Source organism: Trueperaceae bacterium, from assembly GCA_036381035.1.
GTDB lineage: Bacteria > Deinococcota > Deinococci > Deinococcales > Trueperaceae > DASRWD01.
Window position 1 is genome coordinate 1 of the sequence record DASVDQ010000014.1, and the last position, 95,304, is coordinate 95,304.

At 74.5% G+C, this 95,304-nt stretch carries 80 protein-coding genes and 5 tRNA genes; 34 read left to right on the forward strand and 51 right to left on the reverse strand.

The annotated features are described in order from the left end of the window. The 12 genes from VF202_01730 to VF202_01785 form a co-directional block, all read left to right on the forward strand. On the forward strand, positions 1 to 1,872 hold a 1,872-nt coding region (locus tag VF202_01730; GenBank protein HEX7038815.1), incomplete at its 5' end, for a glutamate synthase-related protein. Positions 1,873 to 2,078: 206 nt separating this feature from the next. Then, entirely contained in the window at positions 2,079 to 2,810 is a 732-nt protein-coding gene (locus VF202_01735) for a hypothetical protein (GenBank protein HEX7038816.1), read from the forward strand. 21 nt (positions 2,811 to 2,831) lie between these two features. Then, complete coding sequence (locus tag VF202_01740) at positions 2,832 to 4,079, forward strand: phage tail sheath C-terminal domain-containing protein (protein HEX7038817.1); 1,248 nt, start codon at positions 2,832 to 2,834, stop codon at positions 4,077 to 4,079. Beyond that, complete coding sequence (locus VF202_01745; protein ID HEX7038818.1) at positions 4,079 to 4,510, forward strand: phage tail protein; 432 nt, start codon at positions 4,079 to 4,081, stop codon at positions 4,508 to 4,510. Before VF202_01740 ends, VF202_01745 begins: the two co-directional genes overlap by 1 nt. A gap of 920 nt (positions 4,511 to 5,430) precedes the next feature. Continuing rightward, positions 5,431 to 6,159, forward strand: a complete 729-nt coding sequence (locus VF202_01750) for a hypothetical protein (GenBank protein HEX7038819.1) — start codon at positions 5,431 to 5,433, stop codon at positions 6,157 to 6,159. Further along, positions 6,156 to 7,667 (forward strand): phage baseplate assembly protein V, encoded by a 1,512-nt coding sequence (locus tag VF202_01755; protein ID HEX7038820.1) that lies wholly within the window; start codon positions 6,156 to 6,158, stop codon positions 7,665 to 7,667. The genes VF202_01750 and VF202_01755 overlap by 4 nt, the downstream gene beginning before the upstream one ends. A 29-nt stretch (positions 7,668 to 7,696) precedes the next feature. Further along, a complete protein-coding gene (locus tag VF202_01760; GenBank protein HEX7038821.1) occupies positions 7,697 to 8,044 on the forward strand; it encodes a hypothetical protein in 348 nt (115 codons plus the stop codon). After that, positions 8,041 to 8,469 (forward strand): GPW/gp25 family protein, encoded by a 429-nt coding sequence (locus VF202_01765; GenBank protein HEX7038822.1) that lies wholly within the window; start codon positions 8,041 to 8,043, stop codon positions 8,467 to 8,469. The genes VF202_01760 and VF202_01765 overlap by 4 nt, the downstream gene beginning before the upstream one ends. Next, entirely contained in the window at positions 8,469 to 11,213 is a 2,745-nt protein-coding gene (locus tag VF202_01770; protein ID HEX7038823.1) for a putative baseplate assembly protein, read from the forward strand. Before VF202_01765 ends, VF202_01770 begins: the two co-directional genes overlap by 1 nt. After that, entirely contained in the window at positions 11,210 to 11,728 is a 519-nt protein-coding gene (locus tag VF202_01775; protein ID HEX7038824.1) for a phage tail protein, read from the forward strand. Before VF202_01770 ends, VF202_01775 begins: the two co-directional genes overlap by 4 nt. 78 nt (positions 11,729 to 11,806) lie before the next feature. Continuing rightward, a complete protein-coding gene (locus VF202_01780) occupies positions 11,807 to 12,619 on the forward strand; it encodes a PASTA domain-containing protein (GenBank protein ID HEX7038825.1) in 813 nt (270 codons plus the stop codon). A gap of 89 nt (positions 12,620 to 12,708) precedes the next feature. Then, the gene (locus VF202_01785) at positions 12,709 to 13,095 is read left to right on the forward strand and encodes a hypothetical protein (protein ID HEX7038826.1); all 387 of its coding nucleotides are present in this window, start codon (positions 12,709 to 12,711) and stop codon (positions 13,093 to 13,095) included. A gap of 55 nt (positions 13,096 to 13,150) precedes the next feature. Here the strand turns inward: VF202_01785 and VF202_01790 are convergent, their stop codons facing one another. The 3 genes from VF202_01790 to VF202_01800 form a co-directional block, all read right to left on the reverse strand. Further along, complete coding sequence (locus VF202_01790; protein ID HEX7038827.1) at positions 13,151 to 13,915, reverse strand: hypothetical protein; 765 nt, start codon at positions 13,913 to 13,915, stop codon at positions 13,151 to 13,153. Positions 13,916 to 14,119: 204 nt separating this feature from the next. Then, positions 14,120 to 15,970 carry a serine/threonine-protein kinase gene (locus tag VF202_01795; protein ID HEX7038828.1) on the reverse strand — a complete coding sequence of 617 codons (1,851 nt, stop codon included), beginning with the start codon at positions 15,968 to 15,970 and terminating at the stop codon, positions 14,120 to 14,122. A 10-nt stretch (positions 15,971 to 15,980) separates the two neighbouring features. Beyond that, entirely contained in the window at positions 15,981 to 16,193 is a 213-nt protein-coding gene (locus VF202_01800; protein ID HEX7038829.1) for a transcriptional regulator, read from the reverse strand. 176 nt (positions 16,194 to 16,369) lie between these two features. Between VF202_01800 and murA the strand changes: the two genes are divergently transcribed. Then, entirely contained in the window at positions 16,370 to 17,665 is a 1,296-nt protein-coding gene (gene murA, locus VF202_01805; GenBank protein ID HEX7038830.1) for a UDP-N-acetylglucosamine 1-carboxyvinyltransferase, read from the forward strand. Positions 17,666 to 17,732: 67 nt separating this feature from the next. Here murA and VF202_01810 read toward each other — a convergent pair whose 3' ends face one another. The 17 genes from VF202_01810 to VF202_01890 form a co-directional block, all read right to left on the reverse strand. Further along, a complete protein-coding gene (locus VF202_01810) occupies positions 17,733 to 18,941 on the reverse strand; it encodes a glucodextranase DOMON-like domain-containing protein (protein ID HEX7038831.1) in 1,209 nt (402 codons plus the stop codon). Further along, positions 18,938 to 20,290 (reverse strand): uridine diphosphate-N-acetylglucosamine-binding protein YvcK, encoded by a 1,353-nt coding sequence (yvcK, locus tag VF202_01815; GenBank protein HEX7038832.1) that lies wholly within the window; start codon positions 20,288 to 20,290, stop codon positions 18,938 to 18,940. The genes VF202_01810 and yvcK overlap by 4 nt, the downstream gene beginning before the upstream one ends. Next, complete coding sequence (rapZ, locus tag VF202_01820) at positions 20,287 to 21,165, reverse strand: RNase adapter RapZ (GenBank protein HEX7038833.1); 879 nt, start codon at positions 21,163 to 21,165, stop codon at positions 20,287 to 20,289. Before rapZ ends, yvcK begins: the two co-directional genes overlap by 4 nt. Continuing rightward, entirely contained in the window at positions 21,162 to 21,833 is a 672-nt protein-coding gene (locus VF202_01825) for an SPOR domain-containing protein (protein ID HEX7038834.1), read from the reverse strand. The genes rapZ and VF202_01825 overlap by 4 nt, the downstream gene beginning before the upstream one ends. Next, on the reverse strand, positions 21,830 to 22,477 hold the full coding sequence (gene hisH, locus VF202_01830) for an imidazole glycerol phosphate synthase subunit HisH (protein HEX7038835.1): 648 nt from the start codon (positions 22,475 to 22,477) through the stop codon (positions 21,830 to 21,832). The genes VF202_01825 and hisH overlap by 4 nt, the downstream gene beginning before the upstream one ends. Then, entirely contained in the window at positions 22,477 to 23,067 is a 591-nt protein-coding gene (hisB, locus tag VF202_01835) for an imidazoleglycerol-phosphate dehydratase HisB (protein HEX7038836.1), read from the reverse strand. Before hisB ends, hisH begins: the two co-directional genes overlap by 1 nt. Further along, positions 23,060 to 24,130, reverse strand: coding sequence for a histidinol-phosphate transaminase (locus VF202_01840; GenBank protein HEX7038837.1), 1,071 nt, complete (start codon positions 24,128 to 24,130; stop codon positions 23,060 to 23,062). The genes hisB and VF202_01840 overlap by 8 nt, the downstream gene beginning before the upstream one ends. Positions 24,131 to 24,177: 47 nt before the next feature. Beyond that, positions 24,178 to 26,301 carry a tetratricopeptide repeat protein gene (locus VF202_01845; GenBank protein ID HEX7038838.1) on the reverse strand — a complete coding sequence of 708 codons (2,124 nt, stop codon included), beginning with the start codon at positions 26,299 to 26,301 and terminating at the stop codon, positions 24,178 to 24,180. A gap of 64 nt (positions 26,302 to 26,365) precedes the next feature. Then, positions 26,366 to 26,797, reverse strand: a complete 432-nt coding sequence (gene cdd, locus VF202_01850) for a cytidine deaminase (protein ID HEX7038839.1) — start codon at positions 26,795 to 26,797, stop codon at positions 26,366 to 26,368. After that, entirely contained in the window at positions 26,794 to 27,168 is a 375-nt protein-coding gene (locus VF202_01855; GenBank protein ID HEX7038840.1) for a diacylglycerol kinase, read from the reverse strand. The genes cdd and VF202_01855 overlap by 4 nt, the downstream gene beginning before the upstream one ends. 5 nt (positions 27,169 to 27,173) lie before the next feature. Continuing rightward, positions 27,174 to 27,569: an rRNA maturation RNase YbeY gene (ybeY, locus tag VF202_01860; protein ID HEX7038841.1), complete on the reverse strand. Its 396-nt coding sequence runs from the start codon at positions 27,567 to 27,569 to the stop codon at positions 27,174 to 27,176. 13 nt (positions 27,570 to 27,582) lie between these two features. After that, complete coding sequence (locus VF202_01865; protein HEX7038842.1) at positions 27,583 to 29,622, reverse strand: HDIG domain-containing protein; 2,040 nt, start codon at positions 29,620 to 29,622, stop codon at positions 27,583 to 27,585. Continuing rightward, positions 29,606 to 30,430: a PhoH family protein gene (locus VF202_01870; GenBank protein HEX7038843.1), complete on the reverse strand. Its 825-nt coding sequence runs from the start codon at positions 30,428 to 30,430 to the stop codon at positions 29,606 to 29,608. Before VF202_01870 ends, VF202_01865 begins: the two co-directional genes overlap by 17 nt. Positions 30,431 to 30,537: 107 nt before the next feature. After that, positions 30,538 to 31,509 carry a hypothetical protein gene (locus tag VF202_01875; protein HEX7038844.1) on the reverse strand — a complete coding sequence of 324 codons (972 nt, stop codon included), beginning with the start codon at positions 31,507 to 31,509 and terminating at the stop codon, positions 30,538 to 30,540. Between the two features lie 4 nt (positions 31,510 to 31,513). Continuing rightward, entirely contained in the window at positions 31,514 to 32,485 is a 972-nt protein-coding gene (floA, locus tag VF202_01880) for a flotillin-like protein FloA (protein ID HEX7038845.1), read from the reverse strand. Continuing rightward, the gene (locus tag VF202_01885) at positions 32,485 to 33,921 is read right to left on the reverse strand and encodes an NfeD family protein (GenBank protein ID HEX7038846.1); all 1,437 of its coding nucleotides are present in this window, start codon (positions 33,919 to 33,921) and stop codon (positions 32,485 to 32,487) included. The genes floA and VF202_01885 overlap by 1 nt, the downstream gene beginning before the upstream one ends. A gap of 165 nt (positions 33,922 to 34,086) precedes the next feature. Then, positions 34,087 to 34,162, reverse strand: a tRNA-Trp gene (locus VF202_01890). Positions 34,163 to 34,303: 141 nt separating this feature from the next. Between VF202_01890 and VF202_01895 the strand changes: the two genes are divergently transcribed. After that, positions 34,304 to 34,693 carry an iron-sulfur cluster assembly accessory protein gene (locus VF202_01895; GenBank protein HEX7038847.1) on the forward strand — a complete coding sequence of 130 codons (390 nt, stop codon included), beginning with the start codon at positions 34,304 to 34,306 and terminating at the stop codon, positions 34,691 to 34,693. Between the two features lie 77 nt (positions 34,694 to 34,770). On the opposite strand, the gene gcvPB is transcribed toward VF202_01895, so the two are convergent. The 7 genes from gcvPB to VF202_01930 form a co-directional block, all read right to left on the reverse strand. Continuing rightward, on the reverse strand, positions 34,771 to 36,222 hold the full coding sequence (gene gcvPB, locus VF202_01900) for an aminomethyl-transferring glycine dehydrogenase subunit GcvPB (GenBank protein ID HEX7038848.1): 1,452 nt from the start codon (positions 36,220 to 36,222) through the stop codon (positions 34,771 to 34,773). Beyond that, positions 36,215 to 37,564 (reverse strand): aminomethyl-transferring glycine dehydrogenase subunit GcvPA, encoded by a 1,350-nt coding sequence (gene gcvPA, locus VF202_01905; protein ID HEX7038849.1) that lies wholly within the window; start codon positions 37,562 to 37,564, stop codon positions 36,215 to 36,217. Before gcvPA ends, gcvPB begins: the two co-directional genes overlap by 8 nt. Beyond that, a complete protein-coding gene (gcvH, locus tag VF202_01910; GenBank protein ID HEX7038850.1) occupies positions 37,561 to 37,947 on the reverse strand; it encodes a glycine cleavage system protein GcvH in 387 nt (128 codons plus the stop codon). Before gcvH ends, gcvPA begins: the two co-directional genes overlap by 4 nt. Positions 37,948 to 37,997: 50 nt before the next feature. Beyond that, positions 37,998 to 39,059: a glycine cleavage system aminomethyltransferase GcvT gene (gene gcvT, locus VF202_01915; GenBank protein HEX7038851.1), complete on the reverse strand. Its 1,062-nt coding sequence runs from the start codon at positions 39,057 to 39,059 to the stop codon at positions 37,998 to 38,000. A gap of 181 nt (positions 39,060 to 39,240) precedes the next feature. Continuing rightward, complete coding sequence (locus VF202_01920) at positions 39,241 to 39,831, reverse strand: ADP-ribosylation factor-like protein (protein ID HEX7038852.1); 591 nt, start codon at positions 39,829 to 39,831, stop codon at positions 39,241 to 39,243. Then, entirely contained in the window at positions 39,828 to 40,328 is a 501-nt protein-coding gene (locus VF202_01925; GenBank protein HEX7038853.1) for a roadblock/LC7 domain-containing protein, read from the reverse strand. Before VF202_01925 ends, VF202_01920 begins: the two co-directional genes overlap by 4 nt. A 147-nt stretch (positions 40,329 to 40,475) precedes the next feature. Next, the gene (locus VF202_01930) at positions 40,476 to 40,847 is read right to left on the reverse strand and encodes a DUF805 domain-containing protein (GenBank protein HEX7038854.1); all 372 of its coding nucleotides are present in this window, start codon (positions 40,845 to 40,847) and stop codon (positions 40,476 to 40,478) included. A gap of 200 nt (positions 40,848 to 41,047) precedes the next feature. Between VF202_01930 and VF202_01935 the strand changes: the two genes are divergently transcribed. Next, positions 41,048 to 41,124 (forward strand) — tRNA-Met (locus VF202_01935). A gap of 354 nt (positions 41,125 to 41,478) precedes the next feature. Continuing rightward, a complete protein-coding gene (locus VF202_01940; protein ID HEX7038855.1) occupies positions 41,479 to 43,695 on the forward strand; it encodes a PAS domain S-box protein in 2,217 nt (738 codons plus the stop codon). Positions 43,696 to 43,776: 81 nt separating this feature from the next. On the opposite strand, the gene VF202_01945 is transcribed toward VF202_01940, so the two are convergent. Continuing rightward, a complete protein-coding gene (locus VF202_01945) occupies positions 43,777 to 44,028 on the reverse strand; it encodes a hypothetical protein (protein ID HEX7038856.1) in 252 nt (83 codons plus the stop codon). A 158-nt stretch (positions 44,029 to 44,186) separates the two neighbouring features. Between VF202_01945 and VF202_01950 the strand changes: the two genes are divergently transcribed. After that, positions 44,187 to 44,274: transfer RNA gene (locus VF202_01950), tRNA-Leu, on the forward strand. A 70-nt stretch (positions 44,275 to 44,344) separates the two neighbouring features. Here the strand turns inward: VF202_01950 and glpK are convergent. The 5 genes from glpK to cysS form a co-directional block, all read right to left on the reverse strand. Continuing rightward, positions 44,345 to 45,925: a glycerol kinase GlpK gene (gene glpK, locus VF202_01955; protein ID HEX7038857.1), complete on the reverse strand. Its 1,581-nt coding sequence runs from the start codon at positions 45,923 to 45,925 to the stop codon at positions 44,345 to 44,347. Next, on the reverse strand, positions 45,922 to 46,428 hold the full coding sequence (locus VF202_01960; GenBank protein HEX7038858.1) for a hypothetical protein: 507 nt from the start codon (positions 46,426 to 46,428) through the stop codon (positions 45,922 to 45,924). Before VF202_01960 ends, glpK begins: the two co-directional genes overlap by 4 nt. A gap of 9 nt (positions 46,429 to 46,437) precedes the next feature. Then, on the reverse strand, positions 46,438 to 47,625 hold the full coding sequence (locus tag VF202_01965; protein HEX7038859.1) for a maltose ABC transporter substrate-binding protein: 1,188 nt from the start codon (positions 47,623 to 47,625) through the stop codon (positions 46,438 to 46,440). Positions 47,626 to 47,733: 108 nt separating this feature from the next. Beyond that, positions 47,734 to 49,056, reverse strand: coding sequence for a DNA-processing protein DprA (gene dprA / locus VF202_01970; protein ID HEX7038860.1), 1,323 nt, complete (start codon positions 49,054 to 49,056; stop codon positions 47,734 to 47,736). A 191-nt stretch (positions 49,057 to 49,247) separates the two neighbouring features. Next, positions 49,248 to 50,690, reverse strand: coding sequence for a cysteine--tRNA ligase (cysS, locus tag VF202_01975; GenBank protein HEX7038861.1), 1,443 nt, complete (start codon positions 50,688 to 50,690; stop codon positions 49,248 to 49,250). 203 nt (positions 50,691 to 50,893) lie between these two features. On the opposite strand from cysS, the gene VF202_01980 reads away from it, so the two are divergent. Both VF202_01980 and VF202_01985 read left to right on the forward strand, forming a co-directional pair. After that, positions 50,894 to 51,505 carry a YigZ family protein gene (locus tag VF202_01980; protein ID HEX7038862.1) on the forward strand — a complete coding sequence of 204 codons (612 nt, stop codon included), beginning with the start codon at positions 50,894 to 50,896 and terminating at the stop codon, positions 51,503 to 51,505. 230 nt (positions 51,506 to 51,735) lie between these two features. Further along, entirely contained in the window at positions 51,736 to 52,398 is a 663-nt protein-coding gene (locus tag VF202_01985) for a hypothetical protein (GenBank protein ID HEX7038863.1), read from the forward strand. A 41-nt stretch (positions 52,399 to 52,439) separates the two neighbouring features. Here VF202_01985 and VF202_01990 read toward each other — a convergent pair whose 3' ends face one another. The 5 genes from VF202_01990 to VF202_02010 all read right to left on the reverse strand — a co-directional run bounded on the left by VF202_01990 (position 52,440) and on the right by VF202_02010 (position 58,551). Continuing rightward, entirely contained in the window at positions 52,440 to 53,864 is a 1,425-nt protein-coding gene (locus tag VF202_01990) for a hypothetical protein (GenBank protein ID HEX7038864.1), read from the reverse strand. Further along, on the reverse strand, positions 53,861 to 54,532 hold the full coding sequence (locus tag VF202_01995; GenBank protein HEX7038865.1) for a hypothetical protein: 672 nt from the start codon (positions 54,530 to 54,532) through the stop codon (positions 53,861 to 53,863). The genes VF202_01990 and VF202_01995 overlap by 4 nt, the downstream gene beginning before the upstream one ends. Next, the gene (locus VF202_02000) at positions 54,529 to 55,983 is read right to left on the reverse strand and encodes a hypothetical protein (protein ID HEX7038866.1); all 1,455 of its coding nucleotides are present in this window, start codon (positions 55,981 to 55,983) and stop codon (positions 54,529 to 54,531) included. The genes VF202_01995 and VF202_02000 overlap by 4 nt, the downstream gene beginning before the upstream one ends. Before the next feature lie 169 nt (positions 55,984 to 56,152). After that, positions 56,153 to 57,718 (reverse strand): phosphodiester glycosidase family protein, encoded by a 1,566-nt coding sequence (locus VF202_02005; protein HEX7038867.1) that lies wholly within the window; start codon positions 57,716 to 57,718, stop codon positions 56,153 to 56,155. A gap of 53 nt (positions 57,719 to 57,771) precedes the next feature. Then, a complete protein-coding gene (locus VF202_02010; GenBank protein ID HEX7038868.1) occupies positions 57,772 to 58,551 on the reverse strand; it encodes a hypothetical protein in 780 nt (259 codons plus the stop codon). Between the two features lie 97 nt (positions 58,552 to 58,648). On the opposite strand from VF202_02010, the gene thrS reads away from it, so the two are divergent. After that, entirely contained in the window at positions 58,649 to 60,643 is a 1,995-nt protein-coding gene (thrS, locus tag VF202_02015) for a threonine--tRNA ligase (protein HEX7038869.1), read from the forward strand. A 90-nt stretch (positions 60,644 to 60,733) separates the two neighbouring features. On the opposite strand, the gene VF202_02020 is transcribed toward thrS, so the two are convergent. After that, the gene (locus VF202_02020) at positions 60,734 to 61,309 is read right to left on the reverse strand and encodes a peptidylprolyl isomerase (GenBank protein HEX7038870.1); all 576 of its coding nucleotides are present in this window, start codon (positions 61,307 to 61,309) and stop codon (positions 60,734 to 60,736) included. Positions 61,310 to 61,337: 28 nt separating this feature from the next. Continuing rightward, positions 61,338 to 62,285, reverse strand: a complete 948-nt coding sequence (locus tag VF202_02025; GenBank protein HEX7038871.1) for a peptidylprolyl isomerase — start codon at positions 62,283 to 62,285, stop codon at positions 61,338 to 61,340. A gap of 234 nt (positions 62,286 to 62,519) precedes the next feature. On the opposite strand from VF202_02025, the gene VF202_02030 reads away from it, so the two are divergent. Next, entirely contained in the window at positions 62,520 to 63,656 is a 1,137-nt protein-coding gene (locus VF202_02030; protein ID HEX7038872.1) for a PilT/PilU family type 4a pilus ATPase, read from the forward strand. A 99-nt stretch (positions 63,657 to 63,755) separates the two neighbouring features. On the opposite strand, the gene VF202_02035 is transcribed toward VF202_02030, so the two are convergent. The 3 genes from VF202_02035 to VF202_02045 form a co-directional block, all read right to left on the reverse strand. After that, positions 63,756 to 67,652 (reverse strand): DNA polymerase III subunit alpha, encoded by a 3,897-nt coding sequence (locus tag VF202_02035; protein HEX7038873.1) that lies wholly within the window; start codon positions 67,650 to 67,652, stop codon positions 63,756 to 63,758. Between the two features lie 178 nt (positions 67,653 to 67,830). Beyond that, positions 67,831 to 69,270, reverse strand: a complete 1,440-nt coding sequence (locus tag VF202_02040; GenBank protein ID HEX7038874.1) for an FAD-dependent oxidoreductase — start codon at positions 69,268 to 69,270, stop codon at positions 67,831 to 67,833. Positions 69,271 to 69,340: 70 nt separating this feature from the next. Continuing rightward, on the reverse strand, positions 69,341 to 72,496 hold the full coding sequence (locus VF202_02045; GenBank protein HEX7038875.1) for a BTAD domain-containing putative transcriptional regulator: 3,156 nt from the start codon (positions 72,494 to 72,496) through the stop codon (positions 69,341 to 69,343). Positions 72,497 to 72,607: 111 nt separating this feature from the next. On the opposite strand from VF202_02045, the gene VF202_02050 reads away from it, so the two are divergent. From VF202_02050 to VF202_02060, 3 genes are all read left to right on the forward strand, one after another. Next, positions 72,608 to 72,682, forward strand: a tRNA-Cys gene (locus VF202_02050). Between the two features lie 49 nt (positions 72,683 to 72,731). Further along, positions 72,732 to 72,806, forward strand: a tRNA-Val gene (locus VF202_02055). A 244-nt stretch (positions 72,807 to 73,050) separates the two neighbouring features. After that, a complete protein-coding gene (locus VF202_02060; GenBank protein ID HEX7038876.1) occupies positions 73,051 to 73,920 on the forward strand; it encodes a hypothetical protein in 870 nt (289 codons plus the stop codon). On the opposite strand, the gene VF202_02065 is transcribed toward VF202_02060, so the two are convergent. Continuing rightward, positions 73,909 to 75,885: an EAL domain-containing protein gene (locus tag VF202_02065; GenBank protein ID HEX7038877.1), complete on the reverse strand. Its 1,977-nt coding sequence runs from the start codon at positions 75,883 to 75,885 to the stop codon at positions 73,909 to 73,911. The two genes, VF202_02060 and VF202_02065, sit on opposite strands and share 12 nt — an antisense overlap. A gap of 459 nt (positions 75,886 to 76,344) precedes the next feature. On the opposite strand from VF202_02065, the gene VF202_02070 reads away from it, so the two are divergent. Continuing rightward, positions 76,345 to 76,737 carry a rhodanese-like domain-containing protein gene (locus VF202_02070; protein HEX7038878.1) on the forward strand — a complete coding sequence of 131 codons (393 nt, stop codon included), beginning with the start codon at positions 76,345 to 76,347 and terminating at the stop codon, positions 76,735 to 76,737. Positions 76,738 to 76,809: 72 nt separating this feature from the next. Here VF202_02070 and VF202_02075 read toward each other — a convergent pair whose 3' ends face one another. Beyond that, positions 76,810 to 79,548 carry an AAA family ATPase gene (locus tag VF202_02075; GenBank protein HEX7038879.1) on the reverse strand — a complete coding sequence of 913 codons (2,739 nt, stop codon included), beginning with the start codon at positions 79,546 to 79,548 and terminating at the stop codon, positions 76,810 to 76,812. 79 nt (positions 79,549 to 79,627) lie between these two features. On the opposite strand from VF202_02075, the gene VF202_02080 reads away from it, so the two are divergent. Further along, a complete protein-coding gene (locus VF202_02080) occupies positions 79,628 to 80,788 on the forward strand; it encodes a winged helix DNA-binding domain-containing protein (GenBank protein ID HEX7038880.1) in 1,161 nt (386 codons plus the stop codon). On the opposite strand, the gene VF202_02085 is transcribed toward VF202_02080, so the two are convergent. The 4 genes from VF202_02085 to VF202_02100 form a co-directional block, all read right to left on the reverse strand. Beyond that, positions 80,764 to 81,474 carry an NAD(P)H-hydrate epimerase gene (locus tag VF202_02085; GenBank protein HEX7038881.1) on the reverse strand — a complete coding sequence of 237 codons (711 nt, stop codon included), beginning with the start codon at positions 81,472 to 81,474 and terminating at the stop codon, positions 80,764 to 80,766. The two genes, VF202_02080 and VF202_02085, sit on opposite strands and share 25 nt — an antisense overlap. A gap of 19 nt (positions 81,475 to 81,493) precedes the next feature. Next, positions 81,494 to 82,222, reverse strand: a complete 729-nt coding sequence (locus VF202_02090) for a YebC/PmpR family DNA-binding transcriptional regulator (protein ID HEX7038882.1) — start codon at positions 82,220 to 82,222, stop codon at positions 81,494 to 81,496. A 107-nt stretch (positions 82,223 to 82,329) separates the two neighbouring features. Next, positions 82,330 to 82,830 (reverse strand): DUF4384 domain-containing protein, encoded by a 501-nt coding sequence (locus VF202_02095; protein HEX7038883.1) that lies wholly within the window; start codon positions 82,828 to 82,830, stop codon positions 82,330 to 82,332. Positions 82,831 to 82,965: 135 nt separating this feature from the next. Next, entirely contained in the window at positions 82,966 to 83,304 is a 339-nt protein-coding gene (locus VF202_02100; protein HEX7038884.1) for a hypothetical protein, read from the reverse strand. Between the two features lie 262 nt (positions 83,305 to 83,566). On the opposite strand from VF202_02100, the gene VF202_02105 reads away from it, so the two are divergent. The 7 genes from VF202_02105 (at position 83,567) to VF202_02135 (ending at position 92,553) form a co-directional block, all read left to right on the forward strand. Beyond that, the gene (locus VF202_02105) at positions 83,567 to 84,586 is read left to right on the forward strand and encodes a DnaJ domain-containing protein (GenBank protein ID HEX7038885.1); all 1,020 of its coding nucleotides are present in this window, start codon (positions 83,567 to 83,569) and stop codon (positions 84,584 to 84,586) included. Then, positions 84,583 to 84,999 carry a helix-turn-helix transcriptional regulator gene (locus tag VF202_02110; protein HEX7038886.1) on the forward strand — a complete coding sequence of 139 codons (417 nt, stop codon included), beginning with the start codon at positions 84,583 to 84,585 and terminating at the stop codon, positions 84,997 to 84,999. The genes VF202_02105 and VF202_02110 overlap by 4 nt, the downstream gene beginning before the upstream one ends. A gap of 85 nt (positions 85,000 to 85,084) precedes the next feature. Further along, complete coding sequence (gene smc / locus VF202_02115; GenBank protein ID HEX7038887.1) at positions 85,085 to 88,537, forward strand: chromosome segregation protein SMC; 3,453 nt, start codon at positions 85,085 to 85,087, stop codon at positions 88,535 to 88,537. Positions 88,538 to 88,545: 8 nt separating this feature from the next. Then, complete coding sequence (locus VF202_02120; GenBank protein HEX7038888.1) at positions 88,546 to 89,253, forward strand: biotin--[acetyl-CoA-carboxylase] ligase; 708 nt, start codon at positions 88,546 to 88,548, stop codon at positions 89,251 to 89,253. 134 nt (positions 89,254 to 89,387) lie between these two features. Beyond that, positions 89,388 to 89,900: a response regulator gene (locus VF202_02125; GenBank protein HEX7038889.1), complete on the forward strand. Its 513-nt coding sequence runs from the start codon at positions 89,388 to 89,390 to the stop codon at positions 89,898 to 89,900. Further along, a complete protein-coding gene (locus tag VF202_02130; protein HEX7038890.1) occupies positions 89,900 to 91,168 on the forward strand; it encodes a HEAT repeat domain-containing protein in 1,269 nt (422 codons plus the stop codon). The genes VF202_02125 and VF202_02130 overlap by 1 nt, the downstream gene beginning before the upstream one ends. Further along, on the forward strand, positions 91,165 to 92,553 hold the full coding sequence (locus VF202_02135) for a glycosyltransferase (protein ID HEX7038891.1): 1,389 nt from the start codon (positions 91,165 to 91,167) through the stop codon (positions 92,551 to 92,553). The genes VF202_02130 and VF202_02135 overlap by 4 nt, the downstream gene beginning before the upstream one ends. A gap of 13 nt (positions 92,554 to 92,566) precedes the next feature. On the opposite strand, the gene VF202_02140 is transcribed toward VF202_02135, so the two are convergent. After that, positions 92,567 to 93,565 (reverse strand): tyrosine-type recombinase/integrase, encoded by a 999-nt coding sequence (locus VF202_02140; GenBank protein ID HEX7038892.1) that lies wholly within the window; start codon positions 93,563 to 93,565, stop codon positions 92,567 to 92,569. 114 nt (positions 93,566 to 93,679) lie between these two features. On the opposite strand from VF202_02140, the gene VF202_02145 reads away from it, so the two are divergent. After that, positions 93,680 to 94,258 carry a hypothetical protein gene (locus VF202_02145; GenBank protein HEX7038893.1) on the forward strand — a complete coding sequence of 193 codons (579 nt, stop codon included), beginning with the start codon at positions 93,680 to 93,682 and terminating at the stop codon, positions 94,256 to 94,258. A 38-nt stretch (positions 94,259 to 94,296) separates the two neighbouring features. Here the strand turns inward: VF202_02145 and VF202_02150 are convergent. Continuing rightward, positions 94,297 to 95,304, reverse strand: a 1,008-nt coding sequence (locus VF202_02150) for an ATP-binding protein (GenBank protein HEX7038894.1), incomplete at its 5' end; no start/stop codon positions are given.

Below are 95,304 nucleotides of genomic sequence, written 5' to 3' on the forward strand. Positions count from 1 at the left end.
ATGAGCTTCGGCTCGCTGTCGGCCGAGGCGCACGAGACGCTCGCGATCGCGATGAACCGGATCGGCGGCCGTTCCGGCTCGGGCGAGGGGGGCGAGGATCCGCGCCGTTACGGGACGGAGCGGAACAGCGCGGTGAAGCAGATCGCCTCCGGCCGTTTCGGCGTCACCCCCGCCTACCTCGCCTCGGCGGCCGAGCTCCAGATCAAGATCGCGCAGGGATCGAAGCCGGGTGAGGGGGGCCAGGTCCCCGGCTCGAAGGTGACCGAGTACATCGCGAGGTTGCGGCACACGGTCCCGGGCGTCGCCCTGATCTCGCCGCCGCCCCACCACGACATCTACTCGATCGAGGACCTGGCGCAGCTGATATACGACCTCAAGCGCGTGAACCCGGAGGCGCGGGTCGCCGTGAAGCTGGTCGCCAGCACCGGCGTCGGCACCGTGGCGTCCGGCGTGGCCAAGGGCTACGCCGACACCGTGCAGGTCTCGGGCCACGACGGCGGCACCGGCGCCAGCCCGCTCTCGAGCGTCAAGCACTCCGGCCTGCCGTGGGAGCTAGGCCTCATCGACGTGCAGCGGAGCCTGGTCGCCAACGACCTCAGGGGGCGCGTGAGGCTGCGCGTGGACGGCGGGCTGAAGTCCGCCCGGGACGTCGTCGTGGCCGCCGCGCTCGGCGCCGAGGAGTTCGGCTTCGGCACGACGGCGCTGGTGGCGCTGGGCTGCGCGATGATCCGCCAGTGCCACCTGAACACCTGCCCCGTCGGCATCGCCACCCAGGACCCGGAGCTGCGCAAGCGCTTCGCCGGCGAGCCGGACCACGTGGTCAGGTTCTTCACGTTCCTCGCCGAGTCGCTGCGCCACGAGCTGGCCAGGCTCGGGCTCCGTTCGCTCGACGAGCTGGTGGGGCGCTGGGACCTCGTGCGCGTGCGCGAGGGGGCCGAGACCCCGAAGGGCGTGTCCCTCGACCTGAGGCCGCTCGTGGACCCCGGCGCGCTGCCCCCGGGCAGCGCCACGCGCTGGCAGGGCCGGCGCAACGACCCGCCGCCCCCGGCCGCGCCGACCCTCGACGACGAGCTGGCCGCCGCGGTGGCCGCCTGGCTGGAGCGCGGCGCCGAGGGCGTGCTCGAGTTCGACGCGGAGGTCGACAACGGCCAGCGCACCCTCGGCGCGCGCGCCGCCGGGCTGGTCGCCAGGCGCTACGGCGACGCCGGCCCCCGGGACGGCTCGCTCGTCGCCACCTTCACCGGCGCGGCGGGCCAGAGCTTCGGCTCGTTCGCGCTGCCCGGCATGAGGCTCGTGCTGCGCGGCGAGGCGCAGGACTACGTCGGCAAGTCGCTGGCCGGCGGCGAGCTCGTGCTGCGCCCGCGCCGGCCCGGCGAGGCCGGCGTCATCGCCGGGAACACGGTCCTCTACGGCGCCACCTCAGGCGCGCTGTTCGCGTCCGGCAGCGTCGGCGAGCGCGTCTGCGTGCGGAACTCCGGGGCGGAGGCGGTCGTGGAGGGCTGCGGCGACCACGGCTGCGAGTACATGACGGGCGGCACCGTCGTCGTCCTCGGCCCGGTGGGACGCAACTTCGCCGCCGGCATGTCGGGCGGCGAGGCGTTCGTGCTCGACGACGACGGCAGGTTCCTCGGCCGGCTCAACGACGGCTCCGTGGCGGCGCGGCGGCTCACCGGCGACGCCGCCGAGGCGCGTCTGCGCCGCCTCATCGAGCGCCACGCCTCCGCCACGGGCTCGACCGTGGCCGCGGACCTCCTCGCCGACTGGCCAGCGGCGCGGGCGCGCTTCTGGCACGTCCTGCCGCGCGCCGCGGCCGGCCTGGGGCGTCCGGAGCCCGAGGGCGCCGGCGCCGCGGTGCGACCGGAGGCCGCCTAGCCGCCTACGCCAGCCCCTGGCCCGGCCGCTACCTCGCGGCCCGCCACCGCCCGGGCGTCGCCCTGCGGCTCGGTTCCGCATAGCCGCGACCTCGGCCCGCCGCCGGCTCACTGAACGCCCGGGGCGGTTGGGCCTATACTCCGGTCCTCGCCCTTCCATCCGGCAGCGCGTCGCGCGCAGTGCTTCCGTCCCGAAGTGGAGGAGCCTTGACCGCCGAACGCGCCCTCGAGAGCCTCGACCAGGCAGACGCCTTCCTCGTGGCCTGGGCCGAGCGCCTCGCGGGCGACGCCGAGGTGCGCCTGGCTCCCCCGGTCGACGGCGGAGGCGCGATGGCAGTGAGCCTCCACCTGCTCGAGCTGCGGCGCAAGCCGTCGGCGCGCGGCACGCAGCCGCCGCCGCTGCGGCTCGAGGCGCGGTACCTGGTGAGCGCCCACGGGGATCCGCTGACGGCAGCCCACGCGCTGCTCGGATCCCTCGCGTTCGCCGCCCTCGCCGAGGACGCCCTCGAGTTCGACCCCGCCGTGCCGGCGGGCCTGTGGCGCGACCTCGGCGCCTCGGCTCGCGCCGGCTTCGTCGTCGGCATCGAGGTCGTCAGCCCCGCGCGGCGCCCGCGCGCGCCGCTCGTGACGCTGCCCATCGAGCTCGTCGAGGTCCAGCTCGTCGACCTCGTGGGCCGGGTGACGACGCTCGACGAGACGCCGGTCCCCGGCGTGGTCGTGGCGACTCCGGAGTCGGGCCGCTCCGCGGTGAGCGGTCGGGACGGACGGTTCGCGCTCACGCTGGCGCGGCGGGAGGGGCGCGCGCACTTGGTGACTGTCACCGCCGACGGCGCCTCGCGGACGTTGGAGCTGGACGAGGAGCCGACCGGTCCTGCGGAGCTCGACCTCGGGGAGTTCGCCCTGCTGCTCGACTACGCGTTGGAGAAGCCGGTGGCCTGAGGGACGGGGACGGAGGAGGAGATGGCGACCAGTTACCGGGCACCAGGCGTGTTCGTCGAGGACGTGCAGCGGGGGACGCGGCCCATCATGGCCGTGGGCACGAGCACCACGGGGTTCGTCGGCGTGGCGCCGCGCGGCGACGCGCCGCGCGGCGAGGCCTTCGAGATCACGAACTGGTCGGGGTTCGTGCAGCGCTTCGTCGCCGAGGACGTGAACGCGGTCCCGCCTGACGTCACCAGCACGCACCTGTCGACCGCCGTCCACGGGTTCTTCCTCAACGGCGGCAGCCGCTGCTACGTGGTGGCGATCGGTGCCGACGAGCCGGTCGAGGCGGGCCTGAGGGTCTTCGAGGGCATCGACGACATCGCGATCGTCGCGACGCCCGGCTACGTCGGCACGTCGGTGTACGAGGCCGTCCGCGGGCACTGCGAGAGGCTGGGCGACAGGGTCGGCATCGTCGACCCGCCGGAGACCGTCGAGCACCTGCGCTCGCTCACCGTGGTCGGCACCGAGACGGCCCCGTCGGGCCGGCGCCGCGGCGGAGCTGAGGAGGGCGCCGACGGGGGCGAGGCGGGCTCGCCGGCCGGCGTCAGGCCCGCCGACTCGAGCTTCCTCGCCCTCTACTACCCGTGGATCCTCGTGGACGACCCCCTGGTGCAGAGGCGCACCCCCGAGACCCGCAGGTACGTGCCCCCTTCCGGGCACATCGCCGGCATCTGGTCGCGCACCGACGCCACCCACGGCGTGCACCACGCCCCGGCGAACGAGCCGGTCCGCGGCGCCCTCGGCCTCGCCCGCCTCGTCAGCCGGGCCGAGCAGGAGGAGCTCAACAGCCGCGGCATCAACTGCATCCGCTACTTCGCGCGCGAGGGGATCCTCGTGTGGGGGGCGCGGACCCTGGACGCCGAGAGCAGCGAGTTCCGCTACCTCAGCGTCAGGCGCCTCCTCAACATGATCAAGGAGTCCATCGCCAACGACACGCGCTGGATCGTGTTCAAGCCGAACGACGCCTCGCTGTGGAAGTCGATCGTGCGCGACGTCTCGGCGTTCCTCACCCTGCTGTGGCGCGACGGTGCGCTGGTGGGCAGCAAGCCGGAGGACGCCTTCTACGTCAAGTGCGACGAGGAGACGAACCCGCCCGAGGTCCGCGACGTCGGCCGCGTCGTCACCGAGATCGGGATCGCGCCGGTCAAGCCCGCCGAGTTCGTGATCTTCAGGATCAGCCAGGACCCGCAGGGCTTCACGGCCACGGCGAGGGGAGGCGTCTGATGGCCGACCGCGTCGACCCGTACCGGTCCTTCAACTTCAAGCTGCTCATCGACGGCGTCACCGAGGGCCACTTCACCGAGTGCACGGGCCTCGGCATGCGCGTGGAGGCGATCGCCTACCGCGAGGCCGGCAACAACGAGGCCGTCCGCAAGATCCCCGGCCGCGTCGAGTACGGCGACGTCGTGCTGCGCTACGGGCTGACGGACTCCGTGGACCTGTGGAACTGGATGCGCTCCGTGGCCACGGGGGTGGTCGTGCGCAAGAACGTCTCGGTGGTGGTCCTGGCCAGCGACGGTGCCACCGAGGCGATCAGGTGGAACCTCATCAACGCCTGGCCGGCCGAGTGGCGCGGCGCGCCCCTGCGCGCCCTCGCTCAGGAGGTGGCCATCGAGCAGATGCGCCTCGTGTGCGACGAGATGAACAGGGCGTAGGCGGTGGGACGTGGTGACGCCGTGAGGCGCGCTCTGGCCAGGGCCGCCGCGAGGTTGGCGCGACGCCTGGAGGGCGTCGCCTCCGGGCTGGGGGCCGCCGCCTCCCGCCTGGCCGACGAGAGACGAGAGCGCACCCCCAGGGAGCTGTGGCTCGAGCGCGTGGCCCAGGGCGGCGGCGCGGACTGGGAGCGGTTCCGGGCGACCCGGGTGGGCCGCGAGGCCGGCGCCGCTGCCGACCGCGAGCGGCGCCCCGAGGACGGCGGCGAGCTCGCGGCGACAGGAGCCCGGCGCGTCCATGAACGCGCCGACAGCGGTGTGGTCGCTGGCCCTGCGGCCGTCGTCGCCGGGCGACGGTCCGAGCGGGCCGCAGGGCTGCTCCGGCCGTCCTCCGCACGGAGGTCGCTAGACAGGGGGATGGCGGGCGACCCGGCCGGCGGGGCGCCGCGCCTGCGCCCGTCGAGAGCCGACGCGGAGGCTCGCTTCGCGGGACCGGCCGCGCCCGCGCCTGGGCCCGCCCCCCACCTCCGGGACGCGCGCGTCGCCGGTCCGCCGGCGAACGCCGCCCCGGTGAGCCACGACGCACGGTCGCCGGCGACGCGGCCGCCCGAGCGGCGGTCCGTCGCGGGCGACCCCGAGGCCCTACCAGCGGCGGAGGCGGGGCCGACGTGGCCGTCGCGGACGGGCGCCACCGACCCTGGCCCGCCCGGCGCGGAGCCCGCTTCGGCGCCGGGCGGGCCGGGAGGACCAGCGCCGGGACCCGGCCGGGAGCCATGGGACGGCGAAGCCTCCGCGGGAGCCGCGACCCGCTTCCCTGACCCGGTGCGCGGCGGCGGCGAGGCGGAGGAGGCCCATGAGCTCGCGCGCCAGCTCCGCGAGCGTCTGAGGCGCGAGCGCCTGGCGCGGGAGCAGAGAGGTGACGCGTGGAGCGAGTCGCGTTCCTGATCGAGCGAACCGGCCGGCGCGTGAGCTGCCACCTGAACCCGGAGGACCTGGTGGTCAGGCGCGTGGCCGGGCTGGCGCAGCGGCGTCGCGGGGCGGGGTTCCTCGCCGGCGGCGAGGGCGACCGTCTCGGCGCGGTCACCGGCCGCGACGACGCGCTGCTCGCCACCGGCGGCGGGCGCACGGAGCTCGACGTCTCCGTCCTCTTCGACGTCGACCTCCTCGAGCCGTCGGTGCGCCCCGCCGACGTCAGGACCCTCACCGGCCCGCTGTGGGACCTCTGCGAGAACGCGCGCCAGCCCGACGGCAGCTACGGTCCCACGCCGGCGCGCTTCATCTGGGGCAAGGCCTGGAACGTGCCGGTGGTCGTGGCCGCGGCCGCCGAGCGGCTCGAGCGTTTCACCGCCACGGGCGTGCCGCGCCGTTCGTGGCTGCGCCTGACGTTGGTGAGGACCGACCGCGGTGCCGAGGAGCCGGCGCTCGCCGGCGCCGGCGGGGTGGGGGAGGGCGACGTCGACGCGGAGGGCGTGCGGGTGCTCGAGGTCGCGTCGGGCGCGGAGGTGCCCGGCCGCCTCGACGTCGTGGCCGCCGCCTGGCTCGGCGACGCCGGCCGGTGGCGCGAGCTGGCCGAGTACAACGGCATCGACGACCCCAACGCGCTCGGGCCGGGCCAGGTCGTCCGCGTGCCGCCCCAAGGGACCCAGCGGTGATCGCGAGCCGGACGCGCGTCGTCCTCACGCTCGCGGGCGCGCCGGCGCCTGAGCCAGCGTCGCGGGCGCTGACGAGCGTGACGGTGCTGCAGCGCTCCTCGCTGCCCGACCTCTGCGAGCTCACCTTCGCCGCGCCGCCCGGACCGCTGCCCCAGGCCATGGACTGGCCGCCCGGGACGCCGCTGGAGCTGCGCGTGGGCGACGAGGCCGAGCCGCTGTTCGCCGGGGACGTCGTGGCCGTGGAGTTCGCGCTCGCGGCCGGCGCCGAGCGCGCCCTGCGCCTACGGGCCCACGACCGCCTCCACCTCCTGCGGCTCCGCGACGTCGTCAGGTCGTTCGCGCAGGTCGACCCCGTCGAGGTCGCCCGCGAGCTCCTGGGCGCCGCCGGCGTGGCCGTACACGCCCACGCCGGCGGGCTGCCGCGCGAGATGGTCGTGCAGTACCGCCAGACGGACCTCGACCTCCTCCGCTCGCTGCTCGAGGCCGAGGGCCTCTACCTCGCCGTCCGCCCCGACGGCGCGCACGTCTACGGGCCGGGCGGCTTCGGGGAGCCCGTGCCGCTGGAGGCGGGCGCGTCGCTCCTCGACGCGAGCGTGGAGGTGAGCGGGCTCACGGCCGTGGACGCCGTCGAGGCGTCCGGCTGGCAGGCGCTCGAGGGACGCCCCCTCGGCGCACGCGCCGGCGACGCCGACCCCGGCAGGGACGTGCCGGCGACCGTCGACGCCGCCGACCTCGGGGGTCCCGCGTCGCGGACGCTCAGCGGCGGCGTGGCCCAGAGCGAGGCGCACCTCGAGCGCCGCGCCAGGGCCCACCTGGGCCGCCTGCGCGGCCGCGAGGTCACCCTCACCGGCCTGGCCCTGGGGGACTCGCGTCTGCGTCCGGGCACGCCCGTCGACGTGCGCGGCCTGCCGGCCGAGCTGAGCGGGCGCTACGTGCTCCACGAGGTCACGCACGTCCTCGACGACGCGAAGGGCTACGTCTGTCAGCTCTCCTCGGCCCCGCCCCCGCCGCCGCCCCAGGCGGTCGGCTGGCAGGCGACGCTGGGCCGCGTCATCGACGTCGACGACCCGGGCCGGCTGGGCCGCGTGCGGGTGACGCTGCCGGCGCTGGGCACGCTCGACAGCGCCTGGCTGCAGGTGATGGCCGCCGGCGCCGGCGCCGCCGGGGGCGCGAGCATCCTCCCCGGCGTCGGCGACACGGTGCTCGTCCTGCTCGCCCTCGAAGACCCCAGCCAGGCGGTCGTGCTCGGCGGGCTCTACGGCCCCGGCGGCGTGCCCGACCCGGGCGTGGCCGGAGGCCAGGTCAGGCGCTACACGCTCACGTCCCCGGGCGGCCAGCGCCTCGTCCTGGACGACGAGCACGGCGCCCTCGTCATCGACGACGGCAATGGGAACCGCCTGGAGCTCTCGGGCGCCGGCGCCCGCCTCACGACCGGCGCGGCGCTCGTCCTCGAGGCCAGGGGCGGCGTCCGCATCGTCGGCGAGACCGTGGACTTCGAGAGGGCCTGATGGCGCTGCCGGGGCACAGGGGAGGGGAGATGCGGCTTCTCACCGTCGACGCGCGCCTGCGCTGCGAGCACGGCGGACGCGTCGTGCTGCGCCCGCCCGAGCAGGGGTGGGTGAGGATCGCGGGCCGGCCCGTGCTCGTCGAGCGCGACCCCGAGGGGTGCGGCATCAGGGGCTGCCCCCACGCGAACCCACCCGCGGGCATCCGCCCGTGCCTGAAGACGGAGCGGGTGATGGAGGGCTACTCGGACCTGGTGCGCGTCGGCGGCAGGCGCGTCTGCCTGGAGGCCGTCACGGGCCTCACTGACGGCACCCCGCCAGGCTCGGTCGCCTACACGGTGAGCGAGCCTGGTCAGCCCTTCGTGCGGGAGGCACCGTGACGGCGCCGCCCAGCAACGCCTGGCGCTTCCGGCACCCCGACCTCGAGCCGGGCGAGGGGGCCGGCCTCGGGCTGACGCCCGCCGGCGGCGTCGCGATGATCGGCGGCGACGCCTCCGTCCGCCAGGCCGTGATCCTGCTGCTCTCGACGACGCCCGGCGAGCGCGTGATGCGCCCGACGTACGGCTGCTCGCTCCACCACCTCGCGTTCGCTCCCAACGACCCCACCACGGCGGGTCTGGCGATCCACGCCGTGCGCCAGGCCCTGGAGCGCTGGGAGCCGCGCATCGTCATCGAGCGCCTCGACGCCGGTCCGCACCCGGAGCGGCCGGAGCGCCTAGAGGTCGAGCTGGTCTACCGCGTCGTGGCGACGCGCGGGCGCGACGAGCTGAGGTTCGCGCTCGACCTGGAGACGGGGGGCGCGTGATGCCGCTCGAGACCCCCCGCCTCGACGACCGCGAGTTCGACGACCTCCTCAGGGACGCCAAGCACCGCCTGCGCGAGCGCTGCCCGGAGTGGACCGACGCCTCCGAGAGCGACCCGGGCGTGGTGCTCCTCGAGCTCTTCGCCTACCTCACCGACACGATGCTCTACCGCCTCAACCGCGTCCCCGACAAGGTCTACGTCGAGCTCCTCAAGCTGATGGGCGTGCGCCTGGCTCCCCCGGCCGCGTCCGCCGCCGAGCTGACGTTCACCCGCCTGCCGGGCCGCGCCGGGCGCATCGACGTGCCGCGGGGCACGCGCGTCGCCGCCGCTCGCCCCGGTGCGGGCGGCCCGCAGGTGGTCTTCGCGACGGACCGCGACGCGCACATCCCGGCCGACGCCGAGCGGACCCTGGTGGGTGCCCACCACGTCGACCTCGTCGAGGCCGAGGAGATCGGGAGCGGCACGGGTCGGGCCGGCCTGACCCTGGCGCTGAGGCGCGCTCCCGTCGTGGCGCCGACCGGCCTCGACGACGACCTGGTCGTCGCCGTCGAGGTCGACGAGGCGGCGGACGGCGGCGAGGGCGTCATCGAGCTGGGCGGGGCGCGCTTCCAGGTGTGGGGCGAGGTCGAGACGTTCGCCGGCCACGCCGGCGAGCGCGTCTACCGCGCCGACAGGCAGGCGGGGCTCGTCCACTTCGCCCCGGCCCTCGGCCCGGACGCCGCCGGCGCCATCGCGGCCGTCCCCGGAGAGGGCAGGCGGGTGCTGGCCTGGTACCGCCGCGGCGGGGGCGCGTCGGGCAACGTCGGCGCCGGCACCCTGACCCTGCTCCAGGACGCGTTGCCGGGGGTGACCGTGACGAACGAGCGCCCGGCGCAGGGCGGCAGGGACGCCGAGGACCTGGCGCACGCCCTGGTGCGCGGTCCGCAGGAGATCCACTCGCTGCAGCGGGCCGTCACCGCTCGCGACTTCGAGCTCGTCGCGCTGACGAGCGACCGCGCCGTCGCCCGCGCGCTGGCGGTCACGAGCGCGGCCCACTGGCGGCACGCCCAGCCCGGCGAGGCCGAGGTCGTGGTCGTCCCCGCGGCGGACGTCGAGGCGGGCCGGTTGGACGCCGCGACCCTGCGCTCGCTCGAGCGCGACGCGGTCGTGGAGCGCGTGCTGGCCGAGCTGGACCGCCGCCGGCCGCTGGGGAGCCGTTGCCGGGTGAGCTGGGCGCAGTACAAGACGGTGCGTGTCGGCGCCCGCGTCGTCGCCGAGAGGCACGCCGACCTGCCGGCGCTGAGGCGGCGGGTGCTGGCGCGGCTCCACGGCACGATCTCGCCCCTTCCCACCGGCGACGGCGGGCCGGGGTGGGAGTTCGGCAAGACGCTCCGCGCGTCGCACGTCTACGAGGTCGCGCTGCGGGAGCCGGGCGTGGTGTGGGTCGACCGCGTCCGCCTGCGCGTCGACGAGGTGCCGGGAGGCGAGGTGAGCTCGCTGGCGTCGTCGTCAACGCAGGCGGGGGTGTGGTACGCCGCCACCGCGGCCGGGCTGTACCGCACCCTCAACGACGGCGCCGGCTGGGAGCCGCTGGCCCAGAGCCAGCTCCACGAGGGCGAGGCGGTCGTGCGCGTGTGCGCGCACCCCGCGCTGCCCGGCCTGCTGGCCGTCGTCACGCGCTCCGAGGCCGCGGTCGCTGCTCCGGAGGCGGCTCCCGGTGCGGCGGAGAGCGGGGAGCCCGCCGCTCCCGGGGCGTCCGAGCCGGGCGCCGCGGCACCGGAGGCCGCCGAGCCGCCCGCCGCCGAGGTCACCAGGTCGCGCGTGCTGTTCTCGCGGACGGCGGGCGAGGACTGGGAGCCGTACTTCCACGACCTCGGCTTCGAGGTCGAGGACGCCGCGTGGGTCGCCTCCGAGGCGACGGAGACGCTCCTCCTCGCCACCGACGCCGGGCTGTTCCGGCTCTCGGCCAGGGCGGACGCGAGCCCCGAGCTGGTCCCCGTGAGCCCCGAGGCGCAGGACGTGCCGCTCTACGCCGTGGCCTCGGCCGACGCCGGGGACGGTGACGCGTACGTCGCGGTGGCGGCCCAGCGGTCCGGCGGCGTCTACCTCGCCGCCAGGTTCCCGCGCGAGACCGGCTTCCGGCGCATCGAGGGCGCCGAGCGCGGCGCGCTGGGCGACGCCGACGTCCGCGTCCTCGCGATCCAGCGTGACGCCGGCGCCCGCTTCCTGTGGGCCGGCACGGCCGCGCTCGGCAGCGCCGACCTCGGCTCCGGCGCCCTGCGCTGGCGCCTGCGAGGCGACCAGGACGCACCGGAGGGATGGCAGGCGTTCTCCGCGGGCTGGCGCGGCGGCAGCTGCCTGGGCCTGGCGTTCAGCGGCGCCGTCGTGCTGGCCGCCACCTACCGCCGCGGGCTGGCGAGGCTCGACACGCGCTCGCCGGAGCCCGCCTGGGAGGACGACATCAACAGCGGGCTCACGCGCACGGGGGACGACGGCTTCCCCGTGGTGCCGGTGACGGCGATCGCGTCCGGCGCGGAGACGCCGGCCGGCTTCGTCGTGATGGCGGGAGCGGGCGACGGCGTCCACCGCAGCGTCGACGGGGGCAGACGGTTCGCCAGCGTGTCGGGCGACGAGTTCCGCGACAGGGTGACGCTGCCGCCCACGTGGCTGTTCTGCTCGGGGGAGCACGAGCTGGAGGTCGTGAGGGCCGACGAGGCGACGGAGGACGCGCCGGAGCCCTCGCGACAGGTCGGGGCGGCGCCGTGACGCACGAGGAGATCGCGGCCCTGCTCCCGGAGGTGTTCAGGCGCACCCTCGCCCCGGGCGGCCTGCTGGACGGCCTCATCGACGCGATGCACGGCCTGCACGAGCCGACGGAGCGCGCCCTGCGAGAGCTGCCCGGCTACTTCGACCCGTACCGGACGCCCGACGCGTTCGTGCCCTACCTCGCGACCTGGCTCGACCTCGACCGCTTCCTCGCCGCGGGGTCCGACCCGTTCCCGTCCGGCACGGGCAGGCTGCGCGAGCTCGTCGCGCACGCCGCCAGGCTCTCGGCGCTGCGCGGCACCGCGGCCGGCCTGGCCCTCTTCCTCGAGCTGGCCACCGGCCTCGCCGGCTTCGAGGTCAGGGAGGGCGTCGACGGGCGCGGCGCCAGCCGGCCGTTCTCGGTGCTCGTCGTCTGTCCCGCGGAGGCCGAGCCCTTGCGGCCGCTGGTGGAGGGGATCGTCGCCTCCGAGAAGCCGGTGCACGTCGTGGCCAGCGTCGTGTTCGGAGCCGCGTGAGCCGGGGACGCTCCGCCGGGCGGGTCCGCCGCTACGCCCGGTCGAGCGGACGCGGCACCCAGAAGGAGGCATGGAGAGATGCGTAGCGACAGCCCGTTCACGATCGAGACGCCGAGCAACGGCCTGCGGCTGGGGGCGAGCCGCGAGGGGAGCGCGACCTTCACCGTCTACAACGCTAGCGGTAGGTCACAGCGCGCGCAGGCGCTGCTCGTCGCCGACCCCCCGCAGGCGCTCGAGTGGCTGACGCTCGCCGGCGAGGCGCACCGGACGTTCCCGGTGGCGGGCACCGAGCGCTTCACCGTCGAGATCGACGTCCCCGAGGACGCGCCCGCGGGGAGCTACAACTTCCGGCTCGACGTGCAGGGCGAGGAGAACACCGACAGGTCGCGGGTCCAGGGGCCGACGGTGTCGTTCCAGGTCCCAGAGGCGGTCGTCCCCGGCCCGCGCGTGCCCTGGCGCCTCGTCGCGATCGCGGCCGGCGTGCTGGCCGTGGCCGTGGCCGCCTTCCTGGTCCTGCGCCCGCGCGACGTGCTCGTGCCGGACGTCGCGAACCTCGACGTCGTCTCCGGCAGCACGCGCCTGCTCGACGTCGGCCTGGGCATCGTCCAGCCGCTCACGCAGCAGCCGAGCGGAAGCGTCCCGCGGCTGAGCATCATCGGGACCGTCCCGCCGGGCGGCGAGTCGGTACGGCGCGGCTCGCAGGTGGAGGTCATCGTCTCCACCGGCCCGCGCGACATCGTCTGCGTCAGGTTCCCCTGCGTCCTCGAGGAGGTCGTCGGGAACCTCGACGCGCAGGTGGCGGAGGCCGTGCGGATCGAGGAGGGCGACGAGCAGCAGCCCGAGCTCTTCCTCGACCTCGACGCCCTGCGGCGCCTCGACCTGGACCAGTGAGGCCCGCGGCGCCTCCCCGGGCCGCGGCCGCGCTCGCGGTCGCGGCGCTCGCCCTCGTCGGCTGCGCGGGCGGGGGCGACGGGGGAGCCGTGCCTGGGGCCCCGCCGCTGGCGTCGTCCCTCGGCGGCGTGGTCGGGCCCCGCACTCTGTCGGCGGCTGACGTCGTGGCCACCGGGTGCCCCGGTGCCCTGGCCGACGCGCTGGAGGGCCGTTCGCCGCTGTCGCTCGCGCCCGCCGCGACCTGCCGGCTCGACGTGCCCGCGCGGGGCGGGCTCCTCGTCCGCCCCCGCACCGTGAGGTTCTCGGTCGTGTCGGGGTCGGTCGCGGTGCGGATCGTGCAGCGCGGTCGCGGGGACTCGCTGACGATGGGCGACGACCTGGCGGGAGGAGACGACGGCGCGGCGACCTTCGGGAAGGACGGCGGGACGGTGGCGTTCACCTGCCTCACCGCGTGCGCCCTGCGGTTCGAGCCGTAGCTCGCCAGCTCCCCACACCGCACGCCGCGGCACCCTGCCGCCGGTTCCTGGCGGCTCAGGCCGCGGCCTTGACCGCCTTCGCGACCGCGAACAGGCTGCTCACCAGGACGACGAGCGACCAGACGACCGCGACGACCGCGACGACGATCCCGCCGATCGCGTCGGTGATGCTGACGAGCGGGCGCGGCACGAGCCCGTGCAGGAACGCGACGACGACGGTGAGGCCCAGCGAGCCGGCGAAGAGGAAGAGGAGCCCCTTGCTGCGCAGGAAGCGCGGCTGGGCCAGCACGAGGCACGCCAGCGCGCCGACCTTCAGGGCCAGCAGCGAGCCGAGCACGGCGGCGGCCGCGCCCCTCGCGAAGGAGCCGTAGACGGCCATGTACACGGCCGTGCCGAACGGGGCGGCCACGAGCAGGGACACCATCAGCGTCAGCGCGAACAACGCGAGCAGCGCCAGCAGGACGCCGCCCAGGAGGACGAGCAGCGCCACCACGAGCGTCACGACGCCGCTCGCGCGCCCGAGCAGGCGGTCGGGCACGAGCAGGCCCGCGACCATCAGCGCGATGGCCAGGAGCAGCAGCGCGTCGAACAGCGCCAGGTACGGCACCGCGAGCCCTGGCGGGCGGTTCTGCTCGGCGAAGCGCGCTGCGGCGGCGGGATCGGGCACCGTCAGGGTGAGCTGCGTGGCCGTCCGGTCGAGGACGCCCAGCAGCTCCTCCGCCGGCGCGCCGAAGGCCCGCAGCACCCCCGTGGCGCCCACCTCCAGGGCGACCGTCAGGGCCGCCAGCACGAGGGCGGCGACGAGGAAGGGCCTCCGCAACCGGCCTGTCAAGGCCTCCACCGCTCCTCTCCCACTTCCGCGCCGCGCCTACCGCGGCGGCGTCCACCGCACCCAGTCTAGGGCCGGCGCGGCGCGAGGCCCCCGCCGCCGCGGCCCGAGCGGACGGGCGACGACGCCGTGGCCCGCGCGGCCGGGTGAGACGACGGGAGGGCGCCTCTCGCCTCCGGCCGGGGAGCGGGCGCCTCAGGACAGCGCCACGACGGTGCCGTCGAGAGCCGCCACGAACACGGCGTCGCCGAGCGGCAGGGGGCTGGCCTGGATGGAGCCGTTGGCCACGCGGCGCGAGTGCAGCACCCGCCCGGTCCTGGCGTCGAGCGCGATGAGGTCGCCGTTCTCTGTGCCGACGTAGAGGGCGCCGGCCGCCACGGCCGGCGTGGCGGTCACGGGGGCGGGCAGCGGCCGGGTCCAGACGTCGTCGCCGGAGGCGAGGGTCAGGGCGTGCAGGCGCTGCCCCCACGAGGCGGCGTAGACGTACTGCTGCCAGACGACGGGGGTGCTCCACTGCTCGCCCTCGAGCTCGTAGGTCCACACCACGTCGCGCTTCTCGAGGTCGAAGGCGTGCAGCTCGCCGGTGCGCACGGGCAGGAGCGCGATCCCGCCCGCCCCGGCGGGGCAGGCGCTCATCGGCCCCACCTGGACCTTGAAGGCGTGCTTGCCGCCCGCGAGCCTCACGGCGTGCAGCCAGCCGTCATCGGTCGCCACCAGCGCCAGGCCGCGGTGCAGGGTCGGCGCGGTCGTGGCGCCGGCGCCCAGCCCGCAGCGCCACAGCTCATCGCCCTCCGCCGTCCACAGCGCCAGGCCGTCGCCGGTCGCGACGACGAGGTCGCGTCCGTACGGCGCGCCGCCCACGACGTCCTCGTCCTCGCGTCTCCAGAGCGGCTCGCCGCCGGGCCAGGACAGGGCCTGCATGGCGCCGTCGCGGCTGGTGACGAACACGCGGCCGGCGGTGAAGAGCGGCGGCTGGCTGGCCTCGTCCCCGAGCTCGAAGGTCGCATGCAGGGCGCCGTCGGCGGGGCGCAGGACGGCGAGGGCATCGGAGCGGAGGCCCACGAGGAGGAAGCCGCCGGCGGCGGTGAGGCCGGAGGGGAACTGCGGCCCCTCGAGGAGGTTCACCCGCCAGCGCTCGTCGAGCGCCTGCGGCAGGGGAGGCCCGGCCGGGAAGGCGTGTGTGCGCCCGGGGCCGGCGCCAGGCAGGCCGACGGCGCGCCCCCTCACGCCCGCCAGCACGGCTCGCAGGGTCTCGGCGACGGCGGCGCCGGACGGCGGTCGCCGCGCCGGGTCCTTCTCCAGCAGGCTCATCACCAGCCGCGAGAGCGGCTCCGGCACCTGCGGGTTGACCTCGTGCGGCGGCGTGACCTTGCCGTAGACGTGCTGGTAGAGCACGGCCTGGTCGTTCTCCCCCTCGAACGCCGCTACCCCCGTCACGGTGCGGTAGAGCACGGCGCCGAAGGCGTAGAGGTCCGTGGCCGCCCCCGTGGCCTCGCCCGTCGCCTGCTCGGGCGCCATGTACTGCGGCGTGCCGAGCGTGAGGCCGGTGCGCGTGAGCTGCTTCGACGTCTCGGTGAGCTGCACGAGGCCGAAGTCCATGACCTTCGGCGTGCCCTGGGGCGTGAGCAGGACGTTGCGCGGCGTCAGGTCGCGGTGCACCATCCCGAGCCGGTGCACGTAGGCCAGCGCCTCCGCGACCACGGACGCTGCCTCGAGGAGGCGGCTCAGCGACTCGACGTCGCCGTCGACGGGGCCCAGGTCGGTGAAGGGGCCTCCCTCGATGAGCTCCATCGCGAAGTAGACGCGCTCCCCCAGGCCCAGGTCGTAGATGGTGACGATGCCGGGGTGGTTGAGCTGCGCCAGAGCCCTGATCTCGCGGCGGAACCGCTCGCTGTCGGTCTCCGTCAGGTGGGGCCTCAGGACCTTGAGCGCGACCGTCCGCTCGAGGTGGATGTCGCGCGCCTTGAAGACGTGGGCCATCCCCCCGACCCCGAGGGGCCCGAGGATCTCGTAGCGGCCGTCGAGCACCTCGCCGGCGCCGAACACGTCCCCCAGACTACTCTTGGTCGCCGTCCAGGGCGCGCAGCAGCTCGGGGTCGAGCTTGCCTTCCTCGACCGCCCTCGTGAGCATCTCGATGCCCAACCTCACCACCTCGGACTTCGACACGAGGCGCTCGGGGTTGGACAGCTGGTACGCCGTCTTCGTGAGGAGCGAGTCCTGCTCCTCGGTGAGCACGACGTGCAGACGCTTCTTCTCGCGCTTGGGCACTGGTCCTCCTGTCGCGACGGCTGCGGCGCCCGCCCGCGGCTGCCACGCCTATGTACAGCCGCAACCCAGGCCCATTATACTGCCGATGTGCATCATGCACACGATGTGGTGGTGCATCATCTCACATCACGCCGGTGCCGGGACTGTCAAGCTCGGGCAGAAGGCGAAGGGGCAGCGTGACCGACTCGAACGACGTCATGATCATCGCAGGCGGCAAGCCCCTGTCCGGCGTGCTGCCCGTCTTCCGCGCGAAGAACTCGGCCCTCTACCTGATGCTCGCCTCCCTCCTCACCGACGAGGAGGTCGTCCTGGAGGACGTGCCGCGCCTCGCCGACGTGCTCGTGCTCGAGGAGCTGCTGCGCCACGTCGGCGTCGATACCCGCTGGGAGGGCCACACGCTGCGCCTGCACGCGCGCAGCCTCCGCACCTGCTCGGCGCCCTACGGCCTCGTCAGCCGGATGAGGGCGAGCTTCGTGATCATGGGCGCGCTCGTGGCGCGCTGCGGCGAGGCGACCGTGCCGATGCCCGGCGGCTGCGCCTTCGGCCCCCGCCCCGTGGACAGGCACATAGCCGCGATGCGCGCCCTGGGCGTGATCGTCGACGAGGACGAGGGCGTGTTCCACGCCCGGCGCCCCGTGCGCCTGGAGGGCCGCGTCGCCTTCGAGGCGCCCACGGTGGGCGGCACCCAGAACGTCATGCTGGCGGCGGCCCTGGCCGACGGGGACGTCGTGATCGAGAACGCCGCCCTCGAGCCCGAGGTACCCGACCTGGCGAACATGCTCAACGCCATGGGCGCCAGGATCGAGGGCGCCGGCACCCGCACGATCACGGTGCACGGCGTGCGCAGGCTCTCCGGCGTCACCTTCCGCCCGATCCCCGACCGCATCGAGGCCGGCACCTACATGCTGGCCGCGGCCGCGACGCGCGGGCGCGTGACGCTCACCGACGTGGAGCCCGAGCACCTCACCGCCGTCATCGGCGCGCTGGAGGAGTCCGGCGTGTGCGTGTCGGTGGGGGAGGACGAGCTCACCGTCGACGCCACGCGCGGCGAGCCGCGCCCCATAGACGTGCGCGCGACCGAGTACCCCGGCGTGCCCACCGACCTGCAGGCGCCGTTCACCGCCTTCCTGGCCACCGTGCCGGGGCTGTCGAACCTCTCCGACGCCGTCTACCCCGACCGCTTCACGCACGTCGAGGAGCTATCCCGTACCGGGGCCGACCTCAGGCTCGTCGACAGGACACTCGAGGTGCGCGGCGGGCCGCTCCGCGGCGCCGCGATGCACGCCGCCGACATCCGCGCCGGCAGCGCCCTCGTGATCGCCGCGCTCGCGGCCGAGGGCACGTCCGAGATCGGCGGGCTCAGGTTCCTCGACAGGGGCTACGAGGCCCTCACGGAGCGCCTCGGCTCGCTGGGGGCCGCGGTCGTGCGCCAGGGCGCGCCCGTGCCCGCGGCGGCGGCCTACGGCGACTGAAACACCCCAAGCGCCGAGGCCCCCGGGCCACAGCAGCACCCTTAGTGCTGACCGGAGCCGGGGCCCGCTAGGCCTCTTCCTCGTCGCTGTGCTCCACGCGCAGCTCGCGGGGGCGGCTCGGCTCGCCCGGGACGAAGCCCGCTAGGTCGTCCTCCGCGGCCTCGTCCCCGTCGTCCGTCCAGCCGTCGCCCAGCGCTGCCGCCCGCGGTCCGTCCTCCGGCGGCTCGGCCGCGGTGCCGAGCTCCTCCTCCGAGCCATCCTCGGTCTCGCCCTCCGGGGCCGTCGCGTCCTCGCCCTCCGGCGCGGTCTCCGCTGCCGCGGCGGCCCCCACGGGCTGGGGCTGGACCGGGCGCACGTCCCCCTGCTCGGCACCCGACGTCTCCTCGACGGCCCGCTCGGCCGTACCCGGCGCCGCGCCCTCCTCGGAGGCCGGACCCGGCGCTAAGGCCGCGGGCTCCGCAGGCTCCAGCGCCGCGGTCCCCGGCGCCTCCGCCGCCACTTCGGCGGCCGACGCGGCGGGCACGCGGCGCCTGAGCCACAGGCCGAACAGCGCGATGACCACGCCGGTGAAGGCCAGCAGCAGCCAGGGCAGGCCGGTGCCGCGGGGGCGCACCGGCGGCTGCAGCAGGCCGCGCGTGAGCACGCGCACCTGCGTGTCTTGGTCGGCGGCGAGAACGTCGACGACGGGAGCGAGCTGCGCCGCGCTCGAGAACGACCACGGCGAGGGCGATGCGGAGAGCTCGCGCCAGTCTGTCGGCGAGAACGCGTCGTAGAGGCCGCTGACGGCGTAGACGTCGGCGTCGGCCCCGAGCTCCCATGGCAGGGTAACGACGAAGACGTCGCCCTCGATGGTCAGCGCCAGCGGCTGCCACGCGACGGGCGCGTCCTCGCTCGGCGGCGCTGACGCCCCGAACGCCCCGCGCGGCGAGATCCGCACGACGTGCTCCCAGCCGCGTCCGGCCGGCATCAGCAGCGCCGGGCCGCGGAGCGTGGCCTCGGCGCCCCCCTCGCCGGCGTCGACGTAGACGTCGACGACCACGCGGTTGAAGCCCGCGGGCAACGCGTCGCTCAGCTCGATCGAGCCCATCGCCACGGTGAGTGTCGTGGGCTCGCCCTCGGCCGCGCCGGGCGTGAGGGCGACCTCCTGGAGGTCGAACAACGAGGCGTTGGCGTAGGCGGGCGACGTGGGCGGCATGAGGGTGCCGTCGCCTGCGGCGTCGCCTGTCGGGTCGAGCAGCCTCAGCGCCGCGGCGGCGGCGAGGGTGATGAGGTTCACGTGTGCGCTCCCAAGAGGGGCGGGCGCTGCTCGGCGGCGGCCTGCGCCCTGGCTTCCCTGGCGATGCGGACCAGCGCCCGCGCCAGCAGCGCGCTGTCGTGCTGGGCGAGGTCGCCCTCGCACAGCAGCGGCAACGTCTCGACGGCGATGCCGGCGTCCTCGAAGCGCCGGCGGGCGAACCTGACGGGCTCGGCACGCTCGGCGGCGTAGGCCCTCAGGCGGCGCTCGTCGAGGGCCGTCTCGTTCACGACCACCAGGTCGGGTCGGCGGGCGCCGTGCTCCATGAGCGCCGCGACGTGGTCGAACGCGTCGAGGCCGTCGGTCTCGCCGGCCTCCGTCATGATGTTCGCGACGTAGACGACGCTGCCGCCGGCGCGGGCCAGCGCGCTCCGCACGCCGGGCACGAGCAGCGGCGGGATCGTGCTGGTGAAGAGGCTCCCGGGGCCCAGGACGATGAGGTCGGCCTCGAGGATCGCCAGCTCCACCTCGGGCAGCGTGGTCGGCGACGACGGGACGAGCGCGACCGACCTCACCGGTCCGTCCACCTCGCGCACGGCGCTCTCGCCGCGCACCACGGTGCCGTCGCGCTTCGTGACCTCGAGCGTCACCGGCTCGGTGGTGGCGGGGTAGACGGCGCCCGAGAGGTCCAGGAGCTCGTTGAGCACGCGCAGCGCCTGCCCGAAGTCGCCCTCGAACTCCCGCAGCGTCGTGATCAGCAGGTTCCCGAACGTGTGACCGCGCAGCTCGTCGCCGCGCTCGAAGCGGTGCTGGAGGAGGCGGCTCAGGCTCGACTCGCGGTTCGACAGCGCCGCCAGGCAGTCGGTGAGGTCTCCCGGGGCGGGCATGTCGAACGCCCGGCGCAGGCGGCCGGAGCTGCCGCCGTCGTCGCTCACGGCCACGACGGCGGTGAGGTTCGAGGTGTGCTCGCGCAGGCCCCTGAGGAGGTTCGAGGTGCCGGTGCCCCCGCCGAGGATCACGACCTTGGGCCCGCGCCCCAGCGTCACCCGCCGGTAGAGGAGCTCGGCGGCGTCCTGCGGCCGCGGCATCCAGTTCGAGAGCAGGGAGCGGTTCAGCCGTCCCACGGCCGCCGTGGCGATGGCTATGCCGGCCACGACCAGCACCAGAGACGTCCAGCCGCCCATCTGCCGCCAGGGCGTCGACACGAGGACGCTCTCGATGGGCTGGGCCAGCGTCTCGCGCCGCTCGTTGAACCACCACAGCACCGCCCCGATCACGCCGAGGACCATGACCAGCCCGCCCAGCACCGCCAGCGCCACGTGGCGCTTCACGCCCATGCCGGGGAGCAGCCACAGACGCCAGGCGTCTAGGCCGGTGCGCCGCGCCTTCATCCCGCCGCCTCCTCGGCCGGCTCCCCGTGCTCGCTCAGCGCCAGGTCGAGGTCGCGGTGCTGGACCACCGTGCGCAGACCGTCGGCCAGGTCGTGGCTGAGGCGCTCGGCGACCGCCACGGAGCGGTGCTGGCCCCCAGTGCAGCCGATCGCGACGGTGTAGGCGGAGCGTCCGGCCGCGCCGGCAGCCTGGCCCGTCAGCGTCCTCACCAGGCTGCGGAGCTGGCTGTACGTCTCCAGCGCCTCGGGCGTGAACACGTACGCCTGGACGCGCTCGTCGGTGCCCGGGAGACGGCGGAGGAACTCGTCGTAGTAGGGGTTGGGCAGGCCCCGGACGTCGAGCACCGTGTCGGCGTCGGTCGGCACGCCGCGCTTGAAGCCGAACGAGACGAGCCTCAGCAGGAAGCCGTCTCCGGTCTGGAAGCGCTCCCTGATCTTCTGCGTGAGGGCGCGGGCCGAGGTGGCGGTCGTGTCGATGACCTCCTGCGCGAGCCCCCGCAGCGGCTCCAGCGCCTTGCGCTCGGTGGCCAGGTCGGCCGTGAGCGTGCCCTGCGAGATCGGGTGCGTGCGCCGCGTGAAGTTGTAGCGCCGCACGAGCACGTCGTCGTTGGCGTCGAGGTAGACGACCTGGGGCGAGAAGCCGCCAGCCCTCAGGTCGGCGATCGCCCGCGGCGCGTCCGCGAGGTAGTGGCCGGCGCGTATGTCGATGCCCACCGCCACGCCCTTGACCTCGTCGGCGAGCAGCCTCACGAGCTGCGGCCAGAGCTGGGGCGGCACGTTGTCGACGGTGAAGAAGCCGATGTCCTCGAGCGCGTGCAGCGCGGTCGTCTTGCCCGACCCGCTGACGCCCGTGAGGACCACGAAGTGCGGGCTCACGAGCCCGCCCCCGCCAGCCAGCGGCAGGCGACCATGACGTCGCCGCGCTCGACGATCGCCACGCCGCCGACCCGTGCCACCAGGTGCCCAGGGCAGAGCACGACGTCCTCGCCGCCGTCCTCCAGCACCGCGAACGCGACACCGCCCACGCTGCGCTGCACCACGTCGCCGGTCGCGGCGGCGAGGCTCAGGCCCGGCGGGGGCTCGCCCTGCTGCACCATGCGCCAGCGCTCGCCGTCGTGCACGACGGTGGCGGGCACGCCGGCGACCGAGACGCCGAAGGCGACGGGCCCGGTGCCGTCGACGAGCTCCCAGTCGTAGCCGCTGAGGAACCCCACGCTCTCCTCGGTGCAGCCGGGTACGGCCGCGCCGGGGCTGAGCTCCACCGGCTGCGCGTCGGCGGTGACGTGCCCGCGGAGCGCCGCGGCCATCGCCTCGGCGGCCTCGCGGCTCGTGTAGCAGCCGACCCTCACGCGCACGAACTGGCGGCCCTGGTTCATGGCGAACTCGAGGTAGGAGGGGAACCCCAGCGCCAGGAGCTGCGCGCTCGCCGCCTGGGCCTCGCGGTAGTCGCGCAGGGCGACGACCTGCACGGCCCACTCGCCCTGTGCCGCGGCGAGGCTCAGGCTCAGCGCGGCCAGGGCGGCGAGGAGCCGCCGCGGGCTCACGCCGCGCTCCTTTCTGCCGCGGCCCGCCTGACGTTCGCCAGCACGCGCCAGCCCACGGCCTGGCTCTTCTCCGGGTGGAACTGCGTGGCGTGCACGTTCCCCAGGGAGAACGCGCTCCTGAACGTGGTGCCGCCGTAGCTGGTGTCGGCGCCGGGCGCCTGCGCGGCGGTGCCGTGCAGGACGGCGTAGTAAGAGTTCGCGAAGTAGGCGTAGGCGCCGGGCGGGACGCCGCGCAGCAGCGCCGGCTCGCCGGTCGGCCACAGGCGGTTCCAGCCCATGTGCGGCACCCTGACGCGCCCGCGGAAGCGCTTGACCTCGCCGGGCACGACGCCCAGGCCGGGGACGCCGGGGTCCTCCTCCGAGCCCTCGAGGAGAATCTGCAGGCCGACGCAGATCCCCAGGAACGGCCGGCCGGCGGCGATGTGCTCGCGCACCAGCGGCTCGAAGCCGGACGCCCTGAACATCGTGGCGACCTGGCCGAACCGGCCCTGGCCGGGCAGCACCAGCAGCTCGGCGCCCTCGGCCTGGCCTGGGTCCGTCGCGACGATCGGCGACAGTCCGGCCAGGGACAGCGCCCTCGCGATGCTGTGGATGTTGCCGGCCCCGTAGTCGATGACGGCGGTGCGCACCGCGGCCTGCGCCATCACAGCACGCCCTTCGTGGACGGCAGCGCGGAGTGGGTGACGCGCGTCGCGGCGCCCAGCGCCCGCGCGAACGCCTTCATGACGGCCTCGCAGACGTGGTGGGTCTCCTCGCCGGCCAGGACGCGCACGTGCACGGTGGCGCCGGCGTGGTTCGCGAAGCCCCTGAGGAGCTCGCGCAGGTGGTAGGCGCTGAAGCCGCCCACGTCTCCGGCGAAGCCGCGCGGCTCGAACGCCAGGTAGGGCCGGCCGGAGAGGTCGATGACCACGTGCGCCAGCGTCTCGTCCATCGGCGCGAAGGCGTCCCCGTAGCGCTCGATGCCCTCGCGCGCGCCCAGCGCCCGGCCCACGGCCTGTCCCAGCGTGATGCCGACGTCCTCGGCGAGGTGGTGGACGTCGACGTGCAGGTCGCCCTCGCCGGCGACCTGCAGCGCGAAGCGCCCGTGCCGCGCGAGCTGCTCCAGGAGGTGGTCGAGGAAGCCGTGCCCGGTGGACGCCGCGGGGGCGGTGGAGGCTGGCGGCGCGTCGAGGTCGAGGGAGACGCTCACGCGCGTCTCGCTCGTCGTCCTCTCCACGTCGGCGCGCCTAGCCACGGGCCGCCTCCACCGCGAGCACGCCCTCTAGCGCCGCGAGGAACGCGTGGTTCTCGCCGGGCAGGCCCACCGTCACGCGCAGGCAGCCGCCGAGGCCGGGCAGGTGGTCCTGGCGCCTCACGACGACGCCCCTCTCCAAGAGGCCGGAGTGCACGCGCTCCGCGTCGTCGACCCTGAAGAGCAGGAAGTTCGTGACGCTGGGGAAGACCGCCACGCCAGGCAGCCGCTCCAGCGCCGCCGCGAGCCTGGCGCGCTCGGCGCGCACGGTGGCGACGCGCGCCGCCACGAGGTCCTGGCGCTCGAGGACCGCCAGGCCGGCCGCGACCTGCACCGAGCCGACGCAGAAGGGGAGCAGGACCTTGCGCAGGTGGACGGCCACGTCCGGCGACGCGAGCGCGTAGCCGAGGCGCGCGCCGGCGAGGCCGGCCGCCTTCGAGAACGTGCGCAGGCGCACGACGCTGTCGAGCTCGCGCGCCAGGTCGTCGTGGTCGAGCCCGGCGAACTCGGCGTAGGCCTCGTCGATGACGGTGAGCCAGCGCCCGCTGGCGTGCGCGGCGCGCGCGAGGCGCGCCAGGCCCGCGGGGTCGAGCGCGTTGCCCGTCGGCGCGGCGGGGTCGGCGAGGAAGGCGACGCCGGAGCGCCCCTCCAGGGCGCGCGTCAGCGGCGCCTCGGGCAGGGAGAAGCCGGGTCCCAGCGGCACCTCGACGAGCTCGGCCCCCAGGACCCGCGCCTGCGCGGCGTAGACGGCGAAGGTCGGCGCCACGGTGAGCACGCTGCGCCCGATGCCGGCCGCGATGGCCAGGGCCTGGATCAGCACGTTCGAGCCGTTGGCGGTCACGACGCCCTCGGCCGGCCAGCCGTGCCGCTCGGCCAGGGCCCGCTCGAGGTCGACCGGGTGCAGCGGCGGGTAGCGGTTGAGGGCCGCGGACGCGACGCGCTCGGCGACGGCGCGCGCCAGCTCCGGCGCGTCGTCGGGCGCCTCGTTCTGGTCGAGCTTCACCGGCTGCGCGTGAGGCGTGAACCGGTAGGCCGGCAGGCGCCTGACTTCTTCCCTGATGACCATCTCGCCCATGCTAGCGCCGGGCCGCCGCGTGACGGCCCGCGGACGCCCTACTGCCCGGCCCGCTCGCGCGCCGTGGCGATGAGCTCCTCGAGGCTCGGCCCCAGGCCCGGGTCGAGCTCGACGGCGGTCTCGAGCTCCTCGAGCGCCTGCTGGTAGTTCCGCAGCGACATCTGGACCAGGCCGAGGTTCAGGTGCGCCTGGGCGTTCTCGCCGTTGGCGGCGACGGCCCGCCTGAGGTTCTGCAGGGCCATGTCGTAGCGGCCGAGCTGGAGGTAGGCGTAGCCGATGTTGTTGAGGACGATGTCGCTCTCCCCGAACGCCTCCAGGGCCGTCTGGTAGTCGGCGATCGCGCCGCGGTGGTCGCCGGTGAGCTGCCTGGCGTAGCCGCGGTAGAAGGCCGCCAGCGGGTTGTCCTCCTGCGCGGCCAGCGAGCGACCGAACGCGTCCCTGGCGGCGATGTAGTCCTCGACGTCGAGCGCGTAGAGGCCCTGCTGGAAGGCCACGCCGGCCTCCTCGTTGAAGGTCACGTCGGCGTCTCCCGTCAGCTCGGCCTGCTGCTCCAGCAGCGAGAGGCTGCGCTGGGCGAGCGCGTTGTCCTCGTCGAGCTCGAGGGCGCGCTGCAGCGCGGCGCGTCCGTCGTCGAGCCGGCCCATCCGCACGAGCGCCGTGCCGTAGAGGGCCTGGAGCTGGGCGTCGTCGGGAGCGTCCTGGGCGAGGGGCTCGAGCAGCTCGAGAGCCCCGGCGGCGCGCCCCGCGGCGAGGTAGACCTCCGCCAGCGCGCGGTCGACCTGCGGACCGGTGCCGCGCTGCGCCTCGAATACCTCCTGGGCGCCGCCCAGGTCGCCGCTGCGCGCCAGCGCCACGGCCAGCATGCCGCCCACCTCGCGGTCGTTCGGGTTCGCCTCGTAGACGGGCCGGAGGAGCTCGGCGGCCTCGGCCGGCCGGCCGGCCTTCACGAGCAGGTCGGCGCGCGCGACCTTCAGCTCGGCGCTGTCGGGGTAGAGCTCCTCGCCCTGGGCGACGAGCTCCAGGGCCCGATCGGCGTGGGAGGCGGGGAGCTGGCGGGCCAGCGCGTAGAGGGCGGCCGACCGGGACAGCGGGTCGGACACCGCCTGCGCGAGGTAGTCGAGGGCGCCGTCGGCCTCGTCGTTGCGCACCAGCAGGTCGACGATCGTGCCGCGGAGCAGCACCGACTCGGGCGCGTAGCGCTCGCCGCGGCGCAGCGCCTGCAGCCTCCGCACCGGGTCGCTCTCGCGCTCGGCGAGACGCAGGTGGGCGTCGACGAAGCGCGGGTAGGCGGCGATGGCGGCCTGCAGGTCGCCGGCGGGGTCGGCCTCGGTCTGCTCGGGCAGGGACGCGCGCCCCGCCAGCGCGATGGCGTGGGCCGGGTTCGTCTCCAGCGCGCGGGCGAAGGCGGCCGCGGCCTCCTCGGCCCGTCCGGCCGAGCGCAGCACGACGCCCGCCGTCGCCTGCACCTCGGCGTCCTCGGGCGCGGCCTCGGCGGCGCGGGCGGCGATGTCGGCGGCGGTCTGCAGGTCGCCGGCGAGCGCGGTGGCCTTGGCGTACTCGCTGAGCACCCAGGCCGAGTCGGCGTCGAGGTCGGCCGCCGCGGCCAGGTCGGTGACGTTGGCGCCCGGCAGGCCGGAGGCGGAGAGGCCGGTGGGGCCGAGGCTCGGCAGCGATGGGGTCTGCGCCGCCGCCGCGCGCACGCGCTCCAGGTCGGCGTCGGGGGCGACGATGCGCGCCACCTGCTCGGCGACCGCGACGGCCAGCTCGGACGGGTCAGACCCGCTGGCCTGGACGGTCTGCACGTCGCCGGCGATCTGGACGTTGACGGTGGCCTGCGCGCCGCCGCCGCCGAGCGACACCTGGCCGGTGACGAGCGCGCCGGCGTCGAACAGCCGGGCGACGGTCTCGTTCACGTCGGTCTCGGCGTCGACGGCCTTGTTCGCCACCAGGGCCACGTCGCCGACCGGCGGCGCGTAGACGTTGGGCAGCTGGTTCAGGGACCGCTGCAGGGCGGTCGAGAGGCCCAGTTGGTAGGCCTGCGTCGCGGCGGCCGCGTCGAACGGGAAGACAGCGACGCGGGTCACCTGCGCGGCGGCGAGGTTGAGGAGAGCCGCCCCCAGGACGACGAGGAGGCGGGTAGGAAAGTGCGCGCTCATCGGCATGTCGCGGCAGTATAACCAGCACCGGTGAGAAGGCTGAGGCCGGTGGAGAGGCGAGTTTATCCGTTCAGGACGGCAGCTTCTGGGGTCCGAACGCGCCGGGGATCAGCGCCTCCACCGTCGTCCTCACGGCCTCCCCGCGGTGGTTCACGAGGTACACCTCGGCGTCCGGCGCGAACTCGAACAGCACCTGTCGGCAGGCCCCGCAAGGCGAGGCCGGCTCGTCGGTCTCCGTGTACACCACGACCTGGCTGAAGCGCCGCCGCCCCGCCGTCACCATCGCCTGCACGGCCGACTGCTCGGCGCACCGCGTGAGGCCGAAGCTCGCGTTCTCGACGTTGGCCCCGGCGTGGACGCTGCCGTCGTCGGCCCGCACCGCCGCGCCGACGGCGAAGCGCGAGTAGGGCGCGTAGGCGTTGGCCTGGGCCCTCCTGGCCGCGGCCAGGAGGTCGGCGGGCACGCCGGCCGGCAACGCCCCGTTCGCCCGCCCGGCGCTCACGCCGCTCCCAGCCAGTCGCCCAAGCGCGTCAGCAGGGGAGGGCCGAGCACGACGAGCCCCACCAGGACCGCGCCTATGGAGGCCGTGAGCACCGCCGCGGCGGCCAGGTCCTTGGCCGTGCCGGCCAGCGGCTGGTGGTCGGGCGAGGCGAGGTCCACCACGGCCTCCACGGCGCTGTTCGTCAGCTCCAGCGCCAGCACCAGGGCGCTGGCGAGCACGATCGGCGCCGCCGGGGCTCGCAGCCAGGCGGCCGCCACGAGCGCGGCCAGGCCGATCGCGGCCTCGATGCGCAGGTTCGGCTGGGTGGCCCAGGCCCGCGCCAACCCGGCGCCGGCCACGGCGAACGACCTCCCTAGTCGGGCTCTGTCCAATACCATCACTCCTCCGGGGAACCGACGACGGCGCTGAGCAGGGCGACGGCCCGCTCCTGGGCTGCGACGAAGGGCCGCCACTCCTCCTCGGTGACGTGGTCGTGGCCCAGCAGGTGGGTGAGCCCGTGGGCCGCCAGCGTGGCGACCTCGGTGTCGAGGTCGTGACCGGCGGCGGCGGCCTGCCGCGCGGCGGTGTCGAGGCTGACGACGACGTCGCCGAGGTGCGGCACGGCGGGGAAGCCCACGTCGGTGGGCTCCGAGGTGGGGTAGGAGAGCACGTCGGTGGGTCCAGGCACGCCGCGGTCGCGCTCGTTCAGGTGCGCGATCTTCGCGTCGTCGACGAGGACCAGCGTGACCTCGCGCGCGCCCTGACCCCACTCGGCAAGCAGGTTCTCGAGCACGGCGGCCACCTCGCTAGCGCGTGGGTAGCGGCCTGTCTCGTCTATCGCCTCGACGGGCACCGCTCACCTCCTCGCGCCCCTTGGCGCCCGCCCCGCCCTCGCGGACGGGAGAGCCGTCGCCGACGACGCCGCGCGCGACCTTGAGCCCGCGGATCTCCTCGGCGCTGGGGTAGCTGACGCGGCGGTGCAGGACCGCGGTGAGCATGCGCTCGAAGGTGTTCGAGATGACCTCGAGGTCGGTGAAGTTCAGGTGGCTCTCGGCGAACTGGCCGTCCTGCTGCCTCTGCTCGACGATCCTGTCGATGAGCCCGCGGATCGCCGCCGGGCTGGGGTCCTGGAGCGTCCGCGACGCCGACTCGATCGAGTCGGCGAGCATGAGCACGGCGGTCTCCTTGCTGCGCGGCTTCGGGCCGGGGTAGCGGAAGTTCAGCTCCTCGACCTTCCCCTCCTCGAGCGCCCGCTTGTAGAAGTAGCTGAGGACCGTGGTGCCGTGGTGCTCGGCGATGAACGGCTCGAGCTCGCGGGGCAGGCCGTACTGGCGCGCCAGCTCGATGCCGTCGCGCACGTGGCTCGTCACGATCAGGTAGCTGAGGTGCGGGCTGAGGTTGTCGTGCGGGTTCTCGCCGCTGAACTGGTTCTCGATGAAGAACTGCGGCCGGCGCGTCTTGCCGACGTCGTGGAACAGCGCCCCGACGCGCGCGAGGAGCGCGTTGCCGCCGATGTTCTTCACGGCCTGCTCGACGAGGTTCGAGATGATCAGGCTGTGCTGGTAGGTGCCCGGCGCCTCGGTGACGAGGAGCTGCAGCAGCGGGTTCGTGGGGCTCGAGAGCTCGAGCAGCCTGAAGTCGGTGAGGAACGAGAACACGCTCTCGGCGACGGGCAGCAGGCCGAGCGCGACCACGCCGGCCAGCGCGCCCCCGACGATCACGAGGCCGGCGGCGGCCGCGGCCTCGGCCGTGCTCATGCCGCCGGTCACGAGCACCGTGGCGTAGGTGGCCAGCCCGGCGATCGCGCCGCCGGCGAGGCCGGCCAGGGCCACGGAGAGGCGCGTGCGCCTGGCCTGCACGAGGAGCGAGGCGGCGACGGAGCCGACCAAGGTGGCGATCAGGGCCTGCAGCGGCGCCGCCGGCACCAGCAGGCCGACCACCACGGCGGTCCACGCCGACCACGCCAGGCCCGGCGCGGTGCCCAGCAGCGCCGCGACGACGAGCGGGGCCAGCGGCGCGAAGAGGAAGTGCGGCGAGGCCTCGACGGCCAGCCGCTGCACGCCCACGACCACGGCGGTCGTGGCGATGAGGAACGCGAGCTGGTTCCCCGTGACCCGCGAGCGCACGTAGTCGCGCCCGATTACGAGGGGCGCCGTTAGCAGCAGGGCCAGCGCCAGGCAGCCGATCACGATCCAGACCGTCTGGGTGGCGGCGTCGGCGCTGGCGCTGTAGAGGCCCAGCCTGTCGAGCACGCGCAGGTGGTCCTCGGTGAGCGGCTCGCCCTCCTCGACGATGACCTCGCCGGCGGCGAGGGTCTGCATCACCGGCCTTATCGCCTCGGCGGCGGCGTCGCGCGCGGCCTGGGTCAGCACCTCGTCGGGCAGCGCCGTGGCCACGAGCCGGCGCTCGAGCACGATGCGCACCTCGCGCTGCCGCTCGGGCGGCGCGACCGCGACCGCCGCCTCCGTGACGTCGTCGATCTGGTCCGCGCGCACGCCGTTCGGGTCCTGGTAGGCGTCGATGACGACGGCCGCCGACTCGCTCGGCAGGCCGGAGGCGGCGATGCTGGCGATCACGAGGTCGCGCAGCTCGGTGTCGACGGTGTGGACGGTCTCGATCTGCGCCCTGGCGGCCTGCCGCTGACGCTGCGTGGCCAGGAGGTCGACGACCTCGGTCGCCACCGGGGCGACGAACGTCTGCGGGCTCGGCTCGCCCAGCCTCAGCGGCGTGCGCTGCCTCAGGCCGTAGACCGAGTAGAGCAGCAGCGCCAGCACCAGGGCCAGAGCCGTGGCCAGGAGCCAGAAGCCCGTCTGGGAGCGCCTCTTCCTGTCAGGCGTGCTGCTCATAGGCCAGGATGATCTGCGCGACCAGCGGGTGGCGCACGACGTCGGCCTTGCTGAACTCGATGAAGCTGATCCCTTCGATGTCCCTGAGTATCGACCGGGCGACCTTGAGCCCGCTCTGCACCGAGCCGGGCAGGTCGACCTGCGTCGTGTCGCCGGTGACCACGACCTTGCTGTTGAAGCCCATGCGCGTGAGGAACATCTTCATCTGCTCTGGCGTCGTGTTCTGGGCCTCGTCGAGGATGATGAAGGCGTCGTTGAGGGTGCGTCCGCGCATGAACGCCAGCGGCGCCACCTCGATCGTGCCCTGCTCGAGCAGGCGCTCGACCCTGTCGGCCGGCAGCATGTCGTAGAGCGCGTCGTAGAGCGGCCTGAGGTAGGGGTCGATCTTCGCCTGCAGGTCGCCGGGCAGGAAGCCGAGGCGTTCCCCGGCCTCCACGGCCGGGCGCGTCAGGATGATGCGCTTGACCCGGTTCGCGCCCAGGGCCTCCACGGCCATCGCCACGGCCAGGTAGGTCTTGCCCGTGCCGGCCGGACCCAGGCCGAAGGTGATGGGGTTGTCGGCGATGGCCTTCACGTAGCGTCGCTGGCCGGCTGTCTTGGGCCGCGCGCGTCCGGGCAGCCGCGGGGCGTCGGTCGCCTCGCCGTTCCCGGGGGCCTCGGCGGACCCGTCGAAGGCGCCGAACTCGATCTCGGCCAGGCTCGGCTCCGAGCCGCTGCGTATCGCGTCGAGCAGGCTGCGGAACGTGGCCTCCGCCTCCCTCACGGCGGGCTCGTCGCCCACGAGCTTGAGCTCGTCGCCGCGCGCCACCACCTTGGCGCGGAGCTTCTGCCGGAGCAGCTTCAGGTTCTCGTCGTTCTTGCCGTACAGCGAAAGGGCCTCGGCCGGGCTCTTCAGCTTCAGTGTCAGTGAGGTCGCTATCTTTCCCTCCAGTGGCGGAGCGCCCGCGGGCGGCTCAGCACCTCGTGCCAGACCAGGCCGGCGAGGATGCTCCCCCTGTCCGTACGCAGCGCCCAAGCGCGGCCCAGTGTAGCCCCACCGGGCCCCGCGACCGGTCGCATGCCGTCGACGGGCGGCTCCTTGCCGATCTCGGCCGCCGCGGCCCTGGCGCTGCGCCTGTCGCGCCGCGAGACGCCCACCAGGGGCGCCACGGAGGGGCGCGGTCCGCGCCGGCCGCCCTCGCGGCCGAGCCCGCCGACGGTGGGCGGGCGGCCCCCCACGCCCTCCACGCCGCCGACGCCCTCGACCCCGCCCATGCCCTCGCGCCCCAGGACCGTGGCGCCGCGTCGCGAGGAGGGCGGCGCGCCCTCGCGCCCCAGGATGGTGTCGGAAGGACGCTGCCCGGGCGGCAGGGCGCCCTCCCGCCCCAGGATCGCGTCGGCCGGACGCTGCGCGGGCGGCGGGGCGCCCTCGCGGCCGATCACGTAGCCGCCGGTGGGGTAGGCGTCGGGGACCGCGCCCTCCGGCCCGATGACGTACCGCTCCGCCGGCTGCCCGGCGGCCTCCGGAACGCCACCGCCCGCGGTCCGGCCGAGGTCGGAGAGCCGGCGCTCGGGTGCGCTCACCAGCCGGCCCTCGAACGGGTCGCTCGACACCAGCGAGCCGGGCCTGGCGGTGCTGGCCCGCGTGCCGGCCGCCTCGCGCAGGCGCGCCCGCTGCTCCTCGCGCCTCTGCGCCTCCTCGACCCGCCTCCTTATCTCGGCGAGCGTGACCGGCGGCTCGTCGGCGCCGGTCGACGCCGTGGGCGCCCCGGCCCCGCGCCCCTGCCCGGCGGAGCGCCCCGTCCCCGGACGCGTGCGACCCCGTCCGCCCCTCCGCGCCCCCGAGAACAGCGGGAGCACGACGAAGACGACGAAGAACAGGACGCCGAGGATCGTGTCGAGGTCCATGGCCTCAGGCGCCGTCCTCTTCGGCGGCGCGGGCGATGTTCCCGCGCATCGTCGTGTCGGACTGGATGTTCTGTAGCTGGTAGTAGTCCATCACGCCGATGTTCCCGGAGCGGAACGCCTCGGCGATCGCCAGCGGCACCTGCGCCTCGGCCTCCACGACCTTGGCGCGCATCTCCTCGACGCGGGCCCTGTTCTCCTGCTCGGCGGCGACGGCCATGGCGCGGCGCTCCTCGGCCTTGGCCTGGGCCACGCGCTTGTCGGCCTCGGCCTGGTCGGTCTGGAGCTGGGCGCCGATGTTGCGCCCGACGTTCACGTCGGCGATGTCGATCGAGAGGATCTCGAACGCCGTGCCCGAGTCGAGGCCCTTGGCCAGCACGGTCTTCGAGATGATGTCTGGGTTCTCCAGCACGCCCTTGTGCGACAGCGTCGAGCCGATCGACGAGACGACGCCCTCGCCGACGCGCGCGATGATCGTCTCCTCGCCGGCGCCGCCGACCAGGCGCTCGAGGTTCGCGCGCACCGTGATGCGCGCGGTGGCGATGAGCTCGATGCCGTCCTTGGCGACGGCCGAGACGTTCGGCGTCTGGATCACCCGCGGGTTCACGGAGACGCGCACGGCGTCGAGCACGTCGCGTCCCGCGAGGTCGATGGCCGCGGCCCTGTCGAACGGCAGGGCGATGCGCGCCTTGTCGGCGGCGATGAGCGCGTCGACGACCCTGTCGACGTTGCCGCCCGCCAGGTAGTGGGCCTCGAGCTGGTTCTGGCTGACCTCGATGCCCGCCTTGTCGGCCTTGATGAGCGGCAGGATGATCCGATGCGGCGGCACGCGCCGCAGGCGCATGGCCACCAGGCTGACGAGGCTCACCTTGACGCCGGCGGCGATCGCCGATATCCACAGCCCGATCGGGATGATCGAGAAGAGGATGATGAAGAAGAGGATTATGGCGCCGGCTAGGATGATCAGCGGTACGTCCATCAGCTCTCCTCACGGCCCGGTCCGGCCGGGTCTGAGTCTGCGGCGAGCGAGTCGCCGCCTTCAGCGGTGGCAGCGCCGCCCGAGGCGGCCTGGTCCGCGTCCACAGCACGCACGGTCACGCGGTTGCCCTCGACGCGCAGCACCCTGATGCGGCTCCCCGCGGGCACGTAGTCGCCCTCCGAGACGACGTCGACCCGCGACGAGCCGAACCGGGCCACGCCGGCCGGCCGCAGGTCGGACAGCGCGGTGCCGACCGCTCCCAGGAGGTCGGGGACGTCCTCGGCGATGACCGTGGGCCCGGTAGGCGTGGCGAGGCGCGTCGACAGCCTGAACGCCGACGCCACCCGGCTGTTGGGCAGCATCCACAGCAGGACGGCCAGCAGCACGCCGCCCATCAGCGCGCCGTAGCCGATCACCGAGAGGCTGTTCTCCTCGAAGATGCGCACGACGGCGAAGACCATCGCGACGAGCCCCAGCACCCCGGCCAGGCCGAACCCGGGCAGCACCAGCACCTCGACGGCCAGCAGCACGACGCCGGCCACGAGCAGCAGCAGGTCGACGGGTCCGGCGGGCGTGGCCACGAACGCCGAGTAGGCGAAGGCCGCCAGGGCGACGACGCCGATCGCGCCCGGCACGCCGAAGCCGGGGGAGAAGATCTCGATGAGGAGCCCGCCGATCCCGACCACGAGCAGCACGGCGGCGAGCAGGGGCCGGGAGAGGAAGGCGCCGAGGCGCTCGCCGAAGGTCGGCTCGAGGCGCTGCACGGGCACGCCGCCGTAGCCGAAGCTCTCGAGGGCCTCGGGCACGGTGGCGGCCTCGACGTCGGCGATGCCGTGCTCGACGGCCTGCCTGGCCGTCAGCGTCACGAGCTCGGTGGCGGTGGAGAGCCCGGGGATCACGACGCTCTCGTCGACCATGCCCTCGGCCACCGTGGCGTTGCGGCCGCGGGCCTCGGCCACGCTGCGGAACTCGCCCCGCAGCGCCGACGTGAACTTCTCGTCGACGGGCGCGATGCCCGTGGGCGTGGCGAGGATGGGCAGCGCGGCGCCGATCGAGGAGCCGGGCAGCATCGCCAGGCGCTCTGCGGCCATGGCGATGAGCGCGCCGGCGCTGAAGGCGTTCTGCACGACGGCGATCGTGGGCACCTGCGCCTCGTGGAGGATCAGTCCGACGATGTCCTGCATCGCGTCGACGGAGCCCCCCGGCGTGTCGATGTAGAACGCCAGGGCGAGCGGCCGCTGGTCGTTCGCGCGCGCGACCCTGGTGCGGACGATCGCCGTCGTGGCGGTAGTGATCTCGCCCTCGATGGGGACGAGCCACACCTCCCCCAGGACGCCGGCGGGCGGCGGCTGCGCCACCGCGGGCGGAAGCGCGAGGAGGGCCAGCAGCGTCAGCGCGGCCACGAGGGCGCGCGGCGCCGGACCCGGGGTTCGCATCACGCGGTCAAGATACCACCCCTCGCGTCCCGAACGGCCTCCGCGGGGCGTCAGCGCGCGGCCCCGTCGGGGCGTGGCCACGGACGCTCGACAGGCCGGCGGGTCCCTGGCCGGCCCACGATGGGGAACGGCGCCCCCCGAGGACGGGGAGCGCCGTGCAGCACGTGGCGGGGGCAGTAGGACTCGAACCCACGACCTACGGTTTTGGAGACCGCCGCTCTACCGACTGAGCTATACCCCCGCGGGCGGTCGCGCGCCGCTACCGGCGGCCGAAGACAGAGTATACCCCGCGCCCGCCGGCACGTGTGGCGGCCAAGGGGGTCGTCGCCGAGGAGAACCCCGCGACGGAGGACGCCCCGCGAGGCGTGCTATAAGTTCCGGCATGCAGGCTGGCACCGAGGTACTCGAGCGCGTCACCTTCACCGAGGCCGGCGCCCGCCGCGCCCGCGAGCTCCTCGCCGGCAGCGGCCTCCCCGGCGCGGCCGTGCGCATCTTCGTGAAGTCGGGCGGCTGCAGCGGCTACCAGTACGGCATGAAGATCGACGACAAGCGCCTGGAGGGCGACAGGGAGTTCGAGTCGAACGGCGTGCAGCTGGTCGTCGACCAACGCTCCTGGCCGCTCCTCCGCGGCAGCGAGGTCGACTTCGTCGAGAACCTCATGGGCGGGGGCTTCAGCGTGCGCAACCCCAACGCCTCGTCCGAGTGCGGCTGCGGGCACAGCTTCCGCACCGACGGCGCCCCTCCGCCCGCCGAGGGCGGCAGCTGCGGCTAGGGCCGAGCGCCGGAGAAGGACCAGGGGCGCCCCGCCGGGCGCCCCTTCTCGTGCACGCGTCGCGTGGGCGCGCCTCATCAGGCGGCCTCGTCCTCCGGGAAGCGGTAGCGCAGCACCGGCTGCCTCGCGGCCTTGACCTCGTCGAGGCGCCTCACCGGCGTGTCGTACGGCGCGCCGTGCAGGTAGTCGGGGTCCCGCGCCGCGCGCTCCAGCACCTGACGCAGGGCCTCCACGTAGGCGTCGAGCGTCTCGAGCGGCTCCGTCTCGGTCGGCTCGATCATCATGGCCTCCTTGACCGTCAGCGGGAAGTAGACGGTCATCGGGTGCATGCCGTGATCGAGCAGGGCCTTGGCGACGTCGAGCGTCCGCAGGCCCTCGGGGGGCTGCGCCACGAACTCGTGCATGTTCACGCGGTCGAAGGGCACCCTGAAGCCGAGCTGTTTCAACCTCACGCGCAGGTAGTTCGCGTTCAGGACGGCGTAGCCGCTGACCTGCCTCAGGCCCTCGCGGCCCAGGGCCCTGATGTAGGCGTAGGCGCGCACGAGGTTCCCGAAGTTCCCGAAGTGGCTGCGCATGCGGCCGATGGAGCGCGGGCGGTCCTCGACGGCCACGTACTCGTCGCCACGCCTCTCGATCACGGGGACGGGCAGGAACTCCGCGAGGCGCGCCTTCACGCCCACGGGCCCTGTGCCGGGCCCGCCGCCGCCGTGGGGCGTCGTGAACGTCTTGTGCAGGTTGAGGTGCACGACGTCGAAGCCCATGTCGCCGGGCCGCACGCGGCCGAGGATCGCGTTGAGGTTGGCGCCGTCGTAGTAGAGGAGGGCGCCGGCGGCGTGAGCGACGCGGGCGAGGTCGAGGATGCGCCGCTCGAACAGCCCTAGCGTGTTCGGGTTCGTGAGCATCACGGCCGCCACGTGGGGGCCCATCTCAGCCTCGTAGGCCTCCAGGTCCACCTCGCCCCCGGGGCCGGTGGGCACCTCGCGCACCTCGTAGCCGGCCATCGCCGCCGTGGCGGGGTTGGTGCCGTGGGCGCTGTCCGGCACCAGCACGACGCGCCGCTGCTCGCCCTCGCCGCGCGACTCGTGGTAGGCGCGGATCATCAGCACCCCGGCGAGCTCGCCGTGCGCGCCGGCGGCGGGCTGGAGGCTGAAGGCGTCCATGCCGGTGATCGCGCACAGGTCGCGCTGGAGCTCGTACATCAGCTGCAGCGCGCCCTGGGCGGTCTCCGGCGCCTGGTAGGGATGAAGGTCGGAGAAGAGCTTCGCGGCCTCCTCGTTGACCTTGGGGTTGTACTTCATCGTGCAGGAGCCGAGCGGGTAGAAGTTGGCGTCGATCGAGAACTGCCGGTGCGCGAGCTGGGTGTAGTGGCGCACGAGGTCGAGCTCGGAGACCTCCGGCAGCCGGGGCGGCGCCTCGCGCAGGTTCTCCTCGCCCAGGGCGCCGGCCAGGTCGAACCGGCGCGGGGCGGGCGGCTGGGCGCCGCGGCGGCCGGCCTTCGACCGCTCGTAGACGAGGGGGAAGTCAGCCACGGGCCACCGCCGCGGGGCGGCGCGCGCCCACCTCGTCGAGGGCCGCCACCAGGGCGTCGATGTCCGCGTCGCTCACGCGCTCCGTGGCCGCGAGCAGCACGGCGTCGCCGAGCCCGAACTCCTCCGGCACCGGCACGCCGGCGTGGACGCCGCGCTGCGCCAGCGCCGCGCGCACCTCGTCGGCGGGCCCGGCCACGGGCAGGACGAACTCGGCGAAGAAGCGGCTGCCCGTGAGCGGCGCGAAGCCGGCCGCGGTGAGCCGCTCCGCGAGCGCGTGCGCGCGCTCGACGGTGCCGGCCGCGACCTCGCGCAGGCCCTCGGGGCCCAGTGCCGCCACGTTCACGGTGGCCATCAGCGCCGTGAGCTGGTGGTTCGTGCAGATGTTCGACTTCGCCTTGCTGCGGCGGATGTGCTGCTCGCGCGCCTGCAGGGTGAGCACGAACGCCCGCCGGCCGTCGACGTCGGTGGTCTGGCCGACGATGCGGCCGGGGAACTGACGCAGCAGCTCCTCGCGCACGACCATGAAGCCGAACGTGGGGCCGCCGAAGGAGGGCGGGTTGCCGAGGGTCTGCCCGTCGCCGACGGCGACATCGGCGCCGTAGGCGCCCGGCGGCGCGAGCAGGGCCAGCGAGAGCGGGTCGACGACGGCGACCATCAGCGCCCCCGCCGCGTGGGCGGCGTCGGTGAGGCGACGCATCTCCTCGAGGTAGCCGAGGAAGTTCGGCTGCTGCACCAGCACGCCGGCGACGTCGTCGCCGAGGGGCAGGTCCGCGGTCGTGAGGGGGGAGAGGTCGGCGACGTCGATGCGGACCCCGAGCGGCCGCAGGTACGTCTCGACGACGGCGCGCGTCTCGGGATGCACGCCGCGGCTGACGACGACGCGGTCCCGGCGGGTGTGCCGCACGGCCAGCAGCGCCGCCTCCGCCGTGGCCGACGCCCCGTCGTACATCGAGGCGTTGCTGACGTCGAGCCCCGTGAGCTCGCACATCATCGTCTGGTACTCGAAGGTCGCCTGCAGGATGCCCTGCGAGACCTCGGGCTGGTACGGCGTGTAGGCCGTGACGAACTCGCTCTGCAGGGCCAGGTGGGGCGTGACGCTGGGGATGAAGTGCCGCCTGACGCCGCCGCCCAGGAAGTCGGGCCCGCGGGTGCGGTTCCTCTCGGCCAGGGAGCGCATGTGCTCGAGCAGCGCGGCCTCGTCCATGCCGGGCGGGAGGTCGATCTCCGGGTCGCGCAGCTCGGCGGGCAGGTCGTCGAACAGCTCCCCGATGGAGCCCGCGCCGATGGCCTCCAGCGCCCTGCGCTCGTCCTCCGGCGTGTGCGGGTGGTAGCGCACGCTCACCCCTCGGCCAGGGTGGCGGCGTAGGCCTGGGCGTCGAGGAGCCCCTCGTACTCGTCCTCTGCCGACGGCGCGAGGCTGAACAGCCAGCCGTCCTCGTACGGGCTCTCGTTGATCGCCTCCGGCCTGGTCTCGAGCGCGGAGTTCACGGCGACGACCTCGCCGCTCACCGGGGCGTAGATGTCGGAGGCGGTCTTCACGGACTCGATCACGGCCACCGCGTCGCCCTTGGCGACCTTGCGCCCGACCTCTGGCAGCTCGACGAAGACGACGTCGCCCAGCTGGTCCTGGGCGTAGTCGGTGACGCCCACGACGACGGTGCCGTCGTCGTCCTTCCGCGCCCACTCGTGGGTCTCGGCGTAGCGAAGGTCGTCTGGCGTTCTCATGCTGCTGCTCCTCCAAGCCGCGCTCGCCTCCGCGGCGCGCGCCGTGCTCGTCACCTCTGGTGGAACGGCGGCTTCACGACGACGGCGCCCATGGGCCGGCCGCGCACCTCGACCCAGAGACGGCTGCCAGGCTCCGCGTGGGCGGCGTCCACCCAGGCGAAGCCGATGCTCTCGCGCGTGAGCGGCGAGAGCGTCCCGGAGCTGACCTCGCCGACGGTGTTCCTGTCCCTGTCGAGGACCCGGTAGCCCTGGCGGGGTATGGCCCTGTCGACCATCCTGATGCCCACCAGGCGCCGACGGCACTCGCTGCCCCACATGGCCTCGCGTCCGTGGAAGGGCTTGTCCTTCACGACCCAGGCGAAGTCGGTGCACAGGGGGTTCGTGCTCTCGGTCAGCTCGTGACCGTATAGGGGGAACCCGGCCTCGAGGCGCAGCGTGTCGCGCGCGCCCAGGCCGCACGGCGTGGCGCCGGCGCCGACGACCACGTCCCACACCGCCGCGGCGTCGTCCGGCCGCACGAAGACCTCGAAGCCGTCCTCGCCCGTGTAACCGGTGCGGCTGAGCCTCACCGGGACCCCTGACACCGCGGCGTCGACGGTAGCGTTGCGCTTCACCTCGGTCAGGTCGGGCTCCACGAGCCTGTCGAGCAGCAGGGCCGCGCTGGGGCCCTGCACCGCTATCAGCGCCCACGCGTCGCTCTCGTCCTCCACGGCGACGTCCCGCCCTTCGGCCAGGCGCCGCAGGTGCGACACCACGGCGTGGCGGTTCGCGGCGTTGGCGACGATCAGGTACTCGTCCTCGCCCTCGCGGTAGACGTACAGGTCGTCGACGACGCCTCCGGAGTCGTTCGGCAGCATGCTGTACTGGCCGCGGCCCGCCCTCAGCCTGGCCGGGTCGTTGAGCGTGGCGTAGGAGAGGAACGCCGTGGCCTCGGGCCCGGAGACCCTGACCTCGGCCATGTGCGAGACGTCGAAGGCGCCCACGCCGCTCCTGACCGCGAGGTGCTCCTCGTTGATGCCGCCCTGGTAGTGGAGCGGCATCTCGTACCCCGCGAACTCCACCAGCCTGGCGCCCAGCTCGAGGTGCTTCTGGTGGAGGGGCGTGCGGAGCATCGGCGCGAGGATATCACGCCCCTGCGGGCGCTCCCGGAGCCGCGGGCGGCGGGGGAGAGCCCGCGGCAGAGCCCGACGGGCCTCACCGCTGTGGCCCGTCTAGGACCCGCGAGGCCGCCCGGCGAGACCCGGCAGCGAGGCCGGTCGGGACCACGCGGGACGGTCTGTCGTGAACGAGCGGTCAGGCCTTCTGGGCCAGCTTCTCGAGCACCATCGTGGCGACGGCGCGCAGCGGCTCGAAGACGCCCTTGAACTCCGCGGCGACGGCCTCGAAGACCTGGAACCTGCCCTCGGGGTTGAGCACCGCGTTCAGCATCTCCATGGGCAGGGCGTCAGGCAGGTCGCGCTTGTTGAACTGCAGGACCGTGGGCACGTCGGCGAGGCGCAGGTTGTACTCCTGCAGGTTCTCGCGCAGGTTGCGCAGGCTCTCGGCGTTCGCCCTCAGGCGGTCCGGCGCCGAGTCGGCGACGAACACGACGCCGTCGACGCCGCGCAGGATCAGCTTGCGCGAGGAGTTGTAGAAGACCTGCCCCGGCACCGTGTAGAGGTGGAAGCGGGTCTTGAAGCCGTTGACCTTGCCCAGGTCGAGGGGCAGGAAGTCGAAGAAGAGCGTGCGCTCGTCCTCGGTGGCGAGCGAGACCATCTCGCCCTTCGACTCGGCCGGGACCTGGTCGTAGATCTGCTTGAGGTTCGTCGTCTTCCCGGACAGGCCGGGTCCGTAGTAGACGATCTTGAAGTTGATCTCCCGGACCGCGAAGTTGATCGTGCTCATCGTTCCCTCGTCCCGAACAGCCCGTCGAGCAGGGCGGCGGTGGAGTCCGACCACTCCTTGTCGAACTCCACGGCGGGCGGCGCCTCCTGGGAGGCCTCGATGACGGCGCGGATCTCCGCGGCCGCCAGCTTGGTCGCCATCTTCACCCTACCGAGCTGGGCGCCGGAGTCGAAGACGGTCACGAGCAGGGCCTCCTCACCCAGCTCCTCGAGGTAGGTCCCCACCTCTTCGCCCTGCTGCACCGTCTCCTTGAAGCCCTCCTCGCCGAACAGCTGCGCGATGGCGCGGTTGGCGGAGTAGTTGGAGGCGATGAGCGTGGCGAACGAGTCGAGGGACGGCGGCTTCGGCGCCCACAGCGCCCGCTGGTGCGCCAGCACGAAGCCCTTGCGGTCGATGATCATGGCGTAGCGAGCGCGGCTCTTGGCCAGGAGCTCGCGCAGCAGGCCGTCGACGCGGTCGAACGTCTCGCCGTAGAGGTCGAGCGACGGCTCCAGCATCGCGTCATGCTAGCAGCGTCCGGGTCCCCGTCGGCGTTGAAGAGGCCACTCGGGGCGCGGGACACGCGTGAGCATCGTCGGCAGGTAGAAGGCCGGTGCCGGCCGTGGGCGCGGCCGGCACCGGCGCGGTCGAGGGGCTGCGTCGCTTCAGGCGGTGGTCGCCGCCTGGGCGTGCTCGTCGCGGACGCCGAAGCGGTTCGCGCCGGGCGTGCCGGGACCGAACAGGAGGATGAGGCCGAGCACGACGTTCGCCAGCGGCACGAAGGAGAGGAGGTACCACCAGCCGCTCTTGTCGAGGTCGTGCAGGCGCCTCACGCCGTAGCTGACGGTGGCCACGACATAGACGAGGAAGAGGAGCCAGAAGGACGCGCTGCCCGCGGCCGACAGGCCGCTCATCGACGCGCTGAGGCCCAGGGCCATGGCGACGACCGTCAGCAGCACTCCCCAGATGACCGAGAAACCGAAGTACTGCAGGCGTCCGATACGCCCGTCGAACCGGAAGGGGTTGAACGTGTTCATCTCGCCTCCTCACGAAGTGAGTGGACGCGATGATGCAGACCGGCCTCTCACGGGACTGTCACGGTGGTGCGGTGGTTTCGTCACAACGGTGAGGTGCGATGCCATACCGCTCGACCGTGCCGACGCGGTCTGCGACGAGTTGCAGGGCAGGCGGCGCGTACGCGATAATCTCTAGGCTCGAGCGCGAGCTCGGCCCTCGCGGCGATGTAGCTCAGCCGGTTAGAGCGCACGACTCATAATCGTGAGGTCCGGGGTTCAAGTCCCCGCATCGCTACCACGTCTAGGACGCGGCTCCTGTTGGGGCCGCGTCCTGCGCGTCTCGACGCGGGAGCGGCCGCGCCGGCCGGCTGGAGCGCGGCGGCGTGCCTGGAGGCCCCACCTCCCTTTCACTTCCTTTTCATGGCGCTTCGGGCTATAAGGTCGGGTGCGAAGGCAAGGGACGGCCGGCGAAGGCCAGCGGGTGCGGTCGCCATCGTAGTCACAGGGCACCCGCGGTCAGGGGTCTCACTTGGAGCGCACCCGAGGCGATCCCGCCCCACAGGAGGTCGGTGAGGGACGGGGCGGGGAGCTACCCGGAGAGGCTGACGGACCGGGAGCCGCAGCGGCGGGCGACCGTGCGCCCGCTGGCGGTGTGCCGGTCGTCGGCCGCGCCGCCGGCCCACCTCTGGACCCCGCCGCGCTCTTCGACGCTTCCCCCGTGCCCTGCGTGGTGCTCGCGCCGCGCGGCTTCACGATCGTGGCGGTGAACGAGGCCGTGCTGCGGGCTACGGGTGCCGGGCGAGAGGAGCTCGTCGGGCGGCCGTTGTTCGCCTTGTTCCCGGCGAACCCCGCCGACCCGCTCCACGGCGAGCGGACGCGGCTGCGCGCCGCCCTCAGGTCCGTGACGAGGTCGAAGGAGCCCGCGGTCCTGCCGGCGGTGCGCTACGACGTCCCGGCGACGAGCGCCCCGCAAGGCTTCGAGGAGCGTTGGTGGTCGCCCGTCGTCGCCCCGGTCCTGGGTGCCGCGGGCGAGCTCGAGTACTTGGTCGTCCAGGTCGAGGACGTCACGTCCACGATGCGGCCGGCCGCGTCAGGCGGCGGCGCCCCCGAGCACGAGGCGACGATCGCGCGCCTCCGCCAGAGCAACCTGGCCCTGGCCCGCGAGACCGAGATGAGGAGGCGCTCGGAGGAGCAGCTCCGCCGCGCGGCCGCCCTCGACGCGTACCGGGTGCGGCTGGACGACGCCCTGAGCCGGTGCAGCGAGCCCGCGACCGCCCTGGCCACGGCGCTCGAGGTCATGGCCGAGCGGCTGGGCGTGGACGTCGCCTACTTCGGCGAGGTCGACCACGAGTCGGGCAGCTACGTCGTGGACCACGGCATCTGGCGGGACGGCCACGTCAGCCCCCTCGGCCGCTACCGGCTCGGCGACTACCCGGCCGCCACCGAGCGCCTGGGGCGCGGCGAGGACCTGGTGGTGGAAGACGCCGGCTCGGACCCCGACCTCGACGAGCGGGTCAGGACCGCGATGCTGTCGCACGGCTTCTGGTCGCTCGTCGCGGCCCCCCTCGTGAGGTCGGGCCGCTGGGTCGGGATCATGACCGCGCTCGGGGGCGAGCCGCGCGCGTGGCGGCCAGACGAGGTCGCTCTCGTCGCGGAGACGGCGCAGAGGGCGTGGACGGCGGCGGAGGCGCTCCGCGCGGAGCGGCTCCTGCGGCAGAGCGCGGAGACGTTCGAGAGCCTCGTCGTCAACGCGCCCTTCGGCGTGTACGTGGTCGACTCGGACCTCCGCATCGCCCTGGCGAGCCGGACCGCGCACGAGGCGTTCGGCTCGCCGCCCGAGGTCGTCGGCCGCCGCCTCGAGGACGTGCTGAGCGCGCGGTGGAGCCCCGAGGTCGTCGCATTCACGGCAGAGACGTTCGAGCGGACGCTCGAGACCGGGGAGCCGTTCAGGTCGAAGGACACCGTCCAGCGTCGCGCCGACCGCGACGACGTGGAGGCGTACGACTGGCGCCTCGAGCGGGTGGTGCTGCCGAACGGTCGCCCCGGCGTCGTCTGCTACTTCTACGAGCTCACCGAGCGCCAGCGGCTCGAGGACCTGCTGAGGCAGCGCGAGGAGGAGCTGAGGCGGCTCAACGCGTCCCTCGAGCGCGAGGTCGCCGCGGGCACCGAGGAGCTGCGCCACAGCGAGGCCCGCTTCAGGCACGCCTTCGCCGACGGACCCGTGGCCGCCTGCATCGCCACCCTCGAGGACGACAGGCTCCTCGAGGTGAACCTGGCCTTCGAGCGGCTCACCGGCTACGCGGCCGCCGAGGCCGTCGGCCGCCCGGCGGCGGAGCTGGGCCTGTGGTCGAGCCCCGAGGACGCGGCCCGCATCGCCGCGGCGCTGGAGGGCGCCGACGGCTACAGGGACCTCGAGCTGAAGGTGACGAGGAAGGACGGCGAGGTCATCGACGTCCTGGCGTCGGCCTCGCTGATCAACTGGGGCGGCGAGCCGGTGCGGCTGAAGATGTTCATCGACAACACCGCGAACAAGCGCGCCCAGGAGCAGGTGAGCAGGGCGATCAAGGACGTCATCGCCGAGGCGGCGTGGTTCAGCAGGAACGTCGTAGAGAGGCTCTCTCGCGCCGGGGACACGGGCAGGCGGCTCGAGCCCACCCCGGAGCTCACGCCGCGGGAGCAGCAGGTGCTGGCGCGCATCGCGCTGGGCATGACGGACAGGGCCATCGCCGAGGAGCTGGGCGTGACGCACCAGACGGTGCGCAACCACGTCGCGCGCATCTACGCGAAGATCAAGGTCCACTCGCGCTCGCAGGCCGTCGTGTGGGCGCGGGAGAAGGGGATACCCGGCTCGGCGATCGCGCCGACGTGAGGTCGCCGGGCGACCGGGAGCCGGTCCTCGCGACGCGGCCGGTCGCAGGGAAGCGCGACGGCGCCGCGGGTACGCTCTTCGCTACACGGCCAGCTCGGAGACCAGCCCGCGCCAACCGCACGAGGGGCAGCTGGCCTCGTCGGCGTCCTCCCAGCCCGCCTCGGCGAGCTTCTCGTCGACGACGACGAGCTCGACGGGGACGTTGGCCGCCTCCACCTCGTACTCCACGTCGACGCGCGACCTGATCTGGACGCGCACCGACCGGCAGGCCGGGCAGAGTCCGTGGCGTTGCTCGCGGGGCGGGTCGGAGGGGGAGACGGTAAGCGACGCCATACGGCGGTGACGCTACAGCCGCGGCTCTTACGGGTTTCTGAGCGGCGGGGACCGCGGCGGTACGCCCCGCGAGGGCTCCGGGCCCGCCGCCGGGCGCGGGTCGCCCGCCTCGGCGGCAGCCGCGACGCCCGGTTACGATGTGCGGCGGCCAGGCCCTCGCCGGGATGGCGGAACCGGTAGACGCAGCAGACTTAAAATCTGCCGGCCTTGGCGGCCATGCGGGTTCGAGCCCCGCTCCCGGCACCACGTACGCGTCGGCGTTCCTCGGACCCGACCAGGCCCGAGCCGGGCCCGGCCTGGGACAGTCAAGGCGGGCTCAACGCGCGGGGCCAGCGTCCCAGCCCTTCGCCCTCTCCACCGCCTCGGCCCAGCGCGAGCGCATCGCCTCGCGCTCCGTCTCCGGCAGCCGCGGCTCGAAGCGCCTCTCCTCGCGCCACAGGGACGCGACCTCGTCCTCGCCGCCCCACACGCCCACGGCCAGGCCGGCGAGGAACGCGGCGCCGAGTGCGGTCGTCTCGGTCACGGCGGGACGCACCACGGTCACCCCGGCCAGGTCGGCCTGGAGCTGCATGAGCAGGTCGTTGCGGGCGGCGCCGCCGTCGACCCTCAGCTCGGTGAGCGGCAGGCCGCTGTCGCGCCGCATGGCGTCGATCACGTCGGCCACCTGCAGCGCGACGCCCTCGAGGGCCGCCCGCGCCACGTGCGCCGCCGTCGTGCCCCTGGTGACGCCGACGATGGCCCCGCGGGCGTAGGGGTCCCAGTGGGGTGCGCCGAGCCCGGTCAAGGCCGGCACGAAGCAGACGCCCCCCGAGTCCGGCACGCTGGCGGCGAGGCCCTCGACCTCGGCGGCGCCCTCTATCACGCCCAGGCCGTCGCGGAGCCACTGCACGACCGCGCCGGCCGTGAACACGCTCCCCTCGAGCGCGTAGGTGACGGGGCCTGCCGTCGCGGCGTCCGCACCCCGGAGCGCGGCGCCGGCGGGGCGTGCGCCGGGAAGGCCGGCGGCCGCGCGGCCGCCGTTCGCGCGCTGCCAGCCGACGGTCGCGAGGAGGCGGTGGCGCGACTCCCGCGGCTCGCCGCCGGTGTTGAGCACGAGGAAGCAGCCGGTGCCGTAGGTGCTCTTCGCCTGGCCCGGCGCGAAGCACGCCTGGCCGAACGTCGCGGCCTGCTGGTCGCCGGCCAGCGCGGCCAGCGGCACGCCAGCGAGCGGGCCGACGCTCACCGCGGCGATCACGCCCGAGGTCGGCACGACCTCAGGCAGCACGGCGCGCGGCACGCGGAACGCCTCCAGCAGGTCGTCGGACCACTGGAGCTCGCGGATGTCGAAGAGCAGCGTCCGGGAGGCGTTGCTGACGTCGGTGACGTGGGCCGCACCGCCGGTGAGCTTGGCGGCCAGCCAGGCGTCGACCGTGCCGAAGGCGACCTCGCCGGCCTCGGCGCGGGCGCGCAGCTCGGGGGCGCCGTTGAGCAGCCAGGCGACCTTCGTGGCGGAGAAGTAGGGGTCGAGGAGCAGGCCCGTGAGGCGGCTGACCATGGGCTCGACGCCCCCGTCGCGCAGCCTCTCGACCTCCGGCGCCGTGCGCCTGTCCTGCCAGACGATCGCGTTGCCCACGGGCTCGAGGGTGCGCCTGTCCCACAGCAGCGTGGTCTCGCGCTGGTTCGCGATGCCCACGGCGGCGAGGTCCTCGGGCGCGAGCCCCGCGCGCGCCAGCGCCTCGGCGGCGACGCCGACCTGGCTCGACCAGATGTCGAGGGGGTCGTGCTCCACCCAGCCCGGCTGCGGGTAGTGCTGCGCGAACTCCTGCTGGGCTACCGAGACGACCTCGCCGCGGGCGTCGAAGACGATCGCCCGGGAGCTAGTCGTGCCCTGGTCGAGCGCCAGGACGTGCCTGCTCACAGCTTGAGCGGCTCGGTCAGCCGGACCCTGGCGTAGTCGCGCTCGCCCGCCAGCTGGGCGGATAGCGTGTCGCGGCGCAGGGCCATCGTCCTGAAGCGGGCCGTGATGTGCGTCTGGTGCCGGCCGACCTTGAACGCCTCGACGAACGCCCGCCTGACCTCGTCCACGGCCACGGTGCGGCTGGACACGAGGCGCATGGTGAGGCGCTCGAGGTCCGTGAAGGTGTGGACCATCACGCCGGTCTCTCCCGAGCGCGCCACGGCGCTCACGCCCGGACCCGCGCCGTCCCCCTCCAGCACGACCACGAGCGGCTCGTCGCCGTTCTCCAGGAGCCTCAGCGTCTCGCGCACGAAGCCCTCGGCCAGCTCGCGCGAGCCGAGCCGTGCGGCGTCGGCGAGGCGCCCGTCCATCACGACCTGGGTGCCGTAAGCGAGGAGGTCGCGGCGCTGCTCGTCGTGCTCGCCGGCGGCGTCGGGCGCCTTGCCTGGCTCTGTCATCTCCACCACACCCCCTCAGCGGTCGAGGATGTCGTCGACGGCCCGGCTCAGCGTGGCGGCGACGTCGGCGTCCTCGTTCTTCAGGATGGCGGCGAGCGCGCTGCCCATCGGCTGCCATACGCGGCCCATCTCGGGCACGTTCGGTATCGGCTCCGCGTCGAGCAGGGCGGCGCCGAAGCCCGAGACGATCGGGTCGTCGCGCACCTGCTCGAGGGCGGACAGCGAGACCGGGATGCGGCCGGAGAGCCGGGCGAGGGAGACCTGGGCCTCGCTGCGCGTCACCCACTTGGCGAAGTTCGCCGCCTCCAGCGCTAGGTCGCTGAAGCCGTTGACCACCGCGCCATGCACCTCCATGAAGCCCGAGAACGGCGTGCCGTCCGCGAGCGGGGGCACGGGGACCACCGTGACGTGCAGGCCGGCCGCGCGGTACTCGGGGATCGACCACGGTCCCGTGTAGATCATCGCCAGCGCGCCGTCGGCGAAGAGGTCGTTGGCGATCTCGTAGTCGGTGTCCGAGGGGATCAGGTCCCTGTCGAAGTGCAGCTCGCGCAGCGCCTCGGCGCCGGCCACGGCGCCCTCGTTCGCCAGGCCCACGTCGCCGGGGTCGATGGAGCCGCTGCCGTCGCGGCCGAAGACGTAGCCCCCGAAGGTCCTGAGCCAGGCGTAGGCGAAGTAGAAGTTCGCGTCGTCGAACATGAAGCCGAAGGTGTCTGGGGTCGTCAGCGCCTCCGCCGCGGCCAGCATCTCGTCGTACGTCCGCGGCACCTCGGCGACGAGGTCGGTGTTGACGACCAGGGCGGGCCCCTCGACCGACATCGGCAGCCCGTAGAGGCGCCCGCCCACGGTGAAGCCCAGCCTGGCCTGGTCGGAGAGGTCCTCCACGTAGGCGGACGTGGCGTAGGCGGTCATGTCGAGCGGGATGCCCACGGCGATCATCTCGCCGAGCTGTTCGTGAGGGACGCCCACGAAGACGTCGCCCGCCTCGCCCTCCGGCGCGCCCACCAGCGCCCGCTGCTTGAGCTCGTTGACGTCGAAGCGCACGATCTCGACGTCCACGCCGAAGCCATCGCTGAAGGATGCCGCCTGCTCCCTGAGCCAGTCGAGGGAGAGGTCTTGGAAAGTCGTCCAGACCGTCAGCGTCTGGCCGTACGCCGCGCCGGCCATCGCCAGAGCGGCGGAGAGCGTGAGAACGAGCCTCTTCAAGTCGCACTCCCTTCGGTCCTCGGCGGCGCAGCCTCGGCTCACCGAGGGTCGGGGTCGCGCGGCGACCCTGCGCTCTGAGGATAAGCGCCTGGCGGCCGGCACCGGGGCTCACCCCTGCCGAGGCGCGGGGCGGCCGGCCAGGGCGGTGGCGCGGTAGCGACCGTCGTCGCCCTTGGTGAGGCAGCCAGCCACCTCGAGCCGCACGAGGCAGCCGGCCAGCTCGGCGGGGGTCGGACGCCGCCGCACGCCCGAGCGCGTGAGGCGCGCCAGCAGGCCGTCGAACGAGGCGTCGCCGTCGCGCGCGAGCACGGCCAGGACCCGCAGGCACCCGTGGCCGGGCGGCCGGGGCGGCGCCGGCGCGTCCGCGTCCTCGCGGTCGGAACCGGTCGCCGCGCGGCGCGGGCTCGGCGCGTCGGGGAACGGGCCCGGCGGTGCCGCGTCGCGCGGGTCCACCCCGGACCGAGGCTTCGCTGCGCCCTCCCCGTCGCGGGCGCGCCTGCCGCCGGCGGCCATCGCCTCCAGGGCCGCCGCGACGCTCTCCGGCGACCAGACGTGCGCGGCCAGGTCGGAGGTGTCGACGAGCACCTTCGCGCCGCCGCGGAGGAGGCCGAGGTTGCCGGCGCGCCGCCTGTCGGTCGGGCGCGCCGGGACCGTGAGGACGTCCCTGCCGATCCTGGCGGCGTGGTCGGCGGTGTTTAGCGCCCCAGAGCGCTCGCCGGCCTCGACGACGACGAGGACCCGCGACAGCCCCGCGATGACCCTGTTGCGGTGGAGGAAGAGGTGCGGCTGCGGGTGCGTGCCGGGCGGATGCTCGCTGACGACGGCCCCGCCGCCCGCCACGATCGCCTCGGCGAGCGCCTCGTGGGCCTTGGGGTGCAGCCGGTCGTGGGCGCCGCCGAGGACCGCCACGGTGGGCGCGGCCCGCGGGTCCGCGCGGCGGGCATCGAGGGCGCCGCGGTGCGCGGCCCCATCGATGCCGAGGGCCAGCCCCGAGACGACGACGGCGCCGGCGGCGGCCAGGGCCGAGCCGAGGTAGCGCGCCTCGGCGAGGCCGTCGGCGGTGGCCTTCCTGGTGCCCACCACGCCGGCCGAGGCCAGGCCGAACAGGTCGGGCGCCAGGAGCTGCCGCGGGAGGCTGCCCCTCACGAACAGCACGGGAGGGGGCGGCAGGAGCGCGTCCTTCAGCAGGGGCGGGTAGCCGTCGTCCTGGAACGTCAGCACCTCCAGGCCGCTCTCCACCGCCGCCGCTACGGCCGCCTCGCAGGCCGGCAGCGCGTCGGCCAGCAGCGGCGCCGCGCCTCGCCGCGCGGCGATCGCAGACCACGCCCCCTCGACGCTGCGGGCCCTCCCGTACTCGTCCCACACCGCCCGCGCTCCCACGCCGGGCAGGCCCAGCAGCGCGAGCAGCCGCGCGGCGCGCCGTAGCTTCACGTCGCCCAGGCTGACCCCGCCGGGCGCGAGGACGTCCGACGGCTAGGCCGCTGCCGAGCGCCGCTCGTCAGCGGTCCGCGACGCGGGCGGCGCCGTCGGCGGCGGAAGGCGCCGACGCGGCGTCGGGAGAGGGCGTACCGCCCGCTACCGCCCTGTCGGGCCCCACGCCCGGCGCCGGGACCGGCCGGCGCTCAGGCGCTCACCAGCCGCCACCGGCTGCCCTCGGGGCCGTCCTCGACCGCGATGCCGAGCTCCGCGAGGCGGTCGCGCAGCCTGTCGGCGGCGGCGAAGTCGCGCCTGGCCCTGGCGCGCTGGCGCTCCTCGAGGAGCAGCGCGACCACGCCCTCGAGCGCCCGGCGCGCCTCCCCGCCGTCGGCGGCGGAGGCGAGGGGCACGCCGAGCACGCCGTCGAGGAGCTCCTCGAACAGCGCCGCGGCGCCGGCCGCGTAGGCGGCGCCGGCGCCCTCGTCGAGGCCCTTGCGCACCTCGCGCGCCGCGTCGAACAGCGCCGCGATGGCGCGCGGCGTGTTGAGGTCGTCGTTGAGCGCCGCGGCGAAGTCGGAGCGGAACTGCAGGAACGCCGTCGCGTCGGGCTCGACGTCGCTCCCGGCGGCCTCGACCGCCTCCTTGGCCGCCGCGTAGGCCTCGCGCAGGCGCTTCAGGCCCTGAGCCGAGGAGACGAGGCTCTCGTCGGAGAAGTCGGAGACGCTGCGGTAGTGCGACCTGAGGAGGTGGAAGCGCACGGCGACGGGGTCGTAGCGCTCGAAGAGCTGGGCCAGCGTGACGAAGTGGTCCTTCGACTTCGCCATCTTCTCGCCCTGCAGCGTGATCATGTTCCAGTGGATCCAGGTGCGTGCGAAGGGCTTGCCCACGGCCCGCGCCTGCGCCAGCTCGCACTCGTGGTGGGGGAAGACGAGGTCGAGGCCGCCGCCGTGGATGTCGAACTCGTCGCCCAGGTACTTCGTGCTCATGACCGTGCACTCGAGGTGCCAGCCGGGGAAGCCGGGTCCCCACGGGCTGTTCCAGCGCATGATGTGGCCCGGCTCCGCCTCCTTCCACACGGCGAAGTCGCGAGGGTCGTCCTTGTCGGCGCGCACCTCGACGCGCGCGCCCTCGACCAGCTCGTCGGGGTCGCGGCCGGAGAGCTCGCCGTAGGGCTCGTAGCTGGAGACGTCGAAGTAGACGTTGCCGCCGCGCTCGTAGGCGTGCCCGGCGCCGAGGAGCTCCTGGACCAGCTCGATCTGCTCGCCGATGTGCCCGGACGCGCGCGGCACGATGCTGGGACGGCGCACGTTCATGGCGGCCATGGCGTCGAAGTAGCTCCAGAAGTACTTCTCGGCCACCTCCATCGGCTCGAGGCGCTCGAGCTTCGCGCGCCTCTCGAGCTTGTCCTCGCCCTCCTCGTCGTCGGTGAGGTGCCCGACGTCGGTGATGTTCGTGACGAGGCGGACCACGAAGCCCTCGTGCTCGAGCCAGCGCCTGAGCACGTCGAAGACCACGGGGCCGCGCGCGTGTCCGAGGTGCGGCTCGGAGTAGACGGTCGGCCCGCACATGTACATGCCGACGCGTCCGGGGACGACGGGTACGAACTGTTCCTTCTGCCTGGTCAGGGTGTTGTAGAGCTCGAGGGCCATGGCGACTCTCCAGGGGGCGCGGCGGCGCGGGCCGGCGCGTGGCGGGCTATCAGCCCACTGTGGGCTGCGTCTCGGCTGCCTAGGGTGTGGGGGGACTCGCTGGGCCGGACGGGCCGGGCCTCAGGCCCCGGCGCAGCTGTGACATCGTGCGGCCAGGAGCTGCATGGTTGCGGCACTCTAGCACGGGCGCTAACGTCGCGGGCGTGGCCGGGGAGAGGGTCACCGTCGCGCGCGAGGCGGAGCACGAGGACGTCGTCGACGGCTCGCGCTTCATCGCGCGCGTGCGGCCGGTGCGCAGCGCCGCCGAGGCCGAGGAGCTGATCGCGTCGGCCCGGCGCGACCACCCCGACGCCACGCACCACTGCTGGGCCTACAAGGTCGGGGAGGCCGTCCGCTTCTCGGACGACGGCGAGCCGGGCGGCACCGCGGGCCGGCCGATGCTCGAGGTCATGCTCAAGCGCGGGCTGGACGGCTGCGCCGCGGTCGTGATCAGGTACTTCGGCGGCAGGAAGCTCGGCGCCGGCGGGCTGGTGAGGGCCTACGGCGCCGCCGTCGCGCGCGCCCTGGACGCGGCCGGCGTGCGCACGCTCACCGCCTACCACAGGCTGCGCGTGCGGGCGCCCTTCGCGAGCGCCGACGCCGTCCTGCGGGAGCTGGGCCCCGGCGCGACCCCCGGCTTCGACGAGCGCGGGCTCGTCGCCGAGGTCGCCGTGCCGGCGGCGGAGGCGGGCGCCATGACCGACAGGCTGGCCGCGCTCACCAGGGGAGCGGCCGAGGTCGAGTTCGTCGGCACCGAGGAGGGGCCGTCCGCGTGAAGGCGGACCCGCCGGCGCCGGCGCCCGGCGAAGGAGGGCCGCTCCCGCACCGCGCCGCTCCCGGCACCCCAGCGCCGTCGCCGCGCGGACGGCACCGGGCCCGTCGGCCTTCAGCGGGTCTTCATCCCGACGGCACCACGCCCACGCAGCGTGACAGCATGAGGGGAGCACGCGGCCCGGCACGACCGGCCGGGGCCGCGCCCGCGGCGCAGCCGCCTGGAGGTCCCGAGATGTCCCACGCCGAGGCGCCGGCGAAGGAAGCCCCCACCCGCTCGCCCGTGCGGCGCGCGACCGCTCTCGCGCTCGCCGCCCTGCTGTCCGCCCTCGCGCTCGTGGCCTGCGCGCCGAGCGCCCGCGACGAGACGCGTCCGCTGGTGGCGATCATGAACGCCCCGGCCCAGTCGGCCGTGAGGGGCGCCGCCGAGATCGTGCAGGACGTGCTGTTCGCCGACGAGGGGCGGACCTTCGACCTCGTCAGCTCCTTCACGATGCGCTTCCTCGAGTCGCACACGGACCTCTTCCACAGCCAGGCGGCGCCGTCGGCGGCGCGGATCGCCCGCAACCAGGGCGCCGACCTGGCGGTGATGGTCGGCGCGCCCGTGCTCGAGCGCGACGTCTCGCTGTCGCGCGACGAGGCGTCGCGGCGGGTCGACGTCTCCCTGGCCCTCGAGGCCCAGGTCGTCGACCCCGAGACGGCGGCGGTCGTGCAGACGCTGCGCACGCGCACGCACCAGGGCTCGCGCGTCGAGGCGAACGACGTGCCCCTGCCCGACCCGTCGGACGACATCACGGTGCAGGCGCTCCTCGAGGACGCCGCGCCCGAGCTGGCCCGCTCGCTGGCCGCCGAGCTGCCGTTCCTCTTCCGCGAGCTCCTCATCGACACCGGGGACTAGGCGCCGGCGGACGCCACCGGGCCACTCCACCGTGACGCGCCCTACCTGAAGTAGCGCCTGATGACCTCTTGGTAGGCGAGCGGGAGGTCGCCCTCGGTCAGGGCCTCCTCGGCGGCGGCCTGGTACTCGGTCGGCGCCCGGCCCGGCGGCAGGTACACCTCGGTGTCGCCGGGCAGCCTCACGGTGCCGGCGGGGTTCTCCGGTCCGTCCTGCAGCACGCCGGGCAGCAGCTCCGGCGCGCGCGCCTGGCCGGGCGCCACCCCCGCCTCTGCCTCGGGACCCACGCCCGCGCCGGCGCCGGTCGGGTCGTCCGGGTTCGGTGCCTGCGAGCCGTCGTCTGGCATGAGCCCCCGCTCCGAGTCGCCGCCCTCGCCCTCGCCGGCCTCCCCGCCGGCCTCGGGCGTCTCGCCGCCCTGGCCGCCGGGCTGCTGCGAGGGGCTCGGCTCCCCGCCCTGCTCGCCGCCCTCGCCGTCGCCGCCCTCGCCCTGTCGGCGTCCCTGCTCGTCACCCTGCCCCTCGCCCTGGCCGTCGCCGTCCTCGCCCTGGTCGCCCGGCTGTCCCGCGCCGTCGTCGCCCTCTGACGGACCGCCCTCGCCCTGCCGGCCCTGCGGCTGGTCCCGGCGGTCGAGCTGGACGCGCTCGGGCTGGCCCTGTCCGTCTGACGGTGACGCCGGCCCGTCGGCGCGCGGCGGCTGCGCCCCGGGCTGCCCGGGGGACCCGGGCCTGTCGGGGGGCGGCGAGCTGTCGGGGCGCTCGCGCAGGGAGTCGAGGAAGCGCGACAGCGGCGCCGCGGACGACCCCTCGCCCCCCGGAGGCGCCGCGGCTGGACCCTCGGCGGCGTCGTCCTCGTCGCGGCGCTCCGGCGCGGCGCCCTCGTCGGCGCGGCCCGGCGCGGCGTCCGGCGGCGTGGGCACCTGCTCCTCGCGCTCGTCGGCGGGGGCGGCCTCGGGCGCCGGCGGCACCTGGCCGCCGGGCCGCGCGCCGCCGCCGCTGCCGGCGTCCCCCGGCCCGCCGTACGGGCCGGCGAGGCTGAACAGCACGAGCCCCAGCGCCACGGCCAGGGCCGGCAGCCACCAGGCGGGCGCCGGCTCGGGCCGGACGTCCCTCACCGCCAGCCGGGCGCGCTCCACCACAGAGGAGCGCAGGCCGAACTCGTCCTCGGCGCCGGTCTGCACGACGTCCAGCGCGGTCTCGTAGGAGAGGCCGGCGCGCCCGCGGATGTAGGCGAGCGCCTCCTCGCGCGCGCCGCGCACCGGCACCGCGGCGCCGGCGGCCAGGCCCAGCGCGACGGCCAGCAGGTGGGTCGTGACGTCGGCGCCCCAGGCCAGCGCCAGCACCGAGGCGACCAGCGCGAGGACGGCGCCGCGCCGCAGGCGCACCGACAGCGCGGCGCGCGCCGCGAGGGCCTCGTGCAGCCTGAACGCGTCGCCCCGCTCGCTGCGGCGCCGGCGCGAGGCGGCGATCACGGCGCGACCTCGCGGACCGGCCGAGCGGCCCACAGGGCCAGCACCGCGCCCGCCGACATCACCGCCGCGTAGAGCGGCGATGCCTCGAACGTCGCGAACCAGGGGCTCGCCAGACGCAGTCCCAGGGCGACGTCGAGCCAGGCCGTGGCGGCCAGGAGCGCCGGCACGGCCAGGGGCAGCAGCGCGCCGAGGCGGGCCACGCGCAGGGCCCGCCCCAGACCGAGGCCGATCCCGAAGTAGCCGGCGGTGGCGAGGAAGGGGGAGAGCAGCGACCAGCCCAGGCTCGTGCTCGGGTAGGCGGCGGCGTGGCTGAGGACGTCGAAGGGGAGGGTGATCACGACCATCGAGAGCAGCGCGACCATGGTGGCCGCCACCTCCCGCCGCCAGGCGGGCTCGCCATGGGGCGGCGCCTCCGGCGGGGGGACGAACGAGGCGCCCAGCTCGGCTCGGCGCGGGCGCGCGCCGACGGCGGCGCCCCAGGCCAGGGCGGCGAGCGCCAGCATCACGGCGCGGACGGGCGCGACGACCGACCAGGAGTCGTTGACGACGGCGCTGCCGGCGGGCCAGCTCATGGCGAGCACCAGGCAGAGCGCGGCCAGCATGCCCGTGAGGCCCTGGAGCATGTCCTGGCGGCTCAAGCGGGCCGCGGCGGAGCCGAGGAGGCTCACAGCTCCTCCACGACACCGGCGTCGAGGAGCGCCGGCGCCAGCCACACGGTGCAGCCGACCTCGCAGCCCGACACGGCCACGACGCTCCCCACGGGCAGCAACGGCAGCAGGGAGGCGTACGCCTCGTGCGGCGGGCCGTCCTCGCCGCGCAGCGGGGAGGACGCGGCGCCCGGCGCCAGGTCGCCCTGCGGCCCGAGGCCGACCACGAGCACGTCGCTGAGCGGCGCGGCGCCGCGGTTCACGAGCCGGCCGTCCTCCAGCGCGAGCGGCGCGTCGACGAGCTCCGGCGCCATGACCAGCACGACGGAGCGCCAGCCGGGCAGGTCGAGGTGGAGGCCGGCGTCGTCGACGAGGTAGGGGCGCGCGTCGAGCGGGTGCGCCAGTGCAGGGACCTCGACGGTCGTCGCGGGCAGCGTGTAGCGCTCCTCCAGCCGCGTGGCCAGCGCCAGCTCGCCGCCGACCACGGCGACGGTGCGCGAGCCGACGACCTGAGGCTCGCCCGGCCGCGCGTAGAGCCACGCCGCGCCGGACACCAGGCCGGCGAGCAGCAGCGCCGAGGCCAGGCCGGGCGCCCCGAACAGGCGCGTGACCGTGACGGCCAGGGCGGAGAAGGCCACCGCGGCCGCGACGACGAGCTGCTGCCGCAGCGGCGCCGGCGGCGCGACGAGCGGACGCGCCGCGGCGGCGGCGACGAGCTCCTGGCGGGGCGGACGCGTCTCGGCGAAGCGCTCGACGGCCACGGCGACGTCGGCCGGCGAGCCGTCCACGACCAGCACCGCGCCGGCGCCCAGGGGCCGGCGCGGCCGAGAGGCGAGGAGCAGCACCTCGGCGTGGCTGGCCGGCATCTCGCCGTGCACCACCACCGCGGCCCCGGCGGCAGCGGCGGCGGCCAGCGCCTCGAGCCGCGGCGGGGCGGCGCTGCCGTCGACGATCACGCTCCGCACGCCGTCGTAGGCCTCGGGCGTGAGGGGGAGCTCGGCCGCGCTGACGTCGACCACGCGCGCGTCAGGCCCGAAGGCAGCGGAGTAGGCGCCGCTCTGCCTGCTCAGCACGACGTCGAGCTCGCGGGAGTCCTGGTCGCGCCCGGGGATGCCGCCGCTGGCGATCACGCCTCCCTCGCTCACGAGGGCCCAGGTCACGCTCGCGAACGGCCTGACGAACACCGTGTGCTCCACGACGGAGAGCCCGGGGCCGCCGGAGACCGGGAGCTGCAGGCGGAAGGGCACGGCGCCGGAGCGCAGCGAGCCCTGGTCGAAGGTGACCTCGAGGAGGCTGCCGAGCGGCACGTCGCGGGCGACGACGCGCAGCGGGTTCCAGGCGCCGACGACGACGTTGCCGCCGATGCCGATCTGGAGGTCCACGCCCGGCTGCGCCAGCGCCGTGGGGAGCGCTGCGAGCAGGGCCAGCAGCAGCGGGGCCGCCGACCGCGTGGCGCGGGGGAGCCGGTTCACGGCGCGAGTATAGCGGCGGGCCCCGTGACGCCGCCGCCGCGGTGGGCACGAACCGACCGGCGTCGTGGCCCGGTCGGAGGCGGCGTCTGCCGCCGCTGCGGGACGCCGTGGACCGCCGTGCGAGGGGCGCGCCGCGACCGACGAGGGTGAGCGTCCCGCGCGCGCCGGGTCAGCGGCCCTCGGGCAGGAAGACGATCGCGCTCACGACGCGCCGTTCGGTGCGGCGGTTCACGACGTCGCCGTCGAGGACGAGGGTGGTGCTGCTGCCGCTGTCGAGTCGCATGGCGTCGGAGGCGCCGAGGGCCAGGAACAGGCCCACCAGGTCGCGCGCCCGCATCGTCTCGGCGACGACGAGCAGCGTCGTGCCGTCCGGCCGCACGCCGATCGCCGCCTGCTGGGTGAGCCCGTCGAGGATCCTCTCGCCCGTGGGGAAGCCCTCGACCGCCGGCTCGTAAGCGGGCACGCCGTCCTTCAGGAGCAGCGGACCGGCCTCGACCGCCCAGCGCGCGCTGCTGAAGCCGGGCGGGTCGATGCGGGCCTCGATCGTCACCCTGTCGCCGGTGTCGAGGAGGGCGATGTCGCGGTTCGTCGGCGGGTAGACGAGGGCGTAGGCGTCGCCGTCGGGCACCTCGCGGGGGCCGACCTTGTTCTCGACGACGACGCCGTCCTTGACGACGAGCACGCCCATGTCCGGCCGGCCGGCCAGCGCGCCCGGCGTCGACACCACGCCCACGCCGTCCTGCACGGGGCCGACCTCGACGACCCCGCGCGGGGTGTGGAGGCGCACCGAGGCCTTGACCCTGTCGATGACGGGCTTGCCCGCGCCGAAGGCCACGCTGGCGCGCCCGCGGCTGGGCAGCGACAGCAGGCCGTGGTCGACCAGCAGGTAGCCGATCGCCTCGAACGTCGCCGTGTCGAAGTAGCCGGCGTTGAGGGCCACGAGCGCGCCGTCGGCGAGCTGCGAGACCGTGCGCGGCACCTTGCTCTCGCCCACGACGCGGAACTGGCCGCTGCCCGGCGCGATGCTCACGACGTGCACGACGGAGCCGCCGCCGGCCGTGCGGTAGTTGAAGCGGCGGTAGTCGACGCCGGGGGCCAGGGCCCGGGAGATCTCGGGCTGGTCGAGGACGCGCCGCGGGACCACGTCCACGACGACGCGGGTCGGCGCGGTCAGGGCGAAGTACTCGTAGGTGAACGCCGGGCCGGTGAGGCGCAGGGACGTGCCGTCGGGGTCGGCGGCGAGGCTCACCTCCACGCCGCCCAGCTCCTCCGGCTCCGCGGCGGGCAGGACCAACGGCGGCAGGCGCAGCTCCAGCGCCTGCCCCTCGGCGATCGCGCCCTGGCCGGAGAAGCCGGCGAGGGCGGCGGGGTCGAGGTCGGGCACGTCGAGGACGATGCGCACCTCGGCGTCGCCCGAGGTCCGCACGGCCTCCACGCGCGGGGTCGTGACCCCGAGGGCCTCGAGCGTCTCGCCGTCGACGAGCACGTCGGAGCCGGACACCACCGGGGCCGCGAACGGGGCGCCGGTGAGCCAGCCCAGCCCCGCGACGTAGACGAGCTCCTCGCCGCGGTACGCGATCGTCACGGCGTCGCCGTCGACGGTGGCCGTGGCCCCGGGCAGGCGGTAGAGCGGCCCCTGGGCCGCGGCGAGCTGCTCCTGCGCCGAGGCCGCGCCCACGGCCAGGGCGATGGCCCAGAGCGCGGCGCGTGCGGCGAGACGTGCTGCTGCCGGCATCGGGTCGGAGTCTTACCTTCCGGCGCCCGCGATGGTGAGACCAGCGGCCACTTTCAGATGGCGTGGAAGAGCGACATGAGCGGCTCGATGCCCACGGGCCCGCCGAGTACCTGGCTGAGGCCGAGCTCGAGCCGGTAGGCCTCGACGTCGCGGCGGTTGAACGTCAAGGAGCCCGAGGCCATCGCCTGCCGCCGGAGCGGCGAGACGACGTCGGGGACGAGGTCGACGAGCGTGAGGTGGGGGCCGAGCAGGTCGGGCGGGACCGTGACGCTCTCGTCGAGGCGCAGCACGAGGTCGGCCTGCTCGAGCACCGTGCGCACGATCGGGTCCGCGGCCGCGCGCGCCAGCAGCGCCGTGCCGGCCGCGCCCTGCGGCAGGACGCCCTCGGCGGCCACCCTGTCCCTGGCGAGCACCGCCAGCGAGCCGGCGCCCATGCTGACCGCCTCGCGCGCCAGGGAGCGCGCCGCGGTGCCGGCGCCGAGGACCACGACCCTCGCCCCGGCTCCGTCCCAGCGGTGGGCGGCGAGCATCGCGGCCAGCGCGCGGCCGAGGCAGTGGTCGGCCATCACGCCGGCCTGCGTCACCGTGAGCGTGTCCGCCGCCCCCAGCTCCTGGGCGTCGAGCGAGCTGCGGTCGGCGAGCCGCTGGGCCTCGGCCTGGCGCGACTCGTCGAGTACCATCGCGCCGGCGAAGTCGAGGCGCTTGAGGCCGACGATGACGTCGGCCATGGGCCCGGGTGGGACGGGGTGGAGGTGGAAGCGCCCGGCGGCGTCCCGGAACGAGCGCACGGCGTGGGCCACGTCGTCGTCGCACAGGCAGGCAACGAGGTGCACGGCTGAGGATAACCCGCGCGTCCGCCGGCCCCGCTGCGGCCGGCGGCCGGCACGTCGCCGGGGACGCGGCTCCCGGGGCTATACTCACGCTCCTGAGGTGACGAACGTGCGAGTAGTGCTACCCGACGGCAAGGACCTCGAGCTGCGAGCCGGCGCCACCGGCGCCGAGCTGGCGGCCGCGATCGGTCCCGGGCTGGCCAAGGCGGCCCTGGGCGTGAAGGTGGACGGCAGGCTTTCTGACCTGCAGTCGACGGTCCCGGACGGCGCCCAGGTCACGGTCGTCACCCGCAAGGACCCCGACGCGATCCGCCTCCAGCGGCACACGCTGGCCCACGTGCTGGCGCAGGCCGTGCGCGAGCTGATGGTCGCCGAGGGCTACCCGGCGTCGTCCGTGAAGATGGGCGTGGGCCCGGTCATCGAGAACGGCTTCTACTACGACTTCGACCTGCCGCGCAGCCTTACCCCGGACGACCTCGAGCGGCTCGAGGCGCGCATGCGCGAGATCGTCGCCGCCGACCTGCCGCTGCGGAAGTACGCCCTGCCGCGCGAGGAGGCCCTCGCGCGCTACGAGCGGCAGGGCGACCCTTACAAGCTCGAGCTGATCAGGGACCTGCCGGAGGGCGAGCAGATCACCTTCTACGAGCAGGGCGGGGAGGAGGGCTTCACCGACCTCTGCCGCGGGCCGCACGTGCCCTCGACGGGCGCCGTGACGCCCCACTTCAAGCTGATGAGCGTGGCGGGGGCGTACTGGCGCGGCGACGAGTCCCGGCCCATGCTCCAACGCGTCTACGGGGTGGCCTTCGCGACGAGGGAGGAGCTCGAGCACCACCTGTGGCAGCTCGAGGAGGCGAAGAAGCGCGACCACCGGCGCCTCGGCGCGGACCTCGACATCTTCGTCCTCGACGAGGACGTGGGCCCCGGGCTGCCGCTGTGGCTGCCGCGCGGGGCGGTGATGGTGGAGGAGATCGAGCGCCTCGCCAAGGAGGTCGAGCTCGAGGCCGGCTACGAGCGCGTGCGCTCGCCGCACCTCGCCAAGCAGCGCCTCTACGAGATCTCGGGACACCTGGCGCACTACCACGACTCGATGTACCCGCCCATGGAGCTCGACGACGGCGAGCGGTACTACGTCAAGCCCATGAACTGCCCGTTCCACCACAAGATCTACGCGGCCCGGCCGCGGAGCTACCGCGACCTGCCGCTGCGCCTGGCCGAGTACGGCACCTGCTACCGCTACGAGGACTCCGGCGCGCTGATGGGCCTGCTGCGCGTGCGCTCGATGCAGATGAACGACGCCCACATCTACTGCACCGAGGAGCAGTTCGAGCAGGAGTTCCTCGGGGTCGTCGACCTCTACCTGCGCTACTTCGAGCTCTTCGGCATCGAGAGCTACGAGATGCGCCTCTCGAAGCACGCGCCCGCGGAGCTGGGCAAGAAGTACGTGGACGAGCCCGAGCTGTGGGTGAGGACCGAGGACATGGTCAGGGACGTGCTGACCAAGGCCGGGGTGCCGTTCGTCGAGGAGGAGGACGAGGCGGCGTTCTACGGGCCGAAGATCGACGTGCAGATCAGGAGCGCGATCGGCCGCGAGTTCACGCTGGCCACGAACCAGGTCGACTTCGCGCAGCCCTCGCGCTTCGGCCTCACCTACGTCGACGAGAACAACGAGCGCAAGGTGCCGCTCTGCCTCCACCGCGCGCCGCTCTCGACGCACGAGCGCCTCATCGGGTTCCTCATCGAGCACTTCGCCGGCGACTTCCCGGTCTGGCTCGCGCCCGAGCAGGTGCGCCTGGTGCCCATCGCCGACAGGCACGTGCCCTACGCCAGGAGCCTGAGGGAGCGCATGCTCGCCGCCGGCCTCCGCGCCGAGGTCGACGAGAGCAACGAGCGCATGAACGCGAAGATCCGCGACGCCGAGCTCTACAAGGTGCCGTACATCGCCGTCGTGGGCGACGCGGAGGAGGGGGCGGGCACCGTGTCGTTCCGCAGCCGCCGGGAGCCGGAGCGCAAGGGCGTGCCGGCCGAGGCGTTCATCGCCCACCTCCAGGACGCGCACAGGCGCCGCCTGCTGCAGGTCGAGCCGATAGCGGTCTGAGGTCCCGCGGCCGCGGGGCGGTCCGCGACGCGCCGGGACCTGCTGGGCGCCACGTGCCCCGGGCCCCCGAGCCCGGCGCCGACGCGGCGCTCAGGCCCGCGCGGCCAGGATCGTGACCCTCTCCATCACGTCGGGTTCTGGACCGAACGGTCTAGCCGGGTCGATGCGCTGGATCCTGTCGAGCACGTCCTCGCCCTCGATGACGCGGCCGAAGACGGTGTGCTTGCCGTCGAGCCACGGCGTGGGCACGAACGTGATGAAGAACTGCGAGCCGTTCGTGCCGGGGCCGGCGTTGGCCATGCTGACGACGCCCTTGCCGTCGTGGCGCAGGTGGTCCCTGAACTCGTCGGCGAACTCGTAGCCGGGCCCGCCGGTCCCCGTGCCGGTCGGGTCGCCGGTCTGGGCCATGAAGTCCTCGAGCACGCGGTGGAACCGCACGCCGTCGTAGTAGCCGTTGAGCGCCAGGAACACGAAGCTGTTCACCGTCACGGGCACGTCGTCCTGGAACAGGTCGATGACCAGGCGGCCCTTGCTGGTGTCGATGACCGCTCGGTAGTCGACGCCGGGCTCGAGCACCTGCTCGGCCCCGGGGAAGCGCGTGCGCCTCTCGGGCGAGAGGCGCTCCACGGGCTCGTAGCCGGACGCGCCGGCGCTGCTGTCGGTCATGCCGTCCTCCTCCTGTGGGCGCGGCGGGTCACTCCGTCGCGGGCTTCGCGCCCACGACGACCTCCTCGATCATGTCGGGCTGCGGGTAGAACCCGTACGCCGGACGCTCGCCCACCGCACCGAGGACCCCGCGGTAGCCGGCTATCGAGAACGACTGGCCGGCCACGGGCTCGGTGCCGAGAGCCTCCTCGACCGCGTCGCCGACGGTCTGGCCCGCGTCGCCGGGTAGCTCGATGCCCTTCTCGGCGAGGCTCTCCAGCGTGTCGTCGGGGTAGGCGATGGCGTCGGGACGCTGCGGGTCGATGCGGGTGATGGCGTCGAGGACCTCGTCGCCCGCGAGGACGTGCCCGAAGATCGTGTGCGCGCCGTCGAGCCAGGGGGTGGCGTCGAACGTGATGAAGAACTGCGAGCCGTTGGTGCCAGGCCCCGCGTTCGCCATCGCGAGCACCCCGCGTCCGTCGAAGGTCAGGTCGTCGACGATCTCGTCCTCGAACGTGTAGCCGGGCCCGCCCATGCCGGTGCCCGACGGGTCGCCGGTCTGCGCCATGAAGCCGTCGATCACGCGGTGGAAGGGCACGCCCTCGTAGTAGCGGTTGAGGGCGAGGAAGACGAAGTTGTTCACCGTCACCGGCGTCCGGTCCTCGTAGAGGTCGACGAGGATGTCGCCCTTCGTCGTGCGGATCAGCGCCACGTAGTCGAGGCCGTCCTCGAGCGCGTCGCCGGCCGCCTCGAAGACGCGGCGCGGCTCCTCGCTGACGAAGCCGACCTGCTCGAAGCCCTCCGGCAGCGCGACGCCCGCCTGCTCCTCCTCGGCGGGCGGGGCCGCGGCGGCGTCCTCGCCCAGGGGCGCGCCCTGCTGAGCGGCCACCTGCGCGGCGACGAGGTCGGCCCTGGCCTGGGCGGAGCGGTTGCGGGCCACCCAGAAGCCGCTGACCACGATCAGCGCGGTGGTCAGCAGCAGGGCGATCACCCGCACGCCGGCCGCCCCCGCCTCGTGAGGTGCCCGCCGGCGCGCGCGCCGGCGGCGTGAAGCTGCTCTAGGTCTCTCGGCATCGGCCAAGTGTACTCGCCACCGGCCACGCGAGCCCCGGCGCCGCGACACCGGGACACGCCGCGGGCACGCTCGGGCCGGCGGACCCTCCCCGCCGCGTAAGAGCGCCGTAAGAATGGGGCGAGAGCGCCGTAAGTCCCGCGAAGTTAGGTTCGCCACATGCGCTTCAACGACCTACTGAAGCAGGCGGTGGACGCCGGCGCGTCCGACGTGCACCTGCACGTGCCGCTGCCCGTGATGATGCGTGTCAGCGGCCGCCTCAAGCCCATGAACGACGTGGGGCTGACGCCACGGGCGACCGAGGCATTGCTCGACCTGATGTGCAACGAGCAGCAGCGCGCCCAGTTCGACGCGAAGCAGCAGGTCGACCTGGCCTACAGCGTCCCCGGCCTCGGCCGCTTCCGCGTGAACCTGTTCAGGCAGCGCGGCTCCGTGAGCGCGGTGCTGCGCATCATCAACTCGGACGAGAAGGCCCTCCAGGTCGTCAACCTCCCGCAGGACACCATCGACTACTTCAAGAACCAGGAGAAGGGCCTCGTCCTCGTGACCGGCCCGACCGGCTCGGGCAAGTCGACCACCCTCGCCCGCATCCTCGACGAGATCAACTCGACCCACGCGAAGATGATCGTGACGGTCGAGGACCCGATCGAGTACCTGCACCGCGCCAAGCGCTCGATCGTAGTGCAGCGCGAGCTGGGCATGGACGCGCCGTCGTTCTCGGAGTCGCTCGTCGCCGCGATGCGCCAGGACCCCGACGTGATCATGATCGGCGAGATCCGCGACCACGCCACTGCGGCCGCGGCGCTGTCGGCGGCCCAGACCGGGCACCTCGTCTTCAGCACGCTCCACACGCAGGACTCGGTGCGGACCATCAACAGGATGATCGAGCTGTTCCCGCCGCACGAGCGCGAGACGGCCCGGATCCTGTTCGCCGAGTCCCTAGTCGGCATCGTCTCGCAGCGCCTGCTGCCGCGCGTGGGCGGCGGGCGCGTGGCGGCCACCGAGATCCTCAAGGGCACGCTGCGCGTCAAGGACCTCATACGCGACGAGGAGCGCACGCCCGAGCTCTACGACGTGCTCAAGGAGGCGCGCCTCGACGGCATGCAGTCCTTCGACGACCACCTCGCCGAGCTCTACGCCCAGGGCATCATCGACTACGAGACCGGCTACACCGCCGCGACGAGCAGCCAGGCCTTCAAGATGGCCGCCACCCAGGTGGAGGTCATGCGGCAGACGCAGACCGAGGCGACGCGGCAGACGCAGGCCGAGGGAGCGCGCCACACCCAGGCGTCGTGACCCTCGCCCGGCCGGCGAGCGCCAAGCGGTACGCCGGCCCCCGCCCCCAGGGCGGCAGCGACAGATAGGCCCCTAGCGCCTACCGGGGGGTGACGCGCTTCAGAAGGGCACCTCGACCGGCGCCTCCCTGGCGGAGCGCCGGTCGAGGCCGTTCCTGGGCCGGTGCGCGATCAGCGCGTGCTTGTCGACGGTGAGCGTGGCCCTGAGCCACGGGCAGGTGGCCCTCAGCTCCTCGAGGCGCGAGGCGTCGACCGACGCGCCGTCGACCTGGTAGAGGTAGCGCCCGTCGTCGGTGGCGACCTCGAGCCGCACCGGCGTGCGTCCGCCGAGCTCGTCGAGCGCCGAGCGCAGCTCGAGCAGCTGGTGCTCGGCGACGCCGCCCAGCTCGAACGACACGACGGCCACCTCCGGCACCGCCGCTCCGGCCTCTCCGCGCTTGTCCCAGCGCACGACGCGCTCGGCAACGAGGCGCGTGGCGTCGCCGTCCTCGGAGACCTCGGCGACGAGCACCACCGGCGCGTCCTCCTCGAGCAGGGGAGCGACCTCGTCGTAGGAGCGGCCGAACGCGAGGACCTCGCGGCTCGCCGTCTCGTCGGCGATCTCGAACCGGGCCATCATCGTGCCCTTGCGCGTGGGGCGCTTCACGACGTTCTGCACGAGCCCCGCCAGCGCGACGCGCACCCGACCCCCGTGCCCCTGCGCCCTGGCGTCGGCGAGGTGGGCGTCGACGTCGGCGACGCTGCAGGTGGCCGCCTCGGCCAGGCCGGGGTAGGAGGCCATGGGGTGGGCCGAGAGGTAGATGCCCAGCGCCTCCTTCTCGTGCCTGAGCATCTCCAGCTCGCTATATTCGCCGGGCGCCTGCAGCGCGGGGGGCAGCATCTCGGCGTCCCCGAACAGCCCGAGCTGGCCGCCCGCCGCCTGCTCGCGCTTGGCCGCGCCCCATTTCACGGCGACGTCGACGTTCGCCAGCAGCGCCGCCCTGGCGCGCAGCGCCGCGCCGCGGTCGATGACCTCCCCGGGGCCGGCACCGAGCGCGACGTGGTCGAAGGCCCCCGCCTTGACGAGGAACTCCACGGCGCGCTTGTTCACCAGCGCCGTGTCGACGCGCGCGCAGAAGTCGAAGAGGTCCTTGAACGGCCCGCCGCGCTGGCGCTCGGCCAGCACGTGGTCCACGGCGGCCTCGCCGACGTTCTTGATGCCGTAGAGGCCGAAGCGCACGACGTCGCCGTCGGGCGTGAAGTCGGCCCGCGAGAGGTTGATGTCGGGCGGCAGGACCTCCACGCCCATGTGCCTGGCGTCGGAGACGTACTGCGCGACCTTGTCGGAGTCGCCGCGCTCGACGGTGAGCAGGGCGGCGGCGAACTCCACGGGGTAGTGCGCCTTGAGGTAGGCCGTCTGGTAGGAGAGCAGCACGTACGCCGCGGCGTGCGACTTGTTGAAGCCGTAGCTGGCGAAGCGCTCGAGCAGGTCGAAGATCCTGTCGGCCTCGGCCCTGTCGATGCCGTTCTTCGCCGCCCCCTCGCGGAACACCGCCCGCTGGCGCTCCATCTCGTCGGCCTTCTTCTTGCCCATCGCCCGGCGCATGATGTCGGCCTGACCGAGCGTGTAGCCCGCGACGGCCTGGACGATCTGCATCACCTGCTCCTGGTAGACGGGGATGCCGTAGGTCTCGTCGAGGATGGGCGCGAGCAGGTGGCGGGACCGCGGGAAGTCGGAGTAGTCCACCTCCTCCAGGCCGTGGTGCCGCCTGATGTAGACGGGGATGTTCTCCATCGGCCCGGGGCGGTAGAGCGAGTTGACGGCGATGAGGTCCTCGATGCGGCGGGGCTTGAGCTTGCGCAGGGTGTCGACCATCCCCGCGCCCTCGAACTGGAACACGCCGGCGGCGTCGCCCTGCGAGAGCATCTCGAAGACCTTGGGGTCGTCCTGCGGGAACGAGTCGGGATCGAGGTCCAGCCCGCGCGACTCCTTGACGATGCGCACCGCCGCCTCGATGAACGACAGCGTGCGCAGGCCGAGGAAGTCCATCTTGATGAACCCCAGCTCCTCGACCGAGCTCATGTCGTACTGCACGACGATCGGCCCGTCGCCGGCCCGGAACACCGGCGCCAGGTCGGTGACGCGGTCCCTGGCGATGACGACGCCGGCGGCGTGCACGGAGGCGTGGCGCGTCAGGCCCTCGAGCGCGCGCGCGACGTCGATGTAGCTCCTGGCGCCCTGCTCGTAGAGCTCGCGCAGCTCGGGCACGTCCCGCAGCGCGTCGTCGATCTTCACGCTGCGGCCCATGACCACCGGGACGAGCTTGCTGACCCTGTCCGACTCGGCGAAGGGCACGTCGAGGACCCTGGCGGCGTCCTTGATGGCCGCGCGCGACGCCATGGTCCCGAACGTGGCGATGTGCGCCACGCGGTCGTCCCCGTACTTCTCGCGCACGTAGTCGATGACCTCGCCGCGTCTGACGTCGGAGAAGTCGATGTCGAAGTCGGGCATGCTGATGCGCTCGGGGTTCAGGAAGCGCTCGAACAGCAGGCCGAACCGCAGCGGGTCGATGTTCGTGATGCCGATGCAGTAGGCGACGATCGAGCCGGCGCCGGAGCCGCGGCCCGGCCCGACGCTGATGCCCTGGCCCTTGGCCCAGTTGATGAAGTCGGCGACGATCAGGTAGTAGTCGGCGAAGCCCATCGAGATGATGACGGCCAGCTCGTACTCGCAGCGCGAGAGCACCGTGTAGGCGTCGGCGTCCTCGCCGGGGCGCGAACCGGCGTCCGGCAGCCTCGCGCGCAGGCCCTCCAGGTGCGTGTAGACGTAGCCGCCGCGCCGCCGCAGCGCCGCGCCGTCCTCGCCGGCGAGCTCCTCGTCGCTCAGCCGGCACAGCTCGCCGGCGCGCGCGAGGGCCAGCAGCACGTCGTCCAGGGGCGCCGTCTCCGGCGTGGTGCCCTGCGGCAACGACGCCAGCGCCGCCCGCGTGCCCTCGTCATCCGCCGCCTCCGCCAGGTAGGCGCGCATCACGTCCTCGGTGAGGGAGGCGTAGCGCTGCATCGCGCCGCGGTAGGTCTGCACGCGGAGCTGGTCGGCCAGGGTCATCCCCTCGGGGACCCGGATCTCCGGCATCTGGTAGACGCGCCTCTTGCCGATGGGCAGCTCGCACGTGACCATGTCGGCGATCGCGTTCGTGTTCGAGATCGCGCCGGGGTACTCGCTCTCGGGAACGGCGGCGGCCATCTCCTCGGGCGTCTTGACGTAGAACTCGTCGCAGGGGAACCGCATGCGGTCCTCGCTGGCGACCATCTCCTTCGTCTGGATCGCCAGCAGCACGTCGTGGGCGCGCGCGTCCTCGCGGCGGACGTAGTGGCCGTCGTTGGTGGCGACCATGCCGACGCCGTAGCGGTCGGCCAGCTCCCTGAGCACCGGGTTCAGGCGCTTCTGCTCCTCGAGGCCGTGGTCCTGGATCTCGACGAAGAAGTTCTCGCCGAAGATGTCGAGGTGCTCCTTGAACAGCCGCTCGCCCTCCTCGGGGCCGATGTCGAGGATCGCCCGCGGGATCTGCGCGCCGAGGCAGCCGGAGAGCGCGATCACGCCCCGCGAGTGCTCGCGCAGCAGCTCCAGGTCGACGCGCGGCTTCATGTAGAAGCCCTCGAGGTAGGAGCGGCTCGAGAGCCGGCAGAGGTTCTGGTAGCCCTCGAAGTCCCTCGCCAGGAGCGTGAGGTGGTAGTAGCCGCCGTCGAGCTTCGCCGAGCCGCGGCGCTTCTCGAACCGCGAGCCAGGCGCCACGTAGGCCTCGATGCCGAGGATGGGCTTAACGCCCTCGGCCACGCAGGCCTTGTAGAACTCCACGGCGCCGTGCATGTTGCCGTGGTCCGTGATGGCGACGGCGGGGTCGTCGGGGGAGACCTCCTTGACCCACCTGACCAGCTCGGATATGCGCGCGGCCCCGTCCAGGAGGCTGTAAGCGGTGTGCTGATGGAGGTGGGCGAAGCGCTTGACCTGGCCGGGCATGGGGCGAGTCTATCGCGCCCCCGCGCCCCGGCCTGGCAGCGGGGAGTCGGGTCCCGGGGGCCCGCCGCCGGCGCGGCCGGGGCCCCCGGCGGGCGCGGTGGCGGCCCGGCGACGACGCCCGCGACGGGCCCGACGCGCTCCGGGTCGGGCGGCCGGAACGGGCTCGGGGCGCTCCGGGTCAGGCGGCCGCGACGGGCACGGCGGCCTGCCTGACCGGCGCCGACAGCGCCGACTCCACCTCGCGAGCGGCGCGCTCGCCGGAGCGCACGGCGCCCTCCAAGTAGCCGTTCCACACGGCCGAGGTCTCGCTGCCGGCCCAGTGCACGCGGCCGACGGGCTCGCGCAGCGCGGCCCCGAAGCGCGTCCACTGGCCGGCGCCGAAGCAGGCGCCGTAGCCGCCGCGCGACCAGGCGTCGGCGGACCAGTCCTTGTCGAGGTACGCCGGCCTGTCGAGAGCGGCGCGCCCGAACCAGGCGCCGAGGCAGGCGAGGACCTCCTCGCGCCTGGCGGCCGACCGCGGGCCCGCGAAGCGCCGGGCGTCGCCGCCCTCGAAGAACCCGACGAGCACGCCGGCGGTCGCGCCGGGCGGAGAGTCGTCGTAGACCGTGTGGACGGGGCCCCTGACGCTGAACACCTGGCCGGTGAGGCCCTCCTCGCGCCAGAACGGCCGCGGGTAGACGACGGCGAACTTGACGACGGCGCCGAGGCGCAGGCGCGCGTGGAGGAGGGCGCGGGCCGGGGGCAGCCGCGGCGCGAACGCGATGCCGGCCGCCAGTGGAGGCGGCACGGCCACCACGACCCGCTCGGCGCGGGCGGTGAGGCCTGGGGCGCGCGCAGAAGCGCCGGCCGCCTCCTGCTCGATGGCCCTCACCGGGACCCCGAGCAGGCAGCGCTCCCCGAGGCTCTCGGCGAGCGACCGCGCCACGGCCTGGGCACCCTGGGCCACGACCGCGTGCTGCGCCCCGCCGGTGCTGCTCGCCAGGCTGGCGTGACCGCCGCCGGAGGCCAGGTAGAAGGCGGCGTGCAGCACCGACACGTCTCCAGGCTCGGCGGCCACGAACCCGCTCATCTCGGCGGCGAAGCAGCGCCTGGCGTCGGCGTCCGGCAGGCGGCGCGCCAGCCAGGCCGCCAGCGTCGTGGCGTCGAGCTCGCTGGCCCGCGGGTGGCTGTGGGGCGCCTCGAGGTCGAGCTCCGCCCCGATCTCCTCGAGCTCGCGCCACGCCTCGGCGACCCCGGGCGCCTCCGCCAGGGGCAGGCTGGCTCCGCCGAAGGTCCCGGCGCTCACGCGCGTGCGCGTGCCGCCCTCGCAGATCAGGTGGTGGCCCTCGGAGTCGACGGGGCGCACGGCCAGCCCCAGCTCGGCGCAGAGCCGCTCCAGGCGCTCCTGGCCCACGCCGAGCCACTGGGCGCCGAGCGACACCCGCGTCTCGCCGCGGTGCCAGGCGTCGAGCGCCCTGCCGCCGACGCGGTGCTGCGCCTCCAGCACCAGGACGTCACGCCCCGCGGCGGCCAGGCGCCGCGCCGCCACCAGCCCAGCGAGGCCCGCGCCGACGACCGCGACCTCGCACCTGAGGACCTCGTCTCGACCGCCTCCGCCGACGAACCGACCTCTCCGCATGACCGCACCTCCTCGTGGTGTGCGGCCAGCCTCTTCGGCCGGCGTTTCAGCAGCGTTTCAGGGGCGTGCCTCAGTCGCCGGGCGCCGCCTGCCGCGCCGCCCGCGGGCTGCGCTCCAGCCGCCGCGAGAGCTCGGCCAGCAGCTCGACCTCGTCGGCCACGACCCGCCTCAGGTCCCAGGCGGCCGCCGCGGCGGCTACGCGGCCCGCCTTCGCCGGCGGCAGACGCGCACGCCTCTCCTCGAGGACCTCCGCGTTGAGCCTCCGGACGGGCGCCTGCGTCAGCGGCTCGGCCAGCAGGTACTCGGAGAGCGCGTAGGCGCGCTCGTGCTCGCCGACGTCGGCGTGCAGCTTGGCCACCATCGACAGGCCCTGCGCGATCGACCGGTTCACAGGCTCCGTCTCGAGCGCCGCGGCGAAGGCCTGCGAGTAGGCGCGCGCCGACTCCAGGTGCTCCCCCCGCAGCCGCGCGTTCTCGCCCAGGAGGCAGAGCGTCCCCTCGACGGAACCGCGGGCGCCCACCCGGCGGCAGAGGGCGAGCGAGCCGAGCAGGAGCTCGTGCGCCTCCGCGAGCGCGCCGTGACGGTTCAGGTGGCCGGCGAGGTTGTTGCGCCCGGTGATGACGTGGTGAAGGTTCCCGAGCCGCTCCCCGACGGCCAACGACTCGCGGTAGAGGGCCTCCGCGGCCGCCGGGTCGCCGCGTTCGCCGGCGACGACCGAGGCGTGGTTGAGGGCCGCGCCCCGCACCCTGTCGTCGCCCAGGCGCCGCGCCTCGGCCAGCGCCGCGTCGACCACGGCCTCGGCACCGTCCAGGTCGCCGAGGTCCCGCATCGACACCCGCGCCACCTTCAGGTCGGCGTAGATCGCGTCGACGAGGTCGCCGTCCGCGCGCCTCATCGCCGCGCAGCGCTGGGCCGTGGCCAGCGCCGCCGCGGCCTCGCCCGCCTCCTCCTGCACGTCCGAGAGCACGCTCAGGGCGTCGGCGAGCTCGGCGGCCGAGCCGCCCGCCTCGGCCCGCGCCAGCGCGCGCTCGGCGTAGCGCCGCGCCTCCTCGAGGTCGCCGAGCAGCCGCGCCGTCGTCGACGCCCAGCACAGCGCGGACCTCAGGGGCGGCGCGTCGTGCTCCTCGAGGACGGGCAGGGCGGCGCGCAGTACCTCCCAGCCCTCGGCGATGCGCCCGGCGCCGAAGAGCATGCGGGCCTGGCTGGCGCGCGCCCGCGCCGCCAGCACGGCGTCGCCGGCGGACTCGAACCCCTCCGCGAGGCGGGCGAAGAGGCCGACGCCCAGGCCCGACTCGCCCAGGTAGCTGAGCGCGGCGTCGAGCGGGCCCATGGCGTCGGCGATCGCGGCGACGTCGGCTCGCGCGGCGAGCTCGACGGCGTGGCGCAGGTTCGGCATCTCCGCCGTGAGCACGCGCCGCGCCGCGGCGTGCCCCGCGCCCCGCAGGGCCCGGCGCTGCTCGCGCAGCAGCTCGAGGTAGTACGCGACGTAGCTGGCCTCGAGCGCCCGCCGCTCCGCGGGATCCAGACCACCTAGGGCCTGCCTCCTGACGAGCTCGTGCATGACGAAGGGCCCGGCCTCGGTGCGGCGGACGAGGGCCGCCTTGGCGAGGCCCTGCAGCAGGGCGGGGTGGACGTCGGCCACCTCCTCGGCGGCGGTCGCGGTGAACCCGCCGGGGAAGAGCGCCAGCCGGGGCAGGGCCGCCCTCTCCCGCGCGTCCAGCGCGTCCGTGGCCTCCGCGAGCAGCGCGAGGAGGCTGCGGTGCCGCTCCGGCACGTCGGCAGCGTCGGTCGTGAGCACGCCCAGGCCCTCCTCGAGCCGGGCCAGCAGCTCCTGCGCCGAGAGGGTGCGGGCGGCGCTGGCCGCCAGCTCCAGCGCCAGCGGCATGCCGTCGACGCGCCTCGCCAGCTCCGCGGCGGCCGCCAGGTCGTCGCGGCCCAGGCGGGCGCCGGCGGTGCGGGCGGCGACCCTGTCGGCGAACAGGCGGACGGCGTCGTAGGCGAGGGGGTCGGCGTCCTCGCGCGGCGGCACCGCCAGGCCGCCGAGGGGGAAGAGCGTCTCGACGCTGAGGCCCAGCGCCACCCGGGAGGTGACGAGCAGCCTCAGGCCCGTTGCGGCGGCGAGCAGCTCGGCGAGGGACCGCGCCTCCGCCGCCACGCCCTCGCACGAGTCGAGCACCAGCAGGCCAGGCTGCAGCACGAGGCGGTCGAACACCTGCGCCTCCAGCGGACGCGGTCCCGAGGAGGCGAGCCCCAGGGCGTCGGCGATCGCCGCGAACAGCGCCTCCCGCGTCGTGACGGAGCCGAGCGGCACGTACCATGCCGGCTGCGGGTGGTCGCGGAGGTGGCGCCGCGCCGCCTCGAGGGCGAGCCTGGTCTTGCCCACGCCGCCCAGTCCGTTCACCGTCACGAGGCGCACGTCGTCGCGGCCGAGCAGGCCCACCAGCGCCCCCAGCTCGTCGCTCCGCCCCACGAAGCGGGTCAGCGCCCGCGGCAGCCCGGGAGCGTCCCGCACCCGCCAGGCCGGCGTCGCCGCGCCCGCGGAGAGGGCCTCGAAGAGGCGCGTCGTCTCCCTGTCCGGCTCGGCGTCGAGCTCGCTGCGCAGCGCGTCGGCGAAGGCGGTGTAGGCCTCGGCGGCGGCCTGGCGCTCGCCAGCGGCGAACAGCGCCGCGAGGAGGGCGCAGAGGGCCTCCTCGTCGAGCGGGTCGTCGCGCAGCAGGCGGCGCAGCCAGCCGGCCGCCGACGCGTGCTCCCCTCGCTCGCCGAGGCTCGCCGCTAGCCCCAGGGCGCAGGCGCGCCACCGCCTCCTCAGGTCGGCGCGCTCGGCGTCGAGCCAGGAGCCGTAGGCGGGGGCGTCGTGCACCTCGACGCCCGCGAGGAACTCCCCGCGGTAGAGACCAAGCGCCGCCTCCCAGTCGCCGCGGGCAGCGGCGTCGGCGAACGCGGCCACGTCGGTGTCCACGACGTACCTGAGGCGCGCCTTCTCGACGACGAGCTCGCCGGGCCAGCCGCGCGAGCGCGCGCGGTGCAAGATCACGCGCACGTTGCCCAGCGCCACCTCCTCGGGGGCGTCGGGCCTATAGAGGTAGGCGAGCTCGCTCCGCGTCACCCAGCCGCCACGGCTCGCGAGGTAGTAGAGGAGGGACGCCGGCTTGTCGACGGGCAGGTCCCGGGCTCCCTCCGGCGCGTGGACGGCAGGCGACCCGAGCAGCCTCAGGCTGGCCTCCACTCCGGGATGATAGACGCTCGCGCCGTCGCGGACGGCGGCGGCGCGTCACCGCCAACCCGTCGCCGTCGTTGACACCGTTCCGAAGGCCCGTGGTAGACTTCTTGTCGCCTTGGCGCCGTAGCCAAGTGGTAAGGCAGAGGTCTGCAAAACCTCGATTCACCGGTTCGAATCCGGTCGGCGCCTCCAACCTTCTCCCAGAGGCGCCCAAGGCCACGGCGAGAGGCACACGGTTCGCAGGCGCGTAGCTCAGTGGGAGAGCGCTACATTGACACTGTAGAGGTCGGCAGTTCAATCCTGCCCGCGCCTACCAAGCAAGGACCCCCGCGCGCAGCGGGGGTCCTCGTCTGCGGGACGCTCGCGCCGCGGTAGTCGGGTCGCCGCGGGCGGGGACGGCGGACCTCCCCAGCGGCCGCGGCTCCCCCGTGTCCGCGGCGACGATCGGCGCCCACCGCGACCCCGAGCGCTCGGCATCTCCCGTCGCCCGACGCCCAGCCGTGGTAACAGATGGTACGGGGAGTCCGCGAGAGGCGGACCGCGATGGGGTGCCTCACGACATGACCTTGCCGAGCCTCAACGTCTCGCGACGGCTCAGCCGCGTCCACGAGTCGGACCTGCTCTCGCGCATCTGCGTGCGCCCGCCCTACTTCGCCCTGGAGGACCTGACCCTCGACGGCCTCGAGCTGCACGCGACGGCCCGAGCCGAGTCTCCGGCGGCGCTCGAGGTCGGGCCGATGCCCGCCGCCGAGCTCGGCAGGCACGCCGCGATCGTCGGGCTCTCGCTCGCCGCCCTCTCGCAGGCAGACGAGGCCCGCCGGTACTACCTGGCGCGGCGCGCGGAGTGCCGCTACGTGCCCAACGCGGCGCCCTACGGCTCGCCGGTGCGCTTCGTGGCGCGACTTCTCGGGCTCGACAAGCGCACGGCGAGAGCCGCCGTCGCTGCCACGGCCGCGGGGGCGCGGCTCGCCTCCTTCGAGATCGACTACACGGTCCTCACCGAGTCGGCCTTCGAGCGGCTCTTCCGGATCCGCGCGATGACCACCCCCGCCGGACCCAGCCCGTACGGCTCGCTGCTGGCCACGGAGTGGCGCGCCACGGAGGGCGGCGGCGAGCAGGTCGTCGCGGAGGTGCCCGCCAGCGCGTGCGTCGGGCACTTCGACGGCTACCCGGCGCTGCCGGTCGCCGTGGTCATGGGCCAGCTCTCGTACCTCGCCGGGCGCGTGCACGGCGAGCCGTACCGGGTGCTGCGCGGCGAGGTGGAGGCCAGCGACCTCGTCTGGGCGGGCGAGCGCGCCGTGTTCAGCGCGGCGCGCGCCGGCGTGGGAGGGCATCCCGACGTGCCCGGAGCGCATCGCTACCGCTGCCAGGCGGCGGCGGGGGACCGGGTCGTGGGCGCCATGACCCTGTGGCTCGAGTCAGTTGACTAGGGTGTCGCGGACCGGCCGGGGCTTGCCCGGCGTCAGCGGCAGGGACGGCTGCACCTCGGCCGCCGGCAGGGGGCGCGAGAACAGGAAGCCCTGGCCGAGCTGACAGCCGAGGTCGCGTAGCACCCGGCGCTGGGCCTCGGTCTCGATGCCCTCGGCGACGATCACGAGGTCGAGGTGCTTCGCGACGTGGGTGATCGCCTCGACGAGCGCCAGCGCGAAGTGCGGGGCGTGCAGGGGAGAGCCGAGGTCCTTGACGAAGCTCTTGTCGATCTTCACGGTGTCGATGGGCAGGTCTCGCAGGTAGGCGAACGAGGAGTAGCCGGTCCCGAAGTCGTCGATCGCGATCCTGACCCCGAGGCGTTGCAGGCGCTGGAGCGTCTCGGTCACGTGGTCGACGCCGTGCATGACGATGCCCTCGGTCAGCTCGATCTCGAGCAGCTCGGGCAGCAGCGCGTGGTCCTCGAGGGCGGCCTCGACGGTGCGGAAGAAGCCGGGGTGCGCGAACTGCATAGCCGAGACGTTCACCGAGACGACGACGCCCTGACCGGACAGCGCCTCCCACGCCTTCGCCTGGCGGCAGGCCTCGCGCAGCACCCGCTCGCCCAGGGAGACGATGAGGCCGCTCCGCTCGGCGATGGGGATGAACTCGTGCGGCGGGACGTGGCCCCACTTCGGGTGATACCAGCGCGCCAGCGCCTCGACCTTCCTCAGCTCCCCGGTCTCGAGGTCGTGGATCGACTGGTAGACGACGGTGAGCTGGCCGTCGTCCGCGCTGAGCCCGGTCCTCAGCTCGCGCTCGAGGCTCCGCTGGCGCTCGACGAGCGCGTCGGAGTCGGCGCGGTAGCGCTGCACGCCGTTCTTGCCCGAGCGCTTGACCCGGTACATCGCCGAGTCGGCGTGGCGCAGGAGCGTCGGCCCGTCTGGCGCGTCGTCCGGGTAGAGGCAGATCCCGATGCTGGCCGTGACGTGGTGCGAGAGGTCGTGCAGGTCGAAGGGCTTCACCAGGGCCGCCTGCAGCTTGCGCGCCGCGAACATCGCGGCCTGGGGGCTCTCGACGTCGCCGAGGATGATGACGAACTCGTCGCCGCTTATGCGCGCCATGACGTCGTCCGGCCCGAGCTCGTCCTGCAGGCGCCGCGACACCGAGCGGAGCAGCTCGTCGCCGGCCTCGTGGCCGAGCGTGTCGTTCACGACCTTGAAGCCGTCGACGTCGAGGTAGAGCACCGCGACCCGCCCGCCGGACGACCGCGCCCTGTCCAGGCGCCTCTCGAGCTCGTCGTCGAGGCGGAGGCGGTTCGCGAGCCCCGTGAGCGCGTCGTGGTAGGCCTGCCGCTCGGCCTCCTCCATGCGTGCGCGCGTGCGCGTGTAGCTCTCCTTGAACTGGATGAACACCGAGGTGAGGACGAGGAGCACGGTGTTGGCCAGGTTCAGCTCGATGAGCGCGTAGGCGACGCCCCAGTCGACCGCGCCGGCGATCGCCCCGGGGACCGTGTAGACGCCAGCGAGCAGGAGCACCCCGGCGGTGAACGCGCGCACCGCCAGCTGGCCCAGCCGGCCCTCCTCGAGGATGAAGGAGAGGAGGTAGACGACAGGGATCCAGAAGAGGGTCTCGGTGAACTGCGCCTGGACGTCGGTGCCGGCGGGGGCGAGGAAGAGCAGCCAGCCGAGCTTGAGGAAGAAGAACGAGCTGGCGCCGACGATGATCGTCATCACGACGAGCGGGAGTGTGCGGCGACCGAACGCCAGGACCGCCTCGAGCAGCAGCAGGAAGCCCCCCATGAGGGGGTAGAGCACGAGGTCGAAGCCGGTGGCCTGGCCGCTGGGAACCTCGAGCGCCAGGCCGACGAGGAAGGCCAGCGCGCCTATGGGGATGAACGCCAGCAGTATCCGCCGCCACATCGCCTCGTAGCGAGTGCCGGAGCTACGCAGGTCTGCCGCCTCCAGCAGGCGGTGAGCCCACTCCACGGTCCGGACCTTAGGGGAGACCCGCTCACGGGAACCTTACGTGGTCCGCGCCCCTCCGGGACGGCAGACATCCTGACCGTCGGCAGCAACGGCCCCGGCGAGCCGGGTGCGGACGGGTCGCCCACCAGGGAGGCGAGCGTCGCGGGGCCAGACCCCTCGCCCCTAGTGACCTACGAGATGTCGCCCGACGGCACGTTCGTCGTCATCGGGTCCTCCGGGAACCCACTGTGGGGCGGGCTCGTCATGAAGGCCGAGCTCGACCTCCCGGCATGGGCAGTCGCGCAGCGCTGCGTAGGCGGTTGCGCCGATGAACCGGGCGCGGCACGCGCCGCACCATCGCACCACGCCGCGGCCGCGGTGGGGCCAGAAGCGCCCTGCCCTCCACGCGCACGCGTAGCGAGCGCGGCCCGCGAACGGGTCGCGAGCTCGGCCGGGCCGCGGCGGGGAAGGAGCCGACCTATGCCTGGAGTCATGGAGCTGGTGAACCGGGCCAAGGAGGAGGTCGAGAACCTCTCGCCGAGCGCGGTGGCCCGCGAGCTGGGGCGGGGCGACGTCGTGATCGTCGACATAAGGGAGCCGCACGAGACGCGTCAGGGGATGATCCCGGGGGCGATCAGGGCGCCGCGGGGCATGCTCGAGTTCAACGCCGACCCCACGACCCAGTACCACATCGCCGCGCTGCAGCCGGACCGGCGCGTGATCCTCTACTGCTCCGCCGGCTCGCGGTCGGCGCTGGGGGCAAAGGCGCTGAAGGAGCTGGGCTACCGGGACGTCGCCCACCTCGAGGGCGGCTTCCGCGCCTGGCAGGCGGAGGGCCGGGAGGTAGAGGTGCCGCGGGACCTCGCCGCCTGACGGCGGCAGCGAGGGCTGCTCCGTCCGCGGGATCGGTCGCCGCGTCGGCGCCGGACGCCCGCCCGCGGGCCGCTAGCGCCCCTTGGGCGGCACGTCTACGAGGCCGAGGCGGTACGCCTCCGCTATCGCCTCGGCCCGGGACCGCACCCCCAGCTTGGCGAGCACCGCCGAGACCTGGTGGTCGACGGTGCGCGTGCTGACCCGGTTGCGCCGGGCGATCTCGGCGTTGCGGAGGCCCGCGGCGACGAGCTCGAGCACCTGCCGCTCGCGGTGCGTCAGCCCGAGCGGGTGCGCTCGCGTCGACGGCTGCGGACCCCGCGGGATCCCGCGCACGCCGCGGGACCTGAGGCGCCTCGCGACGTCGGCCAGCGCCGGACGCGCGCCGAGCTCCTCGAACGACCGGCGCGCCTCGACCAGGTCCTCCACGTCGTCGGACTCCGCGAGCGCCGCCGCGCGCTCGTACGGGCACCCCAGCCTGGCCCAGCGCCGGGCGGCCTGCCGCGCCCTGCCCCGCACCTGCAGCGCGAAGGGCCCGCGGGCGTGCGCCGACAGGCGCGGGTCGCCGCCGGCCTTCCAGACCCAGTAGGCGAGCTGGGCGACGTGCCAGGCGCTGCCCTCCTCGCGGGCGCGGTCGTACGCGTGCCTCGCCTCCGCCAGCGCTGCCTGATGGTCGCCACGCGCCAACGCGGCTTCGGCGAGCGCGGCGCGCATGGCGACCACGACGGCGAGCCGCGGTGAGCTCCTCGCGTGCTCCTCGAGCCGCTCCAGCGCCTCGCCGGGGTCGTGGTCACCGAGGCGCACGCGCAGGAGCACCCGCACGAGGGTCGCCCAGACGAGGGCCGTGGGCGACTGGTGCGGGCGCTCCAGCACCCAGGTCGCCGCCGCCTCGGCCTCGGACCACCGCCCCATGCGCAGGTGCGTGAGGGCCCGCAGCGCGAAGGTGGGGTGCAGCAGGCCCTCGAAGCCGCCGCGCCGCGCCAGGTCCTCGGCGCGGTCGAGCAGGACCTCGGCCTGTCGGCACCGGAACGTCTCGAGGAGCGCAGAGGCGACCTGGTCGTGCCCGACCACCGCCAGGTCGGCGTCGGGTCCGGTGGCGAGCGCCACGGCCCCGGCCAGCTCGTGCCTGGCCGCCGCCACGCGCTCGTTCGCCCCCAGCGCCATGGCCGCGATCGTCTTGGCGCGGACCAGGACGTGGGGGTTGCTGCCGCGCCGCGCCCGCTCCTCGGCCTCGCGCGCGAGGCGCAGCCCGGTCTCCCCGCGGGCGTAGCTGCGCCAGCCGCGGAGGAAGTAGATGTAGGCCTGGACGGGCGACCCCGGCCTGCCGTCCAGCGCGGCGCTGGCCTCCGCCAGGGCGTGCTCGGCCTCGTCGTCGCGCAGCATCGAGCAGAGGGTCCAGGTGAGCTGGCTGAGTAGCCTGGCCCGGCGCTCGGCGTGCTCGGGGCCCGCGAGCAGGTCGGCGGCGGCCCTCCTCGACGCGGCCGCCTCCTCGTTGTGGCCCGTGTAGCCGCAGGCGGTGGCGTGCAGCTCGAGGAGCGTGGCGCGCTCCTCGGGGTCGAGGCGTCCCGCGTGGCGCAGCGACCGCGCGAACTGCTCCCGCGCCTCGCGGTAGGCGCCCAGCCTCAGCGCCAGCCGTCCCGCCTCGGGCGCGTAGCGGATGACCGCGTCGCCGTCGCCGGCCATGTAGGCGTGGTGCGCCAGCACCGCCAGGGGCGTATCTGACGCCCCCGCTCCCACGCCGTGCGGCGAAGGCGCCCCCGCGCTCGCGCCGTCGCCCACCGGCGTGGGTCCGTCTGCGGACCCCGCGGCGGCGCCTCCCTCACGCGTGGCCGCCGCCGTAGCCGCCGCGCGCCGCCGCTCTAGCGCCGCCAGGACCGCGGCGTGCGTCCGCTCGCGGCGCGTGGCCGGGATCGACTCGAGCACCGCCTGCCTGGCGAGGTCGTGCCTGAAGCTCAGCGAGCCGCGCCGGCTGACGAGCAGGCCGGCCGCGACGCACTCGTCGAGGCAGCCCGGCGCGACGCCGAGCTCGGCGAGCAGCGACGCCGCGGCGTTCTGACCCACGACGCTCGCCACCTCCAGTGCGGCGATCGCCGGTGCGGAGAGGCGCGAGACGCGGGCCATGACCGCGTCGCCCACCTTCGCGGGCACGCCCTCGCCGCCCGCCGCCAGCACCTCGGTCACGAAGAACGCGTTGCCGCCGGTACTGCGGTACAGGGCCTCGGGGTCGACGCCGCTGCCCGCCGCCAGCTCGGCCACGGCCGCGGACGAGAGCCTCGGCACCTCGAGCCGGTGCACGGGGGGCGCGCCCGCCAGGTCGCCGAGGAGGCGCCGCAGGGGGTGCGACGGCGCCAGCTCGTCCTCGCGGTAGGTGGCGACGACCAGCGCCCTCGCGTCACCGACGCGCCTGCCCAGGTAGCGCAGGAGGTCGAGCGTCGCGTCGTCGGCCCAGTGGACGTCCTCGACGATGAGCAGGCGGGGGCGCTGGCCGGCGCGGAGCCTGTCGAGCAGCGCCGTGAACAGTCGCCGAGGCGCCGGGTCAGCCTCGACGAGACGAGCGAACCCGTCGTCGAGCTCCATCGCGAAGTCGAGGACCGGGCCCAGCGGCTGAGGCGCGGTCATCGCCTCGCAGGCGCCCGTCAGCACGACCGCGTCCCCCGAGTGCCGCCGGCGGAACGTCTCCACCAGGGCGCTCTTGCCCACGCCCGCCTCGCCGCCGACGAACACGAGGCGGCCCTCGCCACGCGACGCCGCCGCGGCGTGGCCCTTCAGCAGCTCGAGGAGGTCCTCCCGCTCAAGCAGCGCGTGGTCGCCCATGGGCACCGGCGACTATAGCGGCTCGCCCCGCGGTCCTCGCGCAGCACGCGGCGGGGGAGACGCGTTACCATCTGGCCCCATGGCCGGCGGAGGGAGAAGGCGTCTCAGCGCGCGCGACCTGAACAGGGCCACGCTAGCCAGGCAGCTGCTGCTCGCCCGGGAGCCGCTGCCCGCCGCCGTGGGCGTGCGGCGGGTCCTGGCGTTGCAGGCGCAGGAGCCCGTCGGCCCCTACCTTGCCCTCACCGCCCGCCTGGAAGGCTTCGCGCCGGAGGACCTCGACGCTGCATACGCCGCCGGCGCGGTCGCGCGCTCGACACTGCTGCGGATGACGATCCACGCCGTGAGCGCCGAGGACTACCCGACGCTCTACGGCACCATGCACAAGCGCCTGCGCGGCGCTCGTCTCGGCGACCCGCGTTTCACCAAGACCGGCGTGCCTGCCGCGGCCGCGCTCGAGGCGCTCCCAGAGCTGCTCGAGCACCTGACCGTGCCGCGCTCGAAGGACGAGATCGACGACTGGCTGGGCGAGCGCTTGGGCGTGCGTCACGAGCGGGTGTTCTGGGCGCTGCGGTCTTTCGCGCCGTTCTGGCACGTGCCGAACGGCGGCCCCTGGTCGTTCGCGCGGGGCCACGCCTTCCGCGCGGCGCCCGAGCCGATGCGCGAGCCGTGGGAGGAGGCCGCCGCGGCGGCGCTGCGTCGCTACCTGCGGGCCTTCGGCCCGGCGACGGTGAAGGACTTCGCCCGCTTCACGTTGCTGACGCGCGAGATGGCCCGCGAGGCCGTGGCGGCGGCTGGCGATACGATCGTCGGGTACGAGGGTCCGGACGGGTCCGAGCTCTTCGACGTGCCCGGCGCGCCCCTGCCCGACGGGGACACGCCGGCCCCACCGCGCCTGCTGCCGATGTGGGACAGCGCGCTGATGGCGCACGAGGTGCCCGGCCGCCTGCTGGACGACGGACTCAGGCCGCTCGTCGTGAAGCGCAACGGCGACGTGCTGCCGACCGTGCTGCTGGACGGACGCGTGGCCGGCGTGTGGCGCCCCGCCGAGAGGGGCGTGGAGGTGAGCGCGTTCCGGAAGCTCACGCGGGACGAATGGGACGGCTTGGCAGCGGAGGCCGAGCGCCTAGCCCCCCTCGCGGAGCGCGGTCCGCTGCTCCACGCCCGTTTCCTCAACTGGTGGCGGGACCTGGAGGCCGCCGAGGTGCGCCTGCTGCCCTACGCGACGACCTCGGTGAGGTAGCCGGGCAGCTCGACGGGCTCGATCCGCAGCGCCTCGAAGAGCGGCGCCGGCAGGGACAGGTCCCCGACGACGAGGCGGCCGACGTTCCCGCCGGGCTTCACGCCCACCTTCGGCAGCGCGATGGCCATGGTGATGTCGGCCTTCACGACGTCGCCCGGGGTCTCGCCGGTGTCGGCGACCATGCCGGTGGGGACGTCGAGCGAGATCACGCAGCAGTCGGCGTCGGAGTGGTTGAGCACGGTGATCACGTCGAGCGTGCGCCCCCTGGGCGGACCCTCGAGGTTCGTCCCGATGGCGGCGTCGATGATCACCGCGAACTTCATCTTGGGGAGGCTGTTGCGCACCTTGACGCGCTCGAAGTGCTTGAGGTGCTCGAGCTGCTCCTTCGGGGTGCCGGAGTAGTTCTCGGCCTCGTGGGTGGGCACGACCCATACCCGCCGACCGCGGGCGGCGAGCAGGCGCGCGGCGGCCAGGCCGCCCGAGCCGTTGTTGCCGCGTCCGGCGACGACGAGGACCGGTCCGTCCGACCCGACCTCGTCGATGAGGCTGACGAGGTTGCGCGCCGTGTGCTCGACCAGGACGCGGTTGTCGAGGCCGAACTTGCCCGTGGCCAGCATGATGAGCTGCTGCATCTGCGAGGCCGTGATGGCCGGCAGGTCGTCCCACTTGACCGTTGGAAAGCCCATCCAGCACCCTCTCCTGGGTCTAGCCGACGAGCTCGACAGCGTCGAGGTCGGCGGTGGAGTAGACGTTCTGCACGTCGTCGAGGTCCTCTAGCGCTTCCATGAGGTTGAGCACCTTGCGGGCGTCCTCGCTCGGCACCGGGGTGAGGCTCTGGGGCACGCGCGTGAGCTGCGCCACGGCGGGCTCGACGCCGCGCGCCTGCAGGCCCTCGACGACCTCGTAGAGGTCGCCCGGCGCGGTGTAGACGGTCAGGGCGCCGTCCTCGAGCTCGATGTCCTCGGCGCCGAGGTCGATCGCGACGTCCTCGAGGCCCTCGGCCGGCTCCTCGACCACGATCATGCCCTTCGTGTCGAACTGCCAGGCCGTGGAGCCGGAGAGGTTGCCGCCGTGCTTGCTGAACACGTGCCTGACCTCGCCGACCGTGCGGTTGCGGTTGTCGGTGAGGGCCTCCACGAGCATGGCGACGCCGCCGGGGCCGTAGCCCTCGTAGAGGACCTCCTCGAAGCTGCCGCCCTCGCCGCCGCCCAGGGCCCTCTCGATGGCCCGCTCGATGTTGTCGAGCGGCACGTTGTCCGTCTTCGCCGCGGCCAGCGCGTTCTTCAGCGCCAGGTTGACGCTGGGGTCACCGCTGCCGCCCGAGCGCACGGCGGACTGGATGGCGCGGATGTGCTTGCTTATGACCTTGCCGCGCTGACGGTCCAGCACCGCCTTCTTGCGCTTGATCTGGGCCCATTTGCTGTGTCCTGCCAAGGGAGAGTCCTCCAGCCGGCGGAGCGAGCTTCGCACCGCCGCACCGGACCACATTCTACCCCAAGGCGCCGCCAGCGCGGTTCGCGGCCTCCGGAGGCGTCAGGCGGTCAGTAGATGTACAGGTGGGTCTCCGCGACGTCCCTCACCTGGTAGGAGCGCAGCTCGAGCTCGATGGCCGCCGACCACTCGGCGTCGCCGCGCCGCCCGCGGTAGACGACCGTCCCCGAGGTCGGCTCGCCGGTGAAGCTGGCGCGCACCCGGTGCAGGCCGCGCGGCGGGGCCGCGTTGTAGACGACCCGCTGCTCCCGGGTCGGGAGGACCACGCTGCCGCCCGGCACGTACACGTTGCGCGACAGCAGGTAGACGGTGCCGTCCGGGTCGATGGCCGTGAGCGTCACGTAGCCGGCGCGCCGGGTCGTGATCAGGAACTCGATGCGGTCGCCGACGCGGTAGGTGTGGCCGACGCCCATCGTCGGACGGAAGTCGGTGATCTCGTCGCTCAGCGTGATCTGGACGCCGGGCGAGGGCGTGATCGTGATGGTGCAGGCGGAGAGCAGCAGCCCGCAGGCCGCGATCGCCTGGACGAAGGGCAGGCGGATGGTTCTCACAACTGTCCTCCTCGTGGCCATCAGGCTACTCCAGCGCGAGAGGTCCGCCGTTAACCGAACATTCAGCGCTCGGGGGGACGCCTCGCCCCCGCGGCCGGACCCTACGGAGGCGAGCCGCGACGTCGGGCGCGACGCCTACTGCGCCTCCGCGGCCGGCTCGGCCTCGAGGTCGTACGACGTGAGGATGTAGGGGAGGTCCGTCTGGTGGTAGCGGCCGCGCTCGTCGTACCAGAAGATGTAGGCGCCCTGTGCCTCGCCGCCAGAGCCCTCCGGGGCGGTACCCGAGCGGGTGACCTTGCCGTCGACGATGCCGCGGAAGACCGGCTTCCCGTCGTACGAGTAGATCGTTATGTACATCCGCGTCGCCGTGAAGTCCTGGATGCTGCGGCGGATGCGGTTCTGCGTCTCGTTGCGGCAGCCGGCCAAGAGTAGCACCAGCGCCACGACTAGCAAGAGGGTCAGGCTCCTGCGCACTTCCCACCTCCTACGGGGCGCGCGCCCGGAGGGCGCCTCGTAGGGGGAATCCTAGCGCGCCGCCGCGGCCCCACCGTATCGGCCGAAGGTATGACACGCGGGGTCAGGTCGGGCGTTCAGCGCCGCGACCTGCCGCCCCCGGCTGCCGGCGCGGACCGGGCGGCGCGGGCCGCGGCACGCCGGAGCCGTCGGGGGCCGCCGCGCACGACGGGCCGCTGCACAGGGTTTAGTCGGTCAGGCTCAGGTAATGTACCATCGTCCCGTGACGGCTGCGAAGCGCGACCCATACGAGGTGCTCGGCGTGCCGCGCGACGCCGACCTGGAGGCGATCAAGAGCGCCTACAGGCGGCAGGCCATGCGCTACCACCCCGACAGGAACCCCGGCGACGCGGCGGCCGAGGAGCGCTTCAAGGAGCTGTCCGAGGCGTACGCGCTGCTGCGCGACCCCGAGGCGCGCGCCCGCTACGACCGCTACGGTCACCCGTCGGCGGGTGGCTTCACGACGCCGACGTACACGGCCGAGCAGTGGCGGGAGGTGTTCCGCGAGGCGGACGTGCCGATCGACTGGTCGCGGGTCACCGCGTTCGGGTCGACTGGCAACGCCCTGTTCGACGCGCTCTTCGGGATGGTCGCCGGCATGCTCCGCGGCAGCGGGCTGCTGCCGGGGGAGACGCGCGAGGTGCGCCTCGACCTGACGCTCGGCGAGGCCGTGAACGGCGCCACGCGGCGGGTGCGCGTGCCCGGGCCGAGCACCTGCGCGCTGTGCCGCGGCACGGGCCGGGCCGCGCTGGGGGCGGCCGCGGAGGGCGTCGCGGCGCGCACGGGTCCGTTCGACGTGGCCACGTCCGGCGGCGTCTGCCCGGCGTGCGGCGGCAGGGGCGTGCGCCGCGGCACGGCCCTCGTCGACGTGAAGGTGCCGAAGGGCACCACCAGCAGCACGAAGCTGAGGCTCAGGGGCCTGGGCGGACCGGGCTCGCCTCCCGGCGACCTCCTCGTGGACGTCGAGGTCGCCCTGCCGCCCACCGCCGCGGTGCGGGGCCGCGACGTCCACGACCGCCTGCCCCTGCTGCCCTGGCAAGCCGCGGGCGGAGCCAGGGTCGACTACGAGGGGGTCACGGTGGACGTGCCGCCTGGCTCGGCGGCCGGCAGCACCCTCGTGGTCCCCGGCGCCGGCCTGGGCGGCGGCGACCTCCACCTGACCGTCGACGTCGACCTGGTCGGCGGAGCCCTGCGCGCCGCCCGCGGGTGGTTGCGTAAGCTTGCCTCCGGAGGGACGGCTTGAAGGACACGCACGACGACAAGCGCGAGCGCGAGGCCGAGCGCGACGACAAGGAGATCGACCGCGACAAGCCGCTCTACGTCATCAGCATCGCCGCCGAGCTCGTCGACATGCACCCGCAGACGCTGCGGCTCTACGAGCGCAAGGGGCTCATAGAGCCCAGCCGCAGCTCGGGCAAGACGCGCCTCTACTCGCAGCGCAACATCGAGCAGCTCCGCGAGATCAGGCGCCTGACGCAGGAGCTCGGCGTGAACCTCGCCGGCGTGGAGGAGATCATCAGGCTCAGGCAGCGCCTCGACGAGCTGCAGCGCAGCATGGAGGAGCGCATCGCCAGCCTCCAGGCGCAGCTCAGCGGCAGGTCGGCCGCCACGAAGAGCCTGCCGTCGGCCGCGGAAGAGGGCGACGACGAGGGCTGAGGGCTAGCGGGTCGCCGGCGCGGGCGCCCCGGAGCCGACGACGCGGGGGCCCGGGCCCCCGCCCCCCTGCGGGTTATCTTGCGGCGTGCGGATCGCCTCCCTGACACTGCAGGGCTTCAAGAGCTTCGGGGACCGCACCACCATCGAGTTCTCCCCGGGCGTCACGGCCATCGTCGGCCCCAACGGCTCCGGCAAGTCGAACATCATCGACGCCCTGCGCTGGACGACCGGCGGCGGCAGGGCTTCCGCCTTCAGGGCCGAGGACAAGACCGACCTGATCTTCCACGGGGCCAGCGGCAAGCGCTCCGTGAGCCTCGCCGAGGTCGAGGTCGAGCTCGTCGGCCCGCGCGGCGGCGTGAAGGTGTGGCGCAGCCTCGACCGCGACGGCAACACGCGCCTGCGCCTCAACGGCAGGAACGCGCGGTTCCTCGACGTCGAGGAGGCGCTGGCCGGCTCGGGCCTCGGCCGCTCGGGCCTGGCCGTCATCGGCCAGGGCGAGGTCAGCCAGGTGCTCATGGCCGACCCCGAGCGGCTGCTCGCCTACGTCTCGGAGGCGGCCGGCGCCGCCCGCCTCGCCACCCGCCGCGACCAGGCCGCCGAGCGGCTGGCGGCCGCCGACAGGCACCTCGAGAGGCTGCAGGAGCTGCTCGCGAGCCTACAGGAGCGCGAGCGGGTGCTGACCGAGGAGGCCGAGGGCGCGCGCCGTCACGCCGCGCTCACGGCCGAGGCGCTGCGGCTGCGCTACACGGCAGCGGTGCTGCGCCGCGACGCCCTCCTGGCCGAGCTGGCGGCCCTCGACAGGCGGCGCGGCGAGGACGAGCAGCGCCTGGCCGAGGGACGCGCCGCCCTGGCCCAGCTCCGCAGCGCGCTCGATGCCGCCAGGCGCGACCACGAGCGGGCGCAGGAGCGGCTGCGCGCCGCCGCCGCGGACCTCGAGGCGCGGCGCGGCGACGTGCGCGTGGCCGAGGAGCGCGTGGCCGGGCTCAGGGCCAAGGTGGCGGGCCTCGAGAGGCGCGAGGCCGACCTGCGCGCCGAGTCGGGGCGCCTGGAGGCCGTGACGGCCCCCGCGGCGCCGGACGACACCGTCGAGGCCGCCGACGCGCGCCTCGCCGCGCTGGTCGCGGCCGCGCGGGAGGCCGCGTCCCGCCACGCCGGCGCCCGCGACGCGGAGGCCGCCGCGTCAGCCGTCCTCGAGGCGGCCCGCCAGCGGGAGTCGGCACGGCAGCGCGACGCCGCGGCCCGCGGGGCGCGCCTGGCCTCCCTGGCCGAGCAGGAGGCCGAGCTGGCCGCGCGCCTGCGGCGCGCCGAGGCCGCCGTGGGCGGACGCGAGCTGGCCGCCCTGGAGGCCGCCGCCGAGGCGGCGCGCTCCGCCAGGGACGCCGCGAACGCGGCCCTCGAGCGCGCCAGGCAGGAGCTGGCCGAGGTGCACGAGCGGCAGGCCCTGGCCGCGGCCGAGGCGATGTCGACGAGGCGGGCCGCCGAGAGGCTGCGCGCCGCCTTCGAGGCACGCCGCGGCTACGCCCAGGGACCGCGCGCCGCGCTCTCCTCGGGGATCCCGGGCGTGGTCGGCTCGGTGGCCGACCTGCTGCGGGTCGCGCCGGAGCACCAGGCCGCGATAGGCGCCGCGCTCGGGCGACGCGCCGAGTACGTGGTCGTGGACACGGCCGCGACCGGCGAGCGCGTGATCGAGCACGTGAAGAGGGCCGGCGGCTACGTGACCGTGCTGCCCCTCGACCTGATCAGGTCCAGCGCTGCGACGGTCCCGGCCTCCGTGCTGGCCAAGGAAGGCGTGGTGGGTCTCGCCACCGGCCTCGTCGCGGTCGACCCCGCCTACGCCGGCGTGCGCGACATGCTCCTCGCCGGCACCGTCGTGACCCGCGACCTGCGCACGGCCACCGCGATCGCCCGCGCCGAGCGCCACCGCCCCCGGTGCGTGACCCTCGAGGGCGAGGTCCTCGAGGCCTCCGGGGCGATGAGCGGCGGCCGGCGCTCGCAGCAGCAGGGGAGCGTGCTGGGCCTGGCCGCCGACCTCGAGGACGCCGAGGCCGCGGCCGAGGCGGCGCGGCGCGCCGCGGAGGAGGCCATGGCGGACCTGGAGGCCGCCAGGCAGACCGTTCGGTCTCGTCAGGAGGAGGCACGCGTCGCCGCGGAGGGGGCCGAGCGCGCCGAGGCCGCAGCCGCCAGGGCGCGGGAGGAGCGCGCCGCCGCCACACGCCTCGTAGAGGAGCTGACCGAGCGCCTGACGGCGACCCGCACGGCGCTGGCCGCGGCCAGGAGCGAGGCGGCGCGCGAGGAGCCGGACGCAGAGGCCGACGCCGCCGACCTCGAAGCGGTGCGCGCCGCCTTCGAGGCCGCCCGCGCCGGGCTGGAGGAGGCGCGACGCGCGCACGCGGAGGCCGAGGCGGCGGTGGCGGGCGCGCGCCACGAGCGCGAGCTCCTGGCCGAGCGCTGGGCGGCGCACGCCGCGGCCCTCGAGCGCCTCCGGCGCGCCAGGGCGAGGCAGGAGGAGATCGCCGCCGAGCTGGACGTCGTCGCGCGCGAGCGCGAGGCGACGCGCGCGGACCTGGCGCGCGCCGCGGCGCGCCTCGAGGAGGCCACCGCGAGCCTGCCCGCCGGCGTGGAGGAGGAGGAGCGGGAGGTCGTGCGCGCCCGCGGCGTCGTCATCGAGCTCGAGGAGGAGCTGGGCCGCCGCACCGAGGAGCAGGCCCGGATCGCCCAGGCGATCGAGGAGGCGAAGGTGCAGTCGGCGCGGCGCGAGACCGCGCTCGAGCTGGTGAACGAGGAGCTCGAGGACTTCCCGCCCGGCGTGGCCAAGCTGGAGCTCTCGGAGCGCGCCGCCAGGCAGCGGCTGCGCGAGGTCACCGACGCGCTCGAGGCCCTGGGCGCCGTGAACCACCGCGCCGCCGGCGAGCTCGAGGAGGTGAGGGCCAGGCGCGAGTCGCTCGAGGTCGAGGCCGTGCAGGCGACCCTCGCCGTGGCCGAGCTGCAGTCAGCCCTGGAGCGCATCGACCGCGAGACCAGCGACCTGGTCGACGCCGCCCTGCAGCGCCTGAGGTCGTCGTTCGGGCGGCACGTCCAGCACCTCTTCGGGCCGGACGCCCGCGGGGCGATCGAGGTCGACACCGACGGGCGCCGACCGACCGGCGTGAAGATCCGTCTCACGCCGCCCGGCAAGCAGACGCAGTCGCTCCACCTGCTCTCTGTGGGCGAGCGGACCATGGGGGCACTGGCGTTCCTCTTCGCGCTCATGGGGGACGGCTCCACGGGCCTGCCTGTGGCGGTGCTCGACGAGGTTGACGCGCCCCTCGACGAGGCCAACATCCGCCGCTTCGCCACGTTCCTCACGCGGCTGGCGCGGCACGGCACGCAGTTCATCCTCATCACCCACCAGAAGGCGACGTTCGAGGTCGCCGACGCGCTGTGGGGCGTCACGACCGAGCGCGGCGTGAGCCGCGTCTTCAGCGTCAGGCGCGCCGACGACCCGCCGCAGGACCAGCGCCCGGGCGTCGGCGGGCGTCCGGCCGTCGCCGCCGACTGACCACCGGCGTGGGGCGCTTCCGACTGCTGCGGCTCGACAGCGTCGCCTCCACCCAGGACGCGCTCGCGCAGCGCGCGCGCTCCGGCGAGGACGTGAGCGGCCTGGTCGTGCGCGCGCTGGAGCAGACGAGCGGGCGCGGCCGGCGCGGCACGGCGTGGGCGTCGCCGCGCGGCGGCAGCTACCAGTCCGTCGGCCTGGGACGCGAGGCGTGGCCGTGGCTGACGCTGGCCCTGGGCGTGGGCGTCGCCGAGGCGCTGAGCGTGGGTGTCGGGGCCGGCGTGAAGGTGAAGTGGCCGAACGACCTCTACCTGGGGGACGGCAAGCTCGGCGGCATCATCGCCGAGGTCGTGGCGGGCCAGGTGATCGCGGGCGTGGGCGTGAACGTGGCCAACGCGCCGCCCCCCGGCGGGGCCGCCCTGGCGGGCGCCGAGCCGGAGGCCGTCTCGGACCTCGTGCTGGCCGGGCTGGAGCGCGGCGTCGCACTGGCGCGGGACGGGGGAGAGGCCGTGCGCGAGCGCTTCGCGTCGGTCGACGCCCTGCGGGGCCGCGAGGTCTCTGTCGTTGTCGGCGCCGAGCGCGGCGGCGAGGCCCTGACGGGCGTGGCCGTCGGGGTCGACGCCCTCGGCGCCCTGCTAGTCGCGGTGGCCGGCGCGGGCGCCCCCGTGCGGGTCACCGCCGGGCACGTCACGAGCTTCGGCCGCCCGGCGGGGGCCTGAGGGGAGCCGGCCGGCCGCCGCGCCCCGCTCAAAGTCCCCAGGCCCGCCTCTTACCTGCCGCGGCGCCACGACCCGCGCGCTCTCATGTGGCTTTGGTCTCGTCGTGGGCGCGAATCCCGGCCTAGAGTGCCGACATGCACAACTCGGTCGCACGGCCCACGGGGGACCCGAGCGGGGTGGGGGAGCGAGACGATGGCGCCGCGGAAGCGGGGGCCGCCGGCGCGATCTGGGTGGTCGACGACAGCGAGGCGATACGCGTGCTGGCGAAGAGCGCCTTCGAGCGCGCGGGCTGGCGCGTGACGGCGTTCGAGGACCTCGCCGGCGCGCGGGACGCGCTGGCCGCCGGGCCGGCGCCCGACGCCGTGCTCCTCGACATCCACCTGCCTGACGGCAACGGCCTGCACGACATCGGCGCCTTCGCGGCGACCGGGGCGGCCGTGGTGGTGGTGAGCAACGTGGCCGGGCCCGATCAGGTGGAGGCGGCCTTCGCCGCCGGCGCCGGCGACGTGGTACCCAAGCCCTTCGACCTCAGGAGCCTGCTGGCGCGCGTGGAGCGCGCGGCGCGGGCGGCGAGGGCGGTGCGGCCTGTGGCTCCCGCCGCGGAGGCGCGGGCAGCCGCGGGGGTCGGCGGGGCAGAGCTAGGCTGATGAGCGGCGCCGGGCTGGCGCCGCTGTTCGTCGCGATCCTCGTCGTGGCGGCCGCGGTCGGCGCGACGATGTTCGCGATGCTCGTCTGGTTCGTGGCCGGGCAGGGCACCGCCGGCGCCTGGCGCTCGCTCGTCGTGGCGCTCACCGTCGCCGGCGTCGGCCTGGGCGCCGTGGCCATCGTGCACCTCGCGCTGGTCGCCGTCAGGCACGAGGCGACGCGGCGGCGCGAGCGCCGCGTCCACGAGTGGACCGGGGCCTGGGCCGAGGTCGCGTCCGGCGGCCGGGTGCCGTTCGTGCCTCCCGAAGCGCGCCCCGTCGCCTCGGAGGCCGCCGCCCGCGTGATCCAGCAGCTGGCGGGCGAGGGCGCAAAGCGCGTGAGGGCCGGCCTCGCTACCAGCGGCGTGCTGCCAGCCGAGCTGGCCTCCGCGGCCCGGGGCATCGGCGTGCCGCGCAGCCGCTCCACGGCGGCTCTCGAGCGCCTGGCGTGGATCGCCACGCCCGACGCCCTGCCGCTGTTCGCCCGCGCGGCCCGCGGCCCCGACGTCAGGAGCGCGCGGGCCGCGCTGCTGGGCATGGCGAGGGTGCTGGCCGAGCAGCATCTGCCCGACCCCGTCGGACGCGAGCTGGTCTCGGCGATCGAGGACCACCTGGCCAGCGCGCCGGACCCGGCCGGCCTGCGGACGTTCCTGTCGACGGTCCTGCTGGCGACGGGAGACCACCTGTCCTGGCTGTGCGCCCGCCTGCTGCGCCGCAGCGAGCCGGAGGTGGCGCACGTGGCCGCGCTGGAGGCCATCGGCCTGTCCCACCGCCCCGAGGCGCTCGAGCTCGCCACCGAGGCGCTGCTGGGGGCGACCGAGGACGAGACGGCCGCCGCCGCGCTGCGCGCGCTGGCGCGCGTGGGGCACGTGCCGGAGAACGCCCACCACGCCGTGCTCGAGGCGACGGAGTCGGCGCACCTCGGCACGCGGGTCCAGGCCGCGCACGCGCTCGTGTGGCTGCCGCCCGAGGTCGCCCTGCCCGCCCTGTGGACGCTGCTCGGAGACACGGCGTGGGAGGTGCGACGCGCGGCGGCGCAGGCCCTCGCCCGCAGCGGGCCGCCCGGCGAGGCCGAGCTGCGGCGTGCCGCTGCCTCGCACCCCGACCGGTTCGCCAGGGACATCGCGGGGATCACGCTGGCGGCCTCCCGCGGGGCGAGCGGCGCCGAGGAGCCGGGACCCCCGCGACCGCCCGCGCGTGCCGCGCTGGCGGCGGCGGAAGGCGCCCCGTGAGCGTCGTCGACGCCCTGCAGCTCGTGGTCCTGGTGGCCTTCGCGGTCATCAACGGGACGCAGCTCGGCGGGCTGGTGCTGGCGTCGCGCGCGCTGCTCATGCGCGACAGGCGCGCGTCGCGCCTCGAGGAGGTCGCGCTGGCCAGGGCCGCGACGTACCTGCCGGTCAGCTTCCTCGTGCCCGCCTACAACGAGGAGGCGACGATCGTCGGCAGCGTCCGCAGCCTGCTGGCGATGCACTACCCGGAGTTCGAGCTGATCGTCGTGAGCGACGGCTCGAAGGACGGCACCATGGCGGTCCTCCACGAGGCGTTCGACCTCGTCCCCGCCGTCGCCAGCCCGCGCCGCTGCACCCAGCACGCCCGCGTGATCGGCACCTGGCGCAGCGCCACGCACCCGGCCCTGACCGTGATCGAGAAGGAGAACGGCGGACGCTCCGACGCGCTGAACGCCGCGATCGAGCAGGCGCGCTACCCGATCTGCGTGGTCATCGACGCCGACAGCCTCGTCGACCCCGAGGCCCTGCTCCTGGCGGGCACGCGCTTCCTCGACGACCCCACCCTGGTCGCGCTGGGCGGCTCGATCCGCCCCGTGAACGACGCGATCGTCAGCGGCGGCAGCGTGCGCCTGGCCCGCACGCCCCGCAACTTCCTGGCCCGCTGGCAGCAGCTCGAGTACGCGCGCGCGTTCACCGCCGCCCGCGTCGCGATGAGCGAGCTGGGCTGCCTGATCCTGATCTCCGGCGCCTTCGGGCTGTTCAGGCGCAGCGCCCTCATCGCCGTGGGCGGGTACCGCACCGACACCGTGGGCGAGGACTTCGAGCTGACCGTGCGGCTCCACCGCTACTTCCGCGACAGGGGAGAGCCCTACCGCATCGAGTACCTCGTCGACCCCGTGTGCTGGACTCAGGTGCCGGAGGAACCGAGGGTCCTGCGCAACCAGCGCGACCGCTGGCACCGCGGCCTCTGGGAGGTCCTGTGGGCGCACCGGGACATGCTGTTCAACCCGCGCTACGGCCGCATCGGGTTCTTCGCGCTGCCCTACATGTGGTTCGTCGAGGGCCTCTCGCCCGTGTTCGAGGTCTCCGGCTACGTGCTCGTCGCCGCCCTGGCGGTCCTCGGCCAGCTCGACGCGGCCTTCGCCGCGGCGTTCTTCGCCCTGGCGCTGCTCTACGGGCTGCTGGTCAGCCTCGGCACCACGGCCCTGGACGTCGTGCTGCCGCACTCGCCGCGCCGCGCCGTCGACAGGCTGCGTCTCCTGAACGCCGTGATGACGGAGAGCCTCTGGTACCGACCGTGGCTCGCGTTCGTGAGGCTCGTGGCCACCTTCGGCGTGCGGAGCAAGCGCGGCAAGTGGGGCACGATGACGCGCCGCAGCTTCGGCTGAGCCGTCGCGCCGGTCACCAGTCCTCGATGTCGTCGCCGATCGCCTCGGCGTCGATCTTCGCGTAGATGCGAGTCGTCTGGATGTCGGCGTGGCGCAGGTGCGCGGCGACCCGGCCGAGGTCCTTCGTCTGGCGGTAGTAGCGCGTGCCCGCGCCGTGCCTGAGCCCGTGCACGCCGGCCGTCCCGTAGTCGACGCCGGCGCGCGCGCACAGGCGCCTGAAGCGCCGCCTGGCGTGGTCGGCGGTCCAGGGCAGCACGTAGGCCTGGTCGCGCTGGCGCTTCTCGCCGGCGCGGTAGTCGGGGTCGGCGGAGAGCTCGCTCAGCGCCTCGCGCAGGCGCCTGGTCATGCGCACCGTCGCCGCCTTGCCGCCCTTGCCGGAGCGCACGCGCAGCGTGCTCGTGCCCATGTCGACGTCGTCCCACCTGAGGTCGGCCATCTCGCCGATGCGCAGCCCGCCGTGCGCGCCCAGGAGCACCATCACCCGCTCCGCGCCGGCCGCATGCCCGAGCAGCGCCTCGACCTCGCCGTCGCGGTACGGCCGGCGCTTCTCCCACGGCGGCGTCGGGTCCTTGGCGACGCGCACGTCGTCGAACGGCCGCGCCTCGGTCGCCCCGGCCCACCTGAGCGCCTTGTACAGCGTCCTGGCCGCCGCCAGCTTCACGTTCAGCGTCGCCGGCGACGGCGGCTCGCCGCCCGTCAGCGCTCCGGCCTCGAGGCGCCGCACGTAGACGACGCCGGCGTCGCGCGCCGGCCGCAGCAGGTTCTCGCCGGCCCAGGCCGCCAGCAGGTCGGCGACGCCGCGGCGGTAGGTGCGCAGCGTGTGCCGGCTGACCCGCGCGCCCTTGGCGCCGTGCAGGAAGAGGTAGGCTTCGGTGAGCGCCCAGAGCTCCTCGGCGTGGCGCTCGTTCGCGGCCTTGGCCGCGCGGCGCCTCAGCTCGTCGGGCGGCAGGCCCGCCCAGGTCTCGGCACGCGCCAGCGCGGAGCCGTCGTAGGGGGTGATCTCGGCGGCCATGCCGGCCAGCTTACACAGGTCTGATAAGACTAGTTATCAGGCTTTTCACATGCGCCCTTCGTGACGGATCCCGACCTTTGGTTCCTACTGTGCCCGTAGGTTCGATGAGAGATCGTGGACCGGGGGAACACCATGACAACGAGGCAAGTACTAGGGATCGGCGGTTCGCTGGTTCTCGTAGTCGGCGTCTTCGCGCCGATCGTCAGCGTCCCGATCGTTGGAGACCTTAACTCCTTCCAGAACGGTCGGGGCGACGGCACCATCGTCCTAGTCCTGGCACTCATATCGCTGTTGCTTGTAATGCGCGGACTCTACAGGGGTCTTTGGGTCACGGGCATCTTGAGTGCCGCTACTCTGACCATCTTGTTCCTGAACGTTCTAGATGGCATAGGTGACGTGCGGGCACACTTGGAGCGTGAACTCGCTGGAAACCCGTTCCGCGGGCTTGCCGACGTAGCCATGCAGTCTGTCCAGATCCAGTGGGGCTGGGCGTTGTTGGTAGTCGGGACTCTTGGACTACTTGCCGCTGCGGGCACCCGCGATGGGGACTCGATCGGAGACCTGGAACAGCTCGATGTGCTCACATGCTTGTCGGTGGTTGCCAGGGGGCAACAACTGGCCCGGGCAGCGAGCGAGTTCGCGCCGGACTCCAGTGACGGCGGCGCTGCAGACAGCCGAAGTCATGCTCAGTAAGCCGCCCTATCGGGCGACCTACCACTCATCGATCGGCCTCAGACCACGCGCCACCAGGGCGAAGCAAGGACGTCCGGCGCCAGCCATCGGGTCTGGTCGCCGGTGTGCAGGAGTAGCCCGGCACGCGCCATGTCACGGTACTCGGTTCTGAAGCGCCTCAGGTTCGCCGCGTCGCCCAAACGCGGCCGCGCGGTCGCCTTGACCTCTATGGGGAGCAGGTGCCCCCCGGCCTCGACGACGAAGTCGACCTCCTCGCCGGCGACCGTGCGCCAGTAGTAGACGTCCGCACGCTCCGATCGTGCGTCACGCCAGGACATCAGGTCGTGGAGGACGAGGTTCTCGAGGTGCGCGCCACCTGGCTGAGTGCCGCCTGCTAGGTGGAGGGCGAGCCCAGTATCACTCCAATAGAGCTTCGGCGACTTGATGAGGCGCTTGGCTCGATTGAGCGTGAAAGCAGGAAGCCGCACCAGCACGTAGGACGTCTCCAGCAGGTTGAGCCAGCGGTGGACCGTGGACTGGGGCAGGCCGACGGTCCTACCGAGCTCTGTCTGGTTCACGACCTGGCCGAGCCTCAGGCTCGCGACTCGCATCAGGCGCGAGAAGTCCGCCAACGAGCTAACCGACGACAGCTCTCTCAGGTCCCGCTCTAGGTAAGTCCTCACGTACCCGTCGAACCAGATGGACCTGTCTCCGTCGTTCTCCAGCTCGAGGGCCGGCGTCGGGAACCCGCCTCGTTTCGCCTGAGCCTGCCAATCGGCGGGGCCGGGTCCTGAGGCGAGCAGCTCCGGCCATTCTCTGTCGGGGGTCGAGAGGAGCTCCTCCCACACACCTCCCCGGCCCTCGCCGAGCTGCTCGCGTCGCGTCATCGGCCACAGCGTCAGGTAGCTCGCCCGGCCAGCGAGGGACTCCGAGACCTGGCGCATCATCAGCAGGTTCGCCGATCCGGTGATCAGGAACCGTCCAGCCACACGCTCCTTGTCTATCTCTCGCTTGACGGCCTGCAGCAGCTCGGGCGCGCGCTGCACCTCATCGAGCGTGACTGGCTC

Coding starts and splice junctions, on each gene's coding strand:
- VF202_01740 (HEX7038817.1), top strand. CDS start 2,832: ATGGCGACCAGTTACCGGGCACCAGGCGTGTTCGTCGAGGACGTGCAG.
- VF202_01745 (HEX7038818.1), top strand. CDS start 4,079: ATGGCCGACCGCGTCGACCCGTACCGGTCCTTCAACTTCAAGCTGCTC.
- VF202_01760 (HEX7038821.1), top strand. CDS start 7,697: ATGCGGCTTCTCACCGTCGACGCGCGCCTGCGCTGCGAGCACGGCGGA.
- VF202_01770 (HEX7038823.1), top strand. CDS start 8,469: ATGCCGCTCGAGACCCCCCGCCTCGACGACCGCGAGTTCGACGACCTC.
- VF202_01780 (HEX7038825.1), top strand. CDS start 11,807: ATGCGTAGCGACAGCCCGTTCACGATCGAGACGCCGAGCAACGGCCTG.
- yvcK (HEX7038832.1), bottom strand. CDS start 20,290: ATGAAGGCGCGGCGCACCGGCCTAGACGCCTGGCGTCTGTGGCTGCTC.
- hisH (HEX7038835.1), bottom strand. CDS start 22,477: ATGGCGCAGGCCGCGGTGCGCACCGCCGTCATCGACTACGGGGCCGGC.
- VF202_01840 (HEX7038837.1), bottom strand. CDS start 24,130: ATGGTCATCAGGGAAGAAGTCAGGCGCCTGCCGGCCTACCGGTTCACG.
- VF202_01845 (HEX7038838.1), bottom strand. CDS start 26,301: ATGCCGATGAGCGCGCACTTTCCTACCCGCCTCCTCGTCGTCCTGGGG.
- VF202_01865 (HEX7038842.1), bottom strand. CDS start 29,622: ATGAGCAGCACGCCTGACAGGAAGAGGCGCTCCCAGACGGGCTTCTGG.
- VF202_01875 (HEX7038844.1), bottom strand. CDS start 31,509: ATGGACCTCGACACGATCCTCGGCGTCCTGTTCTTCGTCGTCTTCGTC.
- floA (HEX7038845.1), bottom strand. CDS start 32,485: ATGGACGTACCGCTGATCATCCTAGCCGGCGCCATAATCCTCTTCTTC.
- VF202_01885 (HEX7038846.1), bottom strand. CDS start 33,921: ATGCGAACCCCGGGTCCGGCGCCGCGCGCCCTCGTGGCCGCGCTGACG.
- VF202_01895 (HEX7038847.1), top strand. CDS start 34,304: ATGCAGGCTGGCACCGAGGTACTCGAGCGCGTCACCTTCACCGAGGCC.
- gcvH (HEX7038850.1), bottom strand. CDS start 37,947: ATGAGAACGCCAGACGACCTTCGCTACGCCGAGACCCACGAGTGGGCG.
- gcvT (HEX7038851.1), bottom strand. CDS start 39,059: ATGCTCCGCACGCCCCTCCACCAGAAGCACCTCGAGCTGGGCGCCAGG.
- VF202_01920 (HEX7038852.1), bottom strand. CDS start 39,831: ATGAGCACGATCAACTTCGCGGTCCGGGAGATCAACTTCAAGATCGTC.
- VF202_01925 (HEX7038853.1), bottom strand. CDS start 40,328: ATGCTGGAGCCGTCGCTCGACCTCTACGGCGAGACGTTCGACCGCGTC.
- VF202_01930 (HEX7038854.1), bottom strand. CDS start 40,847: ATGAACACGTTCAACCCCTTCCGGTTCGACGGGCGTATCGGACGCCTG.
- VF202_01945 (HEX7038856.1), bottom strand. CDS start 44,028: ATGGCGTCGCTTACCGTCTCCCCCTCCGACCCGCCCCGCGAGCAACGC.
- cysS (HEX7038861.1), bottom strand. CDS start 50,690: ATGGCCCTCGAGCTCTACAACACCCTGACCAGGCAGAAGGAACAGTTC.
- VF202_01985 (HEX7038863.1), top strand. CDS start 51,736: ATGTCCCACGCCGAGGCGCCGGCGAAGGAAGCCCCCACCCGCTCGCCC.
- VF202_02005 (HEX7038867.1), bottom strand. CDS start 57,718: ATGCCGGCAGCAGCACGTCTCGCCGCACGCGCCGCGCTCTGGGCCATC.
- VF202_02020 (HEX7038870.1), bottom strand. CDS start 61,309: ATGACCGACAGCAGCGCCGGCGCGTCCGGCTACGAGCCCGTGGAGCGC.
- VF202_02030 (HEX7038872.1), top strand. CDS start 62,520: ATGCGCTTCAACGACCTACTGAAGCAGGCGGTGGACGCCGGCGCGTCC.
- VF202_02035 (HEX7038873.1), bottom strand. CDS start 67,652: ATGCCCGGCCAGGTCAAGCGCTTCGCCCACCTCCATCAGCACACCGCT.
- VF202_02040 (HEX7038874.1), bottom strand. CDS start 69,270: ATGCGGAGAGGTCGGTTCGTCGGCGGAGGCGGTCGAGACGAGGTCCTC.
- VF202_02060 (HEX7038876.1), top strand. CDS start 73,051: ATGACCTTGCCGAGCCTCAACGTCTCGCGACGGCTCAGCCGCGTCCAC.
- VF202_02070 (HEX7038878.1), top strand. CDS start 76,345: ATGCCTGGAGTCATGGAGCTGGTGAACCGGGCCAAGGAGGAGGTCGAG.
- VF202_02075 (HEX7038879.1), bottom strand. CDS start 79,548: ATGGGCGACCACGCGCTGCTTGAGCGGGAGGACCTCCTCGAGCTGCTG.
- VF202_02080 (HEX7038880.1), top strand. CDS start 79,628: ATGGCCGGCGGAGGGAGAAGGCGTCTCAGCGCGCGCGACCTGAACAGG.
- VF202_02085 (HEX7038881.1), bottom strand. CDS start 81,474: ATGGGCTTTCCAACGGTCAAGTGGGACGACCTGCCGGCCATCACGGCC.
- VF202_02125 (HEX7038889.1), top strand. CDS start 89,388: ATGCACAACTCGGTCGCACGGCCCACGGGGGACCCGAGCGGGGTGGGG.
- VF202_02130 (HEX7038890.1), top strand. CDS start 89,900: ATGAGCGGCGCCGGGCTGGCGCCGCTGTTCGTCGCGATCCTCGTCGTG.
- VF202_02140 (HEX7038892.1), bottom strand. CDS start 93,565: ATGGCCGCCGAGATCACCCCCTACGACGGCTCCGCGCTGGCGCGTGCC.